At 70.0% G+C, this 112228-nt stretch carries 106 protein-coding genes and 2 pseudogenes (2 of these 108 only partly in view); 42 read left to right on the top strand and 66 right to left on the bottom strand.

Going from position 1 to position 112228, the window contains the following annotated elements; genetic code table 11:
- Together ACWZJV_RS25910 and ACWZJV_RS25905 are read right to left on the bottom strand one after the other, a co-directional pair.
- On the bottom strand, nucleotides 1-533 hold the 5' end (the start) of the coding sequence (locus ACWZJV_RS25910) for a sensor histidine kinase (protein ID WP_457179377.1). It extends 553 nt beyond the left edge of the window; 533 of the gene's 1086 nt are visible here — the first part of the coding sequence; the start codon lies at nucleotides 531-533; its stop codon lies beyond the left edge, outside the window.
- Nucleotides 534-543: 10 nt separating this feature from the next.
- Complete coding sequence (locus tag ACWZJV_RS25905) at nucleotides 544-1209, bottom strand: response regulator transcription factor (protein ID WP_457179376.1); 666 nt, start codon at nucleotides 1207-1209, stop codon at nucleotides 544-546.
- Between the two features lie 86 nt (nucleotides 1210-1295).
- Between ACWZJV_RS25905 and ACWZJV_RS25900 the strand changes: the two genes are divergently transcribed.
- Together ACWZJV_RS25900 and ACWZJV_RS25895 are read left to right on the top strand one after the other, a co-directional pair.
- Nucleotides 1296-2426 carry a lipid II:glycine glycyltransferase FemX gene (locus ACWZJV_RS25900; RefSeq protein ID WP_457179375.1) on the top strand — a complete coding sequence of 377 codons (1131 nt, stop codon included), beginning with the start codon at nucleotides 1296-1298 and terminating at the stop codon, nucleotides 2424-2426.
- 28 nt (nucleotides 2427-2454) lie between these two features.
- Nucleotides 2455-3036, top strand: a complete 582-nt coding sequence (locus ACWZJV_RS25895; protein WP_457179374.1) for a VanZ family protein — start codon at nucleotides 2455-2457, stop codon at nucleotides 3034-3036.
- On the opposite strand, the gene ACWZJV_RS25890 is transcribed toward ACWZJV_RS25895, so the two are convergent.
- The gene (locus ACWZJV_RS25890; protein WP_457179373.1) at nucleotides 2992-4320 is read right to left on the bottom strand and encodes a UDP-N-acetylmuramoyl-tripeptide--D-alanyl-D-alanine ligase; all 1329 of its coding nucleotides are present in this window, start codon (nucleotides 4318-4320) and stop codon (nucleotides 2992-2994) included. The genes ACWZJV_RS25895 and ACWZJV_RS25890 overlap by 45 nt on opposite strands.
- 200 nt (nucleotides 4321-4520) lie before the next feature.
- Between ACWZJV_RS25890 and ACWZJV_RS25885 the strand changes: the two genes are divergently transcribed.
- From ACWZJV_RS25885 to vanX, 3 genes are read left to right on the top strand one after another with little or no spacing between them, the layout of a single operon-like run.
- A complete protein-coding gene (locus ACWZJV_RS25885; protein ID WP_457181990.1) occupies nucleotides 4521-5501 on the top strand; it encodes a D-isomer specific 2-hydroxyacid dehydrogenase family protein in 981 nt (326 codons plus the stop codon).
- Nucleotides 5494-6546, top strand: coding sequence for a D-alanine--(R)-lactate ligase (gene vanA, locus ACWZJV_RS25880; protein WP_457179372.1), 1053 nt, complete (start codon nucleotides 5494-5496; stop codon nucleotides 6544-6546). The genes ACWZJV_RS25885 and vanA overlap by 8 nt, the downstream gene beginning before the upstream one ends.
- Nucleotides 6543-7157 (top strand): D-Ala-D-Ala dipeptidase VanX, encoded by a 615-nt coding sequence (gene vanX, locus ACWZJV_RS25875; RefSeq protein ID WP_457179371.1) that lies wholly within the window; start codon nucleotides 6543-6545, stop codon nucleotides 7155-7157. The genes vanA and vanX overlap by 4 nt, the downstream gene beginning before the upstream one ends.
- Here the strand turns inward: vanX and ACWZJV_RS25870 are convergent.
- Together ACWZJV_RS25870 and ACWZJV_RS25865 are read right to left on the bottom strand one after the other, a co-directional pair.
- Nucleotides 7133-7999, bottom strand: a complete 867-nt coding sequence (locus ACWZJV_RS25870; RefSeq protein ID WP_457179370.1) for a CHAD domain-containing protein — start codon at nucleotides 7997-7999, stop codon at nucleotides 7133-7135. The two genes, vanX and ACWZJV_RS25870, sit on opposite strands and share 25 nt — an antisense overlap.
- 10 nt (nucleotides 8000-8009) lie before the next feature.
- Nucleotides 8010-9008, bottom strand: a complete 999-nt coding sequence (locus ACWZJV_RS25865) for a hypothetical protein (RefSeq protein WP_457179369.1) — start codon at nucleotides 9006-9008, stop codon at nucleotides 8010-8012.
- Nucleotides 9009-9123: 115 nt separating this feature from the next.
- Between ACWZJV_RS25865 and ACWZJV_RS25860 the strand changes: the two genes are divergently transcribed.
- Entirely contained in the window at nucleotides 9124-9729 is a 606-nt protein-coding gene (locus ACWZJV_RS25860) for a TetR/AcrR family transcriptional regulator (protein ID WP_457179368.1), read from the top strand.
- A 75-nt stretch (nucleotides 9730-9804) separates the two neighbouring features.
- Nucleotides 9805-10803: a DUF6528 family protein gene (locus tag ACWZJV_RS25855; RefSeq protein ID WP_457179367.1), complete on the top strand. Its 999-nt coding sequence runs from the start codon at nucleotides 9805-9807 to the stop codon at nucleotides 10801-10803.
- On the opposite strand, the gene ACWZJV_RS25850 is transcribed toward ACWZJV_RS25855, so the two are convergent.
- From ACWZJV_RS25850 to ACWZJV_RS25825, 6 genes are read right to left on the bottom strand one after another with little or no spacing between them, the layout of a single operon-like run.
- Entirely contained in the window at nucleotides 10791-11297 is a 507-nt protein-coding gene (locus tag ACWZJV_RS25850) for a hypothetical protein (RefSeq protein WP_457179366.1), read from the bottom strand. The genes ACWZJV_RS25855 and ACWZJV_RS25850 overlap by 13 nt on opposite strands.
- Nucleotides 11294-12154, bottom strand: coding sequence for a dihydropteroate synthase (gene folP, locus ACWZJV_RS25845; RefSeq protein ID WP_457179365.1), 861 nt, complete (start codon nucleotides 12152-12154; stop codon nucleotides 11294-11296). Before folP ends, ACWZJV_RS25850 begins: the two co-directional genes overlap by 4 nt.
- Nucleotides 12154-13068, bottom strand: coding sequence for a glucosyl-3-phosphoglycerate synthase (locus tag ACWZJV_RS25840; protein WP_457179364.1), 915 nt, complete (start codon nucleotides 13066-13068; stop codon nucleotides 12154-12156). Before ACWZJV_RS25840 ends, folP begins: the two co-directional genes overlap by 1 nt.
- A gap of 36 nt (nucleotides 13069-13104) precedes the next feature.
- Nucleotides 13105-13617, bottom strand: a complete 513-nt coding sequence (locus ACWZJV_RS25835) for a DUF3830 family protein (protein ID WP_457179363.1) — start codon at nucleotides 13615-13617, stop codon at nucleotides 13105-13107.
- Nucleotides 13614-15035 carry an amidase gene (locus ACWZJV_RS25830; protein ID WP_457179362.1) on the bottom strand — a complete coding sequence of 474 codons (1422 nt, stop codon included), beginning with the start codon at nucleotides 15033-15035 and terminating at the stop codon, nucleotides 13614-13616. The genes ACWZJV_RS25835 and ACWZJV_RS25830 overlap by 4 nt, the downstream gene beginning before the upstream one ends.
- Nucleotides 15032-16021, bottom strand: a complete 990-nt coding sequence (locus tag ACWZJV_RS25825) for a D-2-hydroxyacid dehydrogenase (RefSeq protein WP_457179361.1) — start codon at nucleotides 16019-16021, stop codon at nucleotides 15032-15034. The genes ACWZJV_RS25830 and ACWZJV_RS25825 overlap by 4 nt, the downstream gene beginning before the upstream one ends.
- A 101-nt stretch (nucleotides 16022-16122) precedes the next feature.
- On the opposite strand from ACWZJV_RS25825, the gene ACWZJV_RS25820 reads away from it, so the two are divergent.
- The 4 genes from ACWZJV_RS25820 to ACWZJV_RS25805 all read left to right on the top strand — a co-directional run bounded on the left by ACWZJV_RS25820 (nucleotide 16123) and on the right by ACWZJV_RS25805 (nucleotide 19903).
- On the top strand, nucleotides 16123-16833 hold the full coding sequence (locus ACWZJV_RS25820) for a maleate cis-trans isomerase family protein (RefSeq protein WP_457179360.1): 711 nt from the start codon (nucleotides 16123-16125) through the stop codon (nucleotides 16831-16833).
- On the top strand, nucleotides 16830-17549 hold the full coding sequence (locus tag ACWZJV_RS25815) for a maleate cis-trans isomerase family protein (protein ID WP_457179359.1): 720 nt from the start codon (nucleotides 16830-16832) through the stop codon (nucleotides 17547-17549). Before ACWZJV_RS25820 ends, ACWZJV_RS25815 begins: the two co-directional genes overlap by 4 nt.
- A gap of 169 nt (nucleotides 17550-17718) precedes the next feature.
- Nucleotides 17719-19083, top strand: a complete 1365-nt coding sequence (locus tag ACWZJV_RS25810; protein ID WP_008361549.1) for an MFS transporter — start codon at nucleotides 17719-17721, stop codon at nucleotides 19081-19083.
- A 163-nt stretch (nucleotides 19084-19246) separates the two neighbouring features.
- Nucleotides 19247-19903, top strand: a complete 657-nt coding sequence (locus ACWZJV_RS25805) for a GntR family transcriptional regulator (protein WP_196874504.1) — start codon at nucleotides 19247-19249, stop codon at nucleotides 19901-19903.
- 15 nt (nucleotides 19904-19918) lie between these two features.
- Here the strand turns inward: ACWZJV_RS25805 and ACWZJV_RS25800 are convergent, their stop codons facing one another.
- Nucleotides 19919-21385, bottom strand: coding sequence for an NAD-dependent succinate-semialdehyde dehydrogenase (locus ACWZJV_RS25800; protein WP_457179358.1), 1467 nt, complete (start codon nucleotides 21383-21385; stop codon nucleotides 19919-19921).
- A 107-nt stretch (nucleotides 21386-21492) separates the two neighbouring features.
- Here ACWZJV_RS25800 and ACWZJV_RS25795 point away from each other — a divergent pair, with 107 nt between their 5' ends.
- From ACWZJV_RS25795 to ACWZJV_RS25785, 3 genes are read left to right on the top strand one after another with little or no spacing between them, the layout of a single operon-like run.
- On the top strand, nucleotides 21493-22746 hold the full coding sequence (locus tag ACWZJV_RS25795; RefSeq protein WP_457179357.1) for an aspartate aminotransferase family protein: 1254 nt from the start codon (nucleotides 21493-21495) through the stop codon (nucleotides 22744-22746).
- Between the two features lie 18 nt (nucleotides 22747-22764).
- Entirely contained in the window at nucleotides 22765-22956 is a 192-nt protein-coding gene (locus ACWZJV_RS25790) for a hypothetical protein (RefSeq protein WP_457179356.1), read from the top strand.
- A 43-nt stretch (nucleotides 22957-22999) separates the two neighbouring features.
- Nucleotides 23000-23647, top strand: coding sequence for a GNAT family N-acetyltransferase (locus ACWZJV_RS25785; protein WP_457179355.1), 648 nt, complete (start codon nucleotides 23000-23002; stop codon nucleotides 23645-23647).
- Nucleotides 23648-23654: 7 nt separating this feature from the next.
- On the opposite strand, the gene ACWZJV_RS25780 is transcribed toward ACWZJV_RS25785, so the two are convergent.
- Entirely contained in the window at nucleotides 23655-24407 is a 753-nt protein-coding gene (locus ACWZJV_RS25780) for a DoxX family protein (RefSeq protein WP_457179354.1), read from the bottom strand.
- A gap of 31 nt (nucleotides 24408-24438) precedes the next feature.
- Entirely contained in the window at nucleotides 24439-25551 is a 1113-nt protein-coding gene (locus tag ACWZJV_RS25775) for an FAD-dependent oxidoreductase (protein ID WP_457179353.1), read from the bottom strand.
- Nucleotides 25552-25664: 113 nt separating this feature from the next.
- Here ACWZJV_RS25775 and ACWZJV_RS25770 point away from each other — a divergent pair.
- Nucleotides 25665-26759 (top strand): annotated as a pseudogene (locus ACWZJV_RS25770) (endo-1,4-beta-xylanase); the annotation flags it as partial.
- A gap of 200 nt (nucleotides 26760-26959) precedes the next feature.
- On the opposite strand, the gene ACWZJV_RS25765 reads toward ACWZJV_RS25770, so the two are convergent.
- Nucleotides 26960-27652 (bottom strand): polysaccharide deacetylase family protein, encoded by a 693-nt coding sequence (locus ACWZJV_RS25765; protein ID WP_457179352.1) that lies wholly within the window; start codon nucleotides 27650-27652, stop codon nucleotides 26960-26962.
- Nucleotides 27653-27757: 105 nt separating this feature from the next.
- Between ACWZJV_RS25765 and ACWZJV_RS25760 the strand changes: the two genes are divergently transcribed.
- On the top strand, nucleotides 27758-28174 hold the full coding sequence (locus ACWZJV_RS25760; RefSeq protein WP_457179351.1) for a hypothetical protein: 417 nt from the start codon (nucleotides 27758-27760) through the stop codon (nucleotides 28172-28174).
- Nucleotides 28175-28208: 34 nt separating this feature from the next.
- Nucleotides 28209-28595, top strand: coding sequence for a nuclear transport factor 2 family protein (locus tag ACWZJV_RS25755; protein WP_457179350.1), 387 nt, complete (start codon nucleotides 28209-28211; stop codon nucleotides 28593-28595).
- Nucleotides 28596-28599: 4 nt separating this feature from the next.
- Here ACWZJV_RS25755 and ACWZJV_RS25750 read toward each other — a convergent pair whose 3' ends face one another.
- The 11 genes and pseudogenes from ACWZJV_RS25750 to ACWZJV_RS25700 all read right to left on the bottom strand — a co-directional run bounded on the left by ACWZJV_RS25750 (nucleotide 28600) and on the right by ACWZJV_RS25700 (nucleotide 41050).
- The gene (locus ACWZJV_RS25750) at nucleotides 28600-28911 is read right to left on the bottom strand and encodes a hypothetical protein (protein WP_457179349.1); all 312 of its coding nucleotides are present in this window, start codon (nucleotides 28909-28911) and stop codon (nucleotides 28600-28602) included.
- A gap of 35 nt (nucleotides 28912-28946) precedes the next feature.
- Entirely contained in the window at nucleotides 28947-30206 is a 1260-nt protein-coding gene (locus ACWZJV_RS25745) for an extracellular catalytic domain type 1 short-chain-length polyhydroxyalkanoate depolymerase (RefSeq protein WP_457179348.1), read from the bottom strand.
- A 131-nt stretch (nucleotides 30207-30337) separates the two neighbouring features.
- Complete coding sequence (locus tag ACWZJV_RS25740) at nucleotides 30338-30961, bottom strand: flavin reductase family protein (protein WP_457179347.1); 624 nt, start codon at nucleotides 30959-30961, stop codon at nucleotides 30338-30340.
- Nucleotides 30962-31016: 55 nt separating this feature from the next.
- Nucleotides 31017-32291 (bottom strand): DUF222 domain-containing protein, encoded by a 1275-nt coding sequence (locus ACWZJV_RS25735; protein ID WP_457179346.1) that lies wholly within the window; start codon nucleotides 32289-32291, stop codon nucleotides 31017-31019.
- A 751-nt stretch (nucleotides 32292-33042) separates the two neighbouring features.
- The gene (locus ACWZJV_RS25730) at nucleotides 33043-34023 is read right to left on the bottom strand and encodes a hypothetical protein (RefSeq protein WP_457179345.1); all 981 of its coding nucleotides are present in this window, start codon (nucleotides 34021-34023) and stop codon (nucleotides 33043-33045) included.
- 35 nt (nucleotides 34024-34058) lie between these two features.
- Nucleotides 34059-34430, bottom strand: coding sequence for a DUF6508 domain-containing protein (locus ACWZJV_RS25725; RefSeq protein WP_457181989.1), 372 nt, complete (start codon nucleotides 34428-34430; stop codon nucleotides 34059-34061).
- A gap of 51 nt (nucleotides 34431-34481) precedes the next feature.
- Nucleotides 34482-34991: pseudogene (locus ACWZJV_RS25720) on the bottom strand (O-acetyl-ADP-ribose deacetylase); the annotation flags it as partial.
- A complete protein-coding gene (locus ACWZJV_RS25715) occupies nucleotides 34988-37462 on the bottom strand; it encodes an AMP-binding protein (RefSeq protein WP_457179344.1) in 2475 nt (824 codons plus the stop codon). The pseudogene ACWZJV_RS25720 and the gene ACWZJV_RS25715, both read right to left, overlap by 4 nt.
- Entirely contained in the window at nucleotides 37459-38496 is a 1038-nt protein-coding gene (locus tag ACWZJV_RS25710; RefSeq protein WP_457179343.1) for an ABC transporter ATP-binding protein, read from the bottom strand. Before ACWZJV_RS25710 ends, ACWZJV_RS25715 begins: the two co-directional genes overlap by 4 nt.
- Nucleotides 38493-40019, bottom strand: a complete 1527-nt coding sequence (locus tag ACWZJV_RS25705) for an ABC transporter permease (protein WP_457179342.1) — start codon at nucleotides 40017-40019, stop codon at nucleotides 38493-38495. The genes ACWZJV_RS25710 and ACWZJV_RS25705 overlap by 4 nt, the downstream gene beginning before the upstream one ends.
- Before the next feature lie 20 nt (nucleotides 40020-40039).
- Nucleotides 40040-41050: an iron ABC transporter substrate-binding protein gene (locus tag ACWZJV_RS25700; protein WP_196874521.1), complete on the bottom strand. Its 1011-nt coding sequence runs from the start codon at nucleotides 41048-41050 to the stop codon at nucleotides 40040-40042.
- Nucleotides 41051-41250: 200 nt separating this feature from the next.
- On the opposite strand from ACWZJV_RS25700, the gene ACWZJV_RS25695 reads away from it, so the two are divergent.
- Nucleotides 41251-42642 carry a purine-cytosine permease family protein gene (locus ACWZJV_RS25695; protein ID WP_008361585.1) on the top strand — a complete coding sequence of 464 codons (1392 nt, stop codon included), beginning with the start codon at nucleotides 41251-41253 and terminating at the stop codon, nucleotides 42640-42642.
- Nucleotides 42643-42675: 33 nt separating this feature from the next.
- On the opposite strand, the gene ACWZJV_RS25690 is transcribed toward ACWZJV_RS25695, so the two are convergent.
- The 5 genes from ACWZJV_RS25690 to ACWZJV_RS25670 are packed head-to-tail and all read right to left on the bottom strand — an operon-like array spanning nucleotide 42676 to nucleotide 47345.
- Complete coding sequence (locus ACWZJV_RS25690) at nucleotides 42676-43593, bottom strand: LysR family transcriptional regulator (protein ID WP_378878638.1); 918 nt, start codon at nucleotides 43591-43593, stop codon at nucleotides 42676-42678.
- A 20-nt stretch (nucleotides 43594-43613) separates the two neighbouring features.
- Nucleotides 43614-45071 (bottom strand): aspartate ammonia-lyase, encoded by a 1458-nt coding sequence (locus tag ACWZJV_RS25685; protein ID WP_457179341.1) that lies wholly within the window; start codon nucleotides 45069-45071, stop codon nucleotides 43614-43616.
- Nucleotides 45068-46231: a M20 family metallopeptidase gene (locus ACWZJV_RS25680; protein WP_457179340.1), complete on the bottom strand. Its 1164-nt coding sequence runs from the start codon at nucleotides 46229-46231 to the stop codon at nucleotides 45068-45070. Before ACWZJV_RS25680 ends, ACWZJV_RS25685 begins: the two co-directional genes overlap by 4 nt.
- On the bottom strand, nucleotides 46231-46899 hold the full coding sequence (locus ACWZJV_RS25675; protein WP_457179339.1) for a DUF1028 domain-containing protein: 669 nt from the start codon (nucleotides 46897-46899) through the stop codon (nucleotides 46231-46233). Before ACWZJV_RS25675 ends, ACWZJV_RS25680 begins: the two co-directional genes overlap by 1 nt.
- Nucleotides 46896-47345, bottom strand: coding sequence for a RidA family protein (locus tag ACWZJV_RS25670; protein WP_008361594.1), 450 nt, complete (start codon nucleotides 47343-47345; stop codon nucleotides 46896-46898). Before ACWZJV_RS25670 ends, ACWZJV_RS25675 begins: the two co-directional genes overlap by 4 nt.
- Nucleotides 47346-47514: 169 nt before the next feature.
- Between ACWZJV_RS25670 and ACWZJV_RS25665 the strand changes: the two genes are divergently transcribed.
- Nucleotides 47515-48774 carry a flavin-containing monooxygenase gene (locus ACWZJV_RS25665; protein WP_457179338.1) on the top strand — a complete coding sequence of 420 codons (1260 nt, stop codon included), beginning with the start codon at nucleotides 47515-47517 and terminating at the stop codon, nucleotides 48772-48774.
- Nucleotides 48775-48881: 107 nt separating this feature from the next.
- Nucleotides 48882-49688 (top strand): endonuclease/exonuclease/phosphatase family protein, encoded by an 807-nt coding sequence (locus tag ACWZJV_RS25660; protein WP_457179337.1) that lies wholly within the window; start codon nucleotides 48882-48884, stop codon nucleotides 49686-49688.
- On the opposite strand, the gene ACWZJV_RS25655 is transcribed toward ACWZJV_RS25660, so the two are convergent.
- The 3 genes from ACWZJV_RS25655 to ACWZJV_RS25645 are packed head-to-tail and all read right to left on the bottom strand — an operon-like array spanning nucleotide 49672 to nucleotide 54766.
- Nucleotides 49672-51741: an oxidoreductase gene (locus tag ACWZJV_RS25655; protein ID WP_008361605.1), complete on the bottom strand. Its 2070-nt coding sequence runs from the start codon at nucleotides 51739-51741 to the stop codon at nucleotides 49672-49674. The genes ACWZJV_RS25660 and ACWZJV_RS25655 overlap by 17 nt on opposite strands.
- Complete coding sequence (locus ACWZJV_RS25650; protein WP_457179336.1) at nucleotides 51738-53252, bottom strand: APC family permease; 1515 nt, start codon at nucleotides 53250-53252, stop codon at nucleotides 51738-51740. The genes ACWZJV_RS25655 and ACWZJV_RS25650 overlap by 4 nt, the downstream gene beginning before the upstream one ends.
- Before the next feature lie 29 nt (nucleotides 53253-53281).
- Nucleotides 53282-54766, bottom strand: a complete 1485-nt coding sequence (locus ACWZJV_RS25645) for an aldehyde dehydrogenase family protein (protein WP_457179335.1) — start codon at nucleotides 54764-54766, stop codon at nucleotides 53282-53284.
- 99 nt (nucleotides 54767-54865) lie between these two features.
- On the opposite strand from ACWZJV_RS25645, the gene ACWZJV_RS25640 reads away from it, so the two are divergent.
- The gene (locus ACWZJV_RS25640; RefSeq protein WP_457179334.1) at nucleotides 54866-55519 is read left to right on the top strand and encodes a TetR/AcrR family transcriptional regulator; all 654 of its coding nucleotides are present in this window, start codon (nucleotides 54866-54868) and stop codon (nucleotides 55517-55519) included.
- 3 nt (nucleotides 55520-55522) lie between these two features.
- On the opposite strand, the gene ACWZJV_RS25635 is transcribed toward ACWZJV_RS25640, so the two are convergent.
- Complete coding sequence (locus ACWZJV_RS25635; RefSeq protein WP_457179333.1) at nucleotides 55523-56149, bottom strand: hypothetical protein; 627 nt, start codon at nucleotides 56147-56149, stop codon at nucleotides 55523-55525.
- An 84-nt stretch (nucleotides 56150-56233) separates the two neighbouring features.
- Nucleotides 56234-57436, bottom strand: a complete 1203-nt coding sequence (locus tag ACWZJV_RS25630) for an MFS transporter (protein WP_457179332.1) — start codon at nucleotides 57434-57436, stop codon at nucleotides 56234-56236.
- Nucleotides 57437-57484: 48 nt separating this feature from the next.
- Between ACWZJV_RS25630 and ACWZJV_RS25625 the strand changes: the two genes are divergently transcribed.
- The gene (locus ACWZJV_RS25625) at nucleotides 57485-58141 is read left to right on the top strand and encodes a FadR/GntR family transcriptional regulator (protein WP_457179331.1); all 657 of its coding nucleotides are present in this window, start codon (nucleotides 57485-57487) and stop codon (nucleotides 58139-58141) included.
- A 37-nt stretch (nucleotides 58142-58178) separates the two neighbouring features.
- Nucleotides 58179-58895 carry a hypothetical protein gene (locus tag ACWZJV_RS25620; protein WP_457179330.1) on the top strand — a complete coding sequence of 239 codons (717 nt, stop codon included), beginning with the start codon at nucleotides 58179-58181 and terminating at the stop codon, nucleotides 58893-58895.
- Here ACWZJV_RS25620 and ACWZJV_RS25615 read toward each other — a convergent pair.
- The 8 genes from ACWZJV_RS25615 to ACWZJV_RS25580 form a co-directional block, all read right to left on the bottom strand.
- Complete coding sequence (locus ACWZJV_RS25615) at nucleotides 58892-61024, bottom strand: hypothetical protein (RefSeq protein ID WP_457179329.1); 2133 nt, start codon at nucleotides 61022-61024, stop codon at nucleotides 58892-58894. The genes ACWZJV_RS25620 and ACWZJV_RS25615 overlap by 4 nt on opposite strands.
- An 85-nt stretch (nucleotides 61025-61109) precedes the next feature.
- Nucleotides 61110-64637, bottom strand: coding sequence for a TIM-barrel domain-containing protein (locus ACWZJV_RS25610; protein WP_457179328.1), 3528 nt, complete (start codon nucleotides 64635-64637; stop codon nucleotides 61110-61112).
- A gap of 135 nt (nucleotides 64638-64772) precedes the next feature.
- A complete protein-coding gene (locus tag ACWZJV_RS25605) occupies nucleotides 64773-65624 on the bottom strand; it encodes a class II fructose-bisphosphate aldolase (RefSeq protein ID WP_457179327.1) in 852 nt (283 codons plus the stop codon).
- Between the two features lies 1 nt (nucleotide 65625).
- A complete protein-coding gene (locus ACWZJV_RS25600; RefSeq protein WP_457179326.1) occupies nucleotides 65626-66537 on the bottom strand; it encodes a 1-phosphofructokinase family hexose kinase in 912 nt (303 codons plus the stop codon).
- On the bottom strand, nucleotides 66534-67445 hold the full coding sequence (locus ACWZJV_RS25595) for an ROK family protein (RefSeq protein ID WP_457179325.1): 912 nt from the start codon (nucleotides 67443-67445) through the stop codon (nucleotides 66534-66536). The genes ACWZJV_RS25600 and ACWZJV_RS25595 overlap by 4 nt, the downstream gene beginning before the upstream one ends.
- Entirely contained in the window at nucleotides 67445-68365 is a 921-nt protein-coding gene (locus tag ACWZJV_RS25590; protein WP_457179324.1) for an SIS domain-containing protein, read from the bottom strand. The genes ACWZJV_RS25595 and ACWZJV_RS25590 overlap by 1 nt, the downstream gene beginning before the upstream one ends.
- A gap of 53 nt (nucleotides 68366-68418) precedes the next feature.
- Nucleotides 68419-69204, bottom strand: coding sequence for a DeoR/GlpR family DNA-binding transcription regulator (locus ACWZJV_RS25585; protein ID WP_457179323.1), 786 nt, complete (start codon nucleotides 69202-69204; stop codon nucleotides 68419-68421).
- A 38-nt stretch (nucleotides 69205-69242) separates the two neighbouring features.
- A complete protein-coding gene (locus tag ACWZJV_RS25580) occupies nucleotides 69243-73088 on the bottom strand; it encodes an endo-alpha-N-acetylgalactosaminidase family protein (protein WP_457179322.1) in 3846 nt (1281 codons plus the stop codon).
- 103 nt (nucleotides 73089-73191) lie between these two features.
- Here ACWZJV_RS25580 and ACWZJV_RS25575 point away from each other — a divergent pair, with 103 nt between their 5' ends.
- Nucleotides 73192-75003 carry a glycoside hydrolase family 35 protein gene (locus ACWZJV_RS25575; protein ID WP_457179321.1) on the top strand — a complete coding sequence of 604 codons (1812 nt, stop codon included), beginning with the start codon at nucleotides 73192-73194 and terminating at the stop codon, nucleotides 75001-75003.
- On the opposite strand, the gene ACWZJV_RS25570 is transcribed toward ACWZJV_RS25575, so the two are convergent.
- From ACWZJV_RS25570 to ACWZJV_RS25560, 3 genes are read right to left on the bottom strand one after another with little or no spacing between them, the layout of a single operon-like run.
- Nucleotides 74949-76376 (bottom strand): phytoene desaturase family protein, encoded by a 1428-nt coding sequence (locus ACWZJV_RS25570; RefSeq protein ID WP_457179320.1) that lies wholly within the window; start codon nucleotides 76374-76376, stop codon nucleotides 74949-74951. The two genes, ACWZJV_RS25575 and ACWZJV_RS25570, sit on opposite strands and share 55 nt — an antisense overlap.
- Nucleotides 76373-78238, bottom strand: coding sequence for a DUF3556 domain-containing protein (locus ACWZJV_RS25565; RefSeq protein ID WP_457179319.1), 1866 nt, complete (start codon nucleotides 78236-78238; stop codon nucleotides 76373-76375). Before ACWZJV_RS25565 ends, ACWZJV_RS25570 begins: the two co-directional genes overlap by 4 nt.
- A 1-nt stretch (nucleotide 78239) precedes the next feature.
- Entirely contained in the window at nucleotides 78240-79706 is a 1467-nt protein-coding gene (locus tag ACWZJV_RS25560) for a class I adenylate-forming enzyme family protein (protein WP_457179318.1), read from the bottom strand.
- A 126-nt stretch (nucleotides 79707-79832) separates the two neighbouring features.
- Between ACWZJV_RS25560 and ACWZJV_RS25555 the strand changes: the two genes are divergently transcribed.
- The 4 genes from ACWZJV_RS25555 to ilvD all read left to right on the top strand — a co-directional run bounded on the left by ACWZJV_RS25555 (nucleotide 79833) and on the right by ilvD (nucleotide 84829).
- Nucleotides 79833-81143 (top strand): PucR family transcriptional regulator, encoded by a 1311-nt coding sequence (locus ACWZJV_RS25555; RefSeq protein WP_457179317.1) that lies wholly within the window; start codon nucleotides 79833-79835, stop codon nucleotides 81141-81143.
- A 123-nt stretch (nucleotides 81144-81266) separates the two neighbouring features.
- Nucleotides 81267-81482, top strand: a complete 216-nt coding sequence (locus ACWZJV_RS25550; RefSeq protein ID WP_457179316.1) for a hypothetical protein — start codon at nucleotides 81267-81269, stop codon at nucleotides 81480-81482.
- Nucleotides 81483-81613: 131 nt separating this feature from the next.
- Entirely contained in the window at nucleotides 81614-83002 is a 1389-nt protein-coding gene (locus ACWZJV_RS25545) for an outer membrane protein assembly factor BamB family protein (RefSeq protein ID WP_457179315.1), read from the top strand.
- Between the two features lie 132 nt (nucleotides 83003-83134).
- Nucleotides 83135-84829 (top strand): dihydroxy-acid dehydratase, encoded by a 1695-nt coding sequence (ilvD, locus tag ACWZJV_RS25540; protein ID WP_457179314.1) that lies wholly within the window; start codon nucleotides 83135-83137, stop codon nucleotides 84827-84829.
- Between the two features lie 30 nt (nucleotides 84830-84859).
- Here ilvD and ACWZJV_RS25535 read toward each other — a convergent pair whose 3' ends face one another.
- Together ACWZJV_RS25535 and ACWZJV_RS25530 are read right to left on the bottom strand one after the other, a co-directional pair.
- On the bottom strand, nucleotides 84860-85678 hold the full coding sequence (locus tag ACWZJV_RS25535) for a TIGR02452 family protein (protein WP_457179313.1): 819 nt from the start codon (nucleotides 85676-85678) through the stop codon (nucleotides 84860-84862).
- Nucleotides 85679-85789: 111 nt separating this feature from the next.
- Nucleotides 85790-86383, bottom strand: a complete 594-nt coding sequence (locus tag ACWZJV_RS25530) for a helix-turn-helix domain-containing protein (protein WP_457179312.1) — start codon at nucleotides 86381-86383, stop codon at nucleotides 85790-85792.
- 204 nt (nucleotides 86384-86587) lie between these two features.
- Between ACWZJV_RS25530 and ACWZJV_RS25525 the strand changes: the two genes are divergently transcribed.
- Nucleotides 86588-86962 carry a DUF4345 family protein gene (locus ACWZJV_RS25525; protein WP_457179311.1) on the top strand — a complete coding sequence of 125 codons (375 nt, stop codon included), beginning with the start codon at nucleotides 86588-86590 and terminating at the stop codon, nucleotides 86960-86962.
- Nucleotides 86963-87051: 89 nt separating this feature from the next.
- Nucleotides 87052-87543: an NUDIX domain-containing protein gene (locus ACWZJV_RS25520; RefSeq protein WP_008361638.1), complete on the top strand. Its 492-nt coding sequence runs from the start codon at nucleotides 87052-87054 to the stop codon at nucleotides 87541-87543.
- On the opposite strand, the gene ACWZJV_RS25515 is transcribed toward ACWZJV_RS25520, so the two are convergent.
- A complete protein-coding gene (locus ACWZJV_RS25515; protein ID WP_457179310.1) occupies nucleotides 87506-88222 on the bottom strand; it encodes a TetR/AcrR family transcriptional regulator in 717 nt (238 codons plus the stop codon). The two genes, ACWZJV_RS25520 and ACWZJV_RS25515, sit on opposite strands and share 38 nt — an antisense overlap.
- A 313-nt stretch (nucleotides 88223-88535) precedes the next feature.
- Between ACWZJV_RS25515 and ACWZJV_RS25510 the strand changes: the two genes are divergently transcribed.
- From ACWZJV_RS25510 to ACWZJV_RS25500, 3 genes are read left to right on the top strand one after another with little or no spacing between them, the layout of a single operon-like run.
- Complete coding sequence (locus tag ACWZJV_RS25510) at nucleotides 88536-89279, top strand: helix-turn-helix transcriptional regulator (protein WP_457179309.1); 744 nt, start codon at nucleotides 88536-88538, stop codon at nucleotides 89277-89279.
- On the top strand, nucleotides 89276-89749 hold the full coding sequence (locus ACWZJV_RS25505) for an NUDIX hydrolase (protein WP_008361643.1): 474 nt from the start codon (nucleotides 89276-89278) through the stop codon (nucleotides 89747-89749). Before ACWZJV_RS25510 ends, ACWZJV_RS25505 begins: the two co-directional genes overlap by 4 nt.
- 58 nt (nucleotides 89750-89807) lie before the next feature.
- Nucleotides 89808-89945, top strand: a complete 138-nt coding sequence (locus ACWZJV_RS25500) for a hypothetical protein (RefSeq protein WP_457179308.1) — start codon at nucleotides 89808-89810, stop codon at nucleotides 89943-89945.
- A 151-nt stretch (nucleotides 89946-90096) separates the two neighbouring features.
- Here ACWZJV_RS25500 and ACWZJV_RS25495 read toward each other — a convergent pair whose 3' ends face one another.
- Nucleotides 90097-90474, bottom strand: coding sequence for a nitroreductase family deazaflavin-dependent oxidoreductase (locus ACWZJV_RS25495; protein WP_457179307.1), 378 nt, complete (start codon nucleotides 90472-90474; stop codon nucleotides 90097-90099).
- A 1-nt stretch (nucleotide 90475) separates the two neighbouring features.
- The gene (locus ACWZJV_RS25490) at nucleotides 90476-90931 is read right to left on the bottom strand and encodes a nitroreductase family deazaflavin-dependent oxidoreductase (protein ID WP_457181988.1); all 456 of its coding nucleotides are present in this window, start codon (nucleotides 90929-90931) and stop codon (nucleotides 90476-90478) included.
- A 77-nt stretch (nucleotides 90932-91008) separates the two neighbouring features.
- Here ACWZJV_RS25490 and ACWZJV_RS25485 point away from each other — a divergent pair, with 77 nt between their 5' ends.
- Entirely contained in the window at nucleotides 91009-91392 is a 384-nt protein-coding gene (locus tag ACWZJV_RS25485) for an MmcQ/YjbR family DNA-binding protein (RefSeq protein ID WP_457179306.1), read from the top strand.
- 103 nt (nucleotides 91393-91495) lie between these two features.
- Here ACWZJV_RS25485 and ACWZJV_RS25480 read toward each other — a convergent pair whose 3' ends face one another.
- The 3 genes from ACWZJV_RS25480 to ACWZJV_RS25470 all read right to left on the bottom strand — a co-directional run bounded on the left by ACWZJV_RS25480 (nucleotide 91496) and on the right by ACWZJV_RS25470 (nucleotide 94209).
- The gene (locus ACWZJV_RS25480) at nucleotides 91496-92371 is read right to left on the bottom strand and encodes a HEPN/Toprim-associated domain-containing protein (RefSeq protein WP_457179305.1); all 876 of its coding nucleotides are present in this window, start codon (nucleotides 92369-92371) and stop codon (nucleotides 91496-91498) included.
- Between the two features lie 113 nt (nucleotides 92372-92484).
- Nucleotides 92485-93387 (bottom strand): hypothetical protein, encoded by a 903-nt coding sequence (locus tag ACWZJV_RS25475; RefSeq protein WP_457179304.1) that lies wholly within the window; start codon nucleotides 93385-93387, stop codon nucleotides 92485-92487.
- Between the two features lie 48 nt (nucleotides 93388-93435).
- Nucleotides 93436-94209, bottom strand: coding sequence for a hypothetical protein (locus ACWZJV_RS25470; RefSeq protein WP_457179303.1), 774 nt, complete (start codon nucleotides 94207-94209; stop codon nucleotides 93436-93438).
- Nucleotides 94210-94624: 415 nt separating this feature from the next.
- Between ACWZJV_RS25470 and ACWZJV_RS25465 the strand changes: the two genes are divergently transcribed.
- Complete coding sequence (locus ACWZJV_RS25465; RefSeq protein ID WP_457179302.1) at nucleotides 94625-95479, top strand: hypothetical protein; 855 nt, start codon at nucleotides 94625-94627, stop codon at nucleotides 95477-95479.
- Nucleotides 95480-95574: 95 nt separating this feature from the next.
- Here the strand turns inward: ACWZJV_RS25465 and ACWZJV_RS25460 are convergent, their stop codons facing one another.
- On the bottom strand, nucleotides 95575-96165 hold the full coding sequence (locus tag ACWZJV_RS25460; protein ID WP_457179301.1) for a hypothetical protein: 591 nt from the start codon (nucleotides 96163-96165) through the stop codon (nucleotides 95575-95577).
- A gap of 102 nt (nucleotides 96166-96267) precedes the next feature.
- Nucleotides 96268-96609, bottom strand: a complete 342-nt coding sequence (locus ACWZJV_RS25455; RefSeq protein ID WP_457179300.1) for a hypothetical protein — start codon at nucleotides 96607-96609, stop codon at nucleotides 96268-96270.
- A gap of 149 nt (nucleotides 96610-96758) precedes the next feature.
- Between ACWZJV_RS25455 and ACWZJV_RS25450 the strand changes: the two genes are divergently transcribed.
- Entirely contained in the window at nucleotides 96759-97115 is a 357-nt protein-coding gene (locus tag ACWZJV_RS25450; protein WP_457179299.1) for a hypothetical protein, read from the top strand.
- A gap of 424 nt (nucleotides 97116-97539) precedes the next feature.
- Entirely contained in the window at nucleotides 97540-97992 is a 453-nt protein-coding gene (locus ACWZJV_RS25445) for a hypothetical protein (RefSeq protein WP_457179298.1), read from the top strand.
- Nucleotides 97993-98102: 110 nt separating this feature from the next.
- On the opposite strand, the gene ACWZJV_RS25440 is transcribed toward ACWZJV_RS25445, so the two are convergent.
- Entirely contained in the window at nucleotides 98103-98435 is a 333-nt protein-coding gene (locus tag ACWZJV_RS25440; protein WP_141793738.1) for a hypothetical protein, read from the bottom strand.
- A gap of 96 nt (nucleotides 98436-98531) precedes the next feature.
- On the opposite strand from ACWZJV_RS25440, the gene ACWZJV_RS25435 reads away from it, so the two are divergent.
- From ACWZJV_RS25435 to ACWZJV_RS25425, 3 genes are all read left to right on the top strand, one after another.
- The gene (locus ACWZJV_RS25435; protein WP_457179297.1) at nucleotides 98532-98912 is read left to right on the top strand and encodes a RidA family protein; all 381 of its coding nucleotides are present in this window, start codon (nucleotides 98532-98534) and stop codon (nucleotides 98910-98912) included.
- A gap of 171 nt (nucleotides 98913-99083) precedes the next feature.
- On the top strand, nucleotides 99084-99884 hold the full coding sequence (locus ACWZJV_RS25430; protein WP_457179296.1) for a hypothetical protein: 801 nt from the start codon (nucleotides 99084-99086) through the stop codon (nucleotides 99882-99884).
- Between the two features lie 99 nt (nucleotides 99885-99983).
- Nucleotides 99984-100586 carry a hypothetical protein gene (locus ACWZJV_RS25425; RefSeq protein ID WP_457179295.1) on the top strand — a complete coding sequence of 201 codons (603 nt, stop codon included), beginning with the start codon at nucleotides 99984-99986 and terminating at the stop codon, nucleotides 100584-100586.
- Between the two features lie 91 nt (nucleotides 100587-100677).
- Here the strand turns inward: ACWZJV_RS25425 and ACWZJV_RS25420 are convergent, their stop codons facing one another.
- Nucleotides 100678-101841 carry a glycosyltransferase gene (locus ACWZJV_RS25420; RefSeq protein ID WP_457179294.1) on the bottom strand — a complete coding sequence of 388 codons (1164 nt, stop codon included), beginning with the start codon at nucleotides 101839-101841 and terminating at the stop codon, nucleotides 100678-100680.
- Nucleotides 101841-104822: a metallophosphoesterase gene (locus tag ACWZJV_RS25415; protein WP_457179293.1), complete on the bottom strand. Its 2982-nt coding sequence runs from the start codon at nucleotides 104820-104822 to the stop codon at nucleotides 101841-101843. The genes ACWZJV_RS25420 and ACWZJV_RS25415 overlap by 1 nt, the downstream gene beginning before the upstream one ends.
- Nucleotides 104823-105097: 275 nt before the next feature.
- Here ACWZJV_RS25415 and ACWZJV_RS25410 point away from each other — a divergent pair, with 275 nt between their 5' ends.
- Nucleotides 105098-105430 carry a hypothetical protein gene (locus tag ACWZJV_RS25410; protein ID WP_196874573.1) on the top strand — a complete coding sequence of 111 codons (333 nt, stop codon included), beginning with the start codon at nucleotides 105098-105100 and terminating at the stop codon, nucleotides 105428-105430.
- Nucleotides 105431-105464: 34 nt separating this feature from the next.
- On the opposite strand, the gene ACWZJV_RS25405 is transcribed toward ACWZJV_RS25410, so the two are convergent.
- The 5 genes from ACWZJV_RS25405 to ACWZJV_RS25385 form a co-directional block, all read right to left on the bottom strand.
- Nucleotides 105465-106307, bottom strand: coding sequence for a hypothetical protein (locus tag ACWZJV_RS25405; protein WP_457179292.1), 843 nt, complete (start codon nucleotides 106305-106307; stop codon nucleotides 105465-105467).
- Between the two features lie 3 nt (nucleotides 106308-106310).
- A complete protein-coding gene (locus ACWZJV_RS25400; protein WP_457179291.1) occupies nucleotides 106311-106880 on the bottom strand; it encodes a hypothetical protein in 570 nt (189 codons plus the stop codon).
- 175 nt (nucleotides 106881-107055) lie between these two features.
- Nucleotides 107056-107835 (bottom strand): cyclase family protein, encoded by a 780-nt coding sequence (locus ACWZJV_RS25395; protein ID WP_457179290.1) that lies wholly within the window; start codon nucleotides 107833-107835, stop codon nucleotides 107056-107058.
- 29 nt (nucleotides 107836-107864) lie between these two features.
- Nucleotides 107865-108809, bottom strand: coding sequence for a fumarylacetoacetate hydrolase family protein (locus ACWZJV_RS25390; protein ID WP_457179289.1), 945 nt, complete (start codon nucleotides 108807-108809; stop codon nucleotides 107865-107867).
- Entirely contained in the window at nucleotides 108806-110263 is a 1458-nt protein-coding gene (locus ACWZJV_RS25385; RefSeq protein WP_457179288.1) for an amidohydrolase family protein, read from the bottom strand. Before ACWZJV_RS25385 ends, ACWZJV_RS25390 begins: the two co-directional genes overlap by 4 nt.
- A 155-nt stretch (nucleotides 110264-110418) precedes the next feature.
- Between ACWZJV_RS25385 and ACWZJV_RS25380 the strand changes: the two genes are divergently transcribed.
- Nucleotides 110419-111303: a LysR family transcriptional regulator gene (locus ACWZJV_RS25380; RefSeq protein ID WP_457179287.1), complete on the top strand. Its 885-nt coding sequence runs from the start codon at nucleotides 110419-110421 to the stop codon at nucleotides 111301-111303.
- A gap of 24 nt (nucleotides 111304-111327) precedes the next feature.
- Here ACWZJV_RS25380 and ACWZJV_RS25375 read toward each other — a convergent pair whose 3' ends face one another.
- A protein-coding gene (locus ACWZJV_RS25375; protein WP_457179286.1) for an NAD(P)-binding protein crosses the window boundary here: on the bottom strand, nucleotides 111328-112228 show its 3' portion. It continues 464 nt past the right edge of the window; the window shows 901 of its 1365 coding nt (coding positions 465-1365); the start codon falls outside the window, past its right edge — the gene reads right to left on this strand; the stop codon is at nucleotides 111328-111330.

Genomic DNA, 112228 nt, shown 5'->3' with positions numbered 1-112228 from the left:
TCCTCGACGTCGCGGTTCGGGTCCTTGCCGGCGACGTCGAGCAGCGTCTGCGTGATCGCCAGCGGGGTGCGCAGCTCGTGGGAGGCGTTGGCCGCGAACCGCTGCTGCTCGGCCACCTGCGACTCGAGCTTCTCGAGCATCGTGTCGAAGGCGTCGGCGAGCTCGCGGAACTCGTCGCCGGGGCCGTCGAGATCGATCCGGTGCGAGAGCGACCCGTCGGCCGCTGTACGTGTCGCCTCGGTGATCTTCGTCAGCGGCGCCAGCATGCGACCCGCGAGGATCCAGCCTCCGACCAACCCGAACACGATCAGGAACCCCATCATCGTGGCCGCCCGCGGCGCGAACGCACGCTCGAGGTCGGAGCGGTTCGGGACGAAGGGCGCACCCGGCCGCCCGGCCTGCTGCGGCCACTCCACCCACACCCCGTCGGGGACGTAGCGCAGCAGGAAGACCCACACGACCGCGAGGAGCAGCACCCCGGTGACCACGATGACCCCGGCATAGCTGAGCGTCAGCTTGAGCCGGACGCTCATCCCCGGGCGTCTAGGAATCGACATCGATGCGGTATCCGACACCGGGGACGGTCGCGATGATCGCGGGCTCGCCGAGCCGCTTGCGCAGCGCGGAGACGGTGATGCGTACGGCGTTGGTGAACGGGTCGGCGTTCTCGTCCCAGGCCCGCTCCAGCAGCTTCTCGGCACTGACCACGCCACCCTCGGCGGCGGCGAGCACCTCGAGCACCGCGAACTGCTTGCGGGTCAGCGCGACGTAACGACCGTCGCGGTAGACCTCCCGCCGGAACGGGTCGACCCGCAGGCCGGCGATCTCCCGCACGGGCGGGCGGCTGTAGGCACGTCGCCGGTCGAGCGCGCGCAGCCGCAGCACCAGCTCGCGCAACTCGAACGGCTTGGTCAGGTAGTCGTCGGCACCCAGCTCGAACCCGGAGGCCTTGTCGTCGAGCCGGTCGGCCGCGGTGAGCATCAGGATCGGCATCCCGGTGCCGGAGGCGACGATGCGCTTGGCGATCTCGTCGCCGGAGGGCCCTGGGATGTCGCGGTCGAGCACGGCGATGTCGTAGGCGTTGACGCTCAGCAGCTCCAGCGCGGTGTCGCCGTCGCCGGCGATGTCGGCCGCGATCGCCTCCAGGCGCAACCCGTCCCGGATCGCCCCCGCCATCAACGGCTCGTCCTCGACCACCAGCACCCGCATGCACTGAATCCTAGGTGGACGACATATCGCCGACGTATCCGAAATGCCATACGCGCTGACGACATCTCGGCAGGTTGACTGGCACGGTGACCTTCACCGTCCGACCGATCAGCCCCGCCGAGCACCTCGACCACATCCGGTCGCGGCGCTCGGTCAGCTTCCTGCAGACCCCGGCCTGGGCCGACGTGAAGACCGAGTGGCGCAGCGAGTCGCTGGGCTGGTACGCCGGTGACCGGCTCGCCGGGGCCGGGCTGGTGCTGCACCGTCCCGTGCCGCGGCTGGGCCACACCCTGGCCTACCTGCCGTGGGGCCCGGACATCGACTGGTCCGGCGGGCTCACCGTCTGGTTCCCGCCGCTGATCTCCTACCTGCGGTCCCAGGGCGCGTTCGCGATCCGGGTCGCTCCCCCGGTGCCCACCGACACCTGGGACGCGGCCCAGGTCAAGGAGGGCATCGCCGACCCCGCTGTCGCTCGGCTCACCGACCTCCCGGGCCGGCCCGATCCCGTCGGCGCCGAGGTGACCCGCTACCTCCGCGATTCCGGCTGGATTCCGCAGAACCCCGAGGACGGGTTCGGGGCGGGGCAGCCGCAGTTCACGTACGAGATCCCGCTGCGGCACCCGGACGGGACCGCCCGCTCGGAGGAGGACGTGCTCCGCGGGATGAACCAGCTGTGGCGGCGCAACATCAAGAAGGCCGCCAAGGCCGGCGTCGAGGTCACCACCTCCGCCGGCGGCGAGGACCTGAAGGCCTTCCACGACCTCTACGTGCACACCGCCGAGCGGGACCACTTCACCCCGCGGCCGCTGGCCTACTTCGAGAGGATGTTCGCCGCGCTGTCCGCGGAGGACCCAGGGCGGATCGTACTCTACCTCGCGCGCCATGACGGCGACCTGGTGGCCGCGACGATCTACGTCCGCGTCGGCGGCCACGCCTGGTACGTCTACGGCGCCTCCTCGACCGAGAAGCGGGACGTACGCGGCTCCAACGCCCTCCAGTGGGCGATGATCCGCGACTCCTTGGCCGCCGGGTGCGACGTCTACGACCTGCGGGGCATCACCCCGACGCTCTCCGCCGACGACCCGCACGTCGGGCTGATCCAGTTCAAGGTCGGCACCGGCGGGCAGGCGGTGAGGTACGTCGGCGAGTGGGACCTGCCGCTGCGGCCGATCCTCTACCGGGCGTTCGACCTCTACATGAGACGGCGCGGGCGCTGAACAGCATGACGAAGGAGTGGGGAATCGGATGATCGTGAACGAATCAGGCTCGCTGACCGAGACGGGTGTCGTCGTCCTGACGATGCTGGCTCTCCCGGTGGCCGTGCTGGCCGTGCCGGTGCTGGCGGTGCTACGCCGGGCTTTCGGGGTGGCGTGGCCGCGGGCATGGCGCCACTCGCTGGCGGAGGTCGCCATCGTCTACGGAACGGTCCCGGGCGTGCTGCTGACCCTGCTGCCCGGCAACAACGGCATCCTGTCGGGCAACGTGAGCCTGGTGCCCTTCGAGGACATGTCGACCATGGGCCCCGTCGGCCTGGTCGGCAACGTGCTGATCTTCGCCGCGCTCGGCTTCTTCGGTCCCATCCGCTTCCGGGCCCTGCGCTCGGTGTGGCGGGTCCTGATCCTGGCCGGCGCGGCGTCGGTGTCGATCGAGGTGCTGCAGCACCTGCTGCCGCTCGGCCGGGTCTCCTCGGTCGACGACGTCATCCTCAACGCGGGCGGCGCCACCGCCGCCGCGATCATGTCGTGGCCGTGGTGGCGCCGGCGGCGCCCGCGTCCGGGAGCCTCAGACCAGCGCCGCGGCGACCTGGTCGAGGCGGGCTCCGCGTGAGGCCTTGACGAGCACGACGTCGCCGGGCGCGAGGTGGCTCCGCAGCCAGTCGATCGCGGCGGCGTTGTCGGGCAGCGCAACCGCCTTCGCGCCCGCGCCGTCCGCGATGACGGCGGCGGCCTCACCGACGGTCAGGACCAGGTCGGCCCGGGTGGCGGCGTACGTCCCGATCTCGTGGTGCGCGTCGCGGCTGGTCTCGCCGAGCTCGAGCATCTCGCCGAGCACGGCGATGCGACGCCTGGCCTCGATCGCGGCCAGGGCGTCCAGGCCGGCGCGGGTGGACTCGGGGTTGGCGTTGTAGGAGTCGTTGAGCAGCGTCGCGCCGCCGGACAGCGCACGCAGCTCCATGCGCCACTTCGAGATCGACGCGGTGTTGAGCGCGGTCGCGGCCTGGTCGAGCCCGACGCCGGCGGCCAGCCCCGCCGCCGCGGCGGCCGCGGCGTTGAGGGCCCAGTGGGCGCCGACGAACGGGAGCGTGACGACGGCCGTGGCGTCGTCGTGCCGGAGTGTGAACGATGGCCGGCCGAGCCGGTCGAGCGCGAGGTCGCCTACGCGTACGTCCGCCCGCTCGCCGGCCCCGAAGGCGAGCACCGGACCGTCGGTGAGGTCGCTCATCGCGAGCACCCGCGGGTCGTCGGCGTGCAGCACGGCGGTGCCGCCGCTCGCCAGGCCACGGACCAGCTCGCTCTTGGCGACCGCGATCGCCTCACGCGACCCGAACTCGCCCAGGTGGGCCCGGCCGACGTTGGTCACCACCGCGATGTCGGGCGCGACCAGGCCGGTCAGCTCGGCGATGTCGCCGATGTGCCGGGCCCCCATCTCGAGCACCAGGAACCGCGTCGTGGCGTCGGCGCGCAGCATGGTGAGAGGTACGCCGAGCTCGTTGTTGAACGAGCCGGAGGTCGCGACGGTCGGGGCGGCGCTCGAGAGCACCGCCTCGATCATGTCCTTGGTGCTGGTCTTGCCCTGGGAGCCGGTGATCGCGACCACGGTCAGCCCGTCGCGCAGAAGCGCGACGACGTGCGCGGCCAGCCGCTGCAGTGCTGCCTGGGCGTCGTCGACGACGACCGTCGGGAGCGCCGTCGGCCGGGATCCGAGCACGGCGACGGCGCCGGCCTCGGCGGCCTGCGGTGCGTAATCGTGGCCGTCGGTGTGCTCGCCGGCGAACGCGACGAAAAGGCCACCCGGATCGGCCTGACGACCGTCGATCACGGCCGGGGCGCTCACCGTCACCGAGCCGTCGCCGATGACCTTTCCGCCGACCAACGAGGCTATTTCGTCCAAGCTGAGGGGAATCATCCCCTCAGTGTTCGAATTCCCTTGTTGTCATCGCGTATCCGCTAATCGATATGCGGACGATAACTTATCGTCGGCATATCGGAAATTCCATACGGAGCCACAACCGCGCATTCGGTTTGCTGGCGTCGATGATCTACCACGAGCCGACCCTGACGGCGCCGACCGAGCCGGCGGCGCACACCGCGATCTCGACGACCGCCGGGATCACGGTCTACGGCTGCGCCCCTGATGAGGGCCGCCTTTTCGGCTCCTTGGCCCCGGCCCACGGCGTATCGCTGACCATGACACCCGAGCCGGTCTCCGAGGAGAATGCCGAGCTCGCCCACGGCGACCGGTGCATCAGCGTCAGCCACAAGACGCCGATATCGAACGAGACGCTTCTCGCGCTGAAAAAGGTCGGGGTCCGGTATATCTCGACGCGAAGCGTCGGCTTCGACCACATCGATGTCGACTTCGCGGCGACCATCGGGATAACCGTCGGAAACGTCTCCTATTCACCCGACTCGGTTGCCGACTACACCCTGATGCTGATGCTCATGGCGGCGCGCCAGGCGAAGGCGATGGTCCGGCGCACGGATGCCCACGACTACCGCCCGGCGACCACCCGCGGCCGAGAGCTGCGCGACCTGACCGTCGGCGTGGTCGGCACCGGACGGATCGGCACAGCGGTCATCGACCGGCTGCGGGGCTTCGGCTGCGACGTACTCGCCTACGACATCCGGCCCCGGCCGGCCACCGCCGGAATCGAGCACGTCGACCTGGACACGCTGGTCGAGCGCTGCGACATCGTCACGCTGCACGCGCCGCTCAGCGAGGAGTCGCACCATCTGCTCGACCGGCGCCGCATCGACCGGATGCGCCCCGGCGCGTACGTCGTCAACACCGGTCGTGGCGGGCTCGTCGAGACGCCGGCGCTCGTCGCGGCGCTCGAGGAGGGCCGGCTCGGCGGTGCGGCCCTGGACGTCATCGAGGGCGAGGAGGGCATCTTCTACGCCGATCTCCGGGGGCGCGAGATCCCGAATGGCTGGCTCGCACGGCTCCAGGAGATGCCGAACGTGCTGGTCAGCCCCCATATCGCCTACTTCACCGACCATGCCCTGATGGACACGGTCGAGAACTCCATCGTGAACTGTCGAGAATTCGAAAGCAGGTTTCCGCATGTCTAAGCCCAAGGTCGGCATCATCTTCGGTGGCGTCTTCGAGGAGCACCCGGTCTCGGTGAAGTCGGCGCAGGAGGTCGCCCGGCACCTCGACACCGACAGGTACGAGCCCTATTGGATCGGCATCACCAAGAGCGGTGACTGGCGGCTGTGCGACGGCCCCGACCCGAGCTGGGAGGACGGCGCGCACCGCCCGGTCGTGCTCTCCCCCGACCGCAGCGTCCACGGCCTGCTCGTCCTCGACCAGGACGACCACGGCGGCAGCTACGAGACCATCCGGCTCGACGTCGTGCTCCCGGTCCTGCACGGCAAGCTCGGCGAGGACGGCGCGATCCAGGGCCTCTTCGAGCTCTCCGGGATCCCCTACGTCGGCTGCGACGTGCAGAGCTCGGCTCTCTGCATGGACAAGTCGCTGGCCTACACGGTCGTCGCCGAGGCCGGTATCCCGACGCCGACGTTCTGGACTCTCTACCCGGGCGATGAGATCGACCCCGGCGTACTCCCCTATCCGGTCTTCGTGAAGCCGGCCCGCTCCGGGTCGTCCTTCGGAGTCAGCAAGGTGAGCTCGGCGGCGGGGCTGGACGAGGCGATCGCGACCGCGCGGCAGTACGACGAGAAGGTGCTCATCGAGGAGGGCGTCGTGGCCGAGGAGATCGGCTGCGCGATCCTCGGCAACGGCGCCGACCTGGTCACCGGGGAGGTCGACCACGTCGCGCTCTCGCACGGCTTCTTCAAGATCCACCAGGAGGACGCTCCCGAGACCGGCTCGGAGAACGCGACCTTCATCGTGCCCGCCGACATCCCGGCCGAGGCGCAGGAGCTGGTCAAGACCGAGGCACAGCGGGTCTACCGCGCGCTGGGCTGCCGGGGTCTGGCTCGGGTCGACATGTTCCTGAAGGCCGACGGCACCGTGGTGCTCAACGAAGTCAACACGCTGCCCGGGCTCACCTCCTACAGCCGCTACCCGCGGATGATGGCGGCGGCCGGGATCTCGATGACCGAGCTCCTCGACCGCGCGATCACCCTCGCACTGGAGGAGGCGGGCCGGTGAGGGAGGGCTTCGTCTTCGTCGACGAGCTGGTGCCAGGCATCCGCTGGGACAGCAAGTACGCCACCTGGGACAACTTCATCGGCAGGCCGGTCGACGGCTACCTGGTGAACCGGATCGTCGGGACCCGCGAGCTGTGCGCCGCGCTCGCCCAGGCGCGGGACAAGGCCGCCGCCCTCGGCTTCGGCATCCTGCTGTGGGACGGCTACCGCCCCCAGCGCGCCGTCGACGCCTTCCTGCGCTGGGCGGAGGAACCCGCTCCGGCCGACGACGAGCGCAAGCGGATCCACTACCCCGCGATCACCCGTCCGGAGATGTTCGAGAAGGGGTACGTCGCCACGAAGTCCGGCCACAGCCGCGGCAGCACCGTCGACCTGACCCTCTTCTCCCTGGCCTCGGGCGAGCTGCTGGACATGGGCGGTGACCACGACCTGATGGACGAGATCTCCCATCACGGCGCGGCCGGGGTCTCCGAGGAGGCGGCCCGCAACCGGGCGCAGCTGTGCTCGGTGATGGAGTCGTGCGGCTTCAGCCGCTACCAGAACGAGTGGTGGCACTACTCGCTGGTCGAGGAGCCCTACCCCGACACCTACTTCGACTTCCCGGTCGACTGATCCAGCCAGCCGTGGACCTTCGGGCGGTTCGCCTCCTTCCAGGCGGGGGCGAACCGCTCCTCGGCATCGTCGGCGGCGGCAACCTCCGTCCGGAGGAGCTCGCGCAGGGCGTCGTCGTGCCCGGGGATCTCCTCGATCGCCCGGATCATGACCACGGAGTCGTTGAGATCGCCGAGGGCCGACTGGATCGACCTGGTGGCCTCGGCGAGCCGCTCGGCGTGCTTGCCGAAGACTTCTCGCAGCGACTCAGCGGCGTAGCGGGTGCGCTTGGCCTTCTTGCGCGCCTCATGGAGCCGGTGGCGTCGCTCGCCGGGATCCTCGGCGCACTCGGCGGCGTCGACCGCGGCCGCCAGGCGCCGCCAGCTCTTGCGGAGCCGCTTCCTCAGCGCCTTCTTGCCCGGAGCGCCGTCCGACCAGGGGAAACCGTCGGTCGCAGCCAGCGCCGCGACGAGTGTGCGGTAGCGCTCGCCGTCCAGCTCCGGGAGCAGTCGGGCACGCCCGACGGCCTGGCGCTCGGCCAGAGCGGCCCGGAGCGCGTCGACACCCGACGGCGCCGGACCGTGCTCCGCCGCCCAGCGGCGCAGCCGTTTGCGGAGCACCTCGGCGTCGCGTACGTCTCCGAGGAGGGCGCCCAGCCACTTCAGCTCGTCGCGGAGCGGCTCGGTCTGCTCCGGGTCTAGGAACGGGCGGTAGGTCGCCAGGACGCTGCGCAACCTGCGTACGGTCACACGCATCTTGTGGACCGAGTCCTCCTCGTCACGCAGCACGAGCCGGCCCCAGCGGTGGAGCGCGGCCACCTGGTCGCGCCACCACTCGCCGACCGGCTCGTGTGGATGACTCATCCCTCTATTACTACCGTGCCACGGCGTCCAGGTCACGCGGCTCAGTCCGCTGAGCGCCCTCGGCCTCGGTGCTGCCCTGCTCGCGGTGCGGGAGCAGGGTCAGGAGCAGGCCGACCCCGGCCCAGCAAGCGAGAACGATCAGCGGCGTGGTGGATCCGGCGCCGTCGAAGAACGACAGGCCGCGGAGCGCCGAGCCGGTCGCACCCGGAGGCAGGAGCTGGCCGAGCCAGCCGAACGGGATCATCTCCGGTGCGGAGGAGATGCCGGAGAGCGGGTTGCCGACCAGCATGACCAGCAGCGCCATGATCCCGACGCCGGCCATGCCGATGAAGTGGCGCAGACCGACGATGGGCAGTGCGACCGCCAGGATGCCGAGCGCCACGACGCCCGCGTTGACGAGGTAGTCGCCCTCGAGGGCGCCGAGCCAGCCCTGGATGACTCCGGTCATCGCCAGACCGCCTCCGATCGCGATCAGGAACGCGGCGGCGACACGGTCGCGGGTGCGCTTGAGCGCCAGCGAGGTGATCGCGCCGGCCATGATCCCGCCGAGCGCGAGAGGGAGGGCGGCCGTGCCGAAGACGAGACCGCGCGGGTCGTCCTCGGGGGCCGCGACGACATCGGTCACCGTCGGAGCGGTGCCGGTCTCTGCGCCCATCGCTGTCGCCATCGCGGTGAGCTGCTGGGCGACGTTGGCGCTGGCGGCCGACGCGGTCAGCACCTCCTGGCCCTGCGGGCCGACGACGATCGCGCCGTACGCCTCGCGGTCCTCGATCGCCTCGACCGCTGCCTCCCGGTCGGCGACCGCGGTGACGTCGAAGGCGTCCTCCCCCGCGGTGGCGGCGAGCTGCGTCTCGATCTGGGCGACCGCCTCTGCGGGACCGGCGACGGCCAACGGCAGTGCGCGCGGCTCCATCTCGCTGGAGGGCCAGGCGAACGCGGTGATGAGCAGGGTGAGCAAGGTGACCAGACCGAGGCTGACCCCGGTCACGGCTTTCACTGACGTGGACATATCGAGCCCTTCCTTAAAAAAAACGAATGTTCATTCTCTTTGAGGGACACTCTCCTCCGTCTCGTCGGATTTATCAAGAATGAATGTTCGTTTTCTTTTGAGGTATGCTGCCGCCATGCCGAAGATCAGCGAGGAGCACCGCGCCGAGAAGCGCCAGCAGATCATCGCGGCGACCCTGCGCTGCGTGGAGCGCGACGGCTTCCACAAGACGACGATGGCAGCGGTCATCAAGGAGTCCGGCCTGTCCGCGGGCTCGGTCTACACCTACTTCCGGGGCAAGAACGACATCATCCGCGCGATCGCCGAGTCAGGCCTGACAACCATCGCCGAGGCGATCACCCGGTTCACCCCCGACCCGGATTCCGGCTCGGCCGCTCCCCCGCCCGAGGTGGCGATCGAGGCGGCGACCCAGCACCTTCTCGACATCTCGGCGGAGCTCGGCGTCGACCTCCCCAAGATCGCCCTGCAGACCTGGGCCGAGGCCGCTCGCGACCCCGAGGTCCGCGACCTGATGGCGCCCGAGGCCCGGCGGATCCGGGGCGCCTGGCGCACCTACGCCGAGGCCGCCATCGAGGCCGGCCGGTTCCGCGAGGACGCCGATCCCGAGCGCATCGCGATGGTGCTCACCGGCCTGCTGCCCGGCTTCATCCTGCAGCGGCTGATGCTGGGGGACGTCACCCCGAAGACGTACGCGGCAGGGCTTACCGACCTGCTCCGCTAGGCGCCTGCGGGAGTTCATCCCGCGCTCATGTGACCTCGCTTCCCTGAATGGACCAGCCATTCTCAGGGAGAGTCCATGCGCCTGTCAGTCCCCCATCTGCCAGTCCCCCATCTGCCAGTCCTCACCATCGTCTTCACCGCGATCACCCTGATCAGCTCGTTCGCCCCGGCTCCCGCCGTCGCGCAACCGGCGAGCGCCGGGCCGTACGACATCGTGGTCACCGATCAGGCCAGCGACCGGATCATCGTCCTCGACCCCGACGACGCCGACTGGACCAGCGGCGCCGAGAAGTGGGCCTGGCGGCCGACAGCCGCCGAGGGCTTCGGCGACCTCACCGACAACTGGGGCCTGCCCGACGAGGCCAAGCTCCGCCACCACAACGGACGTCGATACCTGCTGACCACCGACTCCTACGGACTGGCCGCGGTGGTCCCCTACCCCAGCGGCCGCGGCTCCTACTGGGCCGCTGACGTCGGCCGCGCCGACAACGCCCACAGCATCGAGCTGCTGCCGGGCGGCAACGTGGCCGTCACGGCGAGCACGGGCGGCTGGGTCCGGGTCTACACCGCCTCGCAGGGGCGGCGCTCCGCGGCGTACGCCCAGCTTCCGCTCGCCGGAGCCCACGGCGCGGTCTGGGACCCGGCCACCCGGCTGTTGTGGACCCTCGGCGACCACGAGCTGGTGGGACTGAGGATCGGCGGGACGCGTGCCGATCCGACCATCTCGCGGGCAACCGCTCATCCGCTGCCGACCGACTGGGGTCATGACCTCCAGCTGGTCCCGCACCGTCCCGACCGGCTCTGGGTCACCACAGGCACCCGCGTCTACCAGGTGGACAAGGCCACCGGGACCTTCCACAGCGACTACCCCGGCGCGCAGACGATCGATGTCGTAGGGGTCAAGTCGGTCACCACCAACCCGGCGACCGGGCAGGTGATCACCACCCGGAGCGAGCCGGGCAACCCGTGTTCGTGGTGCACCTCGACCGTGCGGCTGCATCGCCCGACCGACTCACGCACGCTTCCGGGCGGACAGATCTACAAGGCGCGCTGGTGGGTGGACTACGCCGGGTGAGCAGCCCAGCGGGCCACCCAGTAGCGCACGCCGTAGGGGTCGTCGTCGTAGTCGACCGCCACCGTCGCGACGCCACGCATCAGATCGGCGGCCTCTACGATCGGGCCGACCTCGGCCCACAGCTCGTCGGCCAGGCCGAGATCGAGCGCGGCCAGCGCCTCGGCGTCGGGCGTCGTCAACGCCTTGCCCAGGGCGTCGTCGAACTCGGCGGCCCGCGGGTCGAGGTGGCCGGGCGCTCTCTCGGTGCGGCGGGCCGAGCCGTTGCCGACGATGAGGTACGCCGCCTCCTCGTCCGTCACCGGAGCCGTTCCGACCTCGGCCAGCAGGGCGGCGGCGACGCGGGCGCCCTGCGGACCGGCGATCACACGTACGTCCTCACCCAGCCAGGCCACCGCGGCCAGGCAGGCCGAGCGGAGCTGGTCGACGGGGTCGTCGAGCGAGGCGTACTCCGGCAGCAGGGCCAGGCATCCCGGAACCAGCGCCACTCGCGTCACTGCAGCCCCCTGATCGCTCGCGCCGGACGGCGGCGCCCGGCGATCGTCCAGACCATGTCGACGGTCTGCCGGGTCTCGACGACCTGGTGGACCCGGTAGATGCGGGCCCCGGCCAGCGCGCAGACCGAGGTGGCGGCCAGGGTGCCGAGGAGACGCTCCCCGACCGGCAGGTCGAGGGACTCTCCCACGAAGTCCTTGTTGGAGAGCGAGACCAGCACCGGCCAGCCGGTCTCGACCATCTCCCCCAGGCGGCGGGTGATCTCGAGGGAGTGGAAGGTGTTCTTCCCGAAGTCGTGGGCCGGGTCGATCACGATCGAGTCCTTGGCGACGCCGGCGTCCAGGGCACGCTGGGCGTAGGCGAGGGTGTCGTCGATCGCCGCTCGCACCACGTCGTCGTACTCGATCCGGTAGGGGCGCGTCCGCGGCGTCACACCGCCGGTGTGGGTGCACACGATCGCGGCGCCGTGGGCGGCGGCGACGTCGACGAGCTCCGGGTCGGCTCCGCCCCAGGCGTCGTTGATCAGGTCGGCACCGGCCGCGCACACCGCGTCGCCGACCTCGGCGCGCCAGGTGTCGACCGAGATCACCAGCGCCGGGAACTCCTCGCGCACCCGGGCGACGAAGTCGACCACCCGGGACTTCTCCTCCGCGGCGCCGATCTCGGCTCCGGGGGCCGCCTTGATCCCGCCGATGTCGACGATCTCAGCGCCCTGGGAGGCGACCAGGCGTACGCGATCGAAGGCCGCGTCCTCGGCCCAGGTCGCTCCCTTGTCGAAGAACGAGTCCGGGGTGCGGTTGACGATCGCCATCATCAGCGCGTCGTCATCACCGAATTCGTGTCGTCCGAGGCGCAGCATCAGGCGACCATACCGCCCGGGCCGTCACTCAGTGGCGGCCGCTCCAGCAGGCTCACGCTCCGGTCGAGCACCTTGGTGGAGCCGTCGATCGGGATGTACTGCCGCATCTCCACGTCGTCGCCCGCCGGACCCGTGCCGAGGCGCCGCGACATCATGCCCACGATCTGCGTCGCCATCAGGCCGAGGTCGAAGAGATCCTGGTGGCTGTGGTCGCGCCGGCCGAGATCGACCTGAGCGATCGCGTCCATCCCGCGGGTGTCCAGGGTGTCGACGAGCGCGGCGAGCTCGACGCCGTAGCCGGTCGGGACCTGCAGCCGCTCGAACAGCGAGCGGCGGATCGACCACTCCCCCGCCAGCGGCTGGATCAGGTCGCGCAGCGGCCGGCGATGCAGGGCCAGCAAGGGGCGGGCGACGAGCTCGGTGACCCGGCCGCCGTCGAGACCGTGCTCGCCGGGGCGCCGGTAGAAGCCCTTGACCAGCTCGATCGTCGGATTGTTGACAAGGGGGCCGACCAGGCCGCGTACGAAATGGGTGTCCCAGTCGGTCAGGTCGGCGTCCATGAAGACGATGAGCTCGCCGGTGGTCACGAACTGCGACTTCCACATCGCCTCGCCCTTGCCGGGGTAGGAGCCGAGATCGGGCCGGATCGCGGCCGAGGCGTAGACGTCGGCACCGGCGTCCGAGGCGATCCGCGCGGTGTCGTCGGAGGAGTCGGAGTCGATGACGACGAGCTCGTCGACCAGGTCCGAGGTCTCCATCAGGCTGGTGCGCAGCGTGGTGACCAGGTCGCCGACGGTCGCGGCCTCGTTGCGCGCCGGGACCACGAGACTGACCCGCTGTCCCTGCTTGGCCTCGACGAGCTCGGCCAGGGACCAGTCGTCCCAGTGATGGGTGTTGCGCTCCAACCAAGACATGCTCAAACCCTATAGACCCGAGCCTTGCCGAAGACCCTACGGAGTGTCCTCGTGGGAGCGGGCGAAGGTGAGGATCTCGTCGGTGGCGCCGTTCATCCAGACGTCCTGGCAGGCCTGCGCCATCTCCTCGAGGCCGTCGATCACGGTGCCGAAGACGTTGCCCGGCACCCACCCCTGGTCGCCGTTGATGAGGAGGTTGTTGCGGCCGTAGAAGAGGGCGAGGTCGACGATCTCGGTCAGCTCTCCCGGGCCGCGGTCCTCCGGGTAGCCGTAGGACGGGTTGCCGAGGTCGTCGGAGGAGAAGGCGAAGTAGCACAGGTCGCCCGGGATCGGGGTGACCGTGGTGTTCTCCTTGCCGGGCTCCTTCGCGGCGAAGGCGGGCACCAGGTGGTAGATCTCGTTGCGGGCGTACTTGCCGTGGAAGACCTGGCCGCTGAGCGGCAGCGCGTCCCACACCGCGCCGGCGGTTCGAGGCGCCTCCTCGTCGAGAAGACGGGCGAGACAGGAGACCCCGCGGCGCTCCAGGGTGACGGTGATGTAGCGGCTCATCGGGCTCCTCGTGGATTGTCGACAGGTCGGGCGAACTGCTCACCGCTGGCCCGCTCGTACGCTCGGGCCGCGCGCAGCACCCGGGCGTCGTCGTGGCGGGCGCCGACGATCTGGAGGCCGACCGGCAGACCCGCCTCGGTGGTGCCGCACGGCACGCTCGCCGCCGGCTGCTGGGTCATGTTGAAGGGGTAGGTGTAGGGCGTCCAGCTCGGCCACCACTGGGATGGCCACCCCCGCGGCGCCTGCAGCCCGCGCTCGAAGGCGGTGATCGGCATGGTCGGGGTGACCAGCAGGTCGTACGTCTCGTGGAACCGCCCCATGAGCCGGCCGAGGTCCATCCGGACGGCGGTCGCGTCGAGGTAGTCGGCCGCGGAGCCGCGGCCCTTGGTCTCGATGCCTTCGCGCAGCAGCGGATCGATCCGGTCGATCGCGCCGGCCGGGTAGGCGTCGACGACCTTCGCCGCGCCGCAGAACCAGAGCACGTCGAAGGCCTCGACCGGGTCGACGAAGCCGGGGTCCACCTCCTCGACACGAGCGCCCTCGGATGCCAGCACGGTGACGGCTGTGCGGACGAGCTGCTCGACCTCCGGGTCGTTCTTCACGTACCCGAGCGTGGGCGAGAACCCGATCCGCAGCCCCTCGACACCGTCGTCGAGCCCCGCCAGGAAGGAGGTCCTCGGCGTGGGCATGGCCGACCAGTCGCGGGAGTCGAAGCCGGCGATCACGTCGAGCAGCGCCGCGGCGTCGGTCACGGTCCTGGTCATCGGGCCGGCGTGGGAGAGGGTGCCGAACGGGCTGGCCGGGTAGAGCGGCACCAGACCGTAGGTCGGCTTGATCGTCACGGTGCCCGTGAACGATGCCGGGATCCGGACCGAACCGCCGCCGTCGGTGCCGAGCGCCCACGGGCCCATGCCGAGGCCGACCGCCGTGGCGGCACCACCGCTGGAGCCGCCCGAGGTCAGGTCGGGGTCCCACGGATTGCCGGTGGAGCCGTGGCGCAGCGAGTCGGTCACGCCCTTCCAGGCGAACTCCGGAGTCGTCGTCTTCCCGATGATCACGGCACCGGCCTCACGCAGCCGCGCGACCGCGGGCGCGTCCTCCGGCCAGGGACCGGCCTCGTCGATGAGCCAGGTGCCGCGGATTGTCGGCAATCCTGCAGTCCACAAGATGTCCTTGACCGAGGTCGGTACGCCGTCGGCACTGCCGAGCGGACGCCCGGCACGCCACCGCTCGGTCGACGCGGTCGCCTGCGCCAGCGCACCGTCCGGGTCGACCCGGACGAACGCGTTCACCGCCGGGTCGCGCTCCGCGATCGTGTCGAGCACCGCCCGGGTCGCGTCGAGCGGGGTGAAGGCACCCGACCGGTAGCCGGCGACGAGCTCGGCGGCGGTCAGGGCGCTGAGGCCGGGCTCGGTCATGCCCGCCCCCCTTCCTGGCCGACGACGAAGCCGTGGCGCTTGTCGACGATGTTCAGCAGCGGCTCACCGCGCAGCCAGCGCTGGGCGTTGTCGACGAACTGACGCGCAAGTGCCTCCCGCCAGCCCTCGTAGTCGCCGGACATGTGCGCCGAGACCGCGACTCCCGGCATCGTCCACAGCGGGCTCTCGGCCGGGAGCGGCTCGACCTCGAAGACGTCGAGGGACGCCGCCTCGAGCGGGCCGTCGCGGAGCGCGGAGACGAGCGCTTCCTCGTCGACGATCGGCCCGCGGCCGACGTTGACGAGGTGGCTGCCCGGCTTCATCGCCACGAGCACGTCCTTGCTGATCAGCCCTCGGGTCTCGGCGGTCAGCGGCGCCGTCACCACGACATGATCGGCCCAGCCGACGTGGGCGGCCAGGTCGGCGCTCGCGACGACTTCGCCGAAGTCGGGATCACCGCTTCGGGCGGTGCGGCCGGCGCCGCGTACCTCCATCCCGACCGCCCGGAGCAGCCGGGCCGTCTCGCGGCCGATCGCGCCGGTGCCGACCACGAGCGCGGTCTCGGCGCTGATCAAGCGGGTCTCGCGGCGATGCCATGTCCTGGCCGCCTGCAGGTCGTGGCTGTGATGGAGATCCTTGGCCACCGCCAGGATCGAGCCGAGCACGAACTCGGCCATCGCCCGGTCGAAGATGCCGCGGGCGTTGGTGACCACGACGTCGGAGTCCACCAGCTCGGGGAAGAGCAGCTTGTCGACGCCGGCGGCGGCGACATGGATCCAGCGCAGCGAGCCGGCGCTCGGCCAGGCGTCGCGGACGGCCTCGGAGAAGTAGTCCCACAGCAGCAGCGCCTCGGCACCACGGAGCGCGTCGGCGAGGCCGGCGGCATCGGTGTAGGTGACCTGGGCGGCGGCCTCGAAGCTCTCCATTCCGGCTGGTCTGCTGCCGTCGGGCGGGCAGAGGATCGTGATCGGCGGGCGCCGGGCCATCTCCAAGAGAATCCTCCGTCGAGTTCGACACACCGCGGCAACAATCCGAGACTACGCTAGGAGGCCAGATTGCAGATTGTCAACAATCCTAGCGAGGTGCGATGTCCCCGACGGTACGCATCGCCGTGGTCGTTCCCCATGACATGGTGCTCGACCACGAGCTGTGGCGGTGGGCCCCGCCCGACACCAGCCTGCTCTTCACCCGCACGCCCTACACCGATCGTGGGGTCACCCTCGAGATGGCCGAGGAGATCAGCGAGACCACGGTCGTCGAGCAGGCCGTGCGCGACCTGTCGGCTGCCCAGCCCCACGCCTACGTCTACGCCTGCACCTCCGGCAGCTTCGTCCACGGCCGGCGCGGCGAGCGCCGGCTGACCGCCGCGATGCGCCGCGCCGGCGGCGCTCCCGCGGTCACCACCTCCGGCGCCGTGCTCGAGTCGCTCGCCACCCTGAACGTCTCCCGGGTCGCGGTCGCCACCCCCTACGACGCCGCGCTCGCCACCCGGTTCGGCAGCTTCCTGGCCGAGGCTGGCATCACCGTCGTGAGCGCGGGCGACCTCGGGCTGAGCCACCACATCTGGGAGGTTCCCTACGAGACGACGCTCGAGCTGGTGCGGGCTGCCGACACCGACGCGGCCGAGGCGGTCGTCGTCTCGTGCACCAACCTGGCGACGTACGACATCATCGGCCGGCTCGAGGCAGAGCTCGGCAAGCCGGTGGTCTCGGCCAACCGGGCGACCATGGAGGTCGCGCTCCGGATGGCCGGACGCACTCCGCCGAGCACGGAGAACCTGTGGGGGCACGCCTCATGACCCGCCCGCCGGTCGTCGGGCTGCTCTATCCGGGCTATGCGGCCGAGGACGACTTCCCGGCGCTCGAGAACTCGCTGGGTGGTGCGATCCGGCTCCCGCTGGTCCACACCTCCACCGACCGGGACGAGCACACCGTCGAGGCGCTCCTCGACACCGGTTCCCCGGACAGGCTCGCCGAGGGTGCCGACGCGATCGCCGTCCACTCCCCCGACGCGGTGATGTGGGCCTGCACGTCGGGCAGCTTCGTCTACGGCGGCGACGGTGCGGCGAGCCAGGCCGCCGCGATCGCCGAGCGCCTCGGCGTCCCGGCCTCCTCGACGTCGATCGCGTTCGTCGAGGCGGCCCGGGCCCTGGGGCTCGGGAAGGTCGCCGTCGCGGCGTCCTACCCAGCGGACCTGGCCGAGCACTTCCGCTCCTTTCTCGCGGCGAGAGGGATCGAGGTGGTCTCGTTCGGCGCCAGCGGGATCTTCACCGCCGTCGACGTCGGTCGTCTCGGCCCCGAGGCGGTCGTCGGGATGGCCGTGGCCGTCGACGTCCCCGATGCCGAGGCCGTCCTCGTTCCCGACACCGCGATGCACACGCTGACCTGCATCGATGCGCTGGAGCAGGCACTCCGCAAACCGGTGCTGACAGCCAACCAGGTGACCGTCTGGGAAGGCCTTCGACTCGCCCGGGCGTCCCGCCCCCTGCCCGGGCTCGGCACCCTCTTCAGGTAACGTCGCGGCTTTCCATAAACCTTCGTAACGCCCTGCGCCGCCACCGGTGCGCTCTAGCCAGAGCACGTGGACAGCGCTAACGTGACGAGAATTGTTGACAAACCTACTGTCGACACTGCGGGTCAAAAGCGGTCCCCAGCCATCAATCACACCGAATAGGTGAGAAGAAATGTCCGGAACCCCCACCATCCCCTCCCACGAGGCACAACCCGACAAATCGAAGCTCCGAAGAGCCATCACGGGCTCAGCAGTCGGCAATGCGACCGAATGGTTCGACTACGGCGCCTTCGCCTACGTCGCGACAGAGATCACCGCCAACTTCTTCCCGGAGTACGGCTTCGCCGGCACCGCTCTGACGTTCGCGATCTCGTTCATCCTGCGACCGCTCGGCGGCCTCTTCTGGGGTCCGCTCGGCGACCGCATCGGACGCCAGCGCGTCCTCGCGATGACGATCATCCTGATGGCGGCCGCCACCTTCCTGGTCGGCTGCCTGCCGACGTACGACTCGGTCGGCATCTGGGCCGTGGTCCTGCTCGTGCTGCTCCGGGTGATCCAGGGATTCTCGACCGGCGGCGAGTACGGCGGCGCAGCGACCTACATGGCCGAGTGCGCCCCCGACAAGAAGCGCGGCTTCTACGGGAGCTTCCTGGAGTTCGGCACGATCGTCGGGTTCACCGCGGCCATCGCCGTCGTCTTCATCACCGAGAAGAGCATCGGGCAGGAAGCGATGACCGAGTGGGGCTGGCGCATCCCGTTCCTGATCGGTGGTCCGATCGGCCTGATCGGCCTCTACATCCGGACCCGGCTCGAGGAGACCCCGGTCTTCCAGGAGCTCGAGACGCAGGACGCCGTCGAGGGCGGTGCCGGGGCCGCGCTGAAGGACCTCTTCGCGCTGTTCTGGAAGCCGATCCTCACCCTGATCGGCCTGGTCGCCGCGCTCAACATCGCCAACTACACCCTGCTCGCCTACATGGCGACCTACCTCCAGGAGGAGGCCGGCTTCACCAGCTCCGACGCCGATCTGCTGGTCATCTTCGGGCAGATCGCGATGCTGGTCTTCCTGCCGATCGCCGGAGCGCTCTCGGACCGGGTCGGCCGCAAGCCGTTGTGGGGTGGCTCCTTCATCGGGCTCATCGTGCTGTCCGTCCCGATGTTCCTCCTGATCGGCCAGGGCTTCTGGCCGGCGGTCCTCGGGTTCACGGTGCTGGGCATCGTCTACGTCGCCCAGCTGGCGACCATCTCGGCGACCTTCCCGGCGATGTTCCCCTCGCAGGTGCGCTACGGCGGCATGGCGATCGGCTACAACGTCTCCACCGCCGCCTTCGGCGGCACGGCGCTGTACGTCAACAACGCGCTGATCGGCGCCACCGGCGATGTGCTGATGCCGGCGTACTACATGATCGCCGGATCGGTGGTCGGTCTGATCGCGCTGTTCTTCGTCGTCGAGACCGCCGGAAAGTCGATCCGCGGCACCGAGATCCCGGGAACGCCGGAGTCCGAGGCGGAGCTCGCCGAGCTCGACAAGGTCGTCTGAGCGTCGACTGCCGACGAGCGTGCCGGGCGCGTCACACGCCCGGCACGCTCACGGTCGATCCCCCCACCGGCACCGCGGCCACATGCAATGATTGTCAACAATCAAACTCTTTCTCGGTGACCCATCGGAGACCACGTTGACAGCGACATCGAGCTTCGAACCCGTGCACAGAGAGTCGACGGCCTCGGTCATCGCTCGCCAGCTGCGCACGGCGATCATGGAGCGCACCCTCCAGCCGGGGGCGCAGCTGAGCGAGACCGCGCTCTCGGCCCAGTTCGGCGTCAGCCGCGGGCCGCTGCGCGAGGCCATGCAGCGACTCGTCCAGGAGGGCCTGCTCCGCAGCGAGCCCAACCGCGGACTCTTCGTGATCGAGCTCGACGAAGCCGACATCCGAGACATCTACCTGGCCCGGGCCGCCGTCGAGGGTGCCGCCGCCACGATGATCGCCCGGGCGCGGGTCCCCGCGGCGCTGCGCGAGCTCCGCGCGGCCTGCGAGGCGATGACCAAGTCCCTCGAGCTGGGCGACCCGGCGGCGCTGAGCGACGCCGACTTCCACTTCCACGACGTGCTGGTGCAGTGCTCCGGGAGCCGGCGCCTGGCCCGCATGCACCAGACGCTGATCGTCGAGACAAGGATGTGCCTGACCGCGCTGGAGGGCACCTACCAGCAGCCGCTCGAGCTGGTCGAGGAGCACAACCAGATCGTCGACGCCATCGAGGCCGGCGACGTGAAGCTGACCCTGAAGCGCGTCGAGCTGCACATGGACGAGGCGCTACGACGCCTCATCCACGCCGACGACAACGACCCGGGCTACGTCTAGACCCCCGGTCTCGCGTCACATCGCGATCCCGACGTACTTGGTCTCGAGGAATTCCTCGATCCCGGTACGCCCGCCCTCCCTCCCCAGTCCCGACGCCTTGACGCCGCCGAAGGGTGCAGCGGGGTTGGAGACCACGCCCTGGTTGAGACCGACCATGCCGGACTCGAGCGCCTCGGCGACCCGCAGACCGCGGCGCAGGTCGTTGGTGAAGACGTAGTTCACCAGGCCGTACTCGGTGTCGTTGACCGCCGCGACCACCTCGTCCTCGGTGTCGAACGGGGTCAGAGGTGCGACCGGTCCGAAGATCTCCTCGCTGGCCATCCGGGCCGAGACCGGCACCCCGGTCAGCACGGTCGGCGGGTAGAAGTAGCCCGGCCCCTCCGGGGCGGTGCCTCCGGTCAGCACGCGTGCACCACCGGCCACCGCGTCGTCCACGAGGGTCTGCACCTTCTCCCTGGCCGTCTCGTCGATGAGCGGCCCGACGCGTACGCCCTCCTCGACCCCGCGGCCGACGGGCAGCTCGGACATCGCCTTGGCGAGTCGCTCTCCGAACTCATCGATGACCGAGCGCTGCACGAAGATCCGGTTGGCGGCCGTGCAGGCCTCCCCCGTGTTGCGCATCTTCGCCGCCAGCGCGCCCGCGACCGCCTCGTCGATGTCGGCGTCCTCGAAGACGACGAAGCCTGCGTTGCCGCCGAGCTCCATGGAGGTACGCAGCACCTTCTCCGCGCTCTGGGCGAGCAGCACCCGCCCGACCGCCGTGGATCCGGTGAAGGAGAGCTTGCGGATCACCCCGGAGCGCAGCAGCGGCTCGGTCAGCTCGCCCGGCCGGGTGGTCGGCAGGATGTTGACGACCCCGTCGGGCACGCCGGCCTCGCGCAGGATCTCCCCCAGCGCGAGCATCGAGAGCGGCGTCTGCGCGGCGGGCTTGATGATGCTGGTGCAGCCGGCCGCGATCGCCGGCCCGAGCTTGCGCGTCCCCATCGCCATCGGGAAGTTCCACGGCGTGATCAGCAGCGCCGGACCGACCGGCTGCTTGGTGATCAGGAACCTGGAGCCGCCGGCCGGCGCGGTCTGGTAGCCGCCCTCGATCCGCACCGCCTCCTCGGCGAAGTGTCGGAAGAACTCCGCGGCGTACGCGATCTCGCCCTTCGCCTCCGCCAGCGGCTTGCCCATCTCGAGCGTCATCAGCAGCGAGAGGTCATCGATGCGCTCGTGGAGGAGGTCGAAGGCGGCCATGAGCATGTCCGCCCGGGCGCGCGGCGCGGTCGCGGCGAACTCCTTCTGCGCGCCCGCAGCGGCGTCGAGAGCACGCCGGCCGTCCTCGGGGGTCGCGTCGGCGACGGCGCAGAGCACCTCTCCGGTCGACGGGTCGAGCACGTCGAAGGTGTCGCCGCCACTCGCATCCACCCACTGACCTGCGACAAGGAGCCCCTTGGGCACCTCTGCCACGACCCGTGCCTCGTTCGGTTCTCCACCCATGCCGCATCAGCCTCCAAGGTCAGCATCCGGCCGTCCGGCTGACAGCCATCCAACGCTGGCCTAGTGTAGTAGCGGGTCGGATTGTCAACAATCGACAGGAGTCCACCATGGCCACGCTCTCCCCCGTCCTCAAGCAGGCAACCCCGGTCGTGGCGGCTCGCGGTGAAGGCGTCCAGCTCTTCGACGAGGACGGTCGTCGCTATCTCGACTTCACCGCCGGCATCGGCGTGACCAGCACCGGACACAGTCATCCGAAGGTGGTCGAGGCGACCCAGCGCCAGATCGCCAACCTGATCCACGGGCAGTACACGACGGTCCGGCACCGACCGCTCCTCGACCTGGTCGACCGGCTCGGCTCCGTGCTCCCCGACGGCCTCGACAGCCTGTTCTTCGCCAACTCCGGCTCGGAGGCGGCGGAGGCCGCGATCCGCTTGGCCCGCCAGGCCACCGGCCGGCCCAACATCATCGTCTTCCACGGCGGCTTCCACGGCCGCACCGTCGCGGCCGCCTCCATGACCACCTCGGGCACCAAGTTCCGCGCCGGCTTCAGCCCGCTGATGGCGGGCGTCGTGGTCTCCCCCTTCCCCGACGCGCCCCACTTCGGCTGGCCGCAGGAGCAGGCGACCGAGTTCGCGCTGCGCCAGCTCGACTACACGCTGCAGACGCAGAGCGCCCCGGCCGACACCGCCGCGTTCCTCGTCGAGCCCGTGCTCGGCGAGGGCGGCTACGTGCCCGCCGACCGGGCCTTCCTCGACGGTCTGCGCGAGCGCGCAGACCGGCACGGGATCCTGCTCGTCATCGACGAGGTCCAGACCGGCTTCGGCCGCACCGGCGAGTTCTGGGGGCACGACCACTTCGGCGGGCGGCCCGACATCATCATGACCGCCAAGGGCCTGGCCTCCGGCTTCCCGTTGTCCGCGATCGCGGCGAGCGAGGAGCTGATGTCGAAGGCCTGGCCGGGCTCGCAGGGCGGCACCTACGGCGCCAACGCCGTCGCCTGCGCGGCGGCCCTGGCGACCCTCGACGTCATCGAGGAGGAGGGCCTGGTGAAGAACGCCGCCGAGCGCGGCGCCGAGCTCCGCTCCGCCCTGGAGCAGGTCGCGAGCAAGCACGAGGCGATCACCGACGTACGCGGTCTCGGGCTGATGCTCGGCAACGAGTTCCGCACGCCCGACGGCGAGCCCGACGGCGCGACCGCCGCCGCAGCCCAGCAGGAGGCCGCCAGGCGCGGCCTGCTGCTGCTCACCTGTGGCGCATGGGGCCAGGTCGTGCGGTTCATCCCGGCCCTCGTGGTGGACTCCCCTGCCATCGACGAGGCCGCCGGCCTCTGGGCCCAGTCCGTCGACGCCGTCCTCGGCTGACCTCAGGGAGCACGCGCGATGACCGACGACCTCGAGCGACTGCTCCGCTGGGAGCAGGCCGGCGCGACCTGGGAGGCGATCTGGCCACGTGCCGGCGAGGTCACCATCGTGCTGTGCACCTGCGACAGCGGCGAGGAGGTCGACCGCTACACCTCGGCGGCCGCCGACCTCCTCGACTACGTCCGGGACCCGGGCCGCGCCGAGCGGTGATAACCGGTTGCCCGCGGCATCGGCCCCTCTCGATGATGGCCCGATGACGCTGACGGAGGTGTGGCCGCTGTTCGGCCTGGTGATCCGGACCCCGAGGCTGGAGCTGCGGCTGCCGACCGACGACGAGCTCGCTCGCCTGGCCGCGGTCGCGGCGGACGGCGTGCACGAGCCGGGAGACCGGCCCTTCCTGACCCCGTGGGCCGAACGGCCGCCGCTGGAACGGGCGCGCCACGTGCTGCGCGGCGCCTGGGCGAGCCGGGGCGAGTGGCAGCCGGCCGATTGGAGCCTCGGCCTGACCGTCTTCCTCGACACGCAACCGATCGGGGTCGTGTGGCTCTCGGCGACCGAGTTCGCCGAGCGGCGCGAGGTGAGCACCGCCTCCTGGCTGGGCCTTCCCCACCACCGCCACGGCTTCGGCACCGAGGCCCGTCTCGGCGCGCTCACCCTGGCCTTCGACCACCTCGGCGCCGCGTACGCCACCTCCGAGGCCTTCCCCGACAACGCCGCCTCCGTCGGGGTGTCCACCAAGCTCGGCTACGAGCCCGACGGCATCTCCCGTGACGTACGCGACGGCGAGGTGCTGGTCTCCCACCGCCTCCGGCTCAGCCGGGACCGGTGGGAGCGCAACGACCGCGGCGGCGTCGAGGTCAGCGGCGTGGAGCCGTGCCTGCCCATGTTCGGTGCGGCCTAGACACGGCTCAGCGCAGGAAGCAGAAGCCGAACACGGCCACGCACAGGACCAGCGACAGCGTGGCGTTGAGGAAGAGGTTGCGGCCGATGTCCCGGGCCCGGACGTGTGCGGCGATGGCACACACGAAGTAGACGATCAGGGCCGCACTGGTCAGAGCCCCGACGTACGGCACCCACAGCCCGGCGACCAGGCCGACCGTGGCCGCGACCTTGACCCACGGCATCACCGGCCACAGCGCCCGCGGCAGCCCGACGTCGGTGAAGCACCGGGCGATGAACCCGACCGGCTTGAAGCACATCACCGCGTCGCCGATCTGGATCACCGCGAGCAGCACGACCGGCCACCACGGGTCCGGCAGGTCACGGACGTACGCCGCCACGACCCCGCCGAGATCGTCCTGCCCCGCCGCGTACATCGCGGTGACGACGAGCGTGGCCGACGCCAGCGCAAGACCGACGGTCGCGCGACCCAGGCTCCGGTCGCCCACCCGCAGGTGCGCCCCGATCGCGAGCACGAAGAAGACCACGAACCCGGCGGCCGCGACGATCCCGACCGCCGGCACCGCCACCCCGACCAGCAGACCGAGGAAGCCCAGCGCGTAGGACACCCCGATCGGGAAGCTCAACCATTCCATGGGCACCGAGAGCCGTTGCGCCTCGGTCACGGGTATCCGGTGGCCGGTCAGGTTGAGCACCGCCCCGCCGAGGGCGGCGATCGAGGCGATGAAGGTCAGGGTGAGATAGGTAGCCGTCATGGCCATCCAGACACCGCTCGACCGGCGTCTGTGACGCCTACCTGCTCAGCAGCCCCGCGATCGCGCCCAGCCCGGCGAGGCCGGTGTCGCGGGCCGCGACGACCGGCCCGTTCTCGACCTGGCCGAGCACGCCGACCAGCCGGGAGGCACGTATCAGCCGCTGGGTCGCCGGGCGCCGGATGCGGTCGTAGGCCACCAGCGCACTCTCGACGCGAGCATGGCCGGCGAGCTGCGCGGCCAGGACGGCGGCGTCCTCGATCGCGGCGCAGGCGCCCTGGCCGAGGTTGGGCGTGGTCGCGTGCGCGGCGTCGCCGAGCAGTACGACGCGACCGTGGTCGAACCGCTTCAGCGGGAGCCGCAGGTCGCAGATGTCACCACGGATGACCACGCTCGGCGGTGTCGCGGCCAGCAGCTGCGGGATCGGCTCGTGCCAGTGGCCGACCAGCGCGGTGACGTCGGCGTGGTGATCGTCGCTGGTCTCCCCGGCGGGCCGGTTGGCGGTCGCGAACCAGTAGGTCCGGCCGTCCACCAGCGGGACGTAGCCGAACCGCACCCCGGTCCCCCAGGTCTCCCCGCCCGTGCTCGAGGCGTCGCCCGGCACCGGCTCCGCGGTCACGCCGCGATAGGCGGTGTAGCCGGCATGACGTACGTCCTCGCGCTGGTGCAGCTCGTTCCGGATCACGCTGCGGATGCCGTCGGCGGCGACCACCAGGTCGGCCGGACCGCGGGGGTCGAGCTCGTCGAGGCCGGCCAGGCCGGTGACGGTGACCCCGGTGCGTACCTCGACCCCGTCGTGCTCCGCCAGCGTCGCCACCAGGGCCTCGTGCAGCCGTGCTCGGTGCACCATAACCGGGGTGCGCTCGACGGCGTCGGCGCGCACCTTCGCCAGCCAGCGCCCGTCGGGGCGGCGCAAGCCTGCCTGGATCGCCGGGCGGGTCCCGTCGACGAGGCGGTCGGCGACCCCGAGGTCGGTCAGGATGCCCCACGCCCGCGGCCAGATCGAGAGCCCGGCCCCGACCTCGGCGAGCTCCGGGGCCCGCTCCAGCACGGTCACCCGCCACCCGGTCCGCGCCAGCGCGAGCGCCGCAGTGAGCCCTCCGATCCCCGCGCCGATCACCAGGGCACTCCGACTGCTCGTCGATCCACTCACGATGCGCAATCTAGCCGACCGGTGCCGTCCTCCAGCTCGAGCAGACCCTTGCGCTCTTCAATCGTTGTCGATAACGATTTACACCCGCGTAACCTCACCTCCGAAGGTCTCCTGTGAACCAGCTGCTTTCCCCCGACCCGACCCTCCGTCACCGCTCCCACGAGGTGACGCTGACGCTGCTCCGTCCCGACGGCGGCGCCTACGCCGACACCGAGGTGGTCGTCGAGCAGACCCGCCACGCCTTCGCCTTCGGCAACATCGGCTTCGACTTCATCGGTCTGGCCAACGCCGACACGGCCGAGTCTCCCGGTGCGGTCTTCGGCGGCGCCGACCCCGAGACCGCCGAGCGGCTCGTGGACCTCTGGCTGGGGTTGTTCAACACGGCGACGCTCCCGTTCTACTGGTCCGGTTTCGAGCCGGTGCGAGGCGAGCCCGAGACCGAGCGCCTGCTCACCGCGGCGCGCTGGTTCCGCGACCGCGGAGTGTCGCTCAAGGGGCATCCGCTGGCCTGGCACACCCTCTCCCCTGCCTGGCTCCTCGACGTGCCGACCGAGGAGGTCGAGGAGGTGCTCCGCGCCCGGATCCGCCGCGAGCTCACCGCGTTCGGCGGGCTGGTCGACACCTGGGACGCGATCAACGAGCTGGTGATCATGCCGGTCTTCGACAACGAGGACCGCCAGAACGCCATCACCCGGCTGTGCCGGCAGCTCGGCCGCATCCCGATGGCACGCCTGGCCTTCGAGGAGGCGCGGGCAGCCGACCCCGGCGTACGTCTCGTGCTCAACGACTTCAACATGTCGACGGCCTACGAGTGCCTCATCGAGGGCGTGCTCGAGGCAGGGATCCGAGTCGACGCGATCGGCCTGCAGAGCCACATGCACCATGGCTACTGGGGTGAGGAGCGGACCCTGGAGGTCCTCGAGCGGTTCGCCCGCTTCGGCCTCCCTCTGCACCTCAGCGAGACGACGCTCCTCTCCGGCGACCTGATGCCGGCCGAGATCGAGGACCTCAACGACCACCAGGTGCCCAGCTGGCCCTCGACCCCCGAGGGCGAGGAGCGTCAGGCCGACGAGCTCGTACGCCACTACCGCACCCTGCTCTCGCACCCGTCGGTCGAGGCGGTCACCTACTGGGGCCTCACCGATCTCGGGTCCTGGCTCGGCGCGCCCGCGGGGCTGGTGCGTGCCGACGGCACACCAAAGCCCGCGTACGACGCGCTCCACCGCCTGGTCAAGCAGGAGTGGTGGTTGGGGCCGACGCACCTGCGCACCGATTCCGAGGGGCGGGTGAAGGTGCGCGGCTGGGCGGGCGACTACCGGGTCAGCGTGGAGGACTCGACCGCCGCGTTCGACCTCACGCCGGACAGCTCGCGAGCTCACGCCGGACAGCTCGCGAGCCGAGGTGACCGTCACGCCGTGACGCCGCCCTGCGGCAGGGTGAAGATGTATCCCTCGGCGAGCTTCTCCGGGAGCACCGTCTCGATCGCGCGGACGGTGTTCTCGCGGTTGCCGCCACCGTCGTGGGCCAGGGCCACCGCGCCGGGCCGGATCGCCGCGCGGAGGTTGTTCGTCAGGGTCTCCTCGGAGAGGTCGTTGCCGTCCCAGTCGAAGATCACGTTGCCCAGGCCGAGCGGCTGCATGCCGAGGGCTGCGGCGACCTCTCCGGTGATGCCCCAGCTGCCGTTCGGAGCCCGGAAGTAGGGCACCTGCTGGGCCGGATCACCCAGCACCTCTCGGATCGTGGCGAGAGTGGCCTCGAGGTCCCGCTCGACCTCGGCATGGGACCAGCTGCCCATGTCGGCGTAGGAGGTGGAGTGGTTGCACAGCGTGTGACCCTCGGCGACGATGCGCCTCAGGATCTCGGCGCCGCCGGGGGCGGTGATGTTCTGACCGATGACGCAGAACACCGCTGTGACCTCGTGAGCTGCCAGGACGTCCAGCAAGCGATCGGTCTCGCCGGGGTTGGGCCCGTCGTCGAAGGTGAGGGCGGCCACCTTGCCCGTGCCCCTTGCAGCGGCGAGCGGCGTCGTCGTCGGACGGACCGCGCCGCCCGGCACGAACCCGGGGTCCCGGCCGGTCTGCCGGTCGCTGCTCGACTCCACCGTCGCGACCCTGTCGTCCCCCTCGGCGGCTGTCAAGCGCCGAGCCCGCGGATCTGAGTACCGGCGCTCATGCGCCTCGTGCCTTCGATCCAGGATCCTGAAGACATGAAGCTCTTCGTACGGCTGACCGTGATGGTCGGCGGCAGCATCCTGTTCTCGGTCGCAACCGATGTCCTCTTCCGCGCCGAGGACGCCACCATCGGCGCCGGCCTGCTCTACTTCGCGCTGCTGCTCGCCGTCTCCGGGCTCTGGGGCCTGTGGGACGGATACCACGCGAAGCGTCTCGTGCCCGTGTTCGTGCGGTGGGCAGTGATCGCCGGCGCGGTCGGCCTCAGCGGTCCGTTCCGGATCTGGTTCGAGGAGGGTCGCGACTTCGGCGTGCTGTGGAGCGACTTCTGGAACCTGACCCCGTTCCTCACCGCTCTCGTCCTCGCCCCCGCCGCGGTGGGCATCGGCATCGGCTACGCCCTCGGCGGCGGCGGGACGGTGGGGAACAGCGCGCCGCAACGCCCCTCCCTCTAGGCTCTCTTCCACCACCGACCCAGGAGGAGCCCGAATGACCACCTTCCGTGAGGCGATCGAGGCCAAGGACATGGACGCCGTCGAGTCGATGCTGGCCGACGACGTCGTGTTCACCAGCCCGGTCGCGTTCAAGCCCTACCCCGGCCGGGCGATCACCGCCGCGATCCTGCGCGCGGTGGTGAAGGTGTTCGAGGACTTCACCTACGTACGCGAGATCCACGACGGCGCCCACCACGCCTATGAGTTCACCGCCAAGGTCGACGGCCTCGACCTCAACGGCTGCGACTTCCTCACCTACGACGAGGAGGGGAAGATCATCGACTTCAAGGTGATGGTGCGCCCGCTGCGTGCCGCCGAGGCCCTCGCCGCCCGGATGGGCGCGCAGTTCGAGGAGATCAAGGCCGCGGCGTCGAACGGCTGAGCCGTCAGCGCGACGACCGCGCCTCCCGCCGCTCCTGCTGCCGCTGCTGGGCCTCGGGCAGGAACTTCAGGCACGGTGCGTCCGCCTCGGGGTGCTTCTGGGTGAGGTGGAAGATCCATCGGTCCATCGCCGCCATGAAGCCGTTGTCCTCACCGGCGCGATAGGTCGCCCACTTGATCCGGTCCCGGACGACACACTCCGTGCAGGTGACCTTGTAGACGAACTGCTGCTGCTCGTCGAGATCGATCCTCACCGTGGCCAGAGGCCCGGCCTGCGAGGCTGCCTTCCTCTCACGAGCCGACTTGCTCGCCGTCATGCTGCACCTCGTTCCGTCGGGACACGAAGCCTACGTCAGCAGGTCGTCACCACGTCGAAGCGGCCGCCCGCCGACTCCTGGAGGGTGGTCACGGTGGCGTCGCCCTGGCCCATGTAGTCCTCGGAGACATCGGCGTAGTACGGGTTGTAGGGGTTGGTCCCGTAGGAGTGCGCTCGCCCGGCGGCCTGGTGCTGGGTGTTGGTCGCCGAGCCGCAGTAGAGGCCGGGCTCGGTCGGCGGGTCGGTGGGCTCCTCCGTGGGCGGGTCCGTCGGCTCGGTGCTCCGATCGACGCGGCGGTTGTTGTCGAAGAAGAAGTCCGTGACGTACGCCGGGTAGTCGATCGAGTTCGTCGTGATGTAGGAGCCACCGGGGCCACCGCCCGCCGGCCAGTTGTGGCCCATCCCGGTGTTCTGGATCAGCGATACCCGCGGGCCGCTGCCGTCCGACCACAGCGTCCCGGAGCCGGCGGTGTTGTTGCCGGCCAGCCCCGACAGCGAGAACGAGGACTGCGAGGAGGCACCGTAGATCCCGGCCATGACCTGCGCGTTCAGGGTGTTGTAGCCGGGCGCGACGGTCGTGTCGTTGGAGCCGTAGATCACCGAGGTGACCTGGCTGCCGAAACCTGAGGAGGCCGAGCCGGCGAAGGTCCGGCAGGTGTTGGTGACCTGCGACTGGGTGACCGCCACGGACCCGATCTGCCCCGAGGTCGTCCCGACCGACGGCCCGGCGTTGATCCCGATCCCGGCGAAGACGTCGGGCGCGAGGCACCCCATCACCATCGTCTCGCCGCCACCGGAGGACAGACCGGAGAGATAGACCTGGTCGGGGTCGATGTCCAGCGCCGGATCCGCGAGCAGGTCGCTGACCAGCTGGAGGAGGTTGTCGTCGTGCCGGCTCGGCGAGGTCCTGGAGTGGTTGCTGTCGTAGTAGTCCCAGCAGCCGAGGATGACGCCGCCGTTCGGCGCCGCGGGGACCGCGACAACCATGCCGCGGGCGTCGGCGGTCGCGGTCCAGTTGCCGCCGTCGCGCAGGTTGGCCGAGGTCTGCACGCAGCCGTGCAGATTGACCATGAGTGCACGCCCGGTGCCGAGCGTCGGAGAGGTGCTGGGGACGTACAGCTGCGTGGTCATCCCTCCCGCGGTCCGGGCCGTCCACGTGCCCGCGGCCGCCGCAGGCTCTGCGGAAGGCGCGACCGCGATCGCCGTACCGCCGGCGAGCACCAGGCCGAGGCCCGCGAGCGCCGCACCGATCCGTCGTTGCCGCAACCTGGGTGAGATCCGTGACCCGAGACGCATGACCGATCCTCCTCAGCGAGACCCGCCCGCCGCTTCCCGGCGGGCAGATCGACGGTAGATGTGACGCCCGCCACAGGTCTATGTCGACCCGAACCACATTCCGCCGCCCGGATGTATCGATCCGGCGCCGGTCAGCGGTAGAGCTCCTCGTCGATGCTCGCCAACCGCGACGGATGCACCCGCTCCCCCAGCCCGTAGAACTGCTGGAAGCTCATCACCAGCGGCCGCCACCGATCCGGGTCGATCCGGTTGGGATGACCCTCGAGGCGTACGTCAGGCATGACCCGCACCGCCGTCACCGCCACCTCCACGGCGAGCAGCTTCGGCTCCCCGAGCTCGTGGATCGCCGAGATCGTCCCCTCGATGTGCACCGGGCACTCGGCGACCGACGTCGGCAGCACCGTGTCCGATCCGTACGCCGTCAACCCGGCGTGCCCGTACTTGTCGGCCACGTGCACATACCCACGCTCCGCCTTCGCCGCCGACATCGCCGCATTGCCCGTCGTCAGCGCCAGCCGGTCCACCTGGGTCACCAGGTCGACGCTGGGAAGATTGAGGACGATCTCGGGCCGCTCCCTCAGGTTGCGCGCCGTCTGCGACGAGGCCCCCATCCCGAGGACCGCCGTACGTCCCAGCCAGAACACCGACGACATCGGCATCAGGTTCGTGCTGCCGTCCTCGTTGAGCGTCGAGAGCACCACCACCGGCGTGCCGAAGTAGAGGATGGCCGGATCGATGTCCACATGCGTACCCATGCCCAGAACCTAGGGCGAGTCATCGGACACTTCCGGCGGGTATCCGACGGAGCACTCAGGGACGGCGAGTGAAGCGGATGGTGCCGTCCGGTGGTCGTTCATGGACATAGGCAGGGTTGTGCGCCAGTCGGTGGTGATGTGGGCACAACAGCGCCCCGTCCTTGAGATTCGTCTTGCCGCCGGTTGCCCAGGGGTCGAGGTGGTGGGCGTCGCACCATTCGGGTGGCATGTCACACCCTTCGGCTTGGCAGCACTTCTGCTGCAGCCGGAGGGCTTTGCGTTGGATCGGCTGGAAGAGCCTGCTCGCCCGGCCGGCGTCGAGGATCTCGCTATCGCCGCCCAGCACCCAGGGGATGATGGTGGCATTGCAGGCCATTCGGCGGGCCTCGGCCGCTGAGATGGTGGTGCCGTTGGTCTCGTCGTAGCCCAGGGTCGCAGTCCCGAGTTCCTTGCGGAGATCCTCGAGCGAGATCACCACGTTGATGGTGGTGGCGTCACCACCGTGCCGGGGCAGGGCGGCCGGGTCGACGGTCTCCAAGAGCCGGGCGAAGCCCTGACCCATCAACCGCTCCCACGGCGGCAACTGGGCACCTTTGTCGAGGAGCTGTTGTTTGCGGGGCTGGGCGTAGGCCTCGACGAGTCGCTTGAACCGCATCCCGACCGAGGTCGGGAGGACCCCGTCGAACCCGACGGTCCCGTCGTGGTTGTCCCACACCCGCAGCGCGGTCTTCTGCTGGGCGCGTTCTTCCTCGGCCAGCAGTGCTTGGGCTTCGGCGTCCTCGAACCTGGCAGGGTCGATCTCGCGCAGGATGCGCTTGCCGACGATGCGGAGTTCGTTGGCGGTCAGCCGGGTGGCGTAGTCGACCAGCAGCTTCTCGGCCAGGACCAGGTCCTCGCGGCTCGCGACCGGGTCGGTCTCGATCTTGTCGAGGGCCTGGGTGATCACCCGGGCCTTGTCCGGGGACACGACGCCCTCGGCGAGACCTGCGGCGACGCGCTCGTACTTGCCGACGCCGGCGGCGAGTTTGATCTGGGCGCGGGCAACAGCGTTGTCGATCAGCAGCTCGGTCCGCAGCCACCCCGCCGCGTCCTTCGCACCGGTCTCTTCAGCGATATCCCCAGCAACGGCCAAGACCCGCAGCTTCAAAGCGGCCTGCTGGGCCTGAAGCTTCTCGAGTCGTTCGAGCAGGTCCCTCTTCTGCCCGGTCCGCCAATAGACAGGGTCGCTCGACAGCAGCTCTCGAAGGGAGGATTCGATGGCGGTCAGGGCGGCGTCGATCGCATCGCCAGGGTTGGTTCCCCGGTGGTCGATCTCGCGGCCGAGACTCATCGCGTCCCTCCCTTCAGAGGTGTGCTGTGATGGGTCTGATTCTACGCCTCTGTCACCGACAGATCCACCTATTTTCCCAGGTCAAACGACCTTTTCGCATTTAGCGAACGGCCTCGTTCCTGTGGATGATAAGTGGCCCGCAGGGCCACCATCCCTCCCCCAAAGCAGTCCGATCCCGTACAAGAATCTCGCTGCGCCACACCCCGGCCGCCGCCCCGATAGCCAGCCAAATCTTTTCTCGATCTGGTCCGGAGTCCAGGACCGCGAAGCGGCCGGCGAAGCCGGCGCCCGCAGGGCGTCCTTGACGCCGGTCCAGATCGAGAAGACCCTCAAGAACGGGTCGGCGGCCCACACCAGCCCCGGGGAACGGTTACGCACGGGGTGGTCTCGACAAGCTCGACCACCGGGGCATCACTGGTCCGCGACACACCATGTCGCGCGCCCGGCGAAGCCGGCGGCCGAAGGCCGTCCTTTACTCCGGGGCCCGGCGAGAAAACCCTCAGGAAAGGGTCGGCGGCCCACCCCAGCCACGACGACGGTCACGCACGCGTTGTCTCGACAAGCTCGACCACCGGGGCATCACTGGTCCGCGACACAACATGTCGCGCACCCGGCGAAGCCGGCGCCCGAAGGCCGTCCTTGACTCCGGGGCCCGGCGAGAAGACCCTCAGGAAAGAGTCGGCGGCCCACCCCAACCACGAAGAACAGTTACGCACAGCGTGGTCTCGACAAGCTCGACCACCGAGACAAGTCACTCGCCGCGCGCCCCACAACCAACAGCACCCGCAACCTCAGCGACCATCACCCGAAGATCCCCCAGAGACAAAGACCGCGACGAAACCCCCGCAGCCCCGATCGTGGCAACCGTGCCACCACCAACCACATCCGGCCCCAGATCACACGCCCAGAAGCCCCGCGCAGCACGCCCGCCACCATCGACGTACGCCCGCCCACCGGCAACCGAGAACGAGTCCTCCACCGCGCCGATCCGCCGGTGCTCGACCTCCCAGTCGTCCTGTTCGACCGACGCCGCGGCCACGACGCTGCCGACCTCCCCGCCGATGCTGTCACTGACGACGGCACAGGACCAGCTTCCCCGATCCCCGAGGGGAAGCGGTTCGGGATCGGAGCCCCTGAACAAGTCTGTGCCGAGCACCGACGCGACACGCCCGGTGCTCATCCCGCAGGCGGTCGGCTCGGCGTACGCCTCGAAGGGTCCGTCGAGAGGATCGGCGTCGCAGCCGGCGGCGAACTCGGCCGCGGCTCTGAGCACCTTGCCGAACGCCTTCGCGGATCCTTCGATCTCGGAGGAGGACCAGACGGAGATCGCCGGTAGCCCCGGCCAGTATCGCGAGCACACCCACCTGCCCTCGAAATTGTCGTCGGTGCGCTCGAAGCCGGCGAGCCCGCCGTTGAAGCTCATCCGGTGAGCGCTCGACTCCACCGTCCGGAGCCGCCTCGGCCAGGTCTCCGCATCATCGGCGAGCAGCGTGAACTCGAGCTCGCCGTCGTCAGAGCCTTCTCCGCCGACGACGGCCGAGCAGCGCCTCCCGAAGCCATACCTCTCCACGAACCTGTCCGTGTCGAGCAGGTCCTCGACGAGGTCGGTCCGTACGCCGCAGACCGTCGCCTTCTCATAGTGCGGCGTCAGGCCGCTTCGCCATTTCCAGACGCCACCACCGACCATCAGCAGCGCGATCACGACGCCGACGACGACAACACGAGAGTTCACAACATCCCCTTGGGTCCCGAGACAAGGGCATGATCTCACCGCTCGGTGTCGTACCAGGTGCGCAGCCGCGCGACGATCGCGTCGAGGGAGCCGTCCTGGAGGGCACGTCCGAAGACGCCGTCGCTGAACTGCTCGCCGCGGCTGTAGACGGTCGCCAGGCGGGCGGCGTCAGCGGCGGGCAGGTCGGCGAGACGGGCGGGATCGGAGAGGAGCGGGTTGCCGCTCATCCACTTCATCCAGTCGATGTTGGCGCCTGGCAGCGAGACGTAGAGCTGTCGGACCCGGTCGCTGTAGACGGGGTACGGCGCCTGGGTCGCGCCGCTCTCCATCTTCTGGCCGCCTCCCCACGTCCAGTCGCGGTCCTCGGCCGTCAGCCCGTCGGCCGCTTCGAACGTCTCCCGCCACATCTTCTCCGGCAGCTTCCGCAGCTCGGCCTCGACCTCGGCGTCCGAGGGATCGAGAGCCGCGCGGGCGCGGTCGAAGGCGTCGTACGCCTTCTGGTCGAAGAGCACCAGGCGCACCTCCTCGACGGAGGTCGGCGTCCGGGCGAGGGTCCACAGCGAGACGTACGCAGCCTCCTCGAGCGGGTAGCGGTAGACGCCGGTCGAGATCGCCGGGAACGCCACCGTGCGCGCCCCGAGCTCGTCGGCGACCCGGAGCGACTCGCGGAAGCAGGAGGCCAGCAGGCCGGTGTTGTCCTGGGCGTCGCCGAACACGGGGCCGACCGTGTGGATCACCCACCGTGCGGGCAGGTTTCCCGCCGTCGTCGCGACCGCCTGCCCGACCGGGAGACCACCGCCGAGGTGACCCGCCCGCAGCCGCCGACACTCCTCGAGGATCATCGGGCCGCCGCGCCGGTGGATCGCCCCGTCCACCCCTCCGCCGCCCAGGAGCGAGGAGTTGGCGGCGTTCACGACCGCGTCGACGTGCTGCTCGGTGATGTCCCCGCGTACGACCGTGATCCTCACGCCGTCAATCTAGCGACCCTTGCGCGAGCGACCCATGCGGCCGGACCGAGTGCGACAGCCACACCGGCGGCGAGGGAGGCGAGGACACCGAGCCACCCGAGGCCGGCGGCCTCGAGCCCCGGATAGACCTGCCAGTGAACGAGGTAGATCCACAGCGACGAGGCGGCGAGCACGGCGGTCAGGCGCGCCAGCGGCCACGGCAGCAGCGCAGGCCACGGGATCAGCAGGACGAGGATGCCGAGGGCGACCGTGGCCTCGCGGACCGGATCTCCGAAGAAGCCGTACGTCGCCACCACGACGAGCGTCGCGACGAGCACCCGCTGCCACGGTCGCTGCGCCTCGGCCGCCGCCCAGCCCAGCGCGACGCACCACAGGACACAGCCGATCGTGTAGCGCTCGGTCGCACCGGCCTCGAGGCCGACCCACAGGTACCGCACCGCGAGGGTCACGCCGACCACGCCGACAGCCGCCGAGAACCGGTGACGCCGCTGCCACCGGTCGAGGACGGGCACCAGGAGCAGGAGGGCGAGCCCGGCGAACGACCAGGTGATGACCTCCAGGAACCAGAGCTGCCAGTCGCGGGTCCACTCGTCGCTGCCGAGCGCCTGGTTGAGGCCCAGGGCGGTCGGCCAGTGGTAGCGGTCGCTGACCAGGGCCACCGCGGCGACCCAGAGGCCGGCCGGGAGCGCGACCGCCGCCGCACCCCGGAGCAGCCGACGGGCGCGCAGCACCCGGGTCGGGGCGGTCAGCCCGAAGCGGGCGAGGTTGAAGCCGGCCACCGCGAGCAGGATGTGTGCGCCACCGAGGAGCGTCCACACGTCCGCGTGGCTGCCGACGATGGCCACGATGGCCACCGCGCGCAGCAGCACCGGGATCTCGACGGGCCGCAGCCAGCGCCGCGGGCTCCGCGCGCTCGCGGCGAGCTCGGTGATGCTCCGGTGCTGCCAGCCGGTCGGCAGGGTGCCGAGCCGCGCGCCGAGCTGGGTCGCGATCTCGACGAAGGAGAGCGAGTCACCTCCGAGCGAGACGAAGCTGTCGGCCACGGTCGCGTCGGGCCGCCCGAGCACCGCCGCATAGACCGTACGCAGCGCCTCGGCGTCCGCACCCGCCGCCAGCCCAGCCCCGGCCGGCCCGGCGGCCGGCGGCCCGGCCGCGTCGGCCACGCTCGCCCACGCGTTGAGGGTGGCGTAGTCGACCTTCCCGTTCGGCGTACGCGGCATCTCGTCGATCCGGTGGACCTGGACCGCCGCGCGCGGCAGGGCCACGATGCCCCCGACACGCGCCGACAACCCGGCGGCTGACCCAGGATCCGAGGTGAACAGGTGCAGGCGGCCGCCCGGCGCGACGACACGAACGGCAGCGGGACCGAGCTCGGACTCGATCCGGTCGAGGTCGAGACGCAGCCCGAGGACCTTGCCGAACCGGCTGCGCCGGCCGGTGATCTCCCACAGCCCGTCGTCGGCCTGCCGACCGAGGTCGCCGGTGCGGAGCTCGGTGAGCTCGGGACCGCGAGCGAGGTCGCCGACGCTCTCGGCGTACCCCATCATCACGTTCGGCCCGGTGTAGACCAGCTCGCCGACGCCCTCCCCCACACCGTCGACGGGATCGAGTCGGAAGTGGCCGCCCGGGATCGGGATGCCGATCGCCTCGGGCCGGCTGGCAGCCAGATCCGGCGGGAGATAGGCCATCCGAGCCGTGGCCTCGGTCTGGCCGTACATGACGACCAGGTCCCAGCCACGAGACTCCCCAAGAGCCGCATAGCGACGGACGGTCTCGGGCGGCATCTTGCCGCCGGCCTGGGTGATGTAGCGCAGCGACGGCAGCGAGCGCTCGGCGAAGCCTGAGGTGTCGAGCAGGTCGAAGGTGTAGGGCACCCCGGCGAACGAGGTGGCGCCGTTGCGGACGGCGACGTCCCAGAAGCACTCATCGGCGACGGAGAGGTCGGTGAGGATCACCGCGGCCCCGGCACTGAGGTGGGAGTTGAGCACCGAGAGGCCGTAGCAGTAGTGCAGCGGCAGCGAACTCATCGCCCGGTCGGCGGAGGTGAGCCCGAGGTAGGCCGCGATGCTGGCCGCGTTGGCGGCCAGGTTGTCCCGCGAGAGCCTGACCAGCTTCGGCGACCCGGTCGAGCCCGACGTCGACAGCAGCAGGGCGAGGTCGGGATGGATCTCGGCCGTGCCGTCGAACGCGGCCCGGTAGCGCGTCCGGAGCTCGCCCAGGTCGCTCCCCGGCGGTGTCAGCAGCACCGGCCGCCGGGCGGCGAGCGCGGCGAGGTAGCCGATCACCGAGTCCAGGTCGTTGCCCGCCTCGAGCAGCACGACCCCGTGCGAGGGACCGTACGCAGCCACCCGGTCCGTCACCGCCTGCTCCAGCTCGGCATAGGTCAGCGTCGCCTCGGCGGTGATCACCGCCGGGTCCCCCGGCCGCCCGTTCAGGAGCAGATGGGCACCCGTCGCGATCGTCGAGCTCATCGAGCGTCCCCGGCATAGCCGACCAGCGGCCCGACGACCTCGAGCGCGACCGTGGCCCCGATGTCGGGGATCCCGGTGCCGGCGACCCGGGCGGTGACGCGTACGTCATCGCCCAGCCGCACCCGGATGGTGGCGTCGTGGCCGAAGAACGAGACCTCCTCGACGACGCCCTTGGTCCCCGAGGTGGCATCGGCCGAGACCTGCACCTGCTCGGAGCGTACGACCAGCGTCACCGGGCCGGCGGGCAGCGGCGCCGCGAGCCTGACCTCGCCGAGCGGCGAGTCGGCCCGTCCGTCTGCGGCGACCTCGCCGGGAAGCAGCGTCGCCGAGCCGAGGAAGGCGGCGACACCGGGATGCTCGGGGGTCAGGTAGACGTCCACCGCGGAGCCGACCTGCAGGAAGCGCCCGGCGGCCATCACGGCCACCTGGTCGGCCAGCGAGAGCGCCTCGCCCTGGTCGTGGGTGACCAGCAGCGCTGACGCGCCGGCCGTACGCAGCGCCCGCACGACCGCACGCCCCGACTCCTCCCGGAGCCCCGCGTCGAGCGAGGAGAACGGCTCGTCGAGGAGCACCAGAGCCGGCCGGGGCGCGAGCGCACGGGCCACGGCGACACGCTGCTGCTGGCCGCCGGAGAGCTCGTGCGGATGCCGGTCGGCCAGCTCCGCGGGCAGCTCGAGCAGCCGGAGCAGCTCGGCCACCCGCGCCTGCCGCTCGGCCCGGGACACCGAGCGGCCCAGCCCGAAGGCGATGTTGCCGCCGACGTCGAGATGCGGGAAGAGCGCGCCCTCCTGCGGGACGTACCCGACCCCGCGGCGACGCGGCGCCAGCCCCGCGACCGAGCGCCCGCCGATCCGGATCTCGCCGGCGCTGGGCGTGATGAACCCGGCCACGCAGCGCAGCAGCGTGGTCTTGCCGCATCCGGAGGCTCCGAGCACGGCGGTGACGCCGTCCTCGACGGTCAGGTCGAGCCCGTCGAGCACCTGGCGCCGGCCGTGTCCGGCGCGCAGCCCGCTCACCTGCAGTGCCGCGGTCATCGCGCCTCCCCTCGGGACGAGCGCCCCAGCAGCACCGTCGCCGGGATCGCGAGCAGCACCAGCGCGAGCGCGTAGGGCGCCGCTGCCCCGTAGGCGACCGCGGAGGCCTCGCTCCAGAACTCGGTGGCCAGGGTCGTGGTGCCGATCGGGGCCAGCAGCAGGGTGGCGGTCAGCTCGGTCGAGACCGCGAGCGCGACCAGCGCGGTGGCCGTCGCCAGCCCAGGCAGCAGCAGCGGCAGCGTGACCCACCGCATCGCCCCGGCCCGGCTCTGGCCCAGGCTCAGCGCGACCTCCTCCAGCCGCGGCGGCACCAGCTCCAGCACCCCGCGCACCGCGACGAGCGCCCGCGGCAGGAACAGGATGACGTACGCCGCCACCAGCAGCGGCAGGGTCTGGTAGACCCCGGGCAGCCAGCCGATCGCGACCGTCACCAGGGCCAGCGCCACCACGACGCCCGGCAGCGCGCTGGTGGTGTACGCCGCCCGCTCGACACCCAGCGACCAGCTGGTCCGGTGGCGCACGGCCTCCCAGACGACCGGGAGCGCCGCGGCCGTCGCGACCAGGCCGGCGACGGCGGCGAGCGCGATGCTGGTGCCGGCCGCCGGGAGCAGCCGGGACAGGTCGAGCTCGGCCGAGGCACCTCGGGCCAGCCATCGCACCAGGCTGGCCGCGGGGAGACCGACGGCCAGTGCCACGAAGGCTCCGAGTCCCACCACGACGGGCGCGGTCCAGCGCCCGAGTCGCGTCCTGGGCGCCGGGCGGGCGGTGCCGCTGCCGACCCGGGCGCGGTGCGCCGGCCCACGGGCCAGCATCTCCAGGGCGAGCAGCCCGAAGCACGCCAGCAGCAGCACACTGGCCAGCAGGGTCGCGGCGGGACCGTTGAAGGCCGTGCCGTACTGCTGCAGGATCGCGGTCGTCAGGGTCGGGTAGTTGAGCAGCTGCAGGGCGCCGTACTCGGCCAGCAGGTGCAGCCCGACCAGCAGCGCCCCGCCCAGGACGGCCGGGGCGAGGGTGGGCAGCACCACGAGCCGGAAGACCTCCCGCGGCCGACGGCCGAGCGACGCCGCGACCTCCTCCAGCGAGGGGTCGAGGCGGCGCAGCGCGGCCACCGTCGGCAGGTAGACCAGCGGGTAGTAGGACAGCGAGACGACGAGCACCGTCCCGGGGTAGGACTGCACCGCGTGGGTCGTCGCCACCCACGCGTAGCCGTTGACGAAGGCCGGGATGGCCAGCGGCGCGCACAGCGCGCCGTGCCACCACCCGGCCAGGGGCAGCGAGGTCCGCTCGACCACCCACGCCCCGCAGACCCCGAACACGACGGAGAGCAGGACCCCGGCGACCACCAGCCGACCGGTGTTCCACAGCAGCTCCCCGATCCGCGGCCGGACCAGGAAGTCGTACGCCTCGGAAGGCCCGACCGATGCGGCCGACCACAGGACGTACCCGACCGGGATCAGGCAGGCGGCGACGATCGCGCCGGCCAGCACCGGGACCAGCCACCGCCCGTACCGGACGGTGTCCAACGTGCCGAGATGCAGGCTGCTCAGAGGAAGCCGACTTCCGTCATCATGTCGACCACCGCGGCGCTGTCGAGGTCGGAGACCGACACGGCGGGCGGCGCGAGCTCGGAGAACTTCTTGACCGGCGGGTCGAGCTGGACCTCGGGGTTGAGCGGGTACTCCAGCGCGTAGCTGTCGGCCAGGCCCTGCTGGCCGGTCTTGCCGGTCAGGTAGCCGACGAACTTCTCGGCGTCGGACTTGTGCTCGGCCGAGGCCAGCACACCGGCGCCGGAGACGCTCACGAACGCGCCGGGGTCCTGGTTGCCGAAGAAGTGGAGCTTCGAGTTGTCGCTGACCTCGCCGGACTCGGCCTGGTCGCGGTACCAGTAGTAGTGGTAGATGATCCCGACCGGCACCTCGCCCGCGTTGACCGACTCCAGCACCACGTTGTTGCCGTCGTAGACGGTGCCGTTGGCCTTGATCCCCTCCAGCCATGCCTTGGTTGCCGCTTCGCCCTCGGTGGCCAGGACCCCGGCGACGATCGCCTGGAAGTCGGCACCGGTCGGCGAGAAGGAGACCTTGCCCTTCCACTCCGGCTTGGCCAGGTCGAGCATCGAGGTGGGCAGCTCGGCCTCGGTGATCTCGTCGGTGTTGTAGACCAGCACGGTGGAGCGGGCCACGAACCCGGTCCAGGCGTTGCTCGTCGGCCGGTACTGCTCCGGGATCGGCGCGGTCACGTCGTCCGGCAGGGTGGCCAGCAGGCCCTCGCGCTCGACCGCGGCCATCGCCGGGGAGTTCTCGGTGAGGAAGACGTCGGCCGGCGACTTCTCGCCCTCCGCGACGAGCTGGGCGGCCAGCTCGAGGTCCTTGCCGTTGCGCAGCTCGACGTCGATCCCGGTCTCCTTCTCGAATGCCGGCACCAGCTCTTCCATGAGCTGCTCGTGCTGAGCGTTGTAGACGACGAGGGCGTCGCCGGAGGAGCAGGAGGTGAGCGTTGCCCCGAGGAGGGCAACCGAGACCGAGACCACAACAGCGGAGAGAGGCTTCACGGCCATCCTTTCATTTGGTAAGGCTGACCTTAGAAAGGTTTACCTAAGAATGCGAGCGCCAGGGTGCCATGCAGGCGGCTCGCACCAGCTCGCGGGTCGACCTGCATCGGTTTTGGCGATGCCTTATGCCAAAAGGATTCGTTTGCCAGAGGAATGGAGGGGTCACGACCATGGGTGTTGCGCCTCACACCTTTGGAGAATGAAACATGCCAGACCAACCAGTCGTCGAGAAGCACACCATCGGCTACGTCCCGCCCGAGGACCGCCATGGCAAGGTGCGCGACCTCTTCACCCTGTGGTTCGGGACGAACATCGCTCCCCTGCCCGTCGTCACCGGTGCCGCTGGCGTCACCGTCTTCGGCCTCGATCTCTTCTGGTGCCTCGTCGCCATCGTGGTCGGCCACCTCGTCGGCGGCGTCTTCATGGCGCTGCACTCGGCCCAGGGCCCGCAGATGGGCATCCCCCAGATGATCCAGAGCCGCGGCCAGTTCGGTTCGTACGGCGCCCTGATCGTCGTGGTGATCGCGGCCGTGATGTACCTGGCCTTCTTCGCCTCCAACATCGTCCTCGCCGGCCAGTCGCTGCACGGCATCGCCGAGCCGATCCCGGTCGAGGCCGGCATCGTCATCGGCGCGCTCGGCTCCGGCCTGATCGCGGTGATCGGCTACAAGGTCATCCACTCGCTCAACAAGATCGCGACCTGGGTCCTCGGCATCGGCATCGTGCTCGGCACCGTCGCCATCTTCGTCGCCGGCGTGCCCGCGGGCTTCTGGACGCAGGGCGGCTACAGCACCGCCGGCTTCCTCGCCACCGTCTCGCTGGGTGCGCTGTGGCAGATCGCGTTCGCTCCGTACGTCTCGGACTACTCGCGCTACCTGCCGGCCGGCGTCGGGGTGAAGGCCACCTTCACCGCCACCTACCTCGGCTGCACCCTCGGCTCCATCCTGCCGTTCGCCTTCGGCGCCATCGTTGCGCTGGCGATGAAGCCGGGCATCGAGGTCATGACCGGCGTCCGGGACACCACCGGAGCGTTCGGCACCCCGCTGCTGGTGCTCTTCCTGCTCTCGGTGATCAGCCACAACGCGCTCAACCTCTACGGCACCGTGCTCTCGGTCATCACCTGCGTGCAGACCTTCGTCGCCACCTGGATCCCGACCGCCCGCAGCCGCGTGGTGCTCTCGCTCGTGGTGATGGCGGCCTCGACGTACTTCGCCATCGGCGTCTCCGGCAACTTCATCTCGCACTTCGTCGACATCGTGCTCGCGCTGCTCGTGGTGCTGGTGCCGTGGACCGCGATCAACCTGATCGACTTCTACCTGATCCACCGCGGCAACTACGACCTCGACTCGATCTTCGCAGCCGACGGCGGCATCTACGGCCGCTTCAACGGCCAGGCGATCCTCGCCTACGTCATCGGCATCATCGTCCAGATCCCGTTCATGGCCACGCCGCTCTACACCGGGCCGGTCGCGGACAAGCTCGACGGCGCTGACCTGAGCTGGATCATCGGCCTGGTCGCGACCGCGCCGATCTACTACCTGCTGGCGCGCGGCCGCAAGCTCGCTCCGAGCGAGGTGGCGCTGGCCCCGCAGGCCTGAGCCACCCAGCACTCCCCCGGCGGGAAGGTCGCGTCAGCGGCCTTCCCGCCGCCGTGCTGCACGACCGGAGGAGCGGACGAAGGCCTGGGCGCGGGCGGTGAGGCGCACGCCCTTCATCGAGGCCAGCACGACCTCGAGAGGCTCGACCGGATCGCTGATCTCGAGGGTCACGATCTCGGCACCGTCGTACGTCGTGGAGCTGGCCGGACGCTGGTTGAGCACCGACCACCCCTGGCCGTTGGCGACCATCGCACGGACGGTCTCGAAGCCGGCGCTGCGGTGGCGGATCTCGGGGCGGAAGCCGGCCGACTCGACCAGCCGCTCGAAGTACTGGCCGCTGTGGGGCAGGTCGAGGAGCACCATCGGCTCCTTCTCGAGCTCGGCGAGCGCGACCTTCTTGCGGCGCGCCAGCCGGTGCCCCTTGCCGACGAGGACGTAGGGCGCCGCGACACCGACCCGGACGTGGTCGATGTCGTCGTCGAGGTCGTAGCCGTACATGAGCGCCAGCTCGCAGCGGCCCGAGCGCAGCGCGTGCTTGAGCGCCGCGTGCTCGTCCTCGAGGACCGAGACGTGGATGCCCGGGTGGTCCTGCTCGCAGGCGGCCAGCAGCCGCGGCAGCTCGAACGGGCCCAGGGTGGTGAAGCAGCCGATGGTGAGGTCGCCGACGAGCGCCTGGCCGGCGGAGCGGGCGACCTCGACCAGCTCGCTGGTGTGCACCAGATAGCTGCGCAGCTCGCGGTAGAACTCCTCGCCGGCGGCCGTCAGGGTCAGGCCGCGGGCGTGGTGGCGCAGCAGCAGCTGGACGCCGAGCTCCTTCTCGAGCTGCGCGACGGCCGTGGAGACGGCCGACTGCGAGACCACGAGCTGCCGCGACGCGGCGGTCATGGAGCCCAGCTCCGCAGCCGCGGCGAAGTAGCGCAGCTGGGTGAGGGTGAAGGACGGCTCGGCCATGCGAGCCATCCTGCCCGAAGTCACTCTCGTTTCGCCCCGTTGACGCGGTCGACGCCGTTGACGCCGTCCGCGTCGAGGTTCGCGAGCGTCTCGGGACGCAGCAGCGCGTCGAGGACGGCCGGGTCGAGTCCGCCGGTCGCGAGCGCGAGGTCTCGCACCGCTCCGGCGCCGCCGAGCGCCGCCTTGGCGATCTCGGCAGACTTCGCGTAGCCGAGCAGCGGGGTCAGCGCGGTGGCGAGACCGGCGTTGGTGGCGGCCGCGGCGGCGAGCTTCGCGGCGTCGACGGTGATCCCGTCGACGCACATCTCCCGCAGCGAGTCGAAGGCGGCGGCGGTCCAGGTGAAGCCCTGGAGCAGACCGTGCGCCATCACCGGCTCGAACGCGTTGAGCTGGAGCTGGCCGCCCTCGGCCGCCATCGTGACGGTGAGGTCGTTGCCGATCACCCAGAACGCGACCTGGTTGACCATCTCCGGGATGACCGGGTTGACCTTGCCGGGCATGATGCTCGACCCGGCCTGGCGGGCGGGGAGCCGGAGCTCGCCGAGACCGGCCTGCGGCCCCGAGCTGAGCAGCCGCAGGTCGTTGCAGATCTTGGAGGCCTTGACGACGATCCGCTTCAGCACGCTGGAGACCTGCACGAACGCACCGGTGTCGCTGGTGGCCTCGACGAGGTCACCGGCGCCGACCACCCGCAGGCCGGTGATCTCGGCCAGGTGCTGGACGGCGAGCCGCGGGTAGTCGGGGTGGGCGGTGATGCCGGTGCCGATCGCGGTCGCGCCGAGGTTGATCTCGCACAGCAGCACCCGCGAGTCCGCCAGTCGGGCCAGCTCCTCGCGCAGCGTGGTGGCGAAGGCACCGAGCTCCTGGCCGACCGTCATCGGGACGGCGTCCTGGAGCTGCGTACGTCCGATCTTGGGGACGGCGCGGAACTCGGTCGCCTTGCGGGCGAAGGAGTCGGCCAGGGCCTCGGTCGCCTCGGCCAGGCGGTCGATCGCGCCGACGAGCGCGAGCCGGACGGCGGTCGGGTAGACGTCGTTGGTGGACTGGCAGCGGTTGACGTGGTCGAGGGGGTGGATCTCGTCGTAGCTGCCGAACGGCAGGCCGAGGATCTCCAGGGCCCGGTTGGCGACGACCTCGTTGGCGTTCATGTTGGTCGAGGTGCCGGCGCCGCCCTGGATCACGTCGACGACGAACTGGTCGTCGAGCGCACCGTCACGGACGTCCTGCGCGGCGGCGGCGATGGCGCCGTGGCGGCGGTCGTCGAGGAGGCCGAGCTCGTGGTTGGCCCGGGCCGCGGCGAGCTTGACCGCGCCGAGGGCGGCGACGAGCGAGCGGTGGCTGCCGACGGTCGTGCCGCTGACCGGGAAGTTCCGCAGCGCGCGGGCGGTGTGGACTCCCCAGTAGGCGGTGGCCGGGACCTCGAAGGCGCCGAGCGAGTCGTGCTCGACGCGGGTGGACGGGGCGTCGACGGCGGTCATCGTGCGGTCATCTCGACAGGCTCGATACAACGCGCCTCCTCGGCGACGTCGAGCGCGGTCCAGGCCAGCGCGGTGGCGGCGTCGAGGAGCGCCTTCTCGGCGTCCCCGCCGACGCAGTGCGCGGCGAACTCGGGCTGGTGGTTGAGGGCGGTCCCGGAGTTGATCCCGACATAGGGGTGGATCGCCGGAACGACCTGGGAGACGTTGCCCATGTCGGTGGAGGCCCGGTTCATCCGGCGAGCCGGGGTGCCCGGGTCGAAGACCCGGCCGATGTCCTCGGCATTGCGCCGGTACGCCGCCAGCGCGGGCGCGAACGTGCGGAACTCGGCGTACGGCTTGCTCTCCGGCTCGACGGTGAGCGTCGCGCCGGTGGCGAGTGCGCCGGCCTCGAAGCAGCGCCAGACCTTCTCCTCGGTCTCAGCGAGCTGGGCGAGGCTCTCGGCGCGGACGTACCAGCGGCCCTCGGTGCGGGCCGGGATCGCGTTGGGCGCCTCGCCCCCGTTGGTCATCACGCCGTGCACCCGCACGGTCGGCGGCAGCTGCTGGCGGAGCAGGCCGATCGCGACCTGGGCGATGGTGAACGCGTCGGCGGCGTTGACGCCCTGCTCGGGATAGGCGGCCGCGTGGGCGGCCTTGCCGCGATACTCGACGTGCGAGTGCGAGACCGCGAACGGCTCGGCCTCGGCGACGTCGACGGGCGCGGGGTGGGCCATCATGGCCAGGTCGAGCCCGGCGAAGGCGCCGCGCTCGAGCAGCTCGATCTTGCCGCCGCCGCCCTCCTCGGCGGGGGTGCCGTAGACCTCGATGGTCAGCCCTGCCGCGTCGGCGAGCGGTGCGAGCGCGCGGGCGGCGCCGACGGTGATCGCGGAGATCAGGTTGTGGCCGCAGGCGTGGCCGAGGCCGGGGAGCGCGTCGTACTCCGCGCAGAGACCGAGCCGGAACGGGCCGCTGCCGAAACTCGCCTGGAACGCGGTCTCCAGGCCGAGGTAGGCCGGGGTCACGGTGAACCCGGCCTCCTCGAGCGACTCGGCGACCCAGCGCGAGGAGCGGTGCTCCTCCCAGGCGGTCTCGGGGTGGGCGTGCAGCTGCTCGGAGAGCCGGATCAGGCGGTCGGCGTCGCTGCTGACGGTCGCGGCGGCGTCCTGCTTCGCGGTGGTCATCACTCGTCCCCGGGAACGCCGTAGGACGGTGCGGTGGTGGGGTCGAGTCCGCGGGTCACGTAGTCGTCGCGCTGCGGCAGCCAGACCTTCAGCAGGTCGCGGAGCTCCTCGACCGGGCGCTCGCTCCAGTCGACCCGGAGGTCGGTGACCCGCCAGGCCACGTCGCGTACGACGGACAGGCCCGCCGAGTGCACGGGCCCGGCCTCGCCGCCCGCGGCCAGTCCGGCCTCGAGCCCGGCGAGCAGCCGCTCCTCGAGCTCTCCGGTCGCCGCCTCGAAGCCCGCCACGACCGCGTCGACGACCTGAGTGCCGGACAGCAGGTTGCCGGCGGCGACGACCTGCGGGGCGACGACGTGGTGGTGGACGCCGAGCGACCCGGACCCGCTGTACGCAGCGCCGGCCCCGTCGAGGCCGAGCACGGTCAGCTGACGGTGCTCGATGTGCTCGCGACCCTGGGTGACCGCGGCCAGTGCGGCCCGGGCGTCGAGCCCTGAGGCGAGCGCGTCGAGCAGGTCGGTGCCCAGGCGCGGGTCGGTGATGTTCTGCGACGAGGCACCGCCGACGCCGGGGCGCAGGTGGACGCAGCGCGCGGCGACGGCCGGGCTCGAGGAGGTGACGGCCATGCCGACGGCGCCCTTGCCGTCGGTCGCGAGGACGGAGAAGGTCACTTCGACGCCTCCGGGATCACGGCGATCGCGTCGACCTCGACCAGCCACTCCGGGCGGGCCAGGGCGGAGATCACCAGGCCGGTCGAGATCGGGTGCACGCCCTTCGTCCAGCGGCCGATGGTCCGGTAGACGACCTCGCGGTAGCGCGGGTCGACGATGTAGATGGTGAGCTTGACCAGGTGCTCCATCTCGGCACCGGCCTCCTCGAGCAGCATCTTGATGTTGGCCATCGCCTGCTCGGTCTGCGCCTCGACGTCGCCGATGCCGACCGACTCGCTGGTGTCCAGGTTCTGCCCGATCTGGCCGCGCACGTAGACGGTGTTGCCCGCGACGACGGCCTGGCACAGGTCGTTGTCGAGGTTCTGCTCGGGATACGTGACGCTGGTGTTGAACGGGCGGATCCGGGTGTGTCCGCCGACGACGATGCTGCTCTTGTTGGTCTCCACGACGTCCAGTTCACCTCGTCCCGGAGCATGTGTCCAACAGATGTTTCCAACGACTATCGTCAATGAAACAGATGCAATGGCGGCAATGTTCGTTGCATCAGTCGATCCGATGGGTAAGGCCAACAACATCTGTTGGACACGACCAAGGGCAGCGGCTCAGGATTTCGGTATGGCAAACGAAGACATCGAGGTCCTCGTCGTCGGCGCAGGTCAGGCCGGGGTGGCGATGAGCGAGCACCTGAGCGACAACGGCGTACCCCACCTCGTGCTGGAACGTGATCGGATCGCCGAGCGCTGGCGCACCATGCGCTGGGACTCGCTCGTCGCGAACGGCCCCGCGTGGCACGACCGGTTCCCGGGCCTGGAGTTCCAGGACGTCGACGCGGACGCGTTCGCCACCAAGGACCAGGTCGCCGCCTACTTCGAGGCGTACGCCGAGAAGATAGCCGCCCCCATCCGGACCGGCGTCGAGGTGACCTCGGTGACCCGCAACGAGGGCCGTCCGGGCTTCCGGGTCGAGACCTCCGAGGGCGTCATCGACGCCCGGTTCGTCGTCGCCGCCACCGGCCCGTTCCAGAAGCCCGTCTACCCGCCGATCGTCCCCGACGGCGCGGTCCAGCTGCAGCTGCACTCGAGCGACTACCGCAACCCCGACCAGCTCCCCGAGGGCAACGTCCTGGTCGTCGGCGCCGGCTCCTCCGGCGTCCAGATCGCCGACGAGCTGCAGCGCTCCGGCCGCCAGGTCCACCTCTCCGTCGGCCCGCACGACCGTCCCCCGCGCAGCTACCGCGGCCGCGACTTCTGCTGGTGGCTCGGCGTCCTCAACCTCTGGGACCTGGAGACCCCGCCGGCCGGCGCGGAGCACGTCACCATCGCCGTCAGCGGCGCCCGCGGCGGCCACACCGTCGACTTCCGCGCCCTCGAGGCCGGCGGGATCCAGCTCGTCGGCATGACCGACCGGTTCGACGCCGGCACGCTCACCTTCCGTGAGGACCTGGCCGAGAACATCGCCCGGGGCGACGCCAACTACCTCGCCCTCCTCGACGCCGCCGACGAGTACGTCACCCGCAACGGCATCGACCTGCCCGAGGAGCCCTCGGCCCGCGACCTCGGCCCCGCCCCGTCGGCCGCGACGGCGCCCCTGCTCTCCCTCGACCTCGCCGAGGCCGGCATCACCACGGTGATCTGGGCGACCGGGTTCGCCACCGACTACAGCTGGCTGAAGGTCGACGCGCTCGACGAGAACGGCCGCCCGGCCCACCGCCGCGGCGTCTCCACCGAGCCCGGCGTCTACTTCGTCGGACTCCCCTGGCTCTCCCGCCGTGGCTCGAGCTTCATCTGGGGTGTCTGGCACGACGCCAAGCACGTGGCCGGCCACATCGCGACGCAGCGGAGCTACGCGGCGTACGACCGTCAGGCGCGCGGCTGATCCAGGCGCACAGCCGCACCGGTCGAAGGCCCGGATCCCGCACGGGGTCCGGGCCTTCGGCGTTGCCACCACGCGGCTGGAGCTGTGCCATCTGAGAGACTCCGGGCATGCGCATCGTCTCGGTCAACGCCTGGGGCGGTGCCCGGTACGACGACCTCGCGGCCTGGCTGCCCACCGCCGGCGCGGACGTCGTCTGCCTCCAGGAGGTGACCCGCACCGCGGGTCTGTCCGGTTGGACGTCCTTCGCCGACGGCGAGCGGTCGCTCCCCCAGCGGGCGAACCTGCACGACGACGTACGCCGCCTGTTGCCGTCGTACGAGGGCCTGTTCCTGGCCAGCGATGCCGGCCCGGTGACCGACGATGCCGGCCGCCGCCACCGGCAGGACTTCGGCCTCGGCACGTACGTCAGCGAGCAGCTGCCCGTCATCGGCATGGCGGGCGCGTTCGTGCACGGCGGATTCGTCGACCACGACGAGTGGACGATCACCGACCGCCCCCGGGCGGTCCAGGCGGTCCGCGTGGTCGACCGCGCAGGCGGGCGGCAGGTGTGCGTCGTACAGCTGCACGGCCTGCGTGACCCGGCCGGCAAGGGCGACACCCCGGCCCGGCGCGAGCAGGCCGAGCGGCTCGCCGCCTTCGTCGAGGCGACCCGGGCGCCCGGCGACCTCGTGGTCGTGGCCGGCGACCTCAACCTGCTGCCGGACAGTGCCACCTTCGACGTGCTGCGCCGGATCGGGCTGCAGGACCTGGTCGGCACGGCCGACACCCGCACGTCGTCCTACCTCAAGCCGGTGCGGCACGCGAGCTACCTGCTCGTCTCGGACCCGGAAGCCGTGGCGGGCTTCCGGGTCCGGACGGAGCCGGAGGTCTCCGACCACCGGATCCTCGAGCTCGACCTCACGCCAGCTGGGTGACCTCCCGCCGGAACGGCACCTCGTCATTCGAAGGCAGCACGGCGTCGAACTCCTCGGCCGCGCGCCGGCCGGACCACACCGCGGCCGCGATGGTGCCGGGTGCCCAGGAGTCGCCGATGCCGCGTACGGACGCGATCTCGCCGGCGTCGCGACGGCCGAGGAGGTCGAGGTAGAGCTCCTCGCGCGGGAGCCGGGCGGTCACCATGACGACGGCGTCGCAGTCGAGGTCGCGCTCGGCGCCGGCGTAGACGTCCTTGATCCGTACGCCGCCGGTCCCGACGGACACGACCGCGTGGTCGGTCACCCGGGTGATGCCGTTCCCGATCAGGCGGCGCTGGATCCGGTTGATCTCGAAGGTGTTGTTGGTCCACGACGAGACCTGCGAGCCGGTGGTGACGATCGAGACGTCGTAGCCCTTCTGCGCGAGCAGCTCGGCGACGACACCGCCGAGGTAGTAGTGGTCGTCGTCGTAGACGACGACCTTCCTGCCGTCGGGCAGCCGGCCGGCGAAGAGGTCGTCGGGCCCGAGCACCTGGGCGCCCTCGTCGATCGGCATCGCGGTCGTGTGGAAGCGCGCGACGCCGTCCGTACGCCAGCTGGCGCCGGTCGCGGTGATGACGTGCTCGAAGCCGAACTCGACGATGTCCGCGGCCGCCATCGGGCTCTCGCGGTAGATCTCGACGTTGGGGAGGTCGGCGAGGACGGCCTCGCGGTACTCCTTGACCCGGCCCCACGCGGACAGTCCCGGCAGCGCGGACTCCGCGGTCACCCGGCCGCCGAGGTCGCGGCCGGCCTCGGCGAGCACCACCTCGTAGCCCCGCAGGCCGAGGGCACGCGCGGCCTCCAGGCCGGAGGGACCGGCGCCGACGATCAGGACCCGGGATTCGCTCTCCTTGGCGCGAATGTTCTCCGGGTGCCAGCCGCGACGCCACTCCTCCCCCATGCTCGGGTTCTGGGTGCAGCGGATCGGCGACATGGTGAGGTCGCCGGAGACACAGATGTTGCAGCCGATGCACTCCCGGATCAGGTTGAGCCGGCCGTCGCGGATCTTGTTAGGCAGGAACGGGTCCGCGATCGAAGGGCGCGCGGCGCCGATGAGGTCGAGGATGCCGGCCTTGACCTGGCGCACCATCGCGTCCGGCGAGGTGAACCGGCCGACGCCGACGACGGGCTTGCTGGTGAGCTTCTTCAGCCCGGCGACGAACTCCTCCTGACGGCCCTCGGGGGCGAACCGGGAGGTGACCGAGTCGCCCTCCCAGCTGCCCATCGCGAAGTCCCACAGGTCCGGCAGCTCGCCGAGCTCGCGCAGCACGCCCTCGATGTCCTCGCGGGTGATCCCGCCGTCGATCTCCTCCTCGACCGTGATCCGGCAGGCCACGGCGGCGCGGCCGGCGACCTCCTCGATGGTGTCCTCGAGCAGCTCGCGCAGCAGCCTCATCCGGTTCTCCAGCGAGCCGCCGTACGCGTCGGTGCGGTTGTTGTAGCGCCGCGAGAGGAAGTGGTGCGGAGCGCCGTAGCCGTGGGCTCCGTAGACGTAGACGACGTCGTAGCCGGCCTCGAGCGAGCGGCGTACGGCATTGCGGTGCCAGCGGCGCAGGTCCTCGATGTCCTGCAGCGACATCGCCCGGGCCTGGACCGGCGCGATCGTGTCGGGGGCGACCGGAAGGTGAGCGGGCCCGAGCGGGGTCTCCCGGCTGAGCTGGTTCGGCGCGTTCATCCCGTTGTGGGCGAGCTCGATGCCGGCCAGGCCGCCGCCCTCGTGGATCGCGTCGGCGATCCGCTTGAGCGCGGGCAGGTCCTGGTCGTCCCAGATCCGCAGCTCGATGAACGGCGCGATGTCGGAGGTCGCGTGGATCTCGACCTGCTCGGTGCACACCACCGACCAGCCGCCCTCGGCCTTGATCTTGCGCATCGCCGCCTGGGCGCTGGGGTCGCGGTAGCCCATGCCGTTGCAGTGCGGCACCTGGTAGAAGCGGTTCTTCGTGGTGAACGGCCCGATCTGGACCGGCTCGAACAGGATGTCGTACGGGGCAGCCACGGGGGTCTGCGTCATCGGGTGGGCTCCTCGGTCGGGACGGACGGAACGGGCGCGCCGACCTGCGCGCGGACGCGGGCACCGCGGGCGTACCCGACGGCGCACAGCAGGAGCAGGAAGGCGAGGGTGCCGAGCGTGAAGGCCTCGAAGGTCAGCTGGCTGACGCCCCAGTACTCCTCGAAGGGGTATTCCTCGCCGAAGAGGCGCTCGAGCGTGCCCGGGAAGACGGCGACCCAGGAGCCGAGCAGGATCCAGGCGAAGGCCACCCAGCCGAGCACCGCGAAGCCGCGGTCGGAGACGGGCACCCGGAACGGGCGCGCGCGGTCGGGGTAGCGGGTGCGCAGCCGGATGGCGGCCGGGATCACCAGCAGGTAGCTGAGCAGGAAGGTGGAGATCGAGATGGTGAGCACGACGCCGAAGATCGAGGCGCCGTCGCCGGTGACCTGCATGGCGACGAGCAGGAAGACGGTGGCCACGACGCCGGAGAGCATGTTGACCCGCACCGGGGTGCCGAGGCCCTCATGGAAGCGCCCGAAGAAGCCGCCGAAGAAGGCGCCGTCGGCAGCGGTCATCGCCTGCATCCGGTCGGAGATGATCATCCACGCGGCGCCCTGGCTCATCAGGATGTAGACGAAGACCACGGCGGTGAGCGTGAGCAGCGGCTCGGCCGCTGCGCCGTAGACGGAGTACACGGTGCCGACCGCGTCGAGGAGGCCGCCGATGCCGGTGATGTCGTCGCTGGGGACGACGAGCAGGATCGCGAAGATCGGCACCAGGTAGCAGACCGCGGCGGTCGCGCAGGAGCGGAAGATCGAGACCGGTACGTCGCGGGCCGGGTTCTCCATCTCGCCGGCGGCGCTGTTGGAGGACTCGAAGCCGAGGTAGGCGAAGAGCAGGATCGGGACCGAGCCGAACAGGCCGAGCAGGGTCGGGCTGAAGTCCCCGCCGCTGAGGCCGACGACACCGTTCTTCGCGGCGTAGATGACCGTGGTCAGCACGAAGAAGGCGAGCAGGCCGACCTTGAGGATCGCGCCGCTGGTCGGCAGCCACTTGCCCTTGGCCAGGCTGGCGATCGCCGCGACCACGGTGATCCAGATGAAGACGATCTTGAAGACGTAGTCACCGATCGAGCCGTGCTCGAGCGGCGTGATGTAGACGCTGACGGTCTCGGCGGCAAGGAAGGCCATCGAGCCGCCGACCCACACCGGCTGGGTGATCCAGGTGAGGATCGCCGCCACGGCGGCGGCCGGTCGGCCGAAGGCGTCCCGGACCCAGGTGTAGGCCCCGCCCTCCTCGCTGAACGCCGCGCCGGTCTCGGCGAAGATCAGGCCGTACGGCACGAGGAAGAACACCGCGAGCACGAGCGCCCACGTGAACGCCTCGGCGCCGTAGAGCGAGACCTGTCCGAGGGTCTCGAGGCCGACGACCGCGGCGATGAGCAGGAAGACGATGTCGAAGCGTCGCAGCGTCTTGCGGAGATGTGACTGTTGCTCGGCCGCGAGCGCGGTCGGCTGGTTGGTCTGCGTCATGGTGTGTCCCTGGCTGTGTGGGCTGGCGGTCAGTGGTTGATCCAGACGGTCTTGAGACCGACGTACTTGTCGAGGGCGTGGAGCGAGAGGTCGCGTCCGAAGCCGGAGCCCTTGAACCCGCCGAACGGGGTCCAGGCGCTGAAGGCGTCGACGCCGTTCACGGTCACGGTGCCGGCGTGGATCCGCTCGGCGAGCCGGTGCGCACGGCCGAGGCTGCCGGTCGCGACCGAGGCTGCCAGGCCGTACGCGGTGTCGTTGGCGAGCGCGACGGCCTCGTCCTCGGTGTCGAAGGCGGTCACCGCCAGGACCGGCCCGAAGACCTCCTCGCGGGCGAGGGCGGAGGCCGGGTCGACGCCGTCGAAGACGGTCGGCTGGACGTAGCAATCGCTGCCGTCGCGGGTGACCCGCTCGCCACCGATCACCAGGCGCGCGTCCGAGGTCTTGGCGCCGTCGACGAACTCCATGATCCGGTCGGTCTGCTCGGGCGAGACGATCGCGCCCATCCCGGCGGCCGGGTCGAGCGGGTCGCCCGGGGCGTACGCCTCGGCCTCCTTCGCGACGAGGTCGACGAACTCCTCGTGGACCTCGCGCTGGACCAGCACCCGGGAGTGTGCCGAGCAGACCGCGCCCTGGTTGAACCAGATGCCGAAGGCGGTCTGCTTGGCGGTGGTGGCGAGGTCCTCGGCGTCGGCGAAGACGACATGCGGGCTCTTGCCGCCGCACTCGAGCCAGACCTGCTTGAGGTTGGACTGGCCGGCGTACTGCAGGAAGTACGCGCCGACCTCGGTCGAGCCGGTGAAGGCGAGCACGTCGACGGCGGGGTGCAGGCCGAGGGCCTTGCCGGTCGTCTCTCCCAGGCCGGGGACGACGTTGAGGACGCCGTCGGGGATCCCGGCCTCGGCGGCGAGCTCGGCGATCCGCAGCGCCGAGGACGGCGACTGCTCGGCGGGCTTGAGGACGACGCTGTTGCCGGCCGCCATCGCCGGCGCGACCTTCCAGGCGAACATGTCGACCGGGTAGTTCCACGGGACGACGGCGCCGACGACCCCGAGCGGGACACGGCGGATCAGCGCGGTCGTGCCCGGCGGGGTCGGCGCGACCTCGTCGTTGATCTTGTCGATCGCCTCGGCGTAGTAGCGGAACAGGTTCACCGAGAACGGCAGGTCCAGGTCGTAGGCGTCCACCACCCGCTTGCCCATGTCGAGCGAGTCCAGGACCGCGAGCTCGGCGGCGTGATCGGCGAGAAGATCGGCGAAGCGGAGCATCCGCTCGCGCCGGAACGCGACTCCGGCCCGCGACCAGCCCCCGTCCTCGTACGCAGCCCGCGCCGCCCGCACGGCGGCGTCGACCCCGGCGGCGCCGGCGTCGGCCACCTCGGCGAGCAGGGCGCCGGACGCGGGGTTCCGGTTCTCGAAGGAGCCCTCCGCGGTGTCGACGGAACGGCCGCCGATGAACGCTCGCGTCCGGGGGCGGACCTCGGCGGCGATCTGACGCCAGTCCTGGTGGGTTCGCACAGGCAAGTCCTTTCTTTGCGCTTTACCGCAAATATGAGGCGCGCCACATCAGGTGTCAATCATTCGCCCGCAGATTTCACATACGCGTTACGGTTGAGCATGGCTCGACGCAAGGACCAGGCCGCTCGGCGCGAACACCTGACCGCGGCAACACTGACCGTGATCGCCGCTCATGGCTTGGCCGGCGCCACGATGAAGAACATCGCCGCCGAGGCCGGCATCTCGCCGCGGCTGATCGCCTACTACTACCCCGAGCTCGACGGCCTCATCGAGGCCGCTCACCAGGCCGCGACCGACCGCTACTACTGGTCGCGCCAGCGCGCGATCGAGGGCGATCTGTCCCCCGCCGAGAAGCTCGGCCGCCTGATGTACTCAGGCCTTCCCCGAGGTGAGGACCTCCTGCTGAGCCAGGTCCTCGACGAGATCTCGGTCAACGCGAGCCGCAGCCCGATGCACGCGACCCTGATGACCCTGCTCTTCGACCGCGAGGTGTCGCTCTACACCGCCGTGCTCGAGGTCGGGCGCGCCACCGGCGCCTTCACGCTGACCGACTCGGCCGAGGCGATCGCCCGCAACTTCGTCGCCCTCGAGGACGCCTTCGGCCTCCATCTGCTCGCCCACAACTCCTCGCTCAGCCTGGAGCGGGCCGAGCAGCAGCTGGCGAGCTACGCCCACTCCGCGCTCGGCGTCCGGGTCACCCCGATCGATCCAGCCTTGCCGAGAGACGCAAAGAATCCGCCCGCTGCGAGGTAGTGGTCAGGCAGCCGCGACCTGGGCCGGGCGCGCCGTCCGCGACAGGACCTCGACGCCCCAGCAGACCAGACAGCCGACGAGCGGGATGGCCACGCTCGACACCATCATGAAGAGGTCGGTCACGAAGGTGTCGCCGACCATCGACTCCCAGACCCTCCCCGACCACGTGATCCACACGATCATCAGCACCGCGGGGACGACCAGCCCGACCAGCCACAGGAATCCCTGACGGCGCGCGATGCCCCACGCGGCAACGAGGCAGAGCACCGTGACCACCATCTGGAGCCGGATCAGCCACAGCCACCACTCACCGTGCGGCAGATCGAACGACCCACGCGCCTGGAGGAAGTTCGCCACCAGCCAGAACGAGTCGAAGAACCACGGCACGATCAGGAGGAGCGGCGCGGTCATCCGACGGACGAACGTTCGTCCGCGCCAGACCAGCACCGCTGCGTACGTCAGGTAGACCAGCGTGAACAGCACACCCTGGAACGCGTAGATCTCGGGATAGCCGATCTCCCACTGGAGCCGGCTCAGCAGCATCAGCCGTAGGGCCTCCGCCACCGCGACGATCCCTGCCGCCACCACCGAAAGTCCGACCCGATTCGTCCGCTCCGCGGTTGTCGTCATGTCCGGCAGTATTGCGGGTCCGCCGACGTGCACGTGGTTGAAAGGCCGACGTGTCGGTCATTCGGCGACCGAGGAACCGGCCGGTCAGTCCTCGGCGCGGTCTCCGATGACGACCGGTCGGCCGGCGACGTACCCGGCGAAGATCTGGACCACCGCGATACCCAGCAGCAGCACGATGGGGACCGACCACGACCCGGTGGACTCGCGCAGCAGCCCCACGACGAACGGGCCGCCGGCAGCGAGCAGGTAGCCGATGCTCTGCCCCATCGAGGAGAGCGCGGTGGTGCCGGCGGTGGTCGCGGTGCGGATGCTGAACAGGGTGAGGACGACCGGGAAGACCGCGCCGCCGATGCCGATGAGCACAGCCCAGACCCAGGCGCCGGCGACGGGAGCGATCCAGAGCCCGGCGAACCCGATCGCGATCAGGGCGGTCAGCACCGCGACGAGATGACCCTGCGACGACGCCCGGATCGCGAGCGAGGGCGCCAGGAAGAACACCGGTACGCCGACCAGGATGCTGACCGAGAGCAGCAGCCCCGCCGTCGTGTGGTCGAAGCCGGCATCGGCGTAGATGCTGGGCAGCCAGCTCATCACGACGTACGCGAACAGCGACTGGGTGGCGAAGAGGACGGTCACGGCCCACGCCACGGGCTCGCGCCACAGCGAGACCCGGGTCGCGCCACGGCGTCGGTGACCGTGGTCGCGCAGGTGCGGCAGCCAGGCGAGCAGAGCCAGGGCGGCGAGCAGCGCCCAGACGCCGAGACCGACCCGCCAGCTTCCGGCCGCCTCGGCGATCGGCACCGTGACCCCGGCTGCGATCGCCGCGCCCAGCGACATGATCGCGCTGTAGGCACCGGTGACCGCGCCGACCCGTTTCGGGAAGCCCTCCTTGACCACGGCCGGCAGCAGCACGTTGGCGAGCGCGATGCCCGCACAGGCGACGAAGGTGCCGGTGATCAGGAGCCAGGGCTCGCCGATCGCCCGGACCAGCAGCCCGGCCACGAGCAGGCCGAGCGCGACCCCGATGCCGCGATGCACGCCGAGCCGCCGCGCGAGCGTCATCCCGGTCGCGCCGACGACGGCGAAGCACAGCACGGGCAGCGAGGTCAGGAACGACCTGGTGCCGGCCGAGAGACCGTCGAGCCCGTCGAGCAGAGCGCCGAGCGAGGTGATGCCGCCGCGCAGGTTCGCCGCCACCAGCAGGACCGCGACCAGGAGCCACACCGTCGACCGCAGCGACGTGCTCGACGGCGGAGACTCAGGGCGGGACTGGAGTCGGGAGGTCACGCCCCCTAGGATGCCAGACATCGGATGATTGGACGAAAGGACGGCACGGTGCCGCTATCCACCACCACGCCTCGCTCCCTGGTCGACCAGGCGATCGACGGCATGCGCGCGCTGCTCGCCGACGGCGAGTGGGCCGTCGGCGCCCGCATCCCGCCCGAGCCCGAGCTCGCGGCGGCGCTCGGCGTCAGCCGCAACACCGTGCGCGAGGCGGTGCGGGCGCTGGCCCACACCGGCGTGCTGGAGGTGCGACGCGGGGACGGGACGTACGTCGCCGCTGCCAACGAGGTCGCCGCGATGATGCGGCGCCAGGTCGGCCGGGTCGACCTGCGGCACGTCCTCGAGGTCCGCCACGCGATCGAGACCCGGGCCGCGGCACTGGCCGCCGAGCGTCGCTCCGACGACGACCTGCGGGCCCTGACCGCCGTCATGGCCCGGCGCACCGCCGCGGTCGCGGCCGGCGACGCCGCGGCCTTCGCGGAGGCCGACGCGGGGTTCCATCTCGGCGTGGTCACCGCCACCCACAACCCCTTCCTCATCGAGCTCTACGCGGGCTTCGAGGACACCCTGCGCGCGACCATCCACCTCGACGACGAGACCGCCGAGATCGCCGACGAGCACGTCGCCGTCTTCGACGCGATCCGCGCCCAGGACCCCGACGCCGCCGCGGCCGCCGTCACCGGCCTGCTCCACACGCTCGCCCGATAGCCCAGCGGCTCCGGTTCGGGAGCCCTACCATCGCCGCATGATCGAGTTCGTCAAGCTGATCGTCGACGTGGTCCTCAGGGCCGTCCCGGGCATCGTCAGCAGGAACGAACGCGACAGGGCGGCACAGCTCGGGGCGGACCTGTTCCTGCTCTACGTACAGATCAACGAGGTGCTCGTACGGGCGGAGCAGATCGTCTCCGAGATGGAGCGCTACGACCGGTCGGCGGGCCCAGAGCTCGCCGGCGCGCGCCGGGCGCTGCTGCGGCTGGTGCCGGAGCAGATCGCCGACATCCAGGTGATCGCGGAGCGTCTCGACGGCCTGCGTTGGGAGCTCCAGGTGCTCGACGGCCAGTCCGCTCTCGCACTCGACCTCCTCCTCGACCTCAAGTTCTCGGCGCTGGACCTGCTCTCGCACGCGCTCAGCCTCGACCACCTCCCGCTCGGAACGACGAGCGTGGAGGTCGACGACGAGGGGATCCGGTTGCCGCAGATCCTGCCGACCCACGAGGCCCGCTGGATGGTGTGCCGCAACCTGCGCGACGAGCTCGGCGGGGACCACCCCACCCGGGACGACGAGGTACGCCGCATCCGGGCGTATCTCGCGCACCGGCGGCCACGGGAGGAGATGCGGGCGATCCGGGAGAGCCTGGAGACGCTGCGCGAGGCGATCGCGGCCAACTTCACGATCCAGGACATCCTGATCCGGGCCGGCGACCCGCGCCTCGACCGCAGGCGCCGGCGCCGGTTCCGCTAGCGGTCCGGGAGATCGACGCGGATGAACTTCGGCCGGTACAGGAGCGGGTTGCGCAGCACCGCTCCGAAGTCGGTGCTGTTGCGGCTGTAGGACACGATCACCGAGCCCGGCTCCTCGAGGATGTCGGGGTGGGCCAGCGGCATGTAGCGCAGCTCGCCACGTGCGACCCCGGAGGGCAGGGTGCCGACCGGGGGCTGTGCCCGGAACGGTCCCGTCGGTGACGACGAGGTCCAGAAGACCAGGTCGTCGCCCAGGAACTCGCCGCTCTTGCTGAACGCGTACCAGCGCCCGCCGCGCTCGAAGACGCTCAGCGTCTGGGAGACGCCGTCGGCTGCGGGGATCAGCTCGCTCGCGGCGCCCGGCCGGCGGCCCCAGCGGGCGCCGTCCCAGTAGGTCCAGCGATCCGGCTCCGCGACGTGGTCCGGCTCGACCCGGGCGACGTGGAGCGAGAAGCCGGTGCCGAGCTCCGGGTCGGGCTCGCGGGCGGTGCCGTAGAGGTAGAGCCACTCCCCCGACACCGCCGCCGCGGCTCCCCACATCGGCCGGCGGGTGTCGGCGTCGTCGGCACCGACGTCGGTCACGGCGATCAGCTGCGGCACTCCCCCGTCCGGGACGACGAACTGGGCGATCGCCGGGCCGAGCGCCTCGAACCCGAACACGTCCTTCGAGGTCGTACGAACCCGCTGAGCGGCCACGACGACGAGCGCGTAGCCGGGCTTGTCGAGCGTGGTCACCGACATCGGCCAGTAGCCCACGCCGTCGTCGCGGTCGGGGATGATGGCACCGCCGGACTCCGGCAGGACGACGCGCAGGCAATCAGGCTCGACGAGCAGCATCGAGTTGCGTACGAAACCGGCTCCGGGGAGCTTCTTGTCGCGCAGGGTGTCGCCGAACATCCAGATGCTCCGCCCGTCGGCCAGGGTCGCGCTGACCCCGACGTCACCGCCCTGCAGGGCCGGCTCGGCCCGCAGCCTGGTGATCCGGTTGAGGTCGTCGACGTCCTCGACGGGCCCCGACGGTACGCACTGGGTCGTCGAGGCGAGGCTGGCCAGCGGTCGCGGCACGGCCTCGGCGTGCAGTGCGGTGGTCAGCGCGGTCGCGGTCACCGCCAGGCAGGTGGCCGAGACCAGGACCACGCCGAGGGTCCTCCGCCACCCGCTCACCGAGACGGGATGGCCCTCGGGCTCGACGAGACCTCGGACCAGCCACCGGCTGGCGACGAGCACAACCAGCCCGAGGATCGCCGAACCCACGATGGTCACCACCGGTTGGGCGATGCCGGTCCGAGCCTCGACCGCCCACAGCAGCGACTCGGCAGCCCCGGCGATCGTCCATCGGGAGCTGGTCGCCCACGGTTCGGCGAGCAGCAGACGGTCGCCGGCGACGACGAGGGGCACCGGGCCGGCGACGATCACCGCGGCCGCGAACAGCAGACCCGGCAACCTGCCGATCACCTCGCAGGCGAAGGTCAGCGCGCCCGCGGCGATCACCGTCGCCGCGAGCACCGATGCGACCAGCAGCCGCTCCCCTGCCGGTGCCGGCGCGGCGAGCAGCCAGCCCCAGACGCCCGCTCCCACGGCCAGCGCGGCGAGCGCGGTCAGGCGTGCCAGGAGCCGACGCAGCGTACGGGCCAGCGGTCCCCACACGAGCGAGACCACACACACCAGCAGGAAGCCGGCCAGCGCGGTCACGAACGTGATCCCGGTCCACGACCGCTCCTCGTGCCGGTCCTCAGCGGTGACGAGCGCGACGGTCCTGCCACGCGTCTTCTCGATCCGCGTGACCTCGACGTGGATCGCGCGGGCGAGCTCGGGCCGGTGCGCGGCCGCGACCCGCAGGTCGTCGCGCGTCCCGGACAGATCGAGGTGGACCGCCGCGACGACGTCACCGCTTCCCAGCAGCTCCGCCGCCTCGGCCGGGTCGTCGACCGCGCCGGCCGTGAACGGGCGCCCGGGCACCGCGTTCGCCTGCTTCACGAGCGGCGCGGTGACGACGTCGGGACCGACCAGCACCACCGGCGCCTCGTGCAGCTCACCGGAATCGGTACGCAGCCCGGTGACGATCCACCCCAGGGCGATCAGCACCAGGACGGCACAGAGCACGACCTCACGACGACTCCCCGGCCGCACCGCTCACCGCCCTCCTCGGTCACCGCACAGCGCGGCGCTCATCGAGGGTCATGTAAGCAGTGCGACCGGGTCGCCCGCCACCGGCCTAGTTCGGAGTGGCGCGCCAGCGCTGTGACCCGGCCGCGGTGTCGGTCTGCTGGATCACCAGTCCTCCGGCGCCGGTCGCCAGGCTGAGGCCGCTGTGCTTGGCGGAGATCTTCAGCGCGGCCCCGTCGGCCGCGATCACCCAGCGCTGGTTGGCCGTGCCGGTGCAGGTGTACTCCACGACCGGGTCACCGCTCGTCCTCGAGCTGTAGGCGACGTCGGCGCACAGCCCGGTACCGGCGTTCTTCAGCTGGTAGCTGCCGTCGTCCTCGTTCCGGGTGACCACCCACTTCTGCGACGCCGCCGCCCCGACCGCCGACGTGGTCAGCTGGCCGTTGCTGGTCCCGGTCGCCGCGTCGAGCGCGAGCCCCGAGGCGGCGTTGCCGAGCGAGTACTGGCCGTCCGCCAGCGCCGGCGGGACGACCTCCTCGTCACCGACCGTCATCGCGAAGACGTGCACCGCCGCGTTGGCGGGCAGCGTGACGGCCGCGATCTCCTTGGCGGGGTCGGTGCGCAGCGTCTTGGTGAACAGCCGGTAGGAGACGGTTGGGTAGGCCGGCCCGCTCGGCGTGTTCTTCCCGAGCGTCGTGACGGCCACCTTGGCGCCGTAGCTGTCGGTCGCCGCGCAGCACCAGTTGGGGAAGCCGAGCGTCCCCGTGGACGAGGTGCCGTCGGCGTAGTGCACCGTCGCCTTTCCGGCTGCCGACAGGCTGGTGCCGGTCCCCAGGAACGCCAGCGCGTTGCCCCGTCCGCCGATCCTGATGGTCTCGCCGCCGGAGGCCACATTGTCCTTCGTGCCCGGCACCGAGTCCGGCCAGGTGAAGTCGAAGCCGTTCGCACTCACCGTCGCTCCGGGCGTGACGCCCTTCTCGGCGAGCTTGCCCGCGAGGAAGCTGCTGCCCCCGCCGTCGATGTCCCCCGGCGCCGGGTCCTCGGCCCTGGTGACTCCCACGTTGTCGAACGCCGACGCGAGATCCGGGTGAGCGACGGTGGTGGTGGCCGGGTCGGTCACCGCGTACGTCAGGTCGTGGGTCACGTACGTCGCGTTCACGTCGATCCGGACGCGCCCCGGTTCGGCGTCGGCCGGCGGGGTGACGCCGAAGGTCGCGGTACGGGAGGCACCCGGGGCCAGACCCCCGGAGACCCCAGCAGCCGGACGTACGTCCCAGCCCTCCGGCGCGGTGGCCGTGATCGACTCGAGCTGCACGCGGGAGCCGGTGTCGTTGGTGAAGGTGGCGCTGACCTCAGCCTCCTCATCGGCGACCGCGATCGCGGAGGTGGTGGCATCCAGGCTCACGTTGCGGTCGCCCGGGTGGCCGCCGCCGACGGCCGAGGAGCCGTTGAGCGAGACCACGGCCGCCGCGGACGTGGACAGCTTCCCCGTCTTCACCGACGTGATGCCCGTCGCGGCATCGTGGAACCAACCGGTCGCGGCGCCCTCCAGCTCGGCGGCGGAGCCTCGCTGCGGCAGCTCCTCGCCGCCCAGCTCCACGCTGCCCGGCTCGGCATCGGCATGCACCGCGAGGCCGTACTCGCGAGAGGCCGGCTTGCCGGCGTAGGAGCCGTCGACCTTCCCCAGCCGCACCACGACGCGGCCGCGGCCCTGCTCGGGGGCGTCCACCTCGAACTTCTGGGTGGCGGACTCGCCGGAGGCGTGCGCCTGGCTGCGGCCGTCGTCCTCGTAGTTGACGAACGACGAGGAGCCCTGCGGGTAGACGTCCAGATCGAGGCGGCCCGACCTCTTGCCCTGCTGCCAGTCGAGCGTGCCCTCGGGGAACTGCGGCACGACCGCGCCGGCGCGTACGAACAGCGGCAGGGTGTCCAGCGGGGCCTTGTAGCCGTCGATCGTGGTCGGCCCCTGGTGGACCCGGCCGCTCCAGTAGTCGACCCAGGTTCCTTCGGGCAGGTAGATCCCGTCGCGGGTCGTGGCGTCCTCGTAGACCGGGGCGACCAGGAAGTCGTCACCGGCCAGGAACTCGTACTTCACCGCGTCGCCCCAGGTCTTCGGGTCATCGGGGTAGTTCAGGTAGAGCGGCTTGACCGCGCCGACGCCGTTGCGGTGGGCGCGCATCGTGTGGGTGTAGAAGTAGGGCAGCAGCCGCTCGTGCAGGCTCAGGTACTTCCGGTTGATCGAGGTGTACGGCTCGCCGTAGCGCCACGGCTGCTTGTCGGAGGCCGCCCACCCGCTCATCAGGTAGGTCATCGGCAGGAACATCTTCCACTGCATGTCGCGGACGTACGTCTCCGCGCTGCCGCCGAAGATGCCGTCGACGTCGCCGGTGGCGAGGTGCTGGCCGGACATGGTTGAGCCGGCGTACGTCGGGATCTGCCAGCGGATGTAGTCCCAGCTCCCGGACTGGTCGCCGCTCCACACCGCGGCGCAGCGCTGGGTGCCGGCCCAGCCCTCGACGGTGAGGACGGTCGAGCGGTCGGCGCTGTTGGTCTCGATGCCGTCGCGGGCCTGCTCGCAGGCGTCGAGCGCGAAACGGTAGCCCGGGCCGACCCAGGCGACGTCGGTCTTGCGGACGCGTACGCCCGCGTTGACCTCGGTCTCCTGCTCGGTGAGGTCGTCCTCGGTCCACAGGCCGAGCTCGGCGCCGTGGTCGTTCAGCATGTCGCCGGTCTCGGCCAGGTCCTCGTAGCCGCAGCCGTAGCCGTCGTTGACCAGCATCCAGCCCAGCGGCAGGTCGTGCTCGGCGTAGCCCTCGGCGATGGCGGTGGAGTCGCGCAGGGTCTCGCGCTCGCCGCGGTTGGCGTTGTGGAGGTAGCAGTCGGCGTCGCCGACCTCGAGGGCGTACATCGGGACCGCGACCGGCCGGCCGGTCAGCTCGGTGTAGGAGTCGATGACGCGCTCGGCGTCGCCGACGAAGTAGTAGGCGTCGAAGCGCTGCTCGTCGTGGGTCGTCGTGGTCGGCGCGCCGAAGTCGTAGCTGCCGGGCGCGAAGGTGTTGCGCAGCACGCCGTAGCCGCGGGAGGAGACGTAGAACGGCACCGCGTTGGGGTTGCCGCCGTCGTTCCAGTTGAAGTCGCGCGAGATCGTGATCGTCTCGCCGCGGTGGCTGAACCGGCCGTTCTGCATCCCGCCGCCGAAGAACTGCTCCTCGGCACCGCGCTCCAGGTGCTGCGCCGTGCCCTGGTCGTCCCAGGTCAGCGGCGAGGACTCCGCCATCAGCACCCGTCCGCTCGGGTCGGTGAGACGCAGCGTGATCGGCCGCTTGGTCACCGTGAGCACGGCCTCGCCGGTGCTGATGACGTACGCCGCGTCGTTCTCCTTCACCTGCGACCGCCCGCCGGGGTAGTCGCGCTTGACGACGATGTCGGCGTCCGGAGCGCCGGGGTCGGTGGGGTCCTCGTTGGCCGGGTCGTCGAACTCGCCGTTCGGGGCCAGGCGCACGCGCACCATGTCGGCGTCCTCGAAGGTCACGCGCAGCGCGGCCTCTCCGGAGGCGAAGGTGTAGCTGTCGCCGTCGTGCTCGAAGCCGGTGACGTCGCCGAGCTCGTTCGTCGCCTCGGCCGCCACCGAGCTCACCGGGCTGAGTGCGACCAGGCCTGCGGCCAACGCGACGCCCGTGACCAGAAACCGTCTGAATGATTGATTGAACATGATCACATCACGCCCTAATTAGTCAGAATCAATCGAAGCCGAGGGCGAGCGTAGCGTGGGTCACACGGCGCGGTCCACCCTCGGTCCACCGATCAGGGCGAGCAGGCGCGCGGCCTCGCCGGCGACCGCGTCGCGGCCGGCGCCGAGGTACTTGCGGGGGTCGACCTTCGTCTCGTCCGTCAGCGCCGCGCGCACGGCTCGGGTGAACGTCGCGTTGAGGTGGGTCGCGATGTTGACCTTGGTCATCCCGGCGGCGATCGCCGCGACGATGCCCTCGTCGGGGACCCCGGAGGAGCCGTGGAGGACGAGCGGCACGTCGACGGCATCGGCGAGCCGGGCGATGAGGTCGTTGTCGAGCGAGGCCGTCCGCGTCGTCATCGCGTGCGAGGAGCCGACCGCGACGGCGAGCGCGTCGACCCCGGTGGCCTCCACGTACGCCGCGGCCTCGTCCGGCCGGGTGCGGACCCCTGGTGCGTGCACACCGTCCTTGCCGCCCACCTCGCCGAGCTCGGACTCGATGGAGGCGCCGCGCTCGTGGCACCAGGCCGCGACCTTGGCCGTGGCGGCCACGTTCGAGTCGTAGTCGAGCTTGGAGGCGTCGAACATCACCGAGGGACAGCCCAGCTCGACGGCCTCCTCGACGAGCTCGACGCGGGTCGCATGGTCGAGATGCACGCACACCGGCACCGTGGCCCGCTCGGCGATCGCGAGGGTCGCCCCCAGCAGCGGTCCGAGAGCACCGCGGTAGTCGGCGGTGTTCTCGGAGATCTGCAGGACGACCGGGCGGCCGGCCTGCTCGGCGCCGGCCACGATCGCCTCGGCCAGCTCGAGCTGGATGACGTTCATCGCGCCCAGCCCGCGTCCGGTCCCGCGGGCGTTGTCGAGCAGCAGCGACATCGGTACCAGCGGCATCTCAGGACTCCTTGTGTTCGATCCGTGCGACGCTGAGGCTTGCCAGGACCGAGGCGTACGTCTCGGTGTCGATCTCGCCGGCGACCGGCGTGGCCACCGCGGCGGCGCCCAGCGCGGCGGCATCGCGGAGGATCTCCGGCCACGGCCTGCCGTGGGCGAGGCCCTGGGCGATCCCCGCGGCGGTGGCGTCGCCGGCGCCGGTCGGATTTCCGGCGATCCCGGCGGGCGGGCTCACCTCCCAGCAGACGCCGTCGGCGCATGCGATCAGCCCGAGGCGTCCCCGGGTCAGCACGATCGGTCCGCCGTGTCGGGTGGCGAGCTCGGTGACCGCTGCGACGGGGTCATCGGGGGCGTGCCCGAGAAGGCGTGCGGCCTCGTCCTCGTTGGGCGTCAGCACGGCGCCGGTCCCGACCCCGGCCGCGAGGGCGGCGTCGTCGAGATCGAGGAGGACCGGGACCCCGGCGGCAGCGGCGAGGCGTGCGATCCGCGCCGGCAGGTCGACGGGTACGCCGGGCGCCAGGCTGCCGGAGACGGTGAGAGCCGTCGCGTCCACGACCCAGTCCCCGAGGAGGTCGAGCATCCGCAGGTCGGCGCCGGGCGCGGCCTGCCGGCCCGGCTCCCACAGCGAGGTCGTCGACTCGGTGGCGGCGACGACCACGGTGCGGCGTACCTCCTCGAGCTCGGGCAGGAAGGTCGAGGGCAGCTCGCTCGCGAGGGCTTCGGCGAAGGCCTCGTCGGCGAGACCGACGGCATGCGTCGGCTCGCCCAGCTGGTGCAGCACCCGGGCGACGTTGACGCCCTTGCCGCCGAGGCGGCTGGTGACCTCGGCGACCCGGTGGACCTCGCCGACGGTCAGCCGGGGCAGCCGGTAGGTCACGTCGATCGCCGGGTTGAGCGTGACCGTGATGATCATGGCTTCGCCCTCACCGCGGCCAGGGCCAGCCGGGCGGCACCGACCAGACCGGCTCGGCCGCCGAGGGCGGAGAGGCGTACGGGCGGGACCGCCGTGACGCCGGCCCGCTCGCGCATCCGGGCCTGCAGCGGGTCGAGCAGGGCTCTCCTGGCCTCGGCGACGCCGCCGCCCAGGATGATCTCGCCGGGCGCGAGCAGGGCACCGACCGCGAGGAACCCGTCCGCGAGCGCGGTGATCGCCGCGGACCAGACCTCGGCGGCTAGGCCGTCGTACTCGGCCCGCGCGACGAGCTCGGCGACGCCGGAGACCCTGATGTCGCCGCCCAGCGACGCATACCTCTCCAGCATCGCGCGCGCACCCGCGTACGCCTCCACGCAGCCGCGCAGCCCACAGCCGCACCGCGGCCCGGCCGGGTCGACCACCAGGTGGCCGATCTCGCCGGCCTGCCCGGAGACCCCGAGGATCGCCCTCCCCCCGACGTACGTCACCGCAGCGACACCCGTCCCGAGCACGGCCACGAACGCGGAGGCCGGCGAGCCGGCGTCCTCCCAGATCGCACCGGCGGCGGCTGCCGTGTCGTGCACGACCGTGACCGGGAGGCCCAGGCGCTCGGCGAGCGGGGCAGCCACGAGGGTGTCGACGAGACCGAGGTTGACCGCTCTGCGGGAGATGCCGGCCTCGGCGTCGACGAGACCGGGGAAGGCGACCCCGACGCCGGCCACCTCCGCGCGAGCCGCGGGACTCAGGCCGGCGAGGAGCCCTTCACCCATCCGCGCGATGTCGTCGAGCACCGCCGGACCGGTCCGGGTGGCCACCCGCGACTCGGCGATCACCACGTCGGCGGCGCCGACCACCGCTCCGCGCACCGAGGTGCCGCCGACGTCGAAGGCCAGGGCGAGCGCCGGCATCACGCTGGAGGGGCGGCAGCCGGGTCGAGGATGATCGAGCGCGTGAGGTTGCGCGGCGCGTCGGGATCGAGCCCGGCTCGCCGGGCCCGCTCGACGCAGAGCAGGTGCACGCGCACCAGCTCGGCGAGCGGGTCGACCTCGTCGTGGATCAGGTCGGCGCCGGTGACCGCGACGTCCTCGGCGAACCCGGGCACCAGGTCACCGAAGGCCCACACGACCCGGCCGGGTGCGCTGATCGAGAGCGGACCGTGGCGGTACTCCATCATCGGGTAGGACTCGGTCCACAGCTGCGCGGACTCCCGCAGCTTGAGGGCCGCCTCCTGGGCCACGCCGTTGGTCCAGCCTCGGCCGACGAAGGTGAGCTGGTCGGCGGTCAGCGCCGGGCCGAACCCGCTGACGCCGGCGTCGATGATCCGCTGGGCCTGCTCGGCGGCCAGGCTCAGGTCGTGGCCGAGGTGCCAGCGCAGCATGGCGAGCGCGGTGGTCGCGAAGCGGGTCTGGACCACCGACTTCTCGTCCACCTCGGGCATCAGGATCGGCTCCGCCAGCTCGAGCGCCGGGGTGCCGGGCGAGGAGGAGATCACCGAGGCCGGGATCTTGCCGTTGACGCGGGTGAGCAGGTCGATGACCTCGGTCGTGGTTCCGGACCGGGTGATGGCGAGCAGCCGGTCGTAGCCCCGGTCGATCCGGGCCTCGGTCGGCGTCCAGGCGTCGGTGACGCCCTGGCCCTGCTCCTCGCGGAGCGCGGCGTAGGCCTGTGCCATGTAGAGCGAGGTGCCGCAGCCGACGACCGCGACCTTCTCCCCCGGCCGCGGCAGGGCGCCGGCGTTGCGTTCGGCAGTGCTCCTGGCGGCCATCCAGTTGGCGGGCTGGGTCGCGATCTCGGCAGCGAGATGTGTCGTCGGTGCTGGTCCGGTCATGGCTGAATCATCCAACGCATTGATCGTTTATGTCAATAACGGTGCTTAAATGATCATTTTCGCTCACCAGCAATCACGATCTCCGCCCCATGCTCGGCCAGCGCCTTTGCTAGCGCCTCGGGCACCGCACGGTCGGTGACCAGCATGGAGACGCTGTCGAGGTCGCGGATGCGCGCGAAGGTCGGGTGCTCGAGCTTCGTGCTGTCGGCCACGACGATGGTGCGCTGCGCGGCCGCGATGAAGTCGGCGCTGATCTTGGCCTCGGCCGGGTGGATCGTGGTGAGCCCGGCACGGGTGCTGATGCCGTCGACGCCGAGGATCGCGGTGTCGATGTTGATCTTCGACAGCACGCCCTCGCTCAACGGCCCGACCAGCTCGTAGGACTGGGTGCGGGCCGCGCCACCGGTCACCACGATGTTGACGTTGGGCCGGATCGAGAGCTCGTAGGCGATGTTGAGCGCGTTGGTGACGACCGTGATGCTGTCGTCCTCGGCCAGGTCGGGGTGGCGCCCGATCGAGCGGGCCACCTCGCTGGTCGTCGTCCCGCCGTTGAGCGCCACGGTCTCGCCCGGCACGAGCAGGTCCGCGACCGCGGCCGCGATCGCCCGCTTGGCCTCCGCCTGACGGCCGATCTTGTACTGCAACGGCAGCTCGTACGCCGAGCCGAGTGCCGTCGCGCCGCCATGTGTCCGGGTGACCAGCCGCTGGTCGGCGAGGTGCCCGATGTCGCGGCGGGCGGTCGCCGCCGAGACACCGAGCGCGCTCTCCACCTCCGCGATCGAGACGTGCCCGTGCTCGCTGATCAGCTCGAGCAGCTGGTTGAGTCGCTGTTGTCTCATGGGCCCCCTTCCTGGGTCCCGGACAGCCTACGCAGATCTCACCCTCCGCAGTGGAAGGTCGCGTCGGCCCAGTCGCCGTGGTCGTTGCCGTTCCCGTCGCCGGCATCGCCGACCACGAGGTCGACGTAGTCGGCGCCGGTGACGTCGGCGGTGATCGACGCGGTGGCGCTGGCCGGCCCGAGCGTGCCGGTCTCGGCGACCGTCCGCCCGTCCGCGACGACCGAGAACCTCACCGATCCCCGGGTTGTCTGGACGTCGTCGACCCCCACGTCGGCGGTGAAGCCGGTGCAGTTGCCGCCCAGGTAGTAGCGGACCGTCGAGACGGCGTGCGCGCCCAGCCCCTTGGCGTAGACCTTGCCGGCGAGCGTGATCGGCCCGCCGTCGCCGGCGGCGTTCTCCCCCACGCTGGTGTCGCGCTCGACCGGCCCCCAGCCGTTGGTGGCCGAGATCCAGCCGAGATCGCTGGCATAGGTGTCCGCGGTCGGCGGGGGCGGTGCGGTCTGCACCGTGGCCGCGCGCGTCACCGTGCGGGTCTGCCCACCGACGTCGTACGTCGCCGACGCATCGAGCCGGTAGCTCGACTCGGCCGCGTCGGCCGGCGGCGTGACCTTCCAGGTGACGGCATGACTCTCTCCCGGAGCGAGCGCGTCGAACGCCGCCGGGGTGGTGGCCTCCGCCGTCCACCCGTCGGGGACGTCGAGGGCGATCGACCCGGCGCCGGTCGCCGACGCCTCGTCGCTGGTCAGCGTCGTGGTGACCTCGGCGGCCGCGCCTGGCAGCAGCTTCTCCTCACCGGCGTCGACGGCGAGGGTGGCGCAGGCGGGCAGGTCGCCGGCCTCACCGAGGTCCTCGACGGTGAAGTCGTCGATGCTGATGTCGCCGTTCGCTCCGTTCTCGTCCGCGGTCCGCAGGCCTACCCAGTAGTCGCCGCAGCCGCCGGCCACGAGCTCGTCGCTGAACCGGGCCGTCTCGACCTGCCTGCCGATCGGGCGGGCAGCGACCTCGACCGAGCGCGGCTCGCCGCTCGCGACCGAGTCGTAGCCGGTCACCCACTCGTAGTCGTCGGCACGCTCGGTCTGGTGGTCGAAGGAGACGCGGTAGCGATGGCCGGGCGCGAGACGTACGGTCTGCGGGACCGTGCGGTAGACAAGGCCACCGTTCTCGGCGTGCGACTTGAGCGACCAGCCGCCGCTGATCACGTCGTCGGTGACCTTGCCGTTCCAGCCGCTCTGCGTGTACGGCTCGTGCCGCTCGGCCAGGTGGGTGCGCGGGTCGGTGACGCCGCCCGAGGTGCCCTTGACGAACGGCGACCACCCCTGGACGACCTCCTCGAAGTCCTCCTGGGCGATGACCTTCGCGCCGGGTGAGGCCGCCAGGTCGCGCTCGACCGGGACGACGCGTACGTCATCGAGACGGACGCGACCCGAGCCTGCCTCCGCGGAGATCTTGACGGTCGCGGTGCCGTCGCGGGCGGCGTCGAAGGGCACCTCGACCCGCTGGAAGTAGGTGCTGTGCAGCTCGTCGGCGGCGACCAGGTTCTTCGCGGTCGAGCGCTCGACGGAGTTGGTGTAGGTCTTCGCGCCGGAGGTGACGGTGACCGTGGTGGCGCGGCTGTGGCCGGGCTCGACCTCGACCCAGACGCCCAGCGCGTTGCGGCCGCTGCGCAGTCCGGTCAGGCGCTGGCTGATCGCGGCCTTCCCGCCCGCGCCCAGGACGGCGACCCGCTGCCCGGTCGAGGTACGTCCCGTCGCGGCCGCCCCGCTGGGGTGCCACGCGTCGAGGGTGCCGGCGTTGAAGCCGGGGTCGGCGATGTGGCTGCCCTGACCCCACTGCGGGTCGGGTGAGCTGCCGGGAGACTTCGTCAGGACGTACGCCGTGCCGGGCTTCGCGTCGAGCGTGACCTTCCCGGAGCGCACCGGCACGCTGCCGGCCGCGACGCGGCCCTGCTCGGTGAGCCGGTAGACGTTGAGCCGGGTGCTGTCGCTCCACGTGTCGGTGAGGCTCCAGGTGGTCCGGCCGCCGTCGGTGTTGTAGTGGTAGAGCTTCGAGTCGTTCTTCCACGGGAGCAGGTAGGCGTCGCCGTCGAGGACGAGGTCGCCGTCCTGGTAGATCTTCCGGGTCGCCGCGGTCGTGCCGGTGTTGACGACGCGGACACCGCCGTCCTGGACCACCTCGTCCGGGCTCCAGCGCAGGATCGGGTTCTGCTGGAGATACTTGGTCGGCAGGTTCGTCCGCCAGATGTTGTCGTAGAAGGCGTCGACGTCGTTCTCGCCGGTCCAGCCCTCGAACTCGACGATCTCGGTGTGCCCAAGCAGCTTGTCGAGGTTCCAGGTGTCCTTCTGCCCGTTGCATACGAATCGGATCAGCTGGCTGTTCAGGCCCTTGTTGGTGGCACCGCCGTAGGACTCGTCGTTGGCCCAGTGGGACCAGAGCGCGTCCTCCTCGAAGTGGTAGGACCACTCGGTGCCGATGTTCCAGCCCTGGCCGCGCAGCTCCCGGGCGAGCCGCTCCTGCAGCCAGCCGTAGGAGTAGTAGACGTCGATGTAGAGGAAGTCGAGGTTCGGGTGCGTCTCGCGGCGCAGCTGGGCGAAGCGGTCGACGATGTTCTTGGTCGCGAGGTCGGTGCGCTGGTCGATGTAGTAGGACTGGTCGATCCAGTCCCAGCCGGGGCTGTTCTCGTTCACGAGGGTCTCGTCGAAGGTCTTGGCCTCGGGGTAGGCCTCGGTCGCGTTGACGTGGACCCCGAAGTCGGCGCCCCACTTCTCGCCCTCATGGGCGAGCGTGTTGAGGTCCTCGAGCCCACCGGCGCGGGTGTTGTAGTTGCCGCCGTAGTCGGGGTGCGCGGAGTCGTGGCCCTCGGAGCCGTAGCCCTTCAGCACCGCCAGCTGACCCAGCCCGTCGGTGGCCAGCGAGACCCGCTTGACGTCGTCGAGCGTACGCAGGAATGGATGCGTCGCCTGGCTGGCGAAGTTGAACGGGATGTGGGTGACCACCCGCTCGGGCGTCTCGTCCGCGCCGTTCACCGGCCGCTGGATGTCGCGCAGCGCGATCGCGCCGTCCTGCCAGTCGACCCGCTGGTCGTCGTTGGCGTCGGGAGTGATGGTGACCTTCGCCCACGGGAGCTCCTCGGTGTAGGGCGAGCCCGCGGCGCGGTAGGTCCATTGGCCGCTCCACAGCCCGACCCGGCGGCCGTCGTCGGTGGCGCTGACGCTGCGCCAGATCCGGCCTCGCTCGTTGGTCGCGTCGCCGCTGCTCTGGTCGTAGACGGAGTTGGTCTCGATGGCGGCGGCCAGCTGGTCGGTGTCGACGATGGCGTACGCCGATCCGACCGGCTTCTCGGTCGTGGCCAGGTCCGCGGTCACCTCGGTGTGGGTGTCGCCGTTCTTGGTGCGGTCGGCGCTGACGACGGCGGCGCTCACCGTCGCGCCGGCCTGGTCCGAGCTGACCGAGAGGAGATCGTGTCCGGGGATGTCGAGGGTGCCGACCCGGTGCTCGGCGGTGTCGGTGACCTCGGTGACGGCGAAGGTGACGACGTCGCCGGCGACCTCGAGCTTCGCGTCGAGCTCGACGCCGGGCAGGTCGGCGAAGGTCAGCCGGTAGGTCGCGGTGTCGGCGTCGACCTGGGTGCCGGTCACGGTCGCGGCGTGCGCGGTGCCGTTGATCCGCACGGAGGTGGGCAGAGTCGAGGCGCCGCCGATCTCGCCGCCGGCGGTGTGCCGGTAGTCGAGCACGGCCGGGAAGTCCTCGGCCACCTGGACGGTCAGCACGGATGAGGTCAGGGTGAAACCGCCCGCGGGGGCGGCGTGGCCTTCGGGCGCGACGGCGACCACGCCGGCGAAGGCCGTCACGGACGCGAGAAGGGCGGTGGGGAAACGCTTCGGCATCGAGACTCCCGAGGGTGGGGGTGGGCCTGAGATTCCATCCATCATGCAGAGTTTTGCGCGGATTGGCTATGTTATGAGCAAAAGTTGTCATAGCCTCGGGCGGGTGACCCCCACCTTGGCCTGGCAGGACGGCGAGTTCCTGAAGCGCGGCGTCCCTCACCGGATCCTGTCCGGCTCGATCCACTACTTCCGCATCCACCCGGACCTGTGGGAGGACCGGCTGCGCCGGGTCGCCGCCACCGGCTTCAACACCGTCGACACCTACGTCGCCTGGAACTTCCACGAGCCGGACGAGGGGTCCCCGGATTTCACCGGGCCTCGCGACCTGGCCCGCTTCGTCATGATCGCCGGCGACCTCGGGCTGGACGTGATCGTCCGCCCCGGCCCCTACATCTGCGCCGAGTGGACCAACGGCGGGCTGCCCTCATGGCTGACCGCGCGCACCCGGGCACCGCGCAGCAGCGACCCGGTCTATCAGGACGCGGTCGCTCGCTGGCTCGACGTCCTGCTCCCCCGGCTCGTTCCGCTCCAGGCCGGCCACGGCGGGCCGGTCGTCGCGGTGCAGCTCGAGAACGAGTACGGCTCCTACGGCGACGACGCCGCGCATCTCGTCTGGCTGCGCCAGGCGCTCCTCGACCGCGGCGTCACCGAGCTGCTCTACACCGCCGACGGTCCGACCGAGGTCATGCTCGACGCCGGCATGGTCGAGGGCACCCTCGCCGCGGCGACCTTCGGCAGCCGCGCCACGGAGGCCGCGACGAAGCTGAGCGCGCGACGGCCCGGCGAGCCGTTCCTGTGCGCCGAGTTCTGGAACGGCTGGTTCGACCACTGGGGCGAGAACCACCACGTCCGCTCCCCGGAGAGCGCGGCCGCGACGCTGCGCGAGATCGTCGACCTCGGTGGCTCGGTCAGCGTCTACATGGCCCACGGTGGCACCAACTTCGGGCTCTGGGCGGGCGCCAACCACGACGGCCGCCGGATCCAGCCCACCGTCACAAGCTACGACTCCGACGCCCCGGTCGGCGAGGACGGCCGGGTCTCGGAGAAGTTCCGGCGCTACCGCGAGATCCTCGCGCCGGCCACCGGGCGCACCGTCGACGAGCTGCCCGCGCTGCCACCCACTCCCGCGCGGCACGCGCACGCCTCGGTGCCGCTCGTGCCCGGCGCCGACCTGCTCTCGTTGGTGACCCGCAAGCCGGCGACCCGTGCGGCGCAGCCGCTGAGCTTCGAGGAGCTCGGCATCGACACCGGCCTGGTGACGTACCGGTCCTCGGTCACGCTCCCCGGCCACGACGTCCATCTCACCGTGCGCGGGCTGCACGACCGGGCGTACGTCTTCCTCGACTGGGAGCCGCTCGGCATCCTCGAGCGCGACGACGCCGAGCCCGCGATGCTCACGCTTCCCGGCCTCGGCAGGGTCGCCGAGCTGACCCTGGTCGTCGAGGCGCTGGGCCGGGTCAACTACGGCCCGCTGCTCGGCGAGCACAAGGGCATCCTCGGTGGCGTCCAGGTGGACCGGCGCCTCGTCCACGGCTGGGACCACCACCTCGCTCCCCTCGACCGCTGGGACGACCTCGACGGTCTCCCCTACGCCACCTTCGAGGTCGAGGCGCCCGCCGACGGCTGGCTCGCCGTCCCCGGTCACGGTGACAGGTTCGTCTGGCTCAACGGCACCCTGCTCGGCCGGCTCTGGGCCCGCGGACCACAACGACGCCTCTACGCCCCCGCGCCCCTGTGGCGCGCTGGCGCCAACGAGGTCGCCGTCCTCGACCTCACCCACCCGGCGACCCACGTCGAGGTGCACCCGGACCCGGACTTCGGACCGAGCGAGGAGTACGTCGAGTCGCTGCCGACCGGCACTCAGCCCAGTCGCCGCAAGGCGGCCTCGGCCGCATGGAACCCGCCCATGCCGTGAACCCCGGCCCCGGGCGGCGTCGCCGAGGAGCACAGGTAGACACCCGGGACGCCGAGAGCGTAGGGATCGAGCGCGGGCCGCGGCCGGAATGCGATCTGGCGCGCGGTGTTGGCGCCGGCGCTGATGTCGCCGCCCACCCAGTTCGGGTTGTACGTCTCGAACTCGGCGGGATTGCGCGTGGAGACCGCGACGATGCGCTCCCGGAAGCCGGGCGCGAAGCGTTCGATCTGGCCGAGGATCGCGTCGGTGGCGTCACCGTCGTAGGCGTGCGGAACGTGGGCGTAGGCGTAGATCGGGTTGACCGAGCCCTGGGAGCGGGACGGGTCGGCGAGATACTGCTGGCCGAGCAGGACGAAGGGACGCTCGGCCATGATGCCGCGGCCCGTGCGCTTCTCGACCGCGGCGATCTCGGAGGCGGTGCCACCCAGGTGCAGCGTGCCGGCGCGGCGGCAGGCCTCGTTCGTCCACGGGATGTCGCCCTCGACGGCGAGGTCGATCTTGAACGCCGCCGGACCGTAGCGATAGCGCCCGAGCGCGCGGCGGACGTGGCCGGGCAGTGCCTCGCCGACGATGTCGAGCACCCCGCGCGGTGCCGTGTCGAGCATGGTGACGTCGGGCGCGCCGCCCGCGAGGTCCCGTAGCTGGTCCAGGGAGGTGACCCGGACGCCGGTGACGATCTTGCCGCCGAGCTCCTCCAGCTCGGCCAGCAGCGCGCGGGTGATGTTCTCGGTGCCCCCTTCGGCCACCGGCCAGCCCACGGCGTGCGCGGCTGCGGTCAGCATCAGGCCGACCGAGCTGCTGAGCGGGGTGTCGAGGCGGCCGAAGGCGTGGGCGGCCACACCCATGAACAGTGCCCGCGCCGGGTCGTCACGGAAGTGGCGCGCGGTCCAGGTCGCCGGCTGGAGGGCGCCGACACCGAATCGGCCCAGCACGACGGGGTGGCGAGGCAGGTGCAGGGCCGGCTGGAACACCTCCTCGATGAGCGCCTCGAAGTTCCGGGTGGGGTTGTCGAACAGACGGTCCCACCGGCCGGCGTCGTCCCCGAGCGAGCGCCGGGTCAGCTCCCGGTCGCGGGCCGCGACTCCCGCCCGGCCGTCGTCGAGCGGGTGGGCCAGGTCGATCTCCGGCCACAGCCACCGCAGCCCGTGCCGTTCCAGCCCGAGCGAGGCGAAGAACGGCGAGGCGACGCCTGTCGGATGGAACGCGGCGCAGTCGTCGTGGAGCACACCGGGCACGGTGCGCTCGCTGGTCCGGGTGCCCCCACCGGGACGCTCGTACGCCTCGATGACGGTCACTTCGACCCCGGCCTGCGCGAGCCTGATGGCCGCAGCGAGTCCGTTGGGCCCGCTGCCCACCACCACAGCGGTGCTCATGCCATCATCTCCCTGCCGCTCGAAGGCCCGGCCGTCAGCGTACGCCTGCGACGGAACCCCGGTGCGCTCCAGGACACCTTCAGCGGGACCGGCCCGTTCGGCAGCCACGGCTGCTCGGCCACGCAATCGCGTACGTCCCAGGTGCCCGTCTCGACCACGCCGAGAGCGGCGTCGATGACGCGGTAGGCCTGGGGCGGGTTGGCCCAGGGGATGGCCTGGGACTCGCAGTAGGCGACGACGAGGTCTCCGGGAGCCAGGTTCAGGCGCTTCTGGACGGCCGCGACCAGGCGTTCGTCGTGGAGGTGGCCGTCGCCGAAGTTCCAGCCGAGGACGGCGTTGCAGACGAATTCGCCATCACGGACCGTGCGCGTCTCGATGTCGTCCAGGTGCTCGTAGAGCACCGAGAGCAACCCTCGCCCCTGGCTGTGCATCGAGCGCCACGCGAGCACCTTCTGCATGGTCATCTCGGCGTCGTCGGGCTCGTAGGGCGTGGGCAGCATCCGCTGGAGCTGGTCGACCTGGTTCTCGACGAGCGGAAGCTCGTTGAGCCGCTCCTCGACCCCGGGCCTCATCGTCCAGACCGCGGAGGCCCAGTTGCCGGCGTACTGCCGCATCGAGGGCAGGAAGGAGACCAGGTCGGGGCGCAGGTTGCCGAGCACCGGGCCGAAGCACAGCAGCGCGAAGATCGGGATCAGCAGCAGCGGTTCGGAGAAGTTCCAGATGTTGTAGACCTCGGCGTCGAACCCTCCGCCGAGCCCGCCCCACAGCACGATGGCGATGTAGCCGAAGTAGACGTTCCACTCCAGCGGCACGGCCAGCGGGAAGGTCGAGGTGATGTAGATGTGGAAGACGAGCATCGCGACCGCGCCGAGCAGGGCGACGGTGTTGTTCGTGGTCAGCAGCAGCACCAGCGGGATCAGGATCTCGACCGTCGTGCCGCCGACGTGTGCCATGAACCAGGCGAGCCGGCTGGGCCGGATGTCGTCCGGTGCGTCGCGGTAGTGCAGCCTCTTGACGAAGCCCGGCTGGCCGGGGCTGTTGGAGACCATCGGCGGCACCACGTTGATGAAGTGCTCACCGAGCTTGGAGACGCCGGCACCGATCCACACGACGCAGATGATGATCTTGAACACGACCACGAGGTTCACGAAGGCCGCGCTGCTGGCGTCCTCGGCCATCACCAGCGCGCCGAACGTCGCGGACATGAGCATGATCGGCAGGTACTGCTCGGAGCGCGCGGCGAGGAAGATCACCTTGTCGCGCAGACCCATCAGGGGCATCACGATCAGGATCGGGACGAACGCCTCCGGCGGGACGAGCTCCTGCGGGCTGGTGCCCTCCGGGAGGAACCGGACCGGTTCGGCCCCGGCCAGCAGCGGGTAGGCCAGGCTCGCCAGCACCGCGACGTACAGGACGACGTCGAGCACCGTCCGCTCGTCGCCACCGGTGCCGGGCACGTGTCGCCCCCACGGCGCCATCCGGATCGTGCCCGGTCGCAGCCAGTAGCGGATGTTGCCGAGCATGGGAGCGAAGTGACCGCACAGCGGCCCGAACGCGCCACCGAGACCGATCACCTCGAGCAGCATCAGCCACACCGCGAGCTTCTGGTAGACGACCACGTTGTCGAACCAGGACGCGGGGTCGGTGAAGTGCACGTGGTCGGTCGTCCACGAGGTGATGGCGAGCCCGAGCGCGAAGTAGAGGCCCAGCATCTTCAGGATGTAGACCACGTGCAGGACGCGCGGGGTCCCGAACCCGTCCTCGACCCAGTGGGCGGCGAGGATCCGGATGCGGTCGCGCAGGGGCAGGCGTACGAAGTCGGCCGGCGGCATCGGCTGCGGCGAAGGGGTGAGGAATCCCATCTCAGGCTCCTTGGAGTGCGAGCTCGGCGCGGAGGGCAGGCTTGTCGGTCTTGCCGACCGGGTTCTTGGGGAGGGCCTCGCGCACGGTGAGCGAGACCGGGACCTTGATCTTCGTGAGCTGCTCGCGGCACAGGGCCAACAGCTCGTCCTCGGTCGCGGTGCGCTCCGGGTGCAGGGCGACGTACGCCACGGGCACCTCGCCATAGGTCGGGTGCGGCGCGCCGACGACGGCCGCGTCCAGGACGGCCGGATGGGTGTGCAGGACGGTCTCGATCTCCTTGGGGTAGATGTTCTCCCCGCCTCGGATGATCATGTCCTTGATCCGGTCGACGATGGCGAGGTAGCCGTCCTCGTCGAGGATCCCGACGTCGCCGGTGTGCAGCCAGCCGTCGCCGAGCGCGTCCGCGGTGGCGTCCTCGCGGTTGAGGTAGCCCTGCATGACGTTGGCGCCCCTGATCACGACCTCGCCGCGCTCCCCCGGCGGCAGCAGGCGGCCGTCGGGGTCCATGATCGCGACCTCCTGCCCGGGGAGGGCCACGCCGACGGTGCCGGCCTTGCGCGGACCGTCCACCGGGTTCGCGGTCGAGGCGCAGGTGCCCTCGGTGAGTCCGTACCCCTCGATCAGCGGGAAGCCGAACCGTTCCTCCGTCGCCCGGATCAGCTCCTTGGACGCGGGTGCTGCACCGCAGAAAGCGAACCGGACCGAGCCGGTGTCGCGTACGACCGCGGTGGGGAGGGCCACCAGATGGGAGTAGATCGTCGGCACCGCCGAGAAGTACGTCGGGCGCAGCCGCTCGATGGCGTCGAGGAACTCGACCGGGTGGAACCGCCCCAGGATCGTCAGCTGTCCCCCACCCAGCATCGTGGCGATGAAGCTGACGCAGATCGCGTTGACGTGGAACAGCGGCAGGACCAGCAGACAGTGGTCGCGCTCGGTGAGCGTGAAGGCCTGAGCCATCGACTCCGCCATCGCGGCCACGTTGGAGTGGCTCAGCATCACGCCCTTGGGCCTGCCGGTCGAGCCGCTGGTGTAGATCAGCAGCGCGAGGTCGCCGCTCGACGTCGCCGGGCGCAGCAGCGCGCGGCCGGCGGGAGCCGTACGCAGCTCGGCGACGAGCAGGCTGCGACGGCCGCCGTCCGGGGCGTCGGGCGACGCCTTGATCACGAGCGTCGCCCCGGCGTCGTTGATCTGGTAGTCGGCCTCGTTCGCGGTGAAGACCGGGTTGACCGGTGTCGCCACGGCACCGAGACGCCAGGCGGCGACCAGGCTCACCAGCAGCTCGACCCGGTTGGGCAGCATCACCGCCACGACCGAGCCGGGCCCGACACCGTGGTCGGCGAACTGCTCGGCGGCGCCGTCGACGCGGGTGGCGAACTCGGCATAGGTCAGCTCGACCCGGTCATCACGCATGCAGGGTCGGTCCGCCCGGTGGTCGGGCTGGTTCCAGGGCACATAGTCGAGGTCCATCGTCGCGCTCCTCAGCGGCTGGGCGGGTGTGGGACCAGACGATAAGAACGAAGGCCGGTTCGGCGTTTGGTTCCTGAGCACAAAGATCCATCGCACTCTTGTGACAGGCTTCACACCATGGGACGCATGAATGGGACCCCCGCGGAGCTGGAGGTCAGAGCAGCAGCTCGGGCGGCGGAGACCACCAGGCGGATGGGCACCGGGCTCACCGCGATCGCGACCGCGCTGCACACCGAGATCGCGGATGCGGTCCCCGAGCTGGGCGGCGACGACGTCATCCTCGAGCTGCTCCGCGCCAGCGTCGAGAGCAACGTCGAGACGTTCTTCCACATGCTCCAGCACGGCATCGCGACCGAGGAGATCGGGGCTCCGCCGGCGGCGATCGAGTATGCCCGGCGACTGGCCCAGCGCGGCATCTCCTCGAACGCGTTGGTGCGGGCCTATCGCATCGGCCAGAGCCGGGTCCTCGACCTGGCCATCGCGGAGGTCACCCGCCACGAGCCCGACCGCGAGGTCGCGCTGGCTGCGACCCAGATTCTCCAACGTGGTGGCTTCGCCTACGTGGACCGGGTCGCCGAGCAGGTCGTGGCGGAGTACGAGTCCGAGCTCGAACGGTGGCTGGCCAACCGCAACACCGTCCGCGCCAGCACCCTCGCCAGCCTCCTGGCCGGCAGTGACATCGAGCTCGGTGTGGCGGAGAACGCGCTCGGCTACCGGCTGCGGCAGCACCACCTCGGCCTCATCGTGTGGGACGCCGACGGCGACGGTGCCGCCTGCGGGCTGCGGCTGCTGGAGTCGCTGGTCGCGGAGGTGGGTGAACAGGTCGGGGCCGTCGGGCAGCCCTTCTTCATGCCCCAGGACAGCAGTCACGCCTGGGCGTGGATCCCGTTGGGCAGGGCGCCGCGTACGGACCCGCTGGACCTGCAGGCGATCGTCGAGCTGGTCACCGCGACCGCCGACGGCGCCAGGATCGCGATCGGCGGCCCGCGTCCCGCCGTCGCCGGGTTCCGCACCTCCCACGAGGAGGCGGTGCGGGCCCACACGGTCGCCGCCATCGCCAACGAACGTGCCGGAGCTGTGACCGTCTATGACGACCCGGGCGTCCAGGTCGCCTCGATCCTCGCTCACGACCTCGATGGGACCCGACAGCTGGTGGCGACGTCCCTGGGACGTCTGGCCGTCGACGACGAACCGCACCAGCGCCTCCGCGAGACCCTCCTCGCCTTCCTCGGCGCCAAGAGCAGCTATCTCGCCACCGCCGAGGTGCTGCACGTCCACAAGAACACCGTGAAGTACCGGGTCGACAAGGCCGCCGAGGTGCGTGGCCGCGCGATCGACGAGGACCGGTTGAATCTCGAGCTCGCGCTGACCGCGTGCAGGTGGCTCGGCGCCGCGGTCCTCGTCAGCGGCGACCGCGACGGCACTGGCCGGCCCTGACGGCCGGCTTGTGCCGAGGGAACAATCGGTCGGCCGAACTTCGTCGCCGCGTACGTGGATGACCGGCGCCGGCGGTTGGCATGGTCCCCCCATCCCGACCTTCGTGCCGTAAGGAGCTCCGTCATGGCCGATGCGCTGACCACCTGCCTGCCGATGATCGCCTTCATGTTCATCCCGGTGTGGATCCCGATCATCGGCACCGCCGTCGGCAGTCTCGTCGACCGGCTTCGACCACCGGTCTCCTCGCCCGCCGAGCGCGCGGTCGCCGCGGCGAAGAGGCGATCCAGCGAAGCACGCAGCGCGACTCCGCGCCCCCTGTCGATGCCCGAACGAGCGTGACAGGTCGTCTCGGGCCCTACACCTAGTCCACGCGCTGCCGTCGCTCACCTTGGCTTGACCAGCCTCATACGACGCTTTACGTTGCGCCGTGGGCACGCCGGATGCCCATGGTGACGTACTCGGGGGATCACATGCGTGGGTTGACTTTCAGGATCAGCGGTGGCCTGGCCGCACTGGCGATGGCGGTCTCCGCGTGTGGCGCCCCCGGTTCCGGCGACTCCGGCGAGGGCAAACCGTCCGCATCGACGCAGCCCGAGCCACGGGAGTCCCCGGACTACGAGGAGGTCGCGGACCTCGCAGCGATGAAGGTGGTCGAACAGCAGTACGTCCTCGGCGACACGCTCTATCTCGACGACTCGCTCCTGCTGATCCAGGCCCGGCCCCATCCCGACGTCAACTACCTCAGTGTGGTCACCGGCATCGACCCCGCGACCGGAAAGGTCAAGTGGGAGATCGACGAGGACGACATCCCTTCCTCGGTCGTGGAGTCAGGCATGTTCATGAACCGAGGTCGTCTGCTTGTCTCGGGCGGGATGGCGTACGTACCTCTCGGCTCCTCGGCCGGCACCGAGACCTACAACGGCTTCGTCGCGCTCGACAGCGAAACCGGCGAAGCTGAGTGGGTTGTGCAGCACCCCGTCTGGGAGCCGAAAGGGAGCGGCCCAGGCGGGCGAAGCGCCCAAACGGTCGTCGACATCGTGGGTGCCGTGGGCGACACGGTCGTCTACTCGGCACACAGCTACTGGTCCGACGGCGACCTGTCCTCGCTCAACGATCCGAACGCCGAGATCAAACCGAACATCCTTCACCGTGCCGAGACAGTGGCGGTCGACGCCGAGTCTGGCAAGGTCCGCTGGAAGAAGAACGGCTTCCTCGGCAGGTACGTCACCCGGAGCCATGTGGTCGGGACGATCCCGGCCAAGCAGGAGGCGCGCCGCAACGAGCCTCTGGCAGCAGTCGAGGCGGACACCGGTGAGGACGCATGGAAGACGACGTGGAAGTCGAACGTCACGGACCTCTCGAAGGACTGGCTGCTCGTCCGCCAGTCGGATTCTGCAGACATCGGCCCCCATGACGGCATCTACGAGGCAGCCACCGGCCGTCGGGTCGCGAAGCTGGATGCCGACACCCCACCTCTCCTGAGCAGGGGCTGGGTGAACGAGATGCCGGAGGCCAAGAGCCATGGCGTCGCCTGGATCGCCACCGAGCAGGACAAGGACGGGCCGCAGACGCTGTACGTCGCCAAGGACGGCGAGTCCAAGCCCCGCAAGTTCGCCCTCCATCCCAACGAGAGGCTCGAGATCGCCCACCCGATGGTGACGGAGGACGACTACGCGATGGTCCAGACGGCGATGATCGATCCCATCGGACAGCAGTTCGCAGACCTGGAGAACGGCGAACTCGGTTTCCCTGTCGATGCCACCGAGGACGACCGCGAGCCGATCGCCTACTCCGACAGCTACCTGATCACCGGCGGAACCCAGGTCGAAGGGACCATCCTCTACAGGCGCGTGCCCTGACGGACCCGTTCATACCGCCCGTACGCGGTTCGCGTCGATCGGCATCGTCGACAGCAGCCCAGCTGATTCGCGAAGCGCCGCGCTGGGCGATGCCGACCGCGTCGAGGTCACCACACGGTTAGCCTCGTACCTGTGAACCCACTCAGCCCCGACACACCTGACATCAAACCCAGGTCGCGCGCCGTCACCGATGGCCTGGAGGCCACCGCCGCCCGAGGCATGTTGCGGGCCGTCGGCATGGGAGACGACGACTTCGCCAAGCCGCAGATCGGTGTCGCGTCGTCGTGGAACGAGATCACCCCGTGCAACCTGTCCCTCGACCGGCTGGCCAAGGCGGTGAAGAACGGCGTCCACGCGGCCGGCGGCTATCCGCTGGAGTTCGGCACCATCTCCGTCTCCGACGGGATCTCGATGGGCCACGAGGGCATGCACTTCTCGCTGGTGTCGCGCGAGATCATCGCCGACTCGGTCGAGACCGTGATGAACGCCGAGCGGCTCGACGGCTCGGTGCTGCTCGCCGGCTGTGACAAGTCGTTGCCCGGCATGCTGATGGCGGCCGCTCGGCTCGATCTCGCCTCGGTCTTCCTCTACGCCGGCTCGATCATGCCCGGGCAGCTCGACGGTCGCGATGTCACGATCATCGACGCCTTCGAAGCGGTCGGCGCCTGTATCGCGGGCAAGATGAGCCGCGACGAGGTCACCCGCGTCGAGAAGGCGATCTGCCCCGGCGAGGGCGCCTGCGGGGGCATGTACACCGCCAACACGATGGCAGCCGTCGCCGAGGCGCTCGGCATGTCGTTGCCCGGCTCGGCCGCTCCGCCCGCGGTGGACCGGCGTCGCGACGGCTTCGCCCACCGCTCCGGCGAGGCGGTGGTCGGGCTGCTGCGGAAGGGCATCACCGCGCGTCAGATCATGACCAAGGATGCCTTCGAGAACGCCATCGCCGTCGTGATGGCCCTCGGTGGCTCCACCAACGCCGTGCTGCACCTGTTGGCCATCGCCAACGAGGCCGAGGTCGATCTGACGCTTGACGACTTCACCCGGATCGGAGACAAGGTCCCCCACCTCGCCGACCTCAAGCCCTACGGCAAGTACGTCATGAACGACGTCGACAGGATCGGCGGGATCCCGGTCGTGATGAAGGCGCTCCTGGACGCGGGCCTGCTCCACGGCGACTGCCTCACGGTGACCGGGAAGACCATGGCGCAGAACCTCGCGGAGCTGAGCCCGCCCGCACTCGACGACGACGTGATCCACTCCTTCGAGCGGCCGATCCACCGCACCGGTGGTCTCACCATCCTGAAGGGTTCGCTGGCGCCCGAGGGTGCCGTCGTCAAGACGGCCGGCTTCGACGACACCGTCTTCCGCGGCACCGCCCGGGTCTTCGACGGGGAGCGGGCCGCGATGGACGCCCTCGAAGCGGGGCTCATCGTCGCGGGCGACGTCGTCGTCATCCGGAACGAGGGCCCGAAGGGCGGCCCGGGCATGCGGGAGATGCTCGCCATCACCGGAGCCATCAAGGGCGCCGGTCTCGGGAAGGATGTTCTGCTGATCACCGACGGCCGGTTCTCGGGAGGAACCACGGGCCTCTGCGTCGGCCACATCGCCCCCGAGGCCGTCGACGCCGGCCCGATCGCCTTCGTCCGCGACGGCGACCCCATCGTCCTCGACGTCGTCAACCGCACCCTCGAGGTCGAGGTGGAACCCGACGAGCTGGAGCGGCGGAAGGTCGGCTGGGAGCCACTCCCCTCAAAGTATCGTCGCGGCGTGCTCGGCAAGTACCGACGTACGGTGCAGTCAGCCGCCGTCGGCGCCGTCACGAGCTAGCTGGCTGCCCGGGCCGGCGGGCCGTCGAGATCATGACGCGAGGTCCGCGAAGGCATCCTCGAACGCCCGCCGGACGACCGCTCCCGGCGTACGGTCGAGGATCCCGAACACCACCTGCTCGAAGGTTCCTCCGAACCGGCCTCCTGGACCGAGCAGGTCGCGGAACGACCCGGCGACCATCGCCGGGTCGTTCTGGAACACCCCGCATCCCCAGGCGCCGAGGACGAGGCTGCGATAGCCGTTGGCCGCCGCGGTCTCCAAGACCCGCTCCGCGCGGCCCGCGAGCACGGCCGGGATCTCGTCCATACGCTCCGGAGCCTTCTTGCGGATGACGCCTGCGTTCGGCGCCGGCGAGGTCAGGAAGCCGACCTCGAACGGCTCGTCGAGCAGCTGGCCCCGGTCGTCACGGAAGACGGGTACGCCCGGCGAGTGGATGACGCGGTCGCTGTAGAACGGGTCCCGCATGGCGCGATGATGCACGTAGTAGGCGGGGGCCTCCAGCAGGCAGGTGTAGAGCGCCGAGGCCCGGCACAACGCCTCCTCCTGCGCCTGAGCTCCGTTGACGTACCCGCCTCCGGGGTTCCTCGCCGAGGCGAAGTTCAGCACCGCGACCGGCCCCGGCAGCCGCCGCGCCTCCCACAGACTGCTGCCGCCGGTGACCGCGAACCGCGTCTGCACCGGCTCGGTCGCAGGCACCTCGACCGGCTCCGGCCCATACAGCCGGGTTCCTTCCCGCGCCGCCCGGACGGCTTCGCCGATGACCACCTTCGTGCCATCCGTACGCCGGTAGGAACCGGCCTCGATGAGGTGCTGGTTCTCCCGCGCGAGCGCGCGCAGCCGCGCGCTCATCCGGTCACCCTCGTGGTGACCGCCGTCGCCCCTGCGACGGCCCTTTCGATCTTCACGGTACGCATCGTCCGGTCCTCGAGGTTTCCATTGCAACCAGGTTTCTTCGACCGCCTAGGGATCCATCACCACGATGTCGAGCCCGTGGGCGAGCATCTCCGTGGCGGTGAGTCCGAACATCGCCCGGAAGGTGTCGCTGAAGTGGCTCGGGGAGGCGAACCCCGCGTCGCTGGCTGCCGTCGACAGGTCCGCACCCTGGGCGACAGCCGTTGCCGCACGACGCATCTTCGCCCACAGACGATAGCGACGAAAGCTGGTGCCCGCATAGGCCGAGAACAGGTGCAGGAAGCGCGACTGCGACAGGTCGACCGAGGCGGCGAGCTCCGCCGCGCTCCCCCACTCCCCCGGCCGGTCGCGCAGAAGCTGCAAGGCGACGCGGATCCGCTCGTCGGCCGGTTCGGCCTCCCCGGCATCGAGGAGTCGTCGGCGCAGCATCTCCGGATCCGTCACGGGACCGTGGCGCCATTCCGTGATCAGCGCGGCCTCCTCGCGATGCCGGTAGGCGATCGCGTCCGCGCGGTCGGTCATGCGGTCCAGCAGCGGCGCCGTCCCCGACGCACCCGGGTCGGCGTAGAAGAAGAGCATCCTGTCCCCCTCGCCGGCGACGATCTGATGAGGCGTACGCGCCGGGATCAACGCGCTCCGCACCGACCGTGACCCCTTACCTGATCGCAGCACGAAGGGAGCGTCCAGCCCCAGCGCGAAGCAAGTGACCGACCCGGAGTGAGGGCCCAGACGCAGCGATGGACCCCGATAGGCCGCATGCCCCGACCAGAGCCACACCGTCGGCCGCTCGTCGTCGCAGCACGAATCCGGAAGCGGCTCGGTCGCCATGCGCGTCATGATCCCACGGTGAACACCGTGGCCAGCCTGACCATCGCCGTCGTCGGCGTCTTCTTCCTCGCGATGGGGACGTACGCTCTGATCTCTCCGGCTGCTCTCGTCGCCCCGTTCTGTCTTTCGGCGCAGTCACCGGAGTCCCGCTCCGAGGTCCGAGCGGTCTACGGCGGCTTCGGCATCGCCATGGCCGCCGTCCTCGGCGCCGCCGCGCTCGACGTCGGCGGCGTCCGGACCGGCGCCGTCACCGCCGTCGGTCTCGCCCTGATCGGGATGGCCGGCGGCCGGCTGGTCTCGCGCCTGTTCGACACGGCCGTACGCTTCTATCCGATCTGGTTCTACTTCGGAATCGAGGTTTTGACCGGAACGGCCTTGCTTGTGTGCGCCTGAGGTCGGCTGATTCGGCTATGCTCGCGCCCGTGGGATCTCGGCCAACCATCGACGCGTCTGTACAACCGCCACGTCCTCGCTCCCCTGAGGTGAGCAGCACGGGCCGCCGAGTCGACTGGCACAACGATCCCTCGGCCCCCGAGGTCAACACCATCAGGCCGAGCGCCAGCGTCTTCGTGCTCGACGACCCGGGCCGGATGCTGCTGGTGCGCCGCGACGACACCGGCAACTGGACGATGCCGGGCGGCGCGATGGATCCGGGCGAGTCGCTCACCGCCTGCGCGGTCCGCGGGACGTTCCAGGAGACCGGCATCACCATCGAGGTGACCGGCCTGGTCGGGATCTGGACCGACCCCCGCCACCGCATCGAATACACCGCCAACGGCGAGGTGCGCCAGGAGTTCAGCATCATCTACGCCGGCCGCTACCTCGCCGGCGAGCCCACCCCCTCGGCCGCGAGCACCCACGTCGAGTGGCTCTACCCCGAGAGCGTCCCCAGCCTCCAGATGGACCGCAGCCAGCGCATGCGGATCGACTGGGCCCTCAACCGCAACTTCCCCCACCTCGACCCCAACCCCTGATCCCCGCGGCCGCGGCTGCCGCGCGAGCGATCCTCTCCTCCGACGCGCCGCAGATCCGCAGGCAGGCCGCCGCGATCGCCTGCCCATGGGCACCGGTCACCTCGTCGCCGTGGGACCGGATCCGGACCACCACCTCAACCACCTGGACCAGCAACCCGCCCAGCTGGTCCATGCCCACCGTCGCCGCAACAGGGCTGCTGACGACAGCAGAACCCAACCGGCCGTACGCAGCGACCAGCTCGCGAAGCGCAGGCTGGAACTCCCCGAAGACCTCGCTGCTCCTGACATCCGGCATCCGGTAGAGCCGGCCGATGTTGTGCGGCACCGTCGCGAGCGTGTCCGCGTCGATCAGCGCGAGCAGGTGGAGCGCCGCCTCCGGGACGTCCGCCGGGCACTCTCGCTCGATCTTCTCGACCTGGTCGAGACTCGGCCGCACCGAGAGCTCCAGGAGCTCAGCGAGGATCCCGGGCTTGCCCGCGAAGTGGTAGTACAACGACGCCTGCCGGATCCCCACCTTCTCCGCGATGTCCCGCGTCGAGGTCGCCGCGAACCCACGGTCGACGAAGAGCTCCGCCGCCGCATGGAGGATCTCGTCGCGCGGCGCCGCGGCGCTTGCCGCGCGCGGGATCACCCGAGGTCGACCAGGGCGGGTGGCACCTGCAGGCGCGTACGTGCTCATCGGGTTCCTTCTCAGGGGGCAGAGTCGGGCTGGAGGTCCCCAGCGCTCCGACGCCGTCTTCGGCCCGGTGCGCCGGGGACTGAACCACCATCGCCTCGAGGCCCGGGACGTTTGCACCGCCCGCCCGAGACCTATTCAGACGTTTGCGACACAAGAAGGCCGGCTTCATCACTGGTCGTAGGCAACGCTCAGCCGCCCGCGAAATTCCTGGCGGCACGTTCCGCCGTGTCCGCGTAAGAGACTGGCACAAAGCGGATGAAACGCCTCCTCGGGTCCAACCAAACGTCCCCGAAAGGTCCCTATGCTGAGCGGCGTGAACGATTCCCTGCGGAATGCGCTGGCTCATCGGGGATGGTCTTCCGCCGACCTGGCTCAGAGAATCGAGCTCGATGAGAAGACCGTCGAGCGCTGGATCACGAAGGACCGGCGGCCTCATCGTCGTAATCAGCGCCTCGCAGCTGAAGCGCTCGAGCTCTCGATCGACCAGTTGTGGCCAGATGACACACGTCATGACGTCGCGGCGGCCGGCGCTCACTCAGAGGTCGTCGGGATCTACCCCAACCGGGCCAGCGTCCCTCAGTGGAAGTGGATGTCCCTCCTCAAGGAGGCACAGACGCGCGTCGACATTCTCGTGTTCGCGGGAACATTCCTCAATCAGACCAACCCGCGCTTCCCGGCCATGCTGGCGGAGCGGGTTGCGGCCGGTGCACAGGTGCGCCTGTGCTTCGGAGACTCGTCCGGTAGCGCAGTGGCCCTCCGGGGCGAGGAAGAAGGCATCGGTAGCGCGCTCGGCGCCAAGGTGCAGGCATCGCTGACTTACTTCAGCGCCCTCCTCGGCGTGCCGGGCTGCGAGATTCGGCTGCACAACACCGCCTTGTACGCCTCGATATTCCGTTACGACTCGCAGGCGATGATCAACACTCACCTTTGGGGCAGCCCAGCCTCAGCCAATCCGCTGCTACACGTCCGAGACACCGGCGAGGATTCGATGTTCAGGAAATACACCGAGAGCTTCGACGCGGTCTGGGACAGCGCCAGGTCATGGATGGCCGAGTGAACGGTCGCATCGAGCACTGGAACAACCCAGACGCCCCATCCGCCAACTCGCTTGTGCCGGCGTCGAACCTATTGGTCGTCAACAGCGCCGGCGAGATACTCCTGCAGCAACGCCGCGACACCGGGCAGTGGGCATTGCCCGGAGGCAAGCAAGAGATAGGCGAGACACCAAGCCAGTGCGCCGTACGCGAGTGCGAGGAGGAAACCGGGATCTTGGCCGAGATCACCGGGCTCCTGGGCGTCTACAGCGACCCCAACCACTTGATCGAGTACCTCTCGGACGGCGAGGTACGGCAGGAGTACGAGGTGACCTATCTTGGTCGGCCGATCTCCGGCGCCCCGACCATCAACGACGAGGCGTCCGCGGTGCGCTGGATCGACCCGACCGCACTCAACGCCTACGACGTCCATCCCACGATGCGCCGCCAGATCGACGACTACCTCACTGGGCGCTACCCGGTAGCGGACTGAGCGCATGCCCAGGATCGACTGACACGACGACCCGGCAGCCCCAGCCGTCAACAGTCTCGTGCCAGCAGCGGCCACCTTCGTCGAGCGCGACGGCGAGGTCCTGCTCATCCACCGCGTCGAGTACGACAACGGTGAGGTCCGCCAGCAGTTCGCCGTCGTGTACCGGGCGACGTACGTGACTGGCAACCGACCTTAAGCCCCGAGAGTCCCAGCGTCGGGTCCGACATAGGGACGTCCTTGACCTCGATATGGATTCCAGCCAACGCATCAGGCTCGCCTGGGCGATTCAGCATCCCAACGGCGATCGCATCGACCCACCTGATCGACATCGAACGGCGGCACCTTGCTCAGGCCGTACGCAGCAGCCTGAACTCGTGCTTCTGCAGCACCTGCAGCACCAGCTTGGCCGGATAGCCGAAGGCGTCGCGCCCGGCGTCGGACGGATAGGGCTCGATCGCGGACACCTGATGCCACTGGCCGTCGACGAACACCTCGCAGCGCCCGGCGGCGACGATGTTGCGATACCAGTTGACGTCCTCGCCGTAGGTCAGCTCCGCGATGAACCCTTCCGGCACGCGCGCCAACATGATCGGCGTCTCGTACGTCTTCCCCGACTTCCGCCCGACGTGCCGGACGAGCGAGAAGGGACCGTGCCCCGAGCGGGCCACCCGGATCGTCACCCGGTTGAACGTGTTCTTCATAAACCACAGCCACTTGCGACGCATCTCAGTCTCCTATGAGCTTCAGGTTCACCATCGGCAGTCCGTCAACCTCGTGGCCGACCGCCGTCTCGATCGCGCCGCGCAGGCGCTGCCAGGCCTTCGGATGTGCCTGCCGATAGCGACCCAGCGCGGCGGCGGACTCGTCCTCGTCGAGAAACCGTGCCTGTGCCTTGACGCTGGTTCGTGTCCCGATGCTGACGCGGCACGACGGCTCGGCCAGGAGGTTCCGGTACCACTGTGCACCCGTGCCGAACCCACTCACCACCACGATCTCGTCCGCGCTCGGCCGCTCGACCACCTCGAGACACACGTACCGCGCCGCCCTTGATCGGCGACCAACGTGCTCGAGCATCAGCATCCGGGACCCGAAGAGCCAGCCGGCGTTGTGACGGTAGAGCCAGATCGGCGCACGTACGACGGCCCGGGTCCGCAGCAGCCGGGACACGATCGAGTCGATCATCGACGTCACGAACCGACCTTACCGACCGGCTCGATCGATCTTGCCCGATCGAACAGCACCGGGGTTACGCTCCAGGAATGGCAACGCTCGAAGATCTCGCCCGGATCATCGGCGAGCTGCCCGAGGTCACCGAGGGCGAGCGGCACGGACACCCGACCTGGTCCGTACGCGGCAAGAGCATCGCCTGGCTGCGCCAGTTCAGCAAGGCCGACATCAAGCGCTTCGGCGACCAGACCCCGCCGTCTCCGCCGATCCTGGCGGTCAACACCGCTGACCTGCACGAGAAGGAAGGCGTCCTCGCCGCCGGCATCGACGGTGTCTTCACCATCGAGCACTTCAACAACTACCCCGCCGTGCTCGTCGAGCTCAGCGTCATCGCCCCAGGAGATCTCCGTGACTTGCTGGTCGATGCCTGGCTTGCCGCCGCCCCAGCCGAACTGATCGAGACGTTCGACGGCTGACGAACTGACTCGCCGTGACCGCGTGCTCGATAGTGCGCGTCACTTCGCCCAGAATGACGCAGCGCTGCGCCAGCGTGCGCGAAATCGCCGCGGACCCTGTGAGCTAGGCCAGGCCAAGGCCAGGGGCCGGAAGGTGCCGGACGGTATCGAGGAGGAGTTCGATGCTTTCTCGAAGCTCCTCGTCGGTGAGGGCGTTGTGGGTGTTCTCGGGGTGATGAATCTTATGGCGGACCGCGACGGGGAGCGTAAGGGTCTGCTGGGTCGGACCGCCCCCGGAGGACGACCGCAAATACGGCGTGGCCCTCGGGAGTCCTTGGGCATGAAGCCAATTGTCGAATGCATTGACATGGTCAAGGCCGGTGTGATCCTGGATCCGGCCGAATAGCAGGGTGTGATTGTTGATGTAGGTCTGCCGGTCGATGTCCTTGAGGTCCTCGAGCGAGACCCATCCACTGTCGATGAGGTCCTGGGTCTGCCACCTCACAGGAAGCTGCAGATTGTCCGGCCGGTCGCAGAGTGCGCGAAGGGTGATCGCGAAGTCCAGGCCGTAGATGAAGTCTTCGAGCCCGTAGATCTCGTCGTCGGTCGATGCGAGCCGAGCGATGACGAAGTCTCTGAAGTCCCAGATGTAAGGTTTCAAGTCGTCAGAGGTCAGCCTCGCGAACTCGATACCTGTCAGCGTGTCGTGAAACTCGTCATAGGTTATCTTCAGGTCGTCATCGGTGCGTTGCCAGCGGTTCAGGTAGGTCTCGAACTTCGCCCTGGACTCCGCGGCTGAGTATCCGAGGTGGCACAGGCGAAACCGGACGTCCGCCAGCGATGCTTCGTACCCGGGCTGGAGCCTGAATCCACTTACGTACTCGGTCGGCACGTTCGCTTCGCTTCCGGGCGGAAACAGCCAGTAATGGCCCTTCCAGTACCGGTTCTTGCCGTAGTCGATGTTGATGTCATTGAGACTCAGCATGATCTGCGTACCCACGGAACGATCATGGCAGCCTGCACCGGTCCGACACGACAGTGTTTCGTGACCAGCGGCAAGCGAACGTCTCACGAGCCCTGGCAGATCCGTGGCGACAGCGACGCGGATTGAAGTCACATGCCGAGCTGCACGTGCTCCGAGCTAACTGGCTCGGACTTCAGCACTTCGCCTGAGGCAAGGCCCACCTCGAAGTAGAACTCGGTGAAGCGTTGCCCATCGGCTTCTGCCAGCCACGCCACAGTGAACGCCTCGAAGGGGACGACCCAATGAGTCGAGTCTCCAATCTCGAGTGGCGCCGGTAGACGCGGGTTGCGCCCAGGGAACTCATCCATGCCGGCTGCGCGCATCTCCTTGGGTGGGTCACCCTCAAACCTGTAGCAGAGCATCACGTGCTCAACGCTCGCCCGCAGCGCGCCGGCGTTCCTGATCTTGACCATCGCCACGTTCTGCGGATCGGCCCGACGCAGCGGATCGATCAAGCTGAACTCACCCATCGCTCCGAACGGTGCGTGTGGAAGGTCGCCTCCGATCAGGATGCCGTGATAGACCTCGAGCAAGATGTCCCGCTGCGGACGCACCTCAGCCACCGCTGCTGCGAGCAACCTCTTAAAGTCGCCCTCGGTGATCTTGTCCAAGCCGCCGTCGTCTACGGCCCGAGCCTCCCGTTCGCGTTCTTCCTTCCAACTGTGCAACACATCCGGCGGATAGTCATCGGGGCGACGGTCGTCGACGAGATCATGATGTGGACTGCACAGAAGGATGAGATTGGCGAACGCTGCTCTCTCTGCGTCCGTCATGTGCGGGTCGTAGCGCGCAGACTTCTTGTTGGCCCCGCGAATGTGTGCAATCTCGGCGTTGTTGTATGCCTCGCCATCCATGAAGACGATCGTCTTCCGCTGACAGCCCGGGAAGTAGCACGTTCCCTTTCCCAACTCGTACAACGCTTTCACTGTCGCTGAGTGGTAGTCGCGCGGGCCCCTAGCCATGACCGTGAGCGTACTTTGCGCCAACGTCATGCCGCGGAACATGTACCGCGCGGACCGCCTCGGCCAGGCGGCGCGAGTTCAGAAGACCTTCGTGATGTGGCAGCCCGCGTCGAGCGGCGCTGGCACGAAGTCGTCGAAGCCGACGTCCCACGTCGCGCCTTCGCGGGTGCGGTGCAGGCCCCGGTGTTGGCCATTCAGCGAGCAGTTCTGGACTTCGACCTGGCCGTCGATCTTCACATGCAAGTATGCGTGACAGAACGGGTCATAGAAGCCGGGCGGGTTCCGGAAACCCTTGCCCTCCGCGACCAGTTCGGCGCATCGGGGGCACTGCCCCGCCGTTCGGGGGTCGTCGTCCGGCACGAACTCGTCACCGAGGACGGCGCGCATGTGCGACCTGCCGCAGGCTGCGCGCGGTCCGCTGTTGATCGGACCGCCGAAGAAATGGACGGCGCCTGGCACGACCTCGCCGCTCCACGGGTCGCCGTCCCAGGTCCCGACCAGGTCCATCGCGTGTACGAGGCCTGGGTTGGCCAGCAGCCGCTTCTCCCGGTTCCTCGCCGCGTCGCGTCCGGCACCGACCCGCTCGTGGGCGACTCGCATGACGTGAGGCTTGGGCTTGCGGACAAGACGGGAGGCCGTCGGCTCAGCGTCCGACTCGGCGGTGAACGCGGCGGGCGGCCTAGGTCGGGCCGCTCGGATCTTGTCGCCGAATACCGTCTCGAAGCGGGTGATCGTCGGCGAGGGGACGGCGGTGTCGGGCCTCGCGTTCTTGAATCCGATCCTGTCGAGCGCACGCACCATGAACGCTTCGCTGACCCCGTAGTGCTCGGCTATCTCGTGAACGGTCATCATCTGGAACCACCTCGAACGTGTGTTCTCAGGATAAGCGAGGGCACCGACAGTTCTGGGCAACACGAGACTCACCTGCGGAATGGGCTACGCAGGGAGCCTTCGTCCGTGACACCGAAAGTCCCTGGTGAGGAACGCTGCGTACCCCGTACCAATCTGCACGCGGACCATGCCGTCAGCTCAACGACTCGTTCGCAGACTGAGTCACCGCCGCGTTAGCAGGCGAGCCAGTGCGACTACCGGTACGCTGGCCGGCACGATCAGGTAGGGGTGTGGTCATGACTAGAGTTTCGGCGGCCGTGTGTTAAGTCCCGATCAGAGCCATCTGCGTAAGTACCTGGCCACTCTGGGCGTCGCGATCGTTGCGGGTGTCATCTCCGTCTCGGGTCTGTTCCTCAGACTCCAAGATGACCTGCTTGTGAGCGCAGCGGAACTGGCTACGCTCACACCGCCGGCGAGAGAGGCGATCGAACAGCGCCAGCGTTACATCGAACTCGGGACCGCCGCGTTGCCGTGGTTTCTGCTGGTTGGATGCCTTTTCGGCCTGTCACTCTCTGGCTACGGCGTCATCGGCTGGGCCAAGCGTCAAGCAGTGGCTGACGAGCTCGAAGACATCGCGCGAGACCGCGGTAAGACCGAACTCCGGCATCTCTCAGACTCCGAGCGCATCACGCGACTGGAACGCGAGAGCGAAATCTTGGCCGCTGAAGCAAACGAGTCGGACGCTGCCGTCGCTTCAGGGTCGCCTGCAACCGAGGGGCCACTGGATGCAGGATCGGTCTCCCGCGGACCGTCGTCAGCGCGAACCGCTCGAGCGTTTCAGCGCACCATCGAGGCGGAATTGCAGCTCGCTGTCGCTCTAGAGGAACTGCTCGGCACGACGTACTCAATCGATCTCGGCGTCGAGGTTCGACGAGGCGAGGTTCGCTACGAGTTCGACCTCGTAGCGACCGCGCGATCCACCGGACAGCGATATGTGTTCGAGTTGAAGTATCTGAGCGTGTTCGGGAAGAACTATCGTTCAGCGCTCTCCAGTGGGATCTCCACGGCTGCGGCCGGCGCCAGCCTGCTGGGTGAATCCGCTGTGGCGGTCGTTGTGGTCGTCTATGAGGAAGACCCCGGCGAGGAGTTGCGAGCCAGGGCACAAGCGTATGCCGACCAGATTGCGGGCACCTTCAAAGCTCCGCCCCGAGTCGCGTTCCTCAGTCTCGAGGCCTTAAGTGGCGCTGACCTCTCACCGCTGACCCGAGCGCTCGAGGTGGGAACCAAGTAGGCGGTCGGTTGTGGACCGACCGCTCATCGCCCTCTGGCCACCTTGCGTCACTCCGCCGCGTCAATGACAGCGCCCACCCCGCCGGGCCTTCGATGTCATCGTCCGATCGGGCCGAGGTCGCGGGCAGGGGTGCCGGGCTCCGGGTGCCACACCAGGTGCGCCTGCCTCAGCGCAGGTTGTTCGCTGGCCGGAACCAACTCGCGAACGCGCTGACAGATGATGTCGTCGTCGCCGGGACCGAACATCAGGAGCACCCCCCGCGCATAGGCGCGATCTTCAGCCGTGAGGAACGCGGCGAGGGTCTGAAGGTCCTTTCTGACACCGCCGCGATCCCACTTGGAGGTGGTCTTAACTTCAGCGACTACGGCGTTGAGGTGTTCGCCTGGAACGTGCCAGACAAGGTCGGGCTTGTGTGTGCCGTTCGCAATGACTGTGTGCAGACCGGCCTTGTCAATTTCTCCTGAGAGGACATAGGCCGGCGAACCCGCAACGGCGTGGCCTTCAGTTCGGACCCGAAGCTGGTGATAGAGCTCGTAGCAGTAAACGCGCTCGCGATAGACGGGAGCACGGTCTTCCTGAGCGACGGGCAGCAGAAACCAGTGGCTCTGGACGGCGCTACAGGTCTCCAGAAGGAGATCCAGGAACGACTCAGCGGCGGCCCGCGGATGCAGCTCGGTCATGGACATGACTTACCGCATCGCCAGCGCAACCGTCCGGGCATTGCGTCATTTCGCCGCTTATCGTCTCGGCAACGCGGCGGGCCGGCGACCGGGAAGCCAATGCGCCATTCAATCTCCGATCCAGGCGAGGGTCGATCCCGGTCGCCTCGAACACTCCTCAGCCAACACCCGCAGGCGTAGAAGACCTCGCCTCTCCGGCCCGTCGTGCGCTACCGCCGTGGCACGAACGCAGTCGGCTATCAGTCCTGCCTTGACCCCGAACGGCATGATTGTTTCGCCAAACGGGTCAACAGATTCCAGGATCGGGATGCCGCCGGCTACTTGGCCATAGGGCGGTTGGTCGACGAAGCGGTCAAAGTCGCCGGCCGCGTCGAAGGTTCCGCCGGAGGGGTCGGGTAGTCCCAGGACGGTGCACCCGGCTTCATCGCGGAGTTCCACGTATATGGCCACCCGCACATTGTTGCGCCTCCTGCGGCCAGGAGCAGGACCACCTGCGAAAGCGGCCGGCCGCCGCGCGTCACACCGCCGCGAACGGGTCAGGCCGCTCTGGGCGAGAGAAACGGGTGGGCCGAACGATCGCGACCTCCTACCGTTGCAGGGTGATCGAGTACGGCAGAAGGACACGACGACTTCCCGCTCCGCCGCGGGTCGTTTGGGCCGACTTGGCCCACCCCAAGCGCGAAGGCACCCGCTCCTGGCTCGCGCTCCTGCCCGATGAGGTCGAGCCCGAAGTTTTCGACACGGATCCACCGAAGCACCTCATCTGGTCCTCACTCTGGCCGAGTCGACCCGACGACCACGTCGTGTTCGAGCTCGCAGATCATCACGGCGAGTCGACGCTGACATTCATCCTCCTCAGTGCCGGCGACCCGCCCGATGACAGCAAGACCGGGCACATCCGCAAGAGAATGAGCCAGCTGCTGTTCGCCGATCTGCGCTACTCGTACGGCCAATGAACCCGGCGGCCTCCGGCGCGTCACTTCGCCGCGGGTGGGCTGACCGTGAGAGACGTCGATACCTGTCCTGGTGATTCGGGAGTGCCCGGACTGGATCGCTTACGTGTGGTGCTGAAGCACGACCATGTCTTCAGCGTTGGTCACCGAACCCAGGGACGCGTCACCGCGACCCGCAGACGATGTCTACCCGGTTCGGCCGGCAGGAGAATCCCGAAGGACTCGCGGCAGATGACACCCGACTCCGCGACGAGGTGCTCGCCGTCTTCCAATCGGCAGGCCTGGGTTCGGCTGGCACTAACCCTCCGGCGGAGGATTCGGATCGCTTCAGCGACCCTGGTTAGGTGCCCCGTTGCGCGGCAAATATGCGGTACTACTCGACGTAAACGCGGCGCACTGCCAACGCATGTGCCCTACGGTCGGCGGAATGAACCCGACCGTGCTTGTGGCCGCGATAGGCTTCCTCTCTACTCTCCTCGGGACCTGGCTAGGCGCGTATTGGCAACATCGAAGCAGCCGCGACCTACAACTTCTGGACGCCAGGGTGCGTGTGTATGGCGAGTGCGCCGCAAACCTTTACGAGTACGAGCGCGTCACCTACAACCGTGTCAAGGCTCGACTCAAGAAGCTTCCAGACGAAGATCGCGAACCGCTGCGGCAGGAGGCCTACCGCAGCAGCGCTGCGACCAAGGCAGCCATCGGCGAGTTGAGCGTTCTCAGCGCGGACGGCGAGGTTCCAAGTGAGTTTGAAAACCTTCGTCGATCGGTTGGGGACCTAAATAACGCCCGCGATAACGACGACCTCAAGAGGAGGCACGAAGAGTTCTACGCGAACCTTGATCGAGCCTTGGGCCGTGCGCGGGCAGACCTCGTTCGCTAGCCGGTTGCGAGATACACAGTCGAACGCACCGTCAGGCCTTTCCTAGCTGTCCGCGTCACACCGCCGCGATGGTCACTCACCAAAGGGGCGAGCTGTCGAGGTCTCCCTTCCTATGGCGTCGTCGTGGCGAGAAGCCGTCGCGCACGACGACCCAGATCGCTCAGATCCACCCGACCCTCCTCAGCCGCGGCCGCCAGACGCGCGGCGAGGTCCATTGCCTCGTCGAGCTCGGGTGCGGTGACCGCGGACTCCTGGCCCATATCGCGAAGGATCGTGATCTCGGTCCTGGACGCGATCAAGGGGTCGGTGACCCCGTCGATCCAGACTCGAGTGCGGCGGCCATCGCCGCGTTCCTCCCCGGTGATGCGCTCCAGGGCGAAGATACGGTCGGCGCGCGCGAACTTTCCGAAGCCCAATGCCACCATCCGGGAGTCCGATGCCATGTAGTCATCTTGCCATCACGCATCGAACTTTGATCTGGCGTGCAACCCCGGCCGGCACGTGTACTTGATGGGACTATCCCAACAGGAGGTTCCGAGATGCCGCGTCAGATCATCACGACACCGAACGCACCAAACTCGCCGCTTTTCAGCCAGGGAGTCAAAGCCGGCTCCCAGGTGTTCATCTCGGGAACCACCGGCATCGACCCGAGCACGGGTCGCATGGCCGGCGACAGCATCCAGGCCCAGACCCGCCAGGCACTGGCGAACTGCGAGGCCATCCTGCGGGAGGCGGGTGCGACCCTCGACGACGTCGTTGAGGTAGGCGTGCTGCTGACCGACCCGGAGGACTTCGCAGGGATGAACGAGGAATACGCCCGCTGGTTCCCGTCTGATCCACCAACTCGCTACGCGGCCAAGCTGGGAGCCGAGATACCAGGACTACGTGTCTCGATTCGCATGACGGCGTGCGTTGCCTGACCAAGCCTCATCCCGCTCACGTGCACGACCTTGTGGCTCACTGGCATCGTCCTCTCCCCGGGAATGATGATCTGCCACCTCGGCCCGACCACTCCCGACGAAAACCACTAACGTCGCGAGCGGGGAACGGGGGGCGCGATGGCGCGGAGGCGGTGGGTCGGCATCGCGACAGTGGTCGCGATCGCCGTGCTTACCTCGGCCGGCTGCGGCTCGGACGACGCTCAGGGCAGCGAGACCCTCGACGCTCCCCCGACGTCCGTGACATCGCCGGAGGACGAGTCGTCTCTTCCTAGTCCTGCGTCAGAAGAGGTTCGGTGCCCCAGCGAGGAACTCACCGAGTTGTACGTCCCGCAGGACTGGACAGCCTCGAGCATCAACGTGTGCCATGACATCGGCCAGAGCAAGGTGCTGGTCATCAACGTGTCGGCGGTCTTCCTCAGAGTTGCTCCGGGTGCGGGTTCCGCACTCGCCTCATGGGGTCAGGCCGAGACCGGCTCCTTCGAGAGCATGGTCTACGACGAGATCGTTGCCAGCTCCGACACAACCGAGGCCTGGCTGATCCCTCCGGGTGGCTGGGTGGTGGTGAACGGCTCTCCAGCCTCCGCGACTGTGGGCCTACCGCTGACCGAGCTCGCAACCGCGTACGCATTGGACAAGCTCGTCGGTTATGTCCTTTCCAAGCTGACCAGTCCTGACCTCGCTGCCGCCCAGCGCGTGTCGGCATGCGCTGTGGAATTCGGCGTGACCATCGCCAACACGCAGGACCCATCCCTTGGCCTCGACTACCTGCTGGCCGACGCCATGCTGGGTGCCGGCGTTCAATGCGGGCCGTTGTTCCGGGAGTTGGCCACCGAAGCACCACCACCGGCTGCGCTCCAAGGTGAGCTCGCCCGCTTCCGCAGCAGTGTGAAGGCGAGCGTGACGGACGATCTGATCCGGGCAGCGCGGAACTCTGTCCAAGTGCTTCGGTGAACGCATAGTGGGTATGGCATCCCCGCGCCCAGAGGAGTAGACAGGGAAGAACCGGCGGTGCCGGTTCGGGCACTGCCCTGTCCTAGAAAGGAGCGGGCTGTGTACGCACGTTCCACTACGTTCCACGGGAGTCCCGGCAACATCGACGCGGGCATCACGTTCGTCAAGAACGAGGCCGGGCCCATGCTCGACAGCATCGAGGGCTGTCGCGGCCTGTCGATGCTGGTCGACCGCGAGTCCGGGCGATGCATCGCCACGAGTTCGTGGGAAGACGAGGCGACCATGCGCGCCAGCGATGGACAGCTTCGCGCGCTGCGCGATCGAGGGAAGGACATCCTCGGTGGCGACATGCAGATCGACGAGTGGGAGATCCTCGTCATGCACCGTAGCCACCACGGCGAGTGCGCCCGGGTCAGCTGGCTGCAGGGTGACGTCGACGCCATGGCCGAGATCTTCCGGGTCGGGATCCTTCCCGAGCTCGAGCAGACCGATGGGTTCTGCAGCGCCAGCCTGCTGGTGAACCGGTCCTCCGGCCTGGGGTGCGCCACCACGGCCTGGCAGTCCCGCGCCGCGATGGAAGCCAGCCGCCCGGCGGCCGACGACATGCGCAACCGGGCCGCGAGCGACGCGCGCGGCGAGATCGTCGACGTGCACGAGTTCGACCTCGCGTACGCCCACCTGCACGTCCCCGAGATGGCCTGACGTCCACGTCTCTTCGCCGAGCCCGCCCCGCCCTGGCCCGGGCTCGGCCAAGCCATCACGCGTCTCCGCGCCCGCGTCCCGGGCGACGACCTCAGGTGATGCCGAGCATCGCAACGTCCAACTCGGGCAGGGCGGACATCTCCGCGGCGACCTCGGCGGCACGCTCGCGGACCGTCTCTGAAGCCATCGTCTCGGCGACGAGCTCCCGCAGCCGTTCCACCTCGCCGCCCTGAGGAACGTGGAAGGCGGAGGCTCCGGAGCCGGGCAGGGCGGTCCCCACGCCTGCCTTCACGATGGCCGCACCGTTCGCGCCCTGATCGGCGAAGAGGGGCACGATCACCTGCGGGACGCCGGCGGCGAGCGCGTCGAGAACAGTGCCCGAGCCGCCGTGGTGGAGGATCACGGCCGCGCAGGAGAGGACGTCGGCGTGGTCGGCCCACGGTTCGATCCGTACGTCGGGGGCAGCGGCGATCTGTGCGGGGTCGAGGTCGTGGCCGATGGTGAAGACGGCTCTGACCGGAAGGGCGCCGAGAACCTCGGCGACGATGTCGAACCACGGTCGCATCGGGGGCATCGTGGGCGCGACGGTGCCGAGGGTCGCATAGACGAAGCGTGGGTCGACGTCGCGCGCGAGGGGCTCACCGACCCGGTAGCGCACCACAGCGGAGAACGGTGAGGGGTCGAGGGTCGCCGGGAACCTGGTCAGGACCGGCGACTCGACGATCTCGCGGTGCAGCCCTGGTCGCCAGTCTTCGAGCACCGGTGCCGCCGCGCTCTCGAAGAACTCGATTTCCGCGCAGAGGCTGACGCCGAGCCGCGCCTGGGGAACGCCCGCTTCGGCGGCGGCCAGTGCCGAGGCGTACTCGGCGGGATCCCGCAGGACCAGGTCGGGCCGGAGATCATCGATCGCGGCACGAACGGCCGGGATCATGGCTCCGGAGTTGAGCCGCGCGAAGAGGTCCCGCAGCACCAGCTCCCGCGACACCTCCATCGGCGATTCCGCCACGCGTTGCCAGATCGCTGCCACCGACGCCGGGTCAGGCGCAGCCCCGGCCCGGAAGTCGAACCCGCTGGCGGCCGCAGCCAGCCCCGGCGGCCCCACCACCGTGACCTCGTGCCCGTGCTCGGCGAGGCGTTTCAACCACGGCTTCATCGGGTTGAAGTGGCCCGCGCCTGCCGTCGACACCGCCAGGACGCGCATGCTCGGCACCGTGCCGGGCACCGGCGCAGTCCGGTCGGCATCTGTCCCCGTCATCAGATGGGTCGGCCCTCGCCGGTCTGCGCTCCCGCAGGAACGCGGATCGACGCCACGACCTCCTCGTCGGGGTCGTCCGAGTCGAGCGTCTCGTACCCACGAACGCGGTGGATCTTCACGACGACGTCCGTGTAGTCGTCCGTGGCGCTCGTCTGGAACTCCAGGAAGTGCTTGAAGAACGGCGGCTCGTCGAGCGAGTAGATCTCGGAGACGAACCGCTGGATCGGGCCGAAGGGCGGGTTCAGGCCGGGGAAGGCGATGTAGGCGCGACGCTTCGCCCACCAGCCGACGCCCTCGACCGCTGCCGGCTCGGCGCCCACCCGTTCCCGCTCGGCCTTGATGATCTTCTTCGCGTCCTCCTCGCTGATGAACCGCTTGTAGGCACCTGGACCCTCGCGGTAGGGGCCGTCGAACCACGCCTTGGGATCGACGAACAGCGAGTACGCACCGAGGAACACGAGGTGGGCCAACATGATGGAGAAGGCGACGGCGACCGTGATGACGAGGGCGGCGCCGACGCCGACAGCCGGCCAGGACGTACGCAGCCACTCCGCGATCCCGCTCGGCACATCACCGGCGAAGCCGAGCAGGCCAGGCACGGCCGCGCCCAGCAGGAGCGTCCCGGCGACGAGGAGTCCGACGACCGTCAGCAGCCTGTGCCGGGACGGGTGGTCACGACGCATCCAGTCACTGACGAACAGCCAGACCGCGGCAGCCACCACGAGTGCGGGAAGCCCGAAGGCGGCCCGAAGCACTGCGGCCGGCGCCGTCCCGATCCACTCGCGCACCGACGGCAGGCCGACCAGGTAGGCGGCCACGACCCAGAGCGTCATCACCACCGGAGCCGCGGCGAGGATGGCGCCCCGGACCCGCCCTCGATAGCTGATCCACGTGCTCCGGCGGCGTACGAGATCTTCGATACCGCGGGTGCGCCGATCCGGGAGCAGCACCAGCCACACGACCACTCCCCCGACCACGACCAGCGGGAGCAGGCCGAGCAGCCCGCTCCAGAACAGCAGCGGCGGCAGGTCGTGGTTGCTCATCACGCGCAGCATCTCGCCCAGGACGACGGCCGCCTGCGCTCCGGTGGCCCACCAGACCGAGTGGTTGAGCCACCTGGCAGCATCGTCGTCGAGCACGTTGTCGACCCGGCGGCCGCGGAACCACCCCCACAGCATGACGGCGAGGTAGACGACGAGCGCCACGACCAACAGCCAGCCCTCCCAGCCCGGCGGTTCGGAGCGTACGGAGTCCAGCACCGTCGGGATCGCCGCCGTTGCCGCGAGCGCTGCCGTGGTGAGCAGGAACGCGACGTCCCTCAACCCGCCGGCGGCCGCGGCGACGGGGTTCCACCAGCGCGTCACGCGCAGCACCCACGCGTTGAGACAGACCCAGAACGTGCAGGTCGCGTAGAGCCACAGCATCGCCGTGGCATCGCCGCCATCGGGCAGGACGTGATGGACGAAGAGCGTCGCCAGGACACCGGCGACCAAGGAGTCGAGCCGGAAGAGCAGCCGCCACCAGAACCGCGTACGCCCCGGGCGTCTCGGCAGCAGATGGAGCATCACCAGCGCCGTCATCGCCAGGACGGCGGCGCCACCGGGACCGACGGGAGGGCCTGATGGATACAGGGTCCACCGAGCCCAGCCACCGTTGGCGAACCACGTACCCAGCGCGAGGCCGGCGTCGAAGAAGATGGCGCTGAGCATCAGCCGCCAGATGCTCGGGACGAGCTGCTGGGCGAAGAAGGACAGGGACTCGTGCGACCGGGGAAACAGCATCTCCTTGGCCGGCATGACCGTCGTCTCCGCCCGCGGGTCCGGCTCCGCCGTCTTGATCGGGTGGGTGGCGTGGGTGTACGCCCCGCCGCCACCGCTGACGATGTGCCACAGGCCCTTCCGGACGCCGGTCTGCTTGTCCTTCGGTGGTTCGTACAGCTGGAAGTTGTGCGTGTCGCCACCGACCGTCGCGATGAACCCGTGATCCGGGTCCGACACGAAGCCGTGGATGGGGTCCGGAACCTTCTCCCGCTGGCCGGGCACCGTGCACTTCCGCACCGCACCGTTGACCACCAGCGGCTTGCCGGTCATCAGGATCTTCGGCTTCCCCTCACCGAGCGACTCCAGCCACGCCATCTGCTCGCGATCGATCGCGCCGTCGATGCCGGTGTCGAGGCACACCAGCCGCACGTGCTCGGTCTCGATGAGGAAGTACGGCGCCGGCTGCAGCGGCTTCTCTTTCGCCGGGTCCCCATCGTCGGTCGGCTTCCCCCACCGCGCCGGCGCGGCGTTGCCGACCGGCTCGCTGGGTGTGCGCCACATGATGCGGCCGAAGCGGTCGCGGAACAGCTGCCATCGCCCGAGCGTCCCGTCGAACGACGGCGCCAGGAGCTCGCCGGGCCAGGTCGGCCGTCCGTCCGCCGGATACAGGAACTGGTGGGCGAAGCCGTAGAGGCCGTCGTACCAGTCGTGGTTGCCCGGGATCGCGTAGACCGGGACGTTCTCGGGGAGCGCGAACTTGTCCCGCACGTCACTGGGCGCGTTGAGGCCCAGCACCCGGTTCGAGCGGTACGGCTTGTAGAAGCCGTCCACGTAGTCGTTGACGTTGCCGGACGGGTAGATCACGTCGCTCAGCACGAGCACGAAGCCGGCCTGCTCCCGGTCCGAGCGGGCACGCGCGGCTCGCGCCAGGGCCGGCGCGACCACGTACTGCGACGGGTCCTGCTCGCCGGTGTCACCGATGACCAGGAACCGCGAGACCTCCGGGACGCAGATCGTCAGGTCATCGCCCTTCGTCCAGTGCGTACGCAGGCTCTCGACGAGCCCCTGCGTACCTTTGCCCAAGATGTCGTTGACCGAGTCGATCAGGGTGCGAGCGGTGATCCAGGAGAGGCTGTTCCACTTGGTCGGGTCGTGCTGCAGATACGCCTTCGTCCGGCCCCAGTCCGTGCTCCCGGTCTCGGCGTCGTCGCCCTGAGCCATGGACATCCCCTCTCCCGGACCGGAAATCGTCAGCTTGGACCCGTGCAACCGCATGCAACAGGTCTAGACAGAACCCCACGCGGCGCATCGATAGCACGTGGGACTCCCCCAGATTGGCGTATGACAACCCGTCGGCGCCGACTGATGATGAAAATGCAAGCCCACACGACATCTCGGCCTTCCTGGCCAAACGTCCGGTTGAGCGGAGACGCCGACCGAAGCTCGGTGCCACGGCAGGTCAGGTCAGGGGCATCGAGACGGAAGGAACAGAGGTCATGAAGTTGTTGATGAAGAGCTGTGCCATCGCGGCCGGGCTCGTGCTGGCCGGAGCCGGCGCCGCGAGCGCGGCAGAGGTGAACGGCAACGGCGAAGACATCCCCGCGCCGGACCGCGCCTCCTCGGAGTGCGTGTTCTCGGGTCAGGACACCGCCGACTCCATCGAGGGCAACCCGCCGGGCTTCGACGACGACGCCCTGGCCGTACGCGGCAACCAGAGCCCCGGCGGCGAGGACCGCTACAACGGGGTGCAGAGCTACGGGATCTTCGTGCGCGCCGGCCTCAAGGAGTTCGTGCCGTCGCCCGGCGACGCCTGCAGAGGCAACCACTGACGCCTCGTAGGCACGGCCGCCCGGATCGGTCCGGCTAGCGCGGCGGCGAGTTCCGGAACTGGAACTGGACCCGTACGTCGTCGTCCAGCCGGACCAGGATGGTGGTGCCGCCGGCGCTCCAGGTGTCGGGCACGAGGAACATCCGGTCATCGCCCTGGATCAGGAGCCTCAGCCGCCAGTAGCGGAAGCGGTAGTCGTCCTCACCGGCATCGGGACGTACGACCTCCTGGACCCCGGCGGTGGCCGGGATGTGCATGCGCTCGCGGGTGTCCAGGACGACGCTGGGCAGGCTGCGCAGGTTGCGGGCCTGCTCCATCGCCAGGCCTCGGCCGGTCCACTGCGCGGTCGTGGCCGTCGCCCAGATCACGCACGCGGCGACGCCCACCCAGAGCAGCGCGACGCGCGGCTCAAACCTGCCGCGCAGCCGGAGGGCGTACGCCACGAGCGCCGCGCCGACACCGAGCACGACCGGCGTCACCAGGGAGTAGTAGGCCCAGCCGCCGATCACGGAGTACGCCGCCAGCAGCACCGTTCCGGCCGCCAGCAGGACCAGTCCGGCACCGAGGACGGTGCTGACCGCCCGACGGAACCAGCTCTCGGTGTCGTGTCGGCCCACCCAGCGGTGGAGCGCGACGACCGCGACGCCACCCAGCACCAGGACCAGCATCGGGGTCAGCAGCGGCTGCGGGCTGCGCATCACGTAGGCGCGGGTGCTGAGTCCGATGACGTCGACGTCGAGGCCGAAGTAGTCGTACTGGGCGCGGGCGGCGACGTACCCGAAGTAGAAGAGGACGCCGCTGATCAACGTCACCGGCGCGACGAAGCTCGTCGCCAGGCTCACCCAGCGGTCGATCCCTGCCGGCGGCGTCTCGGACATGACTCAGCCCGACTCGGTCGAGTCGGTCGAGTCCGTGGTCTCCGTCGACTCCTCCGACTCCGTGGGATCGGTCGGCTCGGTGTCGACCTCCGGCGCCTCCAGGTCCACCTCGATGTCGCCGTCCTCGACGTCCTCGAGCTCGCAGGGCTCGGCCGGGCAGGTCATCTCGCCACCCAGCCGCAGCACGGCGTCCTCCCCCTGCTGCTCGTCGGTCCAGGGCACGAGCGAGCGCATCGGGATCTGGCAGCCGGTCGAGTCGCTGGTGAAGACGAATCCGTCCAGGCAGGACGCACCGTCGCACGCCGCGTCCGTCGCCGGCTCGAAGACCTCCGGCTCGACGACGTAGTCGGTCACCCGGACCGAGATCCCCTCGGGGACCGACGGGTTGTTGCCGTCGGGCCAGAGCCAGCTGACGTCGGCGCAGACCACACCGGGAGTGCCGTCGAGCGGGTAGGACCCGCCGCCGATCGGGAGCGTCGGCACGGACACCACCGGCTCGTCGGGATCCGTCGGATCGTCGGGATCGGGGTCTACGTTCCCGGTCGTCGTCGAGCTCGCATCGGCGACGTCCACCTCCGAACCTCCCGACTCTTCGTCGGTCGAACCGCAGGCGGCAAGGAGAAGCAGTGTGCTGGCAGTGCCAGCGAGGAGTGAACGACTCTTCCACATGATCAACACCTCCTGGTAACAAGGAGGTGCGGCTGCGGGCAGCTGATACCCGCTCTTCGGGGGCAACTCGACCGTGGCGTCAGTGCACGTCGTCGACGATGGCCACCGCTCGCGTCCAGCCGCCGGAGGCGGCCTCGACCTTCACCGGGAAGCAGCTGACCTGGAACCCGGTCGAGGGGATGGCCTCGAGGTTGTGGAGCTTCTCCAGGTGGCAGTAGCCGATGTCCCGCCCGACCCGGTGGCCCTCCCAGATGATCGCCGGGTCGTGCGAGTGCGCGAACCGGGCCGCGGTGTGCGCGAACGGCGCGTCCCAGCTCCAGGCGTCGGTGCCCGTGAGTCGAACCCCTCGCTCGAGCAGGTAGAGAGTCGCCTCGCGGCCCATGCCGCACCCCGAGGTCACATAGTCGTCTTCGCCGTACCTGGCACCGGCGGAGGTGTTGACCACGACGATGTCCAGCGGCTCGAGCCGATGACCGATGCGCTCGAGCTCGGCCTCGACGTCCGCTGCGGTTGCGACGTACCCGTCGGGGAAGTGGCGGAAGTCGAGCTTGACCGCGGGCTGCAGGCACCAGTCCAGCGGGACCTGATCGATCGTCATCGCCTTCTCGCCGCCGTTCATCACCGCGGAGTAGTGGTAGGGCGCGTCGAGGTGGGTGCCGTTGTGGGTGGTCGCTCGCACCCACTCGAAGGACCATCCCTCGCCGTCCGGCAGGTCGTCGACGGTCACTCCGGGAAACATGTCGAGCAGCATGGGCACCGTGTCGGCGTGGTCGTGGTACTCGATGTCGGGACCGAGTCCCGGCGGGTCAGAGGCGATCCCGGTCTGTAGGGGCACGGAGATGTCGATGAGTCGGCGCATCCGACTTCCTTTCCACGAAGCGTATGGGTTCAGCAGCCGGAGGACAGGGGCAGGACGTCAGCCCCGGGGCGTACGGTCTGCCGGGTCTCACCGAGCCCTTGGCCGGTGAGGCTGACGACATCGCCCGGCTTCAGCCAGCGGTCGAAGTCCGCCATGTCAGAGGTGTCGACGTGCTCGAGGAGGCAGCCGCCCGGCACCGTGCCGGATCCGATGACGTCACCGGGGTGGAGGTCGACGCCTCGGGAGATGAAGGCGATCAGCTCGCCCAGGGTCCAGTCCGTCCGGTCCAGGCTGCCGCGGGTGATCTCCTCGCCGTTCACGCTCGCGGACAGCTCGAGGGCCAGCCTCCCGTCGCGACGGTAGGGCTCGAGCTCGTCGACGGTGACCAGCGCGGGACCGAGCGTGATCGCGCTGTCCTTGCTCTTGCCCATGCCGATGCCGAGCGCGAGATCGCGGACCTGATGATCGCGGGCGGTCCAGTCGTTGAAGAGGGTGAAGCCGACGATGTGCGACTCGGCGTCCCGGGGATCGAGGTCGCGGCCGCCGCGACCGAGAACCATCCCCACCTCGAGCTCGAGATCGAACATCCGTGTCCCCGGGGCCATCGGGACGTCGTCGTACGGCCCGACGACCGCTGCCGCGTTGGAGAAGTAGAACGCCGGGACCTGTGACCATGTCGGATCCAGGTCCTCGCTGCGCCCGAGCGCGCGATAGCAGCCACGCAGGTGGTCGAGGAAGCAGAGACCGTCCCGGACGGACGGCGGCCGAGGCAGCGGTGACAACAGCCGTACGTCCGCGACCGCTCGCACCTCCTCCGGCTTCCGTCGAGCGGCGTCACCTGCCTCGCCAAGCGTGCCGTCATCACCCTGGAGGAGGGAGAGGAGCGTCACGCCAGGGACCAGACCGAAGATCTCGTCGCCGTCCAGGACGCCTGTCCGGGCTCCGGCTCCCGCGTCGTAGGTCACCCATCTCATGCGGTGACCCGGGCGTTCTCGACGGCCTTGCGGGCCTCGGCGTAGAAGGCCTGGGTGACGGGGTCGATCGCCGCCCAGGCACCAGGAGGCGTGCCCGGCAGGTCCCGTCCCGACTTCCGGAGCCGCCCGAGGATCTGTTCCGAGGCGGCGTCGACCTCAGCGGCGAGACGATGCCGGTCGATGCCGGTCAGATCGCCGTCGCGCTTGACCACCTTGCCGTCGACCAGCACGGTGCGTACGTCTGCAGCGGAGGTCTGGAAGACGAGGGTGGCGTACGGGTCGACGACCGGGTGCTGCTCGACGGCCGATCCGCCGACGAGCAACACATCCGCGCGCTTCCCGGGCGTGAGCGACCCGATGCGGTCGCTCATCCCCATCGCCTCGGCCGCGTTGACCGTGCTCCAGGTGATCGCCTCGCGGGCGGTGGTGCTGACCTTCTCGGGCATCTGGTCCGCCAGGTTGAACGCGTCCGCCGCGTCGGCGCGGGCGACCGAGAGCCCGAAGCGCAGCTCGTGCCACAGGTCCCCACTGTTGAGCGACACGACGTCTGCGGAGAGAGTCGGCTTGACTCCATGCTTGGCGCAGCGCTGGAAGACCGGGCGGCCGAACCCCATGTTCATCTCGGTCTGGACAGAGATCGACACCTTGCCGCCGCTCCGGGCGACGGCTTCCCACTCCTCGTCACCGAAGGAGCAGCAGTGCACGTGCACCATGTCCGGACCCAGCAGGCCCAGCGCGTCCATCTCCACGATGCCGTTGGCCAAGGGGCTGCCGAAGACGCACCCTGCGTGGTTGACGAGCAACGCCTCACGCTCCCGGGCAGCGGCCAGCTCCGCCACCGTGTCGGCCCAGGGCAGGCCGAACAGCTCCGACAGCGAGACGCCGAGGGTGACCAGGCCGTCGGAGGCGAAGTAGGTGTCGGCGATGCGGTGGAAGTCCGCGATCCGGGCGGCATGATCTCCGAACCTGCTCCCCTCGGGGGAGCTCTCGAAGAAGCCGTAGCAGAACGCGGCGCGGTTACCGGCGTCCAGATGGCCCTGCACCGCGGCGTCAGAGTGATCGGGGGTGTTGTTGCAGTGCGAGAAGTCCAGCAGGGTCGTGACGCCCGCGTTCAGGGCATCCAGCGCTCCGAACCTGTTACCGAGACGTACGTCCTCGGGGGTGAACTCCGGCGAGACACCCAGCCGGATCCCGAAGTAGTAGTCGGCCAGCGTCCAGTTGGCGCAGATCCCGCGCACCAGGGACTGCCAGGTGTGGCGATGGGTGTCGATCAGCCCCGGCATCACGATGTGGCCGGTGGCGTCGATGACCTCGGCGTCCTCGACCGGGAGCGAAGGAGCGACCGCCACGATGGCGCCGTCCTCGATCAGAACGTCTCCCGAGGGCAGGTCCCCGATGGTGGCGTCCATGGACACGACGTGGCCGTTGCGGATCAGGATGCGATGTGTTGTCACTGTGACCTCCGACACTTCGATGTGGTTGTCGAGAAGCATGCGGGGATCGAGCCGGCCGGGCATGTGCCAAATCGGTTGCGCCAGGCGCTGGCGCCGACACAGCGGTCCAGGTATCAAGGAGAGTGCCGAGAACACCGCCGTTCGAGTGGACTGCCATGGACATTCAATCGCTTCGCTACGCGCTCACCCTTGCCGAAGAGCTCAACTTCAGCCGGGCGGCCAGCGTGCACTACATCGCCGCCCAGCCGTTCGGCCGCCGGATCCAGCGGCTCGAGCGCGAGCTCGGCATCCGTCTCTTCGACCGCTCGAGCCACCACGTCTCTCTCACCCCCGCCGGAGAGCGGTTCCTGCCCCGGGCGCAGCGTGTGCTCGCCGACCTCGAGGCACTGATGCGGCTGGCCGAGGACGACAACCCGGACCGCTTCCTTCGCGTCGGGGTCCTCGGCTTCGGGTTCGCCGACCGATGGCCCGCGATCCGAGGGCTCCTCGCCCGCCGCCACCAGGACCTCGTGCTGTCCTACGTCGAGCTCAACTGGGAGAACCAGTACGACGCCCTGCGCACCGGCGAGGTGGACGTCGCCGTGGTTCACGACGTCGGCGGTGCCGACGACCTCCTCGTCGAGCGCGTCATGGACACCCAGCGCTACGCCGTCGTCCCGGCTGAGTCCGATCTCGCGCACGCTTCCTCCCTCACCATGCACGAGATCGGCGACCGACCATGGGTCCTCCCGGCGGGCCAGCCCGGCTTGGCCGCATGGGTCGGCGAGGGTGTCCAGGGCGGCGTCGAGGTACGCTCCCCCGCCGCCACCCCGGCTGCGGTCGTCACGACCGGCTTCATCGGCATGCACGGCGAGCCGGCCATCCGCTTCCTGCCGCACCCGGGCGTCCGGTACGTACCGCTTCAGGGCTCCCCCGCCGCCGTCGCGGTCGCCACCCGCGCCCATGACCGACGCGACGCCGTGGTGGCATTCAGGAGCGCGGTCCGGGCCAGCGCTGCCCTCGACAGCCTCGCCCCAGCCACCCTTGATGAGTCCGCCTAGCCGCCCCGGACCCGAACGGCGAGCTCAGCTCAGCTCGGCCAGCCGCGCGAGTCCGGGCTTGGTGTGCTTCGCCAACCGTTCGCGCGCGTCGTCGAGCGCTGCGGACGCGGGATGCCCGGGCGGCACCCGGGCCGGGTTGAGCGCGACCCGGTCCGACCATTCCTTGATGTCCGGTTCGGAGGAGAACGACATCGCGGCCTGGGTGCCGAGGACGTTCATCCGCGCCCAGCTCGCCATCGTGTCGGGGAACGGGCTCGGCGGGCAGAGCCGGTTCTTCTCTGCGTCGGAGTCGCGGGTCGCCTCCACGTAGCCGGTGACCGCGGCGCCGAAGCAGGGGAAGCCGGCCCGGATCGGCTGCAGCGTGATCGCCTCAGGGCCCCACACCGGGACCAGGGGCGGGTATTTCAGGGCGTCCGCGGCGCAGTGGACCACCAGCGCGTCGGAGGCGACGGCGACGGACCCGTCGGCGAAGGTGAGGGAACCTCGGTCGACGTGCTGGATGTGGCCGCGGCGTACGACGTTCTCGAGCGTACGCAGCTTCTCGAGCTCCCACGTCGCCAGCGTCGGCGCCTTGGCCATGGTCGGCACGACCGTGCGGTCGATGCGAAGCATGATGCCGGCGTCCTCGAGCCGGAGGAACAGCTCCTCCGCCGAGGCCGACCGCTCCGCGGCCTGCATCGTGTCGGCGGCCATGCCGAGGAAGATCGCCGGGTCGGGCTGGATGACGGCCCGGTTGAGCATCCACGGGTCACGCGGCCGCACCCAGCAGATCGCGTCGGGGTCGACGCCCCGCGAGAGCAGCCAGATGCACGCGTCGGTCGCGGTCTTGCCGGAGCCGACGACGACGTACTGGCTCGGCGCCTCCTCGAGCCGCGCGAGATCGTTGACCGGCACCACCCGGGCGTCCTCGGCGACGCCGAACGGT

It is taken from the genome of Nocardioides sp. WG-D5, from assembly GCF_054031175.1.
This window is presented reverse-complemented; position numbering and strand designations above follow the sequence as displayed.

Coding starts and splice junctions, on each gene's coding strand:
- ACWZJV_RS25835 (WP_457179363.1), bottom strand. CDS start 13,617: ATGAGCCGCTACATCACCGTCACCCTGGAGCGCCGCGGGGTCTCCTGT.
- ACWZJV_RS25755 (WP_457179350.1), top strand. CDS start 28,209: ATGACCACCTTCCGTGAGGCGATCGAGGCCAAGGACATGGACGCCGTC.
- ACWZJV_RS25420 (WP_457179294.1), bottom strand. CDS start 101,841: ATGACGGGGACAGATGCCGACCGGACTGCGCCGGTGCCCGGCACGGTG.
- ACWZJV_RS25685 (WP_457179341.1), bottom strand. CDS start 45,071: ATGACCGCCGTCGACGCCCCGTCCACCCGCGTCGAGCACGACTCGCTC.
- ACWZJV_RS25470 (WP_457179303.1), bottom strand. CDS start 94,209: ATGATGACCGTTCACGAGATAGCCGAGCACTACGGGGTCAGCGAAGCG.
- ACWZJV_RS25745 (WP_457179348.1), bottom strand. CDS start 30,206: ATGCGTCTCGGGTCACGGATCTCACCCAGGTTGCGGCAACGACGGATC.
- ACWZJV_RS25490 (WP_457181988.1), bottom strand. CDS start 90,931: ATGATCGACTCGATCGTGTCCCGGCTGCTGCGGACCCGGGCCGTCGTA.
- ACWZJV_RS25655 (WP_008361605.1), bottom strand. CDS start 51,741: ATGACGCAGACCCCCGTGGCTGCCCCGTACGACATCCTGTTCGAGCCG.
- ACWZJV_RS25460 (WP_457179301.1), bottom strand. CDS start 96,165: ATGTCCATGACCGAGCTGCATCCGCGGGCCGCCGCTGAGTCGTTCCTG.
- ACWZJV_RS25410 (WP_196874573.1), top strand. CDS start 105,098: ATGAAGTTGTTGATGAAGAGCTGTGCCATCGCGGCCGGGCTCGTGCTG.
- ACWZJV_RS25735 (WP_457179346.1), bottom strand. CDS start 32,291: ATGAGTCTCGGCCGCGAGATCGACCACCGGGGAACCAACCCTGGCGAT.
- ACWZJV_RS25515 (WP_457179310.1), bottom strand. CDS start 88,222: ATGAGCACGTACGCGCCTGCAGGTGCCACCCGCCCTGGTCGACCTCGG.
- ACWZJV_RS25415 (WP_457179293.1), bottom strand. CDS start 104,822: ATGGCTCAGGGCGACGACGCCGAGACCGGGAGCACGGACTGGGGCCGG.
- ACWZJV_RS25905 (WP_457179376.1), bottom strand. CDS start 1,209: ATGCGGGTGCTGGTGGTCGAGGACGAGCCGTTGATGGCGGGGGCGATC.
- ACWZJV_RS25740 (WP_457179347.1), bottom strand. CDS start 30,961: ATGGGTACGCATGTGGACATCGATCCGGCCATCCTCTACTTCGGCACG.
- ACWZJV_RS25545 (WP_457179315.1), top strand. CDS start 81,614: ATGCGTGGGTTGACTTTCAGGATCAGCGGTGGCCTGGCCGCACTGGCG.
- ACWZJV_RS25680 (WP_457179340.1), bottom strand. CDS start 46,231: ATGACCACCGCGAAGCAGGACGCCGCCGCGACCGTCAGCAGCGACGCC.
- ACWZJV_RS25700 (WP_196874521.1), bottom strand. CDS start 41,050: ATGGCCGTGAAGCCTCTCTCCGCTGTTGTGGTCTCGGTCTCGGTTGCC.
- ACWZJV_RS25635 (WP_457179333.1), bottom strand. CDS start 56,149: ATGACGACAACCGCGGAGCGGACGAATCGGGTCGGACTTTCGGTGGTG.
- ACWZJV_RS25550 (WP_457179316.1), top strand. CDS start 81,267: ATGGCCGATGCGCTGACCACCTGCCTGCCGATGATCGCCTTCATGTTC.
- ACWZJV_RS25495 (WP_457179307.1), bottom strand. CDS start 90,474: ATGCGTCGCAAGTGGCTGTGGTTTATGAAGAACACGTTCAACCGGGTG.
- ACWZJV_RS25595 (WP_457179325.1), bottom strand. CDS start 67,445: ATGCCGGCGCTCGCCCTGGCCTTCGACGTCGGCGGCACCTCGGTGCGC.
- ACWZJV_RS25640 (WP_457179334.1), top strand. CDS start 54,866: ATGGCTCGACGCAAGGACCAGGCCGCTCGGCGCGAACACCTGACCGCG.
- ACWZJV_RS25650 (WP_457179336.1), bottom strand. CDS start 53,252: ATGACGCAGACCAACCAGCCGACCGCGCTCGCGGCCGAGCAACAGTCA.
- ACWZJV_RS25435 (WP_457179297.1), top strand. CDS start 98,532: ATGCCGCGTCAGATCATCACGACACCGAACGCACCAAACTCGCCGCTT.
- ACWZJV_RS25605 (WP_457179327.1), bottom strand. CDS start 65,624: ATGCCGCTGGTACCGATGTCGCTGCTGCTCGACAACGCCCGCGGGACC.
- ACWZJV_RS25825 (WP_457179361.1), bottom strand. CDS start 16,021: ATGGCCCGGCGCCCGCCGATCACGATCCTCTGCCCGCCCGACGGCAGC.
- ACWZJV_RS25560 (WP_457179318.1), bottom strand. CDS start 79,706: ATGGACCTCGACTATGTGCCCTGGAACCAGCCCGACCACCGGGCGGAC.
- ACWZJV_RS25855 (WP_457179367.1), top strand. CDS start 9,805: ATGCGCCTGTCAGTCCCCCATCTGCCAGTCCCCCATCTGCCAGTCCTC.
- ACWZJV_RS25865 (WP_457179369.1), bottom strand. CDS start 9,008: ATGTCCACGTCAGTGAAAGCCGTGACCGGGGTCAGCCTCGGTCTGGTC.
- ACWZJV_RS25535 (WP_457179313.1), bottom strand. CDS start 85,678: ATGAGCGCGCGGCTGCGCGCGCTCGCGCGGGAGAACCAGCACCTCATC.
- ACWZJV_RS25785 (WP_457179355.1), top strand. CDS start 23,000: ATGACGCTGACGGAGGTGTGGCCGCTGTTCGGCCTGGTGATCCGGACC.
- ACWZJV_RS25390 (WP_457179289.1), bottom strand. CDS start 108,809: ATGAGATGGGTGACCTACGACGCGGGAGCCGGAGCCCGGACAGGCGTC.
- ACWZJV_RS25790 (WP_457179356.1), top strand. CDS start 22,765: ATGACCGACGACCTCGAGCGACTGCTCCGCTGGGAGCAGGCCGGCGCG.
- ACWZJV_RS25555 (WP_457179317.1), top strand. CDS start 79,833: ATGAATGGGACCCCCGCGGAGCTGGAGGTCAGAGCAGCAGCTCGGGCG.
- ACWZJV_RS25660 (WP_457179337.1), top strand. CDS start 48,882: ATGCGCATCGTCTCGGTCAACGCCTGGGGCGGTGCCCGGTACGACGAC.
- ACWZJV_RS25895 (WP_457179374.1), top strand. CDS start 2,455: ATGATCGTGAACGAATCAGGCTCGCTGACCGAGACGGGTGTCGTCGTC.
- ACWZJV_RS25585 (WP_457179323.1), bottom strand. CDS start 69,204: ATGAGACAACAGCGACTCAACCAGCTGCTCGAGCTGATCAGCGAGCAC.
- ACWZJV_RS25715 (WP_457179344.1), bottom strand. CDS start 37,462: ATGAGCTCGACGATCGCGACGGGTGCCCATCTGCTCCTGAACGGGCGG.
- ACWZJV_RS25795 (WP_457179357.1), top strand. CDS start 21,493: ATGGCCACGCTCTCCCCCGTCCTCAAGCAGGCAACCCCGGTCGTGGCG.
- ACWZJV_RS25860 (WP_457179368.1), top strand. CDS start 9,124: ATGCCGAAGATCAGCGAGGAGCACCGCGCCGAGAAGCGCCAGCAGATC.
- ACWZJV_RS25565 (WP_457179319.1), bottom strand. CDS start 78,238: ATGGGATTCCTCACCCCTTCGCCGCAGCCGATGCCGCCGGCCGACTTC.
- ACWZJV_RS25590 (WP_457179324.1), bottom strand. CDS start 68,365: ATGACCGGACCAGCACCGACGACACATCTCGCTGCCGAGATCGCGACC.
- ACWZJV_RS25580 (WP_457179322.1), bottom strand. CDS start 73,088: ATGCCGAAGCGTTTCCCCACCGCCCTTCTCGCGTCCGTGACGGCCTTC.
- ACWZJV_RS25810 (WP_008361549.1), top strand. CDS start 17,719: ATGTCCGGAACCCCCACCATCCCCTCCCACGAGGCACAACCCGACAAA.
- ACWZJV_RS25750 (WP_457179349.1), bottom strand. CDS start 28,911: ATGACGGCGAGCAAGTCGGCTCGTGAGAGGAAGGCAGCCTCGCAGGCC.
- ACWZJV_RS25710 (WP_457179343.1), bottom strand. CDS start 38,496: ATGACCGCGGCACTGCAGGTGAGCGGGCTGCGCGCCGGACACGGCCGG.
- vanA (WP_457179372.1), top strand. CDS start 5,494: ATGTCTAAGCCCAAGGTCGGCATCATCTTCGGTGGCGTCTTCGAGGAG.
- ACWZJV_RS25840 (WP_457179364.1), bottom strand. CDS start 13,068: ATGTCTTGGTTGGAGCGCAACACCCATCACTGGGACGACTGGTCCCTG.
- ACWZJV_RS25395 (WP_457179290.1), bottom strand. CDS start 107,835: ATGCGCCGACTCATCGACATCTCCGTGCCCCTACAGACCGGGATCGCC.
- ACWZJV_RS25830 (WP_457179362.1), bottom strand. CDS start 15,035: ATGACCGAGCCCGGCCTCAGCGCCCTGACCGCCGCCGAGCTCGTCGCC.
- folP (WP_457179365.1), bottom strand. CDS start 12,154: ATGCTGCGCCTCGGACGACACGAATTCGGTGATGACGACGCGCTGATG.
- ACWZJV_RS25475 (WP_457179304.1), bottom strand. CDS start 93,387: ATGACGTTGGCGCAAAGTACGCTCACGGTCATGGCTAGGGGCCCGCGC.
- ACWZJV_RS25380 (WP_457179287.1), top strand. CDS start 110,419: ATGGACATTCAATCGCTTCGCTACGCGCTCACCCTTGCCGAAGAGCTC.
- ACWZJV_RS25695 (WP_008361585.1), top strand. CDS start 41,251: ATGCCAGACCAACCAGTCGTCGAGAAGCACACCATCGGCTACGTCCCG.
- ACWZJV_RS25570 (WP_457179320.1), bottom strand. CDS start 76,376: ATGAGCACCGCTGTGGTGGTGGGCAGCGGGCCCAACGGACTCGCTGCG.
- ACWZJV_RS25405 (WP_457179292.1), bottom strand. CDS start 106,307: ATGTCCGAGACGCCGCCGGCAGGGATCGACCGCTGGGTGAGCCTGGCG.
- ACWZJV_RS25800 (WP_457179358.1), bottom strand. CDS start 21,385: ATGGGTGGAGAACCGAACGAGGCACGGGTCGTGGCAGAGGTGCCCAAG.
- ACWZJV_RS25445 (WP_457179298.1), top strand. CDS start 97,540: ATGAACCCGACCGTGCTTGTGGCCGCGATAGGCTTCCTCTCTACTCTC.
- ACWZJV_RS25440 (WP_141793738.1), bottom strand. CDS start 98,435: ATGGCATCGGACTCCCGGATGGTGGCATTGGGCTTCGGAAAGTTCGCG.
- ACWZJV_RS25725 (WP_457181989.1), bottom strand. CDS start 34,430: ATGTGGCGGGAGACGTTCGAAGCGGCCGACGGGCTGACGGCCGAGGAC.
- ACWZJV_RS25815 (WP_457179359.1), top strand. CDS start 16,830: ATGACCCGCCCGCCGGTCGTCGGGCTGCTCTATCCGGGCTATGCGGCC.
- ACWZJV_RS25485 (WP_457179306.1), top strand. CDS start 91,009: ATGGCAACGCTCGAAGATCTCGCCCGGATCATCGGCGAGCTGCCCGAG.
- ACWZJV_RS25665 (WP_457179338.1), top strand. CDS start 47,515: ATGGCAAACGAAGACATCGAGGTCCTCGTCGTCGGCGCAGGTCAGGCC.
- ACWZJV_RS25870 (WP_457179370.1), bottom strand. CDS start 7,999: ATGAGTCATCCACACGAGCCGGTCGGCGAGTGGTGGCGCGACCAGGTG.
- ACWZJV_RS25820 (WP_457179360.1), top strand. CDS start 16,123: ATGTCCCCGACGGTACGCATCGCCGTGGTCGTTCCCCATGACATGGTG.
- ACWZJV_RS25780 (WP_457179354.1), bottom strand. CDS start 24,407: ATGGCCATGACGGCTACCTATCTCACCCTGACCTTCATCGCCTCGATC.
- ACWZJV_RS25600 (WP_457179326.1), bottom strand. CDS start 66,537: ATGATCATCACGGTCACGCTCAACCCGGCGATCGACGTGACCTACCGG.
- ACWZJV_RS25760 (WP_457179351.1), top strand. CDS start 27,758: ATGAAGCTCTTCGTACGGCTGACCGTGATGGTCGGCGGCAGCATCCTG.
- ACWZJV_RS25690 (WP_378878638.1), bottom strand. CDS start 43,593: ATGGCCGAGCCGTCCTTCACCCTCACCCAGCTGCGCTACTTCGCCGCG.
- ACWZJV_RS25620 (WP_457179330.1), top strand. CDS start 58,179: ATGATCGAGTTCGTCAAGCTGATCGTCGACGTGGTCCTCAGGGCCGTC.